103 protein-coding genes (2 of these 103 only partly in view) are annotated in these 115,343 nt (G+C 40.3%); 42 read left to right on the top strand and 61 right to left on the bottom strand.

Annotated features, from left to right (window positions below):
• Positions 1 to 339, top strand: partial view of a basic amino acid/polyamine antiporter gene (locus OCV39_RS19135; protein ID WP_029203438.1) — the 3' portion only. 1,059 nt of this gene lie to the left of the window's left edge; 339 of the gene's 1,398 nt are visible here — the last part of the coding sequence; its start codon lies beyond the left edge, outside the window; the stop codon is at positions 337 to 339.
• 126 nt (positions 340 to 465) lie between these two features.
• Positions 466 to 1,449: a Solitary outer membrane autotransporter beta-barrel domain gene (locus tag OCV39_RS19130; RefSeq protein WP_261889720.1), complete on the top strand. Its 984-nt coding sequence runs from the start codon at positions 466 to 468 to the stop codon at positions 1,447 to 1,449.
• An 11-nt stretch (positions 1,450 to 1,460) separates the two neighbouring features.
• Here OCV39_RS19130 and OCV39_RS19125 read toward each other — a convergent pair whose 3' ends face one another.
• Positions 1,461 to 2,633: a GGDEF domain-containing protein gene (locus OCV39_RS19125; protein ID WP_390903257.1), complete on the bottom strand. Its 1,173-nt coding sequence runs from the start codon at positions 2,631 to 2,633 to the stop codon at positions 1,461 to 1,463.
• Positions 2,634 to 2,909: 276 nt separating this feature from the next.
• Here OCV39_RS19125 and OCV39_RS19120 point away from each other — a divergent pair, with 276 nt between their 5' ends.
• The 11 genes from OCV39_RS19120 to OCV39_RS19070 all read left to right on the top strand — a co-directional run bounded on the left by OCV39_RS19120 (position 2,910) and on the right by OCV39_RS19070 (position 13,402).
• Positions 2,910 to 3,278, top strand: coding sequence for a late competence development ComFB family protein (locus tag OCV39_RS19120; RefSeq protein WP_017053235.1), 369 nt, complete (start codon positions 2,910 to 2,912; stop codon positions 3,276 to 3,278).
• Positions 3,279 to 3,292: 14 nt separating this feature from the next.
• Positions 3,293 to 3,571, top strand: a complete 279-nt coding sequence (locus tag OCV39_RS19115) for an HlyU family transcriptional regulator (RefSeq protein WP_017053234.1) — start codon at positions 3,293 to 3,295, stop codon at positions 3,569 to 3,571.
• Between the two features lie 302 nt (positions 3,572 to 3,873).
• Positions 3,874 to 5,424, top strand: a complete 1,551-nt coding sequence (gene pntA / locus OCV39_RS19110) for a Re/Si-specific NAD(P)(+) transhydrogenase subunit alpha (RefSeq protein ID WP_261889718.1) — start codon at positions 3,874 to 3,876, stop codon at positions 5,422 to 5,424.
• 10 nt (positions 5,425 to 5,434) lie between these two features.
• Positions 5,435 to 6,811: a Re/Si-specific NAD(P)(+) transhydrogenase subunit beta gene (gene pntB / locus OCV39_RS19105; protein WP_017053232.1), complete on the top strand. Its 1,377-nt coding sequence runs from the start codon at positions 5,435 to 5,437 to the stop codon at positions 6,809 to 6,811.
• 563 nt (positions 6,812 to 7,374) lie between these two features.
• A complete protein-coding gene (gene vxrA / locus OCV39_RS19100; RefSeq protein ID WP_261889717.1) occupies positions 7,375 to 8,826 on the top strand; it encodes a sensor histidine kinase VxrA in 1,452 nt (483 codons plus the stop codon).
• On the top strand, positions 8,801 to 9,460 hold the full coding sequence (gene vxrB, locus OCV39_RS19095) for a response regulator transcription factor VxrB (RefSeq protein WP_017053229.1): 660 nt from the start codon (positions 8,801 to 8,803) through the stop codon (positions 9,458 to 9,460). The genes vxrA and vxrB overlap by 26 nt, the downstream gene beginning before the upstream one ends.
• The gene (locus OCV39_RS19090) at positions 9,460 to 10,344 is read left to right on the top strand and encodes a DUF2861 family protein (protein ID WP_017053228.1); all 885 of its coding nucleotides are present in this window, start codon (positions 9,460 to 9,462) and stop codon (positions 10,342 to 10,344) included. Before vxrB ends, OCV39_RS19090 begins: the two co-directional genes overlap by 1 nt.
• A 59-nt stretch (positions 10,345 to 10,403) precedes the next feature.
• Positions 10,404 to 11,549, top strand: coding sequence for a conjugal transfer protein TraF (locus tag OCV39_RS19085; protein ID WP_261889715.1), 1,146 nt, complete (start codon positions 10,404 to 10,406; stop codon positions 11,547 to 11,549).
• Between the two features lie 41 nt (positions 11,550 to 11,590).
• The gene (locus tag OCV39_RS19080) at positions 11,591 to 11,734 is read left to right on the top strand and encodes a YoaH family protein (protein WP_017053226.1); all 144 of its coding nucleotides are present in this window, start codon (positions 11,591 to 11,593) and stop codon (positions 11,732 to 11,734) included.
• A 935-nt stretch (positions 11,735 to 12,669) separates the two neighbouring features.
• Complete coding sequence (locus tag OCV39_RS19075; RefSeq protein ID WP_261889714.1) at positions 12,670 to 12,810, top strand: hypothetical protein; 141 nt, start codon at positions 12,670 to 12,672, stop codon at positions 12,808 to 12,810.
• 223 nt (positions 12,811 to 13,033) lie between these two features.
• Entirely contained in the window at positions 13,034 to 13,402 is a 369-nt protein-coding gene (locus tag OCV39_RS19070; protein ID WP_261889713.1) for a regulator, read from the top strand.
• 56 nt (positions 13,403 to 13,458) lie between these two features.
• On the opposite strand, the gene OCV39_RS19065 is transcribed toward OCV39_RS19070, so the two are convergent.
• From OCV39_RS19065 to OCV39_RS18995, 15 genes are all read right to left on the bottom strand, one after another.
• Positions 13,459 to 13,833: a hypothetical protein gene (locus OCV39_RS19065; protein ID WP_261889712.1), complete on the bottom strand. Its 375-nt coding sequence runs from the start codon at positions 13,831 to 13,833 to the stop codon at positions 13,459 to 13,461.
• Between the two features lie 111 nt (positions 13,834 to 13,944).
• Positions 13,945 to 14,898: a caspase family protein gene (locus OCV39_RS19060; RefSeq protein ID WP_261889711.1), complete on the bottom strand. Its 954-nt coding sequence runs from the start codon at positions 14,896 to 14,898 to the stop codon at positions 13,945 to 13,947.
• Complete coding sequence (locus tag OCV39_RS19055; protein WP_261889710.1) at positions 14,898 to 15,299, bottom strand: TIR domain-containing protein; 402 nt, start codon at positions 15,297 to 15,299, stop codon at positions 14,898 to 14,900. The genes OCV39_RS19060 and OCV39_RS19055 overlap by 1 nt, the downstream gene beginning before the upstream one ends.
• A gap of 106 nt (positions 15,300 to 15,405) precedes the next feature.
• Positions 15,406 to 16,116, bottom strand: a complete 711-nt coding sequence (locus OCV39_RS19050) for a phospholipase D family protein (protein WP_261889709.1) — start codon at positions 16,114 to 16,116, stop codon at positions 15,406 to 15,408.
• Positions 16,117 to 16,596: 480 nt separating this feature from the next.
• Positions 16,597 to 16,836 carry a hypothetical protein gene (locus tag OCV39_RS19045; protein WP_261889708.1) on the bottom strand — a complete coding sequence of 80 codons (240 nt, stop codon included), beginning with the start codon at positions 16,834 to 16,836 and terminating at the stop codon, positions 16,597 to 16,599.
• Positions 16,837 to 16,966: 130 nt separating this feature from the next.
• Positions 16,967 to 18,340, bottom strand: a complete 1,374-nt coding sequence (locus OCV39_RS19040; protein ID WP_261889707.1) for a zonular occludens toxin domain-containing protein — start codon at positions 18,338 to 18,340, stop codon at positions 16,967 to 16,969.
• A complete protein-coding gene (locus OCV39_RS19035; protein ID WP_017051507.1) occupies positions 18,340 to 18,681 on the bottom strand; it encodes a DUF2523 family protein in 342 nt (113 codons plus the stop codon). The genes OCV39_RS19040 and OCV39_RS19035 overlap by 1 nt, the downstream gene beginning before the upstream one ends.
• Positions 18,681 to 19,877, bottom strand: a complete 1,197-nt coding sequence (locus OCV39_RS19030) for a hypothetical protein (protein WP_261889706.1) — start codon at positions 19,875 to 19,877, stop codon at positions 18,681 to 18,683. Before OCV39_RS19030 ends, OCV39_RS19035 begins: the two co-directional genes overlap by 1 nt.
• A gap of 128 nt (positions 19,878 to 20,005) precedes the next feature.
• Positions 20,006 to 20,500 (bottom strand): hypothetical protein, encoded by a 495-nt coding sequence (locus OCV39_RS19025; RefSeq protein ID WP_261889705.1) that lies wholly within the window; start codon positions 20,498 to 20,500, stop codon positions 20,006 to 20,008.
• Between the two features lie 124 nt (positions 20,501 to 20,624).
• On the bottom strand, positions 20,625 to 20,837 hold the full coding sequence (locus OCV39_RS19020; protein ID WP_017051509.1) for a hypothetical protein: 213 nt from the start codon (positions 20,835 to 20,837) through the stop codon (positions 20,625 to 20,627).
• A 38-nt stretch (positions 20,838 to 20,875) separates the two neighbouring features.
• The gene (locus tag OCV39_RS19015; protein WP_261889704.1) at positions 20,876 to 21,097 is read right to left on the bottom strand and encodes a hypothetical protein; all 222 of its coding nucleotides are present in this window, start codon (positions 21,095 to 21,097) and stop codon (positions 20,876 to 20,878) included.
• 5 nt (positions 21,098 to 21,102) lie between these two features.
• Positions 21,103 to 21,483: a DUF1293 family protein gene (locus OCV39_RS19010; protein ID WP_261889703.1), complete on the bottom strand. Its 381-nt coding sequence runs from the start codon at positions 21,481 to 21,483 to the stop codon at positions 21,103 to 21,105.
• Positions 21,484 to 21,498: 15 nt separating this feature from the next.
• Entirely contained in the window at positions 21,499 to 22,659 is a 1,161-nt protein-coding gene (locus OCV39_RS19005; protein WP_261889702.1) for a replication initiation factor domain-containing protein, read from the bottom strand.
• Positions 22,649 to 22,870 carry a hypothetical protein gene (locus OCV39_RS19000; protein WP_017051513.1) on the bottom strand — a complete coding sequence of 74 codons (222 nt, stop codon included), beginning with the start codon at positions 22,868 to 22,870 and terminating at the stop codon, positions 22,649 to 22,651. Before OCV39_RS19000 ends, OCV39_RS19005 begins: the two co-directional genes overlap by 11 nt.
• A 2-nt stretch (positions 22,871 to 22,872) precedes the next feature.
• Positions 22,873 to 23,130 carry a hypothetical protein gene (locus tag OCV39_RS18995; protein ID WP_261889701.1) on the bottom strand — a complete coding sequence of 86 codons (258 nt, stop codon included), beginning with the start codon at positions 23,128 to 23,130 and terminating at the stop codon, positions 22,873 to 22,875.
• 191 nt (positions 23,131 to 23,321) lie between these two features.
• On the opposite strand from OCV39_RS18995, the gene OCV39_RS18990 reads away from it, so the two are divergent.
• Complete coding sequence (locus tag OCV39_RS18990; protein WP_261889700.1) at positions 23,322 to 23,699, top strand: DUF3693 domain-containing protein; 378 nt, start codon at positions 23,322 to 23,324, stop codon at positions 23,697 to 23,699.
• A 180-nt stretch (positions 23,700 to 23,879) separates the two neighbouring features.
• Here the strand turns inward: OCV39_RS18990 and yciH are convergent, their stop codons facing one another.
• The 4 genes from yciH to OCV39_RS18970 all read right to left on the bottom strand — a co-directional run bounded on the left by yciH (position 23,880) and on the right by OCV39_RS18970 (position 26,605).
• On the bottom strand, positions 23,880 to 24,191 hold the full coding sequence (yciH, locus tag OCV39_RS18985) for a stress response translation initiation inhibitor YciH (RefSeq protein ID WP_171756318.1): 312 nt from the start codon (positions 24,189 to 24,191) through the stop codon (positions 23,880 to 23,882).
• 9 nt (positions 24,192 to 24,200) lie between these two features.
• Positions 24,201 to 24,593, bottom strand: coding sequence for a DUF3319 domain-containing protein (locus tag OCV39_RS18980; protein WP_017053224.1), 393 nt, complete (start codon positions 24,591 to 24,593; stop codon positions 24,201 to 24,203).
• A gap of 246 nt (positions 24,594 to 24,839) precedes the next feature.
• On the bottom strand, positions 24,840 to 25,838 hold the full coding sequence (locus OCV39_RS18975; protein ID WP_171756319.1) for a D-alanine--D-alanine ligase: 999 nt from the start codon (positions 25,836 to 25,838) through the stop codon (positions 24,840 to 24,842).
• 182 nt (positions 25,839 to 26,020) lie between these two features.
• Positions 26,021 to 26,605: an SPOR domain-containing protein gene (locus OCV39_RS18970; RefSeq protein WP_017053222.1), complete on the bottom strand. Its 585-nt coding sequence runs from the start codon at positions 26,603 to 26,605 to the stop codon at positions 26,021 to 26,023.
• A 215-nt stretch (positions 26,606 to 26,820) separates the two neighbouring features.
• On the opposite strand from OCV39_RS18970, the gene OCV39_RS18965 reads away from it, so the two are divergent.
• Positions 26,821 to 29,502, top strand: a complete 2,682-nt coding sequence (locus OCV39_RS18965; RefSeq protein WP_261889699.1) for a bifunctional acetate--CoA ligase family protein/GNAT family N-acetyltransferase — start codon at positions 26,821 to 26,823, stop codon at positions 29,500 to 29,502.
• Here OCV39_RS18965 and OCV39_RS18960 read toward each other — a convergent pair.
• The gene (locus OCV39_RS18960; RefSeq protein WP_261889698.1) at positions 29,491 to 30,378 is read right to left on the bottom strand and encodes a LysR family transcriptional regulator; all 888 of its coding nucleotides are present in this window, start codon (positions 30,376 to 30,378) and stop codon (positions 29,491 to 29,493) included. The two genes, OCV39_RS18965 and OCV39_RS18960, sit on opposite strands and share 12 nt — an antisense overlap.
• Before the next feature lie 361 nt (positions 30,379 to 30,739).
• Positions 30,740 to 31,753, bottom strand: coding sequence for a UDP-glucose 4-epimerase GalE (gene galE, locus OCV39_RS18955; protein ID WP_136995373.1), 1,014 nt, complete (start codon positions 31,751 to 31,753; stop codon positions 30,740 to 30,742).
• 197 nt (positions 31,754 to 31,950) lie between these two features.
• On the opposite strand from galE, the gene OCV39_RS18950 reads away from it, so the two are divergent.
• From OCV39_RS18950 to OCV39_RS18940, 3 genes are read left to right on the top strand one after another with little or no spacing between them, the layout of a single operon-like run.
• Positions 31,951 to 32,712, top strand: coding sequence for a 5-oxoprolinase subunit PxpA (locus tag OCV39_RS18950; RefSeq protein ID WP_261890142.1), 762 nt, complete (start codon positions 31,951 to 31,953; stop codon positions 32,710 to 32,712).
• A gap of 11 nt (positions 32,713 to 32,723) precedes the next feature.
• Positions 32,724 to 33,437 carry a 5-oxoprolinase subunit B family protein gene (locus OCV39_RS18945; RefSeq protein ID WP_261889697.1) on the top strand — a complete coding sequence of 238 codons (714 nt, stop codon included), beginning with the start codon at positions 32,724 to 32,726 and terminating at the stop codon, positions 33,435 to 33,437.
• Complete coding sequence (locus OCV39_RS18940; RefSeq protein ID WP_261889696.1) at positions 33,434 to 34,363, top strand: 5-oxoprolinase subunit C family protein; 930 nt, start codon at positions 33,434 to 33,436, stop codon at positions 34,361 to 34,363. The genes OCV39_RS18945 and OCV39_RS18940 overlap by 4 nt, the downstream gene beginning before the upstream one ends.
• Before the next feature lie 104 nt (positions 34,364 to 34,467).
• Here OCV39_RS18940 and OCV39_RS18935 read toward each other — a convergent pair whose 3' ends face one another.
• From OCV39_RS18935 to OCV39_RS18925, 3 genes are all read right to left on the bottom strand, one after another.
• Positions 34,468 to 35,928: an FAD-dependent oxidoreductase gene (locus tag OCV39_RS18935; RefSeq protein ID WP_261889695.1), complete on the bottom strand. Its 1,461-nt coding sequence runs from the start codon at positions 35,926 to 35,928 to the stop codon at positions 34,468 to 34,470.
• A 326-nt stretch (positions 35,929 to 36,254) separates the two neighbouring features.
• On the bottom strand, positions 36,255 to 38,696 hold the full coding sequence (locus OCV39_RS18930) for an ABC transporter permease (protein WP_261889694.1): 2,442 nt from the start codon (positions 38,694 to 38,696) through the stop codon (positions 36,255 to 36,257).
• Positions 38,683 to 39,372, bottom strand: coding sequence for an ABC transporter ATP-binding protein (locus OCV39_RS18925; RefSeq protein WP_261889693.1), 690 nt, complete (start codon positions 39,370 to 39,372; stop codon positions 38,683 to 38,685). The genes OCV39_RS18930 and OCV39_RS18925 overlap by 14 nt, the downstream gene beginning before the upstream one ends.
• Here OCV39_RS18925 and OCV39_RS18920 point away from each other — a divergent pair.
• The 4 genes from OCV39_RS18920 (at position 39,371) to OCV39_RS18905 (ending at position 45,180) form a co-directional block, all read left to right on the top strand.
• Positions 39,371 to 40,021, top strand: coding sequence for an arylesterase (locus OCV39_RS18920; protein WP_261889692.1), 651 nt, complete (start codon positions 39,371 to 39,373; stop codon positions 40,019 to 40,021). The two genes, OCV39_RS18925 and OCV39_RS18920, sit on opposite strands and share 2 nt — an antisense overlap.
• A gap of 91 nt (positions 40,022 to 40,112) precedes the next feature.
• The gene (gene fabV, locus OCV39_RS18915) at positions 40,113 to 41,309 is read left to right on the top strand and encodes an enoyl-ACP reductase FabV (protein ID WP_017051248.1); all 1,197 of its coding nucleotides are present in this window, start codon (positions 40,113 to 40,115) and stop codon (positions 41,307 to 41,309) included.
• A gap of 213 nt (positions 41,310 to 41,522) precedes the next feature.
• Positions 41,523 to 43,433 carry a bifunctional diguanylate cyclase/phosphodiesterase gene (locus tag OCV39_RS18910; protein WP_017051247.1) on the top strand — a complete coding sequence of 637 codons (1,911 nt, stop codon included), beginning with the start codon at positions 41,523 to 41,525 and terminating at the stop codon, positions 43,431 to 43,433.
• An 85-nt stretch (positions 43,434 to 43,518) separates the two neighbouring features.
• Positions 43,519 to 45,180, top strand: coding sequence for an ABC-ATPase domain-containing protein (locus OCV39_RS18905; RefSeq protein WP_261889691.1), 1,662 nt, complete (start codon positions 43,519 to 43,521; stop codon positions 45,178 to 45,180).
• 224 nt (positions 45,181 to 45,404) lie between these two features.
• On the opposite strand, the gene OCV39_RS18900 is transcribed toward OCV39_RS18905, so the two are convergent.
• Together OCV39_RS18900 and OCV39_RS18895 are read right to left on the bottom strand one after the other, a co-directional pair.
• Positions 45,405 to 46,022, bottom strand: a complete 618-nt coding sequence (locus OCV39_RS18900; RefSeq protein ID WP_261889690.1) for a DNA-J related domain-containing protein — start codon at positions 46,020 to 46,022, stop codon at positions 45,405 to 45,407.
• Between the two features lie 185 nt (positions 46,023 to 46,207).
• Positions 46,208 to 47,047, bottom strand: a complete 840-nt coding sequence (locus tag OCV39_RS18895; protein ID WP_017051244.1) for an isopenicillin N synthase family dioxygenase — start codon at positions 47,045 to 47,047, stop codon at positions 46,208 to 46,210.
• A gap of 260 nt (positions 47,048 to 47,307) precedes the next feature.
• Between OCV39_RS18895 and OCV39_RS18890 the strand changes: the two genes are divergently transcribed.
• On the top strand, positions 47,308 to 47,928 hold the full coding sequence (locus tag OCV39_RS18890) for a DUF2238 domain-containing protein (protein WP_017051243.1): 621 nt from the start codon (positions 47,308 to 47,310) through the stop codon (positions 47,926 to 47,928).
• Positions 47,929 to 47,976: 48 nt separating this feature from the next.
• On the opposite strand, the gene cutA is transcribed toward OCV39_RS18890, so the two are convergent.
• Positions 47,977 to 48,297, bottom strand: coding sequence for a divalent-cation tolerance protein CutA (gene cutA / locus OCV39_RS18885; protein ID WP_113798046.1), 321 nt, complete (start codon positions 48,295 to 48,297; stop codon positions 47,977 to 47,979).
• A complete protein-coding gene (locus OCV39_RS18880) occupies positions 48,294 to 49,220 on the bottom strand; it encodes a LysR family transcriptional regulator (protein WP_171756331.1) in 927 nt (308 codons plus the stop codon). The genes cutA and OCV39_RS18880 overlap by 4 nt, the downstream gene beginning before the upstream one ends.
• A 219-nt stretch (positions 49,221 to 49,439) precedes the next feature.
• Between OCV39_RS18880 and OCV39_RS18875 the strand changes: the two genes are divergently transcribed.
• Complete coding sequence (locus tag OCV39_RS18875) at positions 49,440 to 51,074, top strand: glycoside hydrolase family 13 protein (protein ID WP_261889689.1); 1,635 nt, start codon at positions 49,440 to 49,442, stop codon at positions 51,072 to 51,074.
• Positions 51,075 to 51,230: 156 nt separating this feature from the next.
• Positions 51,231 to 52,499, top strand: coding sequence for an O-acetylhomoserine aminocarboxypropyltransferase/cysteine synthase family protein (locus OCV39_RS18870; protein ID WP_113798040.1), 1,269 nt, complete (start codon positions 51,231 to 51,233; stop codon positions 52,497 to 52,499).
• A gap of 106 nt (positions 52,500 to 52,605) precedes the next feature.
• On the opposite strand, the gene OCV39_RS18865 is transcribed toward OCV39_RS18870, so the two are convergent.
• From OCV39_RS18865 to OCV39_RS18850, 4 genes are all read right to left on the bottom strand, one after another.
• Positions 52,606 to 52,857, bottom strand: a complete 252-nt coding sequence (locus OCV39_RS18865; protein ID WP_113798038.1) for a hypothetical protein — start codon at positions 52,855 to 52,857, stop codon at positions 52,606 to 52,608.
• An 18-nt stretch (positions 52,858 to 52,875) separates the two neighbouring features.
• Positions 52,876 to 54,579, bottom strand: coding sequence for an SgrR family transcriptional regulator (locus tag OCV39_RS18860; RefSeq protein WP_261889688.1), 1,704 nt, complete (start codon positions 54,577 to 54,579; stop codon positions 52,876 to 52,878).
• A gap of 115 nt (positions 54,580 to 54,694) precedes the next feature.
• Positions 54,695 to 54,928, bottom strand: a complete 234-nt coding sequence (locus OCV39_RS18855; RefSeq protein ID WP_017051236.1) for a DUF3389 domain-containing protein — start codon at positions 54,926 to 54,928, stop codon at positions 54,695 to 54,697.
• Between the two features lie 55 nt (positions 54,929 to 54,983).
• Positions 54,984 to 55,430, bottom strand: coding sequence for a hotdog fold thioesterase (locus OCV39_RS18850; protein WP_017051235.1), 447 nt, complete (start codon positions 55,428 to 55,430; stop codon positions 54,984 to 54,986).
• A gap of 104 nt (positions 55,431 to 55,534) precedes the next feature.
• On the opposite strand from OCV39_RS18850, the gene OCV39_RS18845 reads away from it, so the two are divergent.
• Positions 55,535 to 56,323, top strand: coding sequence for a M48 family metallopeptidase (locus OCV39_RS18845; RefSeq protein ID WP_261889687.1), 789 nt, complete (start codon positions 55,535 to 55,537; stop codon positions 56,321 to 56,323).
• Positions 56,324 to 56,694: 371 nt separating this feature from the next.
• Complete coding sequence (locus tag OCV39_RS18840; protein ID WP_261889686.1) at positions 56,695 to 63,861, top strand: Ig-like domain-containing protein; 7,167 nt, start codon at positions 56,695 to 56,697, stop codon at positions 63,859 to 63,861.
• 163 nt (positions 63,862 to 64,024) lie between these two features.
• Here the strand turns inward: OCV39_RS18840 and OCV39_RS18835 are convergent, their stop codons facing one another.
• The 3 genes from OCV39_RS18835 to narQ form a co-directional block, all read right to left on the bottom strand.
• A complete protein-coding gene (locus OCV39_RS18835; protein ID WP_261889685.1) occupies positions 64,025 to 64,732 on the bottom strand; it encodes a substrate-binding periplasmic protein in 708 nt (235 codons plus the stop codon).
• Positions 64,733 to 64,941: 209 nt separating this feature from the next.
• On the bottom strand, positions 64,942 to 65,574 hold the full coding sequence (locus OCV39_RS18830; RefSeq protein WP_029203222.1) for a response regulator: 633 nt from the start codon (positions 65,572 to 65,574) through the stop codon (positions 64,942 to 64,944).
• A 1-nt stretch (position 65,575) separates the two neighbouring features.
• Positions 65,576 to 67,285, bottom strand: coding sequence for a nitrate/nitrite two-component system sensor histidine kinase NarQ (narQ, locus tag OCV39_RS18825; protein ID WP_017051230.1), 1,710 nt, complete (start codon positions 67,283 to 67,285; stop codon positions 65,576 to 65,578).
• 242 nt (positions 67,286 to 67,527) lie between these two features.
• On the opposite strand from narQ, the gene napF reads away from it, so the two are divergent.
• From napF to OCV39_RS18795, 6 genes are all read left to right on the top strand, one after another.
• Positions 67,528 to 68,025 (top strand): ferredoxin-type protein NapF, encoded by a 498-nt coding sequence (gene napF, locus OCV39_RS18820; protein WP_261889684.1) that lies wholly within the window; start codon positions 67,528 to 67,530, stop codon positions 68,023 to 68,025.
• 36 nt (positions 68,026 to 68,061) lie between these two features.
• Entirely contained in the window at positions 68,062 to 68,367 is a 306-nt protein-coding gene (locus OCV39_RS18815) for a chaperone NapD (RefSeq protein ID WP_017051228.1), read from the top strand.
• Positions 68,364 to 70,853, top strand: coding sequence for a periplasmic nitrate reductase subunit alpha (gene napA / locus OCV39_RS18810; protein WP_261889683.1), 2,490 nt, complete (start codon positions 68,364 to 68,366; stop codon positions 70,851 to 70,853). The genes OCV39_RS18815 and napA overlap by 4 nt, the downstream gene beginning before the upstream one ends.
• 84 nt (positions 70,854 to 70,937) lie before the next feature.
• Positions 70,938 to 71,396, top strand: coding sequence for a nitrate reductase cytochrome c-type subunit (locus tag OCV39_RS18805; protein WP_113798026.1), 459 nt, complete (start codon positions 70,938 to 70,940; stop codon positions 71,394 to 71,396).
• 30 nt (positions 71,397 to 71,426) lie between these two features.
• Positions 71,427 to 72,002 (top strand): NapC/NirT family cytochrome c, encoded by a 576-nt coding sequence (locus tag OCV39_RS18800; protein WP_017051225.1) that lies wholly within the window; start codon positions 71,427 to 71,429, stop codon positions 72,000 to 72,002.
• A 13-nt stretch (positions 72,003 to 72,015) separates the two neighbouring features.
• Positions 72,016 to 72,150 carry a TIGR02808 family protein gene (locus OCV39_RS18795; RefSeq protein ID WP_017051224.1) on the top strand — a complete coding sequence of 45 codons (135 nt, stop codon included), beginning with the start codon at positions 72,016 to 72,018 and terminating at the stop codon, positions 72,148 to 72,150.
• 117 nt (positions 72,151 to 72,267) lie between these two features.
• Here OCV39_RS18795 and secF read toward each other — a convergent pair whose 3' ends face one another.
• The 4 genes from secF to OCV39_RS18775 all read right to left on the bottom strand — a co-directional run bounded on the left by secF (position 72,268) and on the right by OCV39_RS18775 (position 76,394).
• Positions 72,268 to 73,170, bottom strand: coding sequence for a protein translocase subunit SecF (gene secF, locus OCV39_RS18790; protein ID WP_017051223.1), 903 nt, complete (start codon positions 73,168 to 73,170; stop codon positions 72,268 to 72,270).
• On the bottom strand, positions 73,170 to 75,005 hold the full coding sequence (gene secD / locus OCV39_RS18785) for a protein translocase subunit SecD (RefSeq protein ID WP_261889682.1): 1,836 nt from the start codon (positions 75,003 to 75,005) through the stop codon (positions 73,170 to 73,172). The genes secF and secD overlap by 1 nt, the downstream gene beginning before the upstream one ends.
• An 81-nt stretch (positions 75,006 to 75,086) precedes the next feature.
• The gene (locus OCV39_RS18780) at positions 75,087 to 75,566 is read right to left on the bottom strand and encodes a hypothetical protein (RefSeq protein ID WP_147239175.1); all 480 of its coding nucleotides are present in this window, start codon (positions 75,564 to 75,566) and stop codon (positions 75,087 to 75,089) included.
• Between the two features lie 162 nt (positions 75,567 to 75,728).
• Positions 75,729 to 76,394 carry a hypothetical protein gene (locus tag OCV39_RS18775; protein ID WP_261889681.1) on the bottom strand — a complete coding sequence of 222 codons (666 nt, stop codon included), beginning with the start codon at positions 76,392 to 76,394 and terminating at the stop codon, positions 75,729 to 75,731.
• A gap of 173 nt (positions 76,395 to 76,567) precedes the next feature.
• Here OCV39_RS18775 and OCV39_RS18770 point away from each other — a divergent pair, with 173 nt between their 5' ends.
• From OCV39_RS18770 to OCV39_RS18750, 5 genes are all read left to right on the top strand, one after another.
• Entirely contained in the window at positions 76,568 to 77,146 is a 579-nt protein-coding gene (locus OCV39_RS18770; protein WP_261889680.1) for a hypothetical protein, read from the top strand.
• A gap of 838 nt (positions 77,147 to 77,984) precedes the next feature.
• A complete protein-coding gene (locus OCV39_RS18765; protein ID WP_017051218.1) occupies positions 77,985 to 78,653 on the top strand; it encodes an OmpA family protein in 669 nt (222 codons plus the stop codon).
• Between the two features lie 574 nt (positions 78,654 to 79,227).
• On the top strand, positions 79,228 to 80,751 hold the full coding sequence (locus OCV39_RS18760) for a peptide MFS transporter (protein WP_261889679.1): 1,524 nt from the start codon (positions 79,228 to 79,230) through the stop codon (positions 80,749 to 80,751).
• A gap of 195 nt (positions 80,752 to 80,946) precedes the next feature.
• A complete protein-coding gene (locus tag OCV39_RS18755) occupies positions 80,947 to 81,693 on the top strand; it encodes a helix-turn-helix domain-containing protein (RefSeq protein WP_261889678.1) in 747 nt (248 codons plus the stop codon).
• 149 nt (positions 81,694 to 81,842) lie between these two features.
• Positions 81,843 to 82,070, top strand: a complete 228-nt coding sequence (locus tag OCV39_RS18750) for a hypothetical protein (protein ID WP_261889677.1) — start codon at positions 81,843 to 81,845, stop codon at positions 82,068 to 82,070.
• A gap of 92 nt (positions 82,071 to 82,162) precedes the next feature.
• Here OCV39_RS18750 and OCV39_RS18745 read toward each other — a convergent pair whose 3' ends face one another.
• The 3 genes from OCV39_RS18745 to OCV39_RS18735 form a co-directional block, all read right to left on the bottom strand.
• Positions 82,163 to 85,207 (bottom strand): efflux RND transporter permease subunit, encoded by a 3,045-nt coding sequence (locus OCV39_RS18745; protein WP_261889676.1) that lies wholly within the window; start codon positions 85,205 to 85,207, stop codon positions 82,163 to 82,165.
• The gene (locus OCV39_RS18740) at positions 85,204 to 86,274 is read right to left on the bottom strand and encodes an efflux RND transporter periplasmic adaptor subunit (protein ID WP_261889675.1); all 1,071 of its coding nucleotides are present in this window, start codon (positions 86,272 to 86,274) and stop codon (positions 85,204 to 85,206) included. Before OCV39_RS18740 ends, OCV39_RS18745 begins: the two co-directional genes overlap by 4 nt.
• Positions 86,275 to 86,438: 164 nt before the next feature.
• The gene (locus tag OCV39_RS18735) at positions 86,439 to 86,744 is read right to left on the bottom strand and encodes a hypothetical protein (protein ID WP_261889674.1); all 306 of its coding nucleotides are present in this window, start codon (positions 86,742 to 86,744) and stop codon (positions 86,439 to 86,441) included.
• A 452-nt stretch (positions 86,745 to 87,196) separates the two neighbouring features.
• On the opposite strand from OCV39_RS18735, the gene OCV39_RS18730 reads away from it, so the two are divergent.
• A complete protein-coding gene (locus tag OCV39_RS18730) occupies positions 87,197 to 87,967 on the top strand; it encodes a siderophore-interacting protein (RefSeq protein ID WP_261889673.1) in 771 nt (256 codons plus the stop codon).
• A gap of 161 nt (positions 87,968 to 88,128) precedes the next feature.
• On the opposite strand, the gene OCV39_RS18725 is transcribed toward OCV39_RS18730, so the two are convergent.
• From OCV39_RS18725 to OCV39_RS18670, 12 genes are all read right to left on the bottom strand, one after another.
• Positions 88,129 to 89,559: a hypothetical protein gene (locus OCV39_RS18725; RefSeq protein ID WP_261889672.1), complete on the bottom strand. Its 1,431-nt coding sequence runs from the start codon at positions 89,557 to 89,559 to the stop codon at positions 88,129 to 88,131.
• A gap of 19 nt (positions 89,560 to 89,578) precedes the next feature.
• Entirely contained in the window at positions 89,579 to 90,691 is a 1,113-nt protein-coding gene (locus tag OCV39_RS18720) for an ankyrin repeat domain-containing protein (RefSeq protein ID WP_261889671.1), read from the bottom strand.
• Complete coding sequence (locus OCV39_RS18715; protein ID WP_136995344.1) at positions 90,692 to 91,510, bottom strand: C40 family peptidase; 819 nt, start codon at positions 91,508 to 91,510, stop codon at positions 90,692 to 90,694.
• Between the two features lie 120 nt (positions 91,511 to 91,630).
• Positions 91,631 to 92,587, bottom strand: coding sequence for a coiled-coil domain-containing protein (locus tag OCV39_RS18710; protein ID WP_261889670.1), 957 nt, complete (start codon positions 92,585 to 92,587; stop codon positions 91,631 to 91,633).
• Positions 92,580 to 93,068, bottom strand: coding sequence for a hypothetical protein (locus OCV39_RS18705; protein WP_261889669.1), 489 nt, complete (start codon positions 93,066 to 93,068; stop codon positions 92,580 to 92,582). The genes OCV39_RS18710 and OCV39_RS18705 overlap by 8 nt, the downstream gene beginning before the upstream one ends.
• Positions 93,068 to 93,718, bottom strand: a complete 651-nt coding sequence (locus OCV39_RS18700; RefSeq protein WP_136995341.1) for a hypothetical protein — start codon at positions 93,716 to 93,718, stop codon at positions 93,068 to 93,070. The genes OCV39_RS18705 and OCV39_RS18700 overlap by 1 nt, the downstream gene beginning before the upstream one ends.
• Positions 93,719 to 93,720: 2 nt before the next feature.
• On the bottom strand, positions 93,721 to 96,615 hold the full coding sequence (locus tag OCV39_RS18695) for a helicase HerA domain-containing protein (protein WP_261889668.1): 2,895 nt from the start codon (positions 96,613 to 96,615) through the stop codon (positions 93,721 to 93,723).
• Positions 96,616 to 96,748: 133 nt separating this feature from the next.
• Entirely contained in the window at positions 96,749 to 97,387 is a 639-nt protein-coding gene (locus tag OCV39_RS18690) for a hypothetical protein (RefSeq protein ID WP_261889667.1), read from the bottom strand.
• Between the two features lie 17 nt (positions 97,388 to 97,404).
• The gene (locus OCV39_RS18685; RefSeq protein WP_261889666.1) at positions 97,405 to 100,197 is read right to left on the bottom strand and encodes an acetate and sugar kinases/Hsc70/actin family protein; all 2,793 of its coding nucleotides are present in this window, start codon (positions 100,195 to 100,197) and stop codon (positions 97,405 to 97,407) included.
• A 41-nt stretch (positions 100,198 to 100,238) separates the two neighbouring features.
• Positions 100,239 to 101,201: a helix-turn-helix transcriptional regulator gene (locus tag OCV39_RS18680; protein WP_261889665.1), complete on the bottom strand. Its 963-nt coding sequence runs from the start codon at positions 101,199 to 101,201 to the stop codon at positions 100,239 to 100,241.
• 476 nt (positions 101,202 to 101,677) lie between these two features.
• The gene (locus tag OCV39_RS18675) at positions 101,678 to 103,984 is read right to left on the bottom strand and encodes a putative bifunctional diguanylate cyclase/phosphodiesterase (protein ID WP_261889664.1); all 2,307 of its coding nucleotides are present in this window, start codon (positions 103,982 to 103,984) and stop codon (positions 101,678 to 101,680) included.
• A gap of 766 nt (positions 103,985 to 104,750) precedes the next feature.
• Positions 104,751 to 106,478 carry a bifunctional metallophosphatase/5'-nucleotidase gene (locus tag OCV39_RS18670; RefSeq protein ID WP_261890141.1) on the bottom strand — a complete coding sequence of 576 codons (1,728 nt, stop codon included), beginning with the start codon at positions 106,476 to 106,478 and terminating at the stop codon, positions 104,751 to 104,753.
• A 372-nt stretch (positions 106,479 to 106,850) separates the two neighbouring features.
• Here OCV39_RS18670 and OCV39_RS18665 point away from each other — a divergent pair, with 372 nt between their 5' ends.
• On the top strand, positions 106,851 to 108,482 hold the full coding sequence (locus tag OCV39_RS18665; RefSeq protein WP_171756348.1) for an ATP-dependent endonuclease: 1,632 nt from the start codon (positions 106,851 to 106,853) through the stop codon (positions 108,480 to 108,482).
• Between the two features lie 184 nt (positions 108,483 to 108,666).
• On the opposite strand, the gene OCV39_RS18660 is transcribed toward OCV39_RS18665, so the two are convergent.
• Both OCV39_RS18660 and OCV39_RS18655 read right to left on the bottom strand, forming a co-directional pair.
• The gene (locus OCV39_RS18660) at positions 108,667 to 109,158 is read right to left on the bottom strand and encodes a DUF1097 domain-containing protein (RefSeq protein WP_136995335.1); all 492 of its coding nucleotides are present in this window, start codon (positions 109,156 to 109,158) and stop codon (positions 108,667 to 108,669) included.
• A 206-nt stretch (positions 109,159 to 109,364) separates the two neighbouring features.
• On the bottom strand, positions 109,365 to 110,270 hold the full coding sequence (locus OCV39_RS18655) for a LysR substrate-binding domain-containing protein (protein ID WP_136995334.1): 906 nt from the start codon (positions 110,268 to 110,270) through the stop codon (positions 109,365 to 109,367).
• Positions 110,271 to 110,559: 289 nt separating this feature from the next.
• On the opposite strand from OCV39_RS18655, the gene focA reads away from it, so the two are divergent.
• Positions 110,560 to 112,008, top strand: a complete 1,449-nt coding sequence (focA, locus tag OCV39_RS18650; RefSeq protein WP_017051206.1) for a formate transporter FocA — start codon at positions 110,560 to 110,562, stop codon at positions 112,006 to 112,008.
• A 261-nt stretch (positions 112,009 to 112,269) separates the two neighbouring features.
• Here focA and OCV39_RS18645 read toward each other — a convergent pair whose 3' ends face one another.
• The 3 genes from OCV39_RS18645 to OCV39_RS18635 form a co-directional block, all read right to left on the bottom strand.
• Complete coding sequence (locus OCV39_RS18645) at positions 112,270 to 112,839, bottom strand: YceI family protein (protein ID WP_261889663.1); 570 nt, start codon at positions 112,837 to 112,839, stop codon at positions 112,270 to 112,272.
• Positions 112,836 to 113,375, bottom strand: a complete 540-nt coding sequence (locus OCV39_RS18640) for a cytochrome b (protein ID WP_017051204.1) — start codon at positions 113,373 to 113,375, stop codon at positions 112,836 to 112,838. Before OCV39_RS18640 ends, OCV39_RS18645 begins: the two co-directional genes overlap by 4 nt.
• Before the next feature lie 188 nt (positions 113,376 to 113,563).
• Positions 113,564 to 113,812 (bottom strand): DUF2164 domain-containing protein, encoded by a 249-nt coding sequence (locus OCV39_RS18635; protein ID WP_017051203.1) that lies wholly within the window; start codon positions 113,810 to 113,812, stop codon positions 113,564 to 113,566.
• A gap of 169 nt (positions 113,813 to 113,981) precedes the next feature.
• On the opposite strand from OCV39_RS18635, the gene OCV39_RS18630 reads away from it, so the two are divergent.
• Positions 113,982 to 114,614: a hypothetical protein gene (locus tag OCV39_RS18630; protein ID WP_113797996.1), complete on the top strand. Its 633-nt coding sequence runs from the start codon at positions 113,982 to 113,984 to the stop codon at positions 114,612 to 114,614.
• A gap of 125 nt (positions 114,615 to 114,739) precedes the next feature.
• Here OCV39_RS18630 and OCV39_RS18625 read toward each other — a convergent pair whose 3' ends face one another.
• Positions 114,740 to 115,343 carry the 3' portion of a GGDEF domain-containing response regulator gene (locus OCV39_RS18625; protein WP_171756350.1) on the bottom strand. It continues 359 nt past the right edge of the window, so the window shows 604 of its 963 coding nt (coding positions 360-963); its start codon lies off the right edge, out of view; the stop codon is at positions 114,740 to 114,742.

The following is a 115,343-nucleotide window of genomic DNA, read 5'->3' as shown; positions in this document are numbered from 1 at the left end:
GGTAGTACTTACGACACTCTACTTATCATTGCTTCTGAGATGATTCTTGTCCCATATTTTCTTGTGGGCGCCTATACATTGAAGCTGGCCATAGATACTGGGAATAGAGGTTCATTACTCTATGTTGGTATCTTTGCAAGTGCGTATGGTGTCTGGCTGCTTTATGCATCGGGTTTAAACTATTTACTTCTCTCTGCACTCCTTTATGTTCCTGGATTATTGTTTTTCATAAAAGCAAAAAAAGAGCAGCAGCAACAAGCATTTAATTTTAAAGAAAAGTTAGGGGCTAGTGTTCTTGCTATTGCTGCCACTTCCGCGTTGATAAACCTACTGTCATAACGGTATCATTTCATAGAATAACCCCGCAAAAATCAATTTGTGGGGTTTTATCTTTTAGATTCAGACCTATACTTGAAAATAACACTAAGCAACTGCTTTCGATTATTTCATTTAATAGGAATCTTAATGGGCCGAATCATTTCCCGTAGTTTTGCCTTCTCTTTGCTATTTTTTCCACTTGCATCTATCGCTTCAAATATTCAAAGCCAATTTCAGAAAGATCTTGAGCGCAATTTTGCCGCAGCGATTATTCTCACCGATAGTGATGTTCTAACGTTTGGCTTTCATGACTTTGATCCAAATGATTGGTTTGATTTGAAAAATGAAAATATTGGTACGGAAGATTCGATCAACTTACGAAAAAAAATCGCCGTGACGATATTGCCATATACTTTTGATCTCAGTGATGATGACGCCGTTAATAAGCACCAAATATCGGTTCGGTTATCATCTCTTGTCGTCGATCAGAATGTCGAAATAGATTCAAATTATAGCGATGATCGACATAGAGAGCTTGTGGCCGGTCTTGGCGTTGAATACGAATACATACAAGCTCTAAATGAAGATTGGAGCATGAACTGGGGAATCGGCACACATATTCAGTACTATAGAAGTCGGTATGAATATGGAAGTGAGGTGTTAGATCCGATCAAAGACATTGTTGATGGTGTCATTGTTAATACCAGTGCCTGGGCTACGGTGATAGAGCCCAATATTGAATTTAAGTATGAGCAGCCTAAAGATTGGGGAAAGTGGACGTTTAAATCTCGGTTAAACTATTTTTATGGTTTCGGCTGGGGGGATGCGAATAACGGTCATATTGGCAATCCTGAAGGCTGGTTTGTAAGTAACGGCCTAGCGGCTTTTTACGATTTTGATCAATGGGGAAGAGCCGTACAATCGGTTTACAGCAGTATTCGTAGAGTTGATATTGGTGGAGATACTTCAACTCCATTTGGCACAAGTCACTATTATGAAGGCAGTATCGGGTGGTTAATGACTCCCCCTTTTGAAACAGACTTAATTGATAATGTCGGAATAGGGCTCAATATTAATTATGGTAGTAATTTGAAGGGCGGTAGTATCATTCTGTTTTTCAACCAAGATTGAAAGTTCTGCCATTAAACACAAACTCGATTGCGGCCCTTTTTCTTTGCTTTGTATAACGCTTGATCCGCAAACTTTAGCACTTCTTCGTGTTTACGTGTAACTGAACTATCAGACACACCAATACTAACAGTCACGGTAACGGTTTTAGTTTTATTGCTCCCCCTGCCACGCTTTTGTACGCCGAGATCATCACTTGTAGGTCTTCCGTCGTTGTTTCGAATGACCATTTCATATTCTTCGATATCTGCACGTAACTCTTCGAGATAGGGCAAGGCTTGCTTCTTGGTTTTGCCTTTAAAAACGAGAGTGAACTCTTCTCCACCATATCGATACACTTTTGCATTTCCGCCTGTGAGTGCTAACCGGCTTGCTACAAGCTTTAACACGTCATCACCAGTATCATGCCCATAGGTGTCGTTGAATTTTTTGAAATGGTCAATATCTAGCATCGCCATAGTGAATTTGCGCCCGAGCAGTCGAGTATCAAGGTCAAAAGCTTGTCTGCCAGGAATGTTGGTCAGTCGATCATTAAATGCCATCTCATGGCTGGCAGAGATAACGTAAACAATAACCAAAATGCCTGAAAGCGAAAACATGGTGCTGGAAATGTACTGAACATCAAAGAAAATAAAGGTGGTGGATGAAAGTAAAATTGCAGAGTAAACCACAACGTCTATTGAGCGATTATTCATTAGAACCATGATGCTGGTGGCTCCAGATATCGCAATACAATATAGAATAAGAATAACAGGCAGTTTCGAATACTCTGGCAGTGAAAATAGAAGGCTCTCACTGAGATTATCGAACCCTCCATCATTGAAATGATTAAGAGTCAGCTGTGCCCAGACAATAAATAGAAAAAGAGTCGATGTGAAAATCGCAACGCCTTTAGAGTTCACACCAGAATCTTGAAAAGCGTGAACAAACAGACAAGCAACGGGAAGAAGAACCGTCAGTAGAGAAAGCTCTATTAATGTGGTACCAGTGGATAACGAACTTTGAAGGCGGAGTTGAATGACGCTATAAGCGATCAGCATAGCAATGGAAACCATCGCCATCCTACCTTGTTTAAAGGTGTGGCAAAGAACAATTGCGATGGCAAATAAGATATAAGGCAAGTTCCCAGCAAAGCCTTGATTGGCGCTGGTGACTAAAATTACATTGTTCATTCCAATTAGCAGCATAAATAAAAGAAGCCACGGGAAAAGGAATCTAAAGATACTAGTAGACACGAAAGATGTCATTGGTGATTAAAACCTAGCCTAAACTATAATTCTTATGAACGAGAATTGCTTAGGATACTTTTATTTAATGATTTTCCAAGCTTTTTGCTAAACTAATAGAAGAAAATAGACATGATGAACAAAAAGAGACCAATATTAACTTTTTATGATTAACAGGTTGATATTCTCTTTAACAAGCGCTACAAAATGTAATCGACACAACAAGGAGATTAAACAATGCAAATTAGCGTTGATGTGCACAACTACATGGAAACTCTTGTTGGCCACGTTTTGGCTGAAGATTCATACATTGAAAAATATGATAATGAACAGTTGGCTGATCTTGCCTGTTTAGCTCTTAGTCAATTGAGACCTGTTTATATCCGCTTCGACATCGATTTTTTATCCGCTTTACCAGAGAAAGATCTAGTAAAATTAAAAGAGAGTGCATTAACGGCTGTCATAGCTGCTGAAAGTATGGTTGTAAACGACCGTCGTAAAAACAGAGACGTTGATGTTCCCGTAATCTTCACTCATTCAAATCCAGATGATGATGTGGAATTGGAATGGTTTGAAAAGCCATTGCTTAACTATAAAACAGAATAATAAAGGAGAGGGTTGTGGGACTTTTTTCGCGGCTTTTTGGCGGTAGTAAGAAACCTGAAGCTATAGAGCAGGTTGAAGCAGTAGAGTACAAAGGATTTTTGATTTACCAGGAGTCTTTAGCCGAGTCGGGCCAATATAGAATCGCAGGACGAATTACAAAAGAAATCAGTGGTGAACTTAAGTCTCACCGTTTTATCCGTTCAGATGTGATAGCAAACAAAAATGATGCGAATGAGTTGATGCTTAAGAAAGCTCAAATGTTCATCGATCAAATGGGTGAGAACATCTTTTAACGGCGACTTACCGTTAGATTGATGATAATCACCTTATTTTAAGCCGTAAGCGTTTATGCTATGGCTTTTTTTATGTACAAAGTTCGACTTTATCCAGTTGTTTTTAAAGTGATATTTTCTGGAGTGGTTTGACCTCTGTGTAGTGTTTAAAATGTTGTTTTTTTCCTTAACAACAGAGACAATCACCGATTACTTAAGGTTATATGTAATGAAATTTTGTATTTTTATTACAAAACACTTGAAGTTAACGCTGTCGTTAGATAAAAACAGAATATTCATTGTGCCAATAGTAGGGAATAACTATGCAAATTGGTGTGCCAAGAGAGAGACTTGCGGGTGAAACGCGAGTAGCTGCAACACCGAAAACGGTTGAGCAGCTTTTAAAACTGGGATTTGAAGTCACAGTTGAAACAAAGGCTGGTTTATTAGCTAGCTTTGACGATGCTGCTTTTGAAGCTGCTGGGGCGACAATTGCTTCAGTTGAAGAAGTTTGGAAATCTGAACTTATTCTTAAAGTAAATGCACCGCAACTTAATGAATCAACTGGTGTTGATGAAATTGAATTAATGCAGGATGGTGCGAGTTTAGTCAGCTTCGTGTGGCCAGCTCAAAATCCGGAATTGATGGAAAAGCTATCAAGCAAAAACATCAACGTAATGGCGATGGATGCAGTTCCTCGTATCTCAAGGGCTCAGGCTTTAGATGCGCTGAGTTCTATGGCAAACATTGCGGGTTATCGTGCTGTTGTGGAAGCTGCGCATGAATTTGGTCGTTTCTTCACAGGTCAAATCACAGCTGCAGGTAAAGTTCCGCCAGCTAAAGTCTTAGTTGCTGGTGCTGGTGTTGCGGGTTTAGCAGCCATCGGTGCCGCAGGTAGTCTTGGCGCCATTGTTCGTGCATTTGATGTTCGTCCAGAAGTAAAAGAGCAAGTTCAATCAATGGGTGCTGAATTCTTGGAAGTTGATTTCCAAGAAGATACAGGTGCTGGCGATGGTTATGCAAAAGAGATGTCTGAAGCTTTTAATAAGAAAGCAGAAGAACTCTATGCAGACCAAGCTAAAGACGTTGATATCATTATTACAACCGCACTTATCCCGGGACGCCCAGCGCCAAAACTGATTACCAAAGAGATGGTAGACAGTATGAAAGCGGGTAGTGTCATCGTCGATTTGGCGGCTGCAAATGGTGGTAACTGTGAATATACGGTAGCAGACCAAGTCATCACAACGGAAAACGGTGTGAAGATTGTTGGTTATACCGATATGGTTGGTCGCCTACCGACTCAATCTTCTCAGCTATACGGCACTAACTTAGTTAACCTTCTTAAACTTCTATGCAAAGAAAAAGACGGCACAGTTAACATCGATTTTGATGATGTGGTACTACGTGGTGTTACTGTTGTTAAAGAAGGTGAAGTTACTTGGCCTGCGCCACCTATCCAGGTTTCTGCTCAGCCTCAAGCTAAGCAAAAAGAACCAGTAGTAGAAGCAAAAGTTGAAGAACCAACATCTCCTGTGAAGAAAATCGCAGCACTTGCCATCGGTATTGGCGCGTTCGGTTGGATTGCATCTGTCGCTCCTGCTGCATTCCTTGCTCACTTCACTGTATTCGTTTTGGCTTGTGTTGTCGGTTATTACGTGGTTTGGAATGTTTCTCATTCATTACATACACCGCTAATGTCTGTAACCAATGCTATTTCTGGCATTATCGTTGTTGGTGCATTGCTACAAATAGGTCAAGGAAGTGGCGTTGTAACTTTCCTTTCGTTCATTGCAGTGTTGATTGCAAGCATCAATATTTTCGGTGGCTTTACTGTCACGAAACGTATGCTTGAAATGTTCCGTAAAAAATAAGGAGTAACAGATGTCTGCAGGATTAGTACAAGCAGCTTACATTGTTGCTGCAGTTCTTTTTATCATGAGTCTTGCTGGTCTATCAAAGCAGGAATCAGCTCGCGCGGGTAACTACTACGGTATTACCGGTATGGCTATTGCCTTAATAGCAACGATCTTTAGCCCTGATTCATCAGGTATTGCTTGGATCCTTGTTGCTATGGTTATCGGTGGTGGTATTGGTATCCACTATGCTAAGAAAGTAGAAATGACAGAAATGCCAGAGTTAGTGGCAATTCTTCATAGCTTTGTTGGTATGGCGGCGGTACTGGTTGCTTATAACAGCTATATCGATCATGGCGAACTAACTGGTGCGATGTTAAACATTCACTTAGTTGAAGTCTTCCTTGGTGTATTTATTGGTGCCGTTACATTTACAGGTTCGATTGTCGCTTTCTGTAAATTACGCGGATTAATTTCATCATCTGCGCTAAACCTTCCACACAAACACAAGATGAATCTAGCCGCTGTCGTTGTTTCAACGCTGCTGATGATCCATTTTGTTAATGTTGAAGGCAGTATGTTTGCTCTTATTGTGATGACATTAATTGCATTCGTATTCGGTTACCACCTTGTTGCTTCAATCGGTGGTGCAGATATGCCAGTGGTTGTATCAATGCTTAACTCATACTCTGGTTGGGCAGCAGCAGCGGCAGGTTTCATGCTAGCAAATGACTTGTTGATCGTAACAGGTGCACTCGTTGGTTCTTCAGGTGCGATTCTTTCTTACATTATGTGTAAAGCAATGAACCGCTCATTCATCAGTGTTATTGCAGGTGGCTTTGGTCAAGAAGTGACGGTGAGCTCTGGTGATGAAGAACAAGGTGAGCATAGAGAAACATCGGCTGAAGATGTCGCGGATATGCTGAAAAACTCTAAGTCTGTCATTATCACTCCAGGGTATGGCATGGCTGTTGCTCAAGCGCAATATCCAGTTCATGAAATTACAGAGAAGTTACGTGCACAAGGTGTTAACGTTCGCTTTGGTATCCACCCTGTTGCTGGACGTTTACCAGGACATATGAACGTACTACTTGCTGAAGCAAAAGTGCCTTACGATATCGTATTGGAAATGGACGAGCTTAATGATGATTTCGGTGAAACAGATACCGTTCTTGTCATCGGTGCTAACGATACGGTTAACCCTGCGGCTATTGATGATCCAAACAGCCCAATCGCTGGTATGCCAGTGTTGGAAGTATGGAATGCAAAAGACGTTATCGTATTTAAACGTTCAATGAATACCGGTTATGCGGGCGTACAAAACCCATTGTTCTTCAAAGATAATACTCAAATGTTGTTTGGTGATGCGAAAGCTTCATGCCTGAGTATCTTAGAACACTTGTAATCTAAGTTTTTTAAGCATCAGTTTAAGAAATAGCAAAAGGCAGCCCATATTGAGGCTGCCTTTTTTTCTTCTGAGACTAATGAAACAATGTTAGTCAGAATTTAAAGTATATTCTGATAGTTAAGAATCAAGCCAGAGACTGAATTCATCTAAGGTTAAGCATAAGTCCAAATTCTTAAATGTTATACATGAGTCGGTTAGATAACATATATGATCTTGATGCTCATCGTGAAAGATTATTTTTCCAACCGTGTCATTGAACTCTTCTTCGTTTTCAATGTTATGCTTGTACCCTCGATTCTCTAGAACTAATTTAATGAAGCGTAATTGCTCTACATGACGTTCATTCCATATTTTTGCAGCTTCTTGTTTTCTGTTCATTTTATCCTCAAAAACATATGTGGTTCTCTGACTGATAAGACGACAATTTAATTATTGATACTGCATTCAGAGATTGGAGAGTATTGTATATCGATAAGAGAGAAAAATGAATTTGGACTCATAACAAGATTTATAAGATAATGACTTAAAATCATGACACTTAGAAGTTTAAAGCAACTAAATTGATAAAAAAAATCAGCTATTCATTACTACTATTATTAACGCTATTTTCTGCAAATGCGTTAGCAGATTCCCTGCCTGAAAGAATAGAAAACTTTGCTGATCAATTTGATTATGAGTCTGCTACTCAATTTTACGATATACGTGTATTACAGTCTGATTATCCGACAAAACTTCTAGCTCCTGAGTCAATGCTACCGCAAACCGCAAAGTACCCACTTAAAGATATCCAACAACTTTACCGGCTTGCCGAAACATGTAATGGAAAGCTGCCACTAAGTCCTTTAATTACTGAACCTTTAGTTTTTACTCGCTCTATGTGTAAAGGTACTCCTCTTTCTTCTCGTTGGTTTTCACGAAGCAATCTAATTCACCCTGGTGGCGGCACATACGCTGCCCGATATGTGCAAAATCATCCTGAGCAATTTGAGCCGTTACAGCAATACATGCATATTCAGGAGCGACCACAATCTATAGACAATGAACTGCTTACCCGTCTACAAGAAATGGATAGTGACGCAATCACATCGCTCATCTCTGGGGCCAGTATGTTTGTCGAAAATGATGAATTATGGCTAAGGAAAGGGGAGCTGTATTATTTGTTTAATAGCTCGATATGGAAAGAAAATGCTGAACTCTCAGGTCTGAATTACAAATTATCTTCTGAATCAACAACGTGTTTAGTTCAAAGGGGTAATTTGTGTTGGGATGTTAAAGATCATTCTGAAGTACTCCGTATCAGCATGATCGTATTGATCGTTGCCAATATATTTCTAGTGGTTGGATGGTCAATCTATCGTTGGAATGTCAAAAAAAATGAACTTAAAAGTCGGATGCTTGTTCTACAAATTCTGACACATGAATTGAGAACACCGATTGCTAGCTTATCGATGACAGTGGAAGGCTTTAGACGTGAGTTCGAAAAGCTACCGGAATCTGTTTACGGCGAATTTAGAAAATTATGTGAAGACACGCGAAGATTAAGGCAATTAGCTGAAGCAAGTAAGGATTATTTACAGTCCGATAACCAAACTCTTGCAAGTGAATGGATTCCCTCAGTTCAAGAGTGGCTAGAATATAAAGTAGAGGGGTTGCAAGCGCCTGTCACTCTCAGCTTTAATCAGGATATTGCAGCAAAAGTGAATATCTACTGGCTTGGTACATGCATTGATAATTTAATTCGCAATGCGGTGAAATATGGCGTAGCACCCATCACTCTCGAAGTGACAACAGATAACAGTCGCTTGGTTATTCGAGTTATTGACCAAGGGACATTAACGAATAAAGACTGGCGAAGGTTAAGAAAACCGTTCGAAAGTAAAAGTGGCCTAGGGTTAGGCCTAACAATTGTTGAATCTATGGTTGGACGAATGGGAGGGAAAATGACTCTCATTGGCCCGCCAACTACATTTATTTTGGAGATACCCTGTGAAACAGACATTGCTACTCGTTGAAGATGACAAAAATCTAGCGGATGGACTATTAGTAAGTTTAGAGCAAGCTGGGTATGAGTGTTTACATGCTGAATTAATTTCAGAAGTCGAACAGTACTGGGAAAAAGCGGATTTAGTTATCTTAGACAGACAACTTCCCGATGGCGATTCTGTTCAACACTTAGCGAATTGGAAAAAAACGAAAGATGTTCCCGTCATACTGTTAACGGCTTTAGTTACGGTTAAAGACAAAGTGTCAGGACTTGATGCAGGGGCTAACGACTATCTCACTAAACCATTCGCCGAGGCGGAGTTATTTGCACGTATCAGAGCACAACTTAGATTACCAGAATCTGAAGCGGTTGATGAAATGAAAGTCACCACTGAAAACTTGGTAATAGATAAAGCGACCAGAGAAGTTTTTTTCAATGATATCTCCGTTACATTAACTCGCACAGAGTTTGATCTTTTACTTTTCCTCGCTAGTAACCTTGGCAGAGTGTTTACTCGAGATGAGTTGCTTGATCATGTTTGGGGTTATAACCATTTCCCAACCACTAGAACCGTTGATACACATGTACTACAACTACGCCAAAAGTTACCAGGCTTAGAGATAGAAACATTGCGTGGTGTAGGATATAAAATGAAAGCATGATGATGTCGAAACTTGGATTGTCTCTTATTCTGATTTTTTCGCTAGCACCTAAAGTGGTGTTGGCGGAATACTGGTTTGATGAAAACACGCCATTGACTCATGCCCATCAGAATTTGTTGAATGACGACTTGAAATCGATGTTTACTTCATTGGTAGAGGTTTGGCAACAAAACAAATCATCGACCCTGAGTTCCCATTTAAATGGTCTACTTAACCAATCGCTTGAACGAGATTGTGGTAAATCATTAGCACAAAGTAATTTTCCAGACTGGATTACCTCTGTCATTATTCGCAATCAAACCATACAAAGCCCGGGTAGAGATTCATATCGAGCGGTGGTAGAAGTAATCTCACCGAATATCATCAAAACGATTAATTTAGAGCGCTGGGTTGACAAAAAAATATCAAAAGACAGTGATTTTTACAGTCAGTCGCGTGACAATGTCACATCCAAGCAGCACGCTTATATACAAAGGTACAATTTAGCTAACAGACTACCAGCAGGGCTATATCGCCTGAACATAGAAAATTCAGATGGCCAAGAGTGGAGTTCATGGGTGATTTTTACCAACTCGAAGCTAAAACAGCGAGTTCGATGGGCATCAAAAGACAAGTGGTCAGTTTCAAAAGACGCTCTACTTAACCCTTACTGTCCCTTACCAACACTTGAAACTGCGCTCTATGATGACGTCGATGGAAAATATGTTCAAATATGGGGCCAAAGCTACGAGACTGACTATCCTGACTCACTAGACACTGAAAGTTTCCCCCCAAATCGATATGTTCTTGCCGTCTCAATGAGACATCAGCGGTGGCAAGGTAATATTGTGATAGAGCAATCTCAGACTATCAGCAAAACTTATGATATATCTAGGAGCGAATAACTAAAGTTTTAAGCAGAAGTGCCGCTAATCCTAATAGGGAAATAACAAAAAATACTAATATGAAAAATTCGACTAAAATACTTATCAGTTCTATTACCCTTGCATCCGTCCCCGCTGTTGCAGCAAACTATTCAGTTGAGGCTCGTGGTGACGCAATGGGGGGAGTTGGTACCGTTTCAGCATCCTACTTGACCGCTCCATTCTACAACCCAGCATTAACAGCAATTTATAGACGTAATGATGATGCTGGTATGATACTTCCGAGTATCGGCATTTCCTATAATGATGAAAACAATCTAGTGGATCAGATAGATGGAATAGCTGACGGACTGGCTGCCATTCCACCTGATGCTGCCGCATTAGACGCGGCTCTAACTGCGATGGATGGGGATAGCGCTAAATTAGAACTTGGTGGTGTAGTTGCTTTTGGTATACCCAATAAATTTATAGCCGCTAATATTTTTGGTAAAGCGTATACTGAAACCTTTGTCACTCCAAGAATTGATACAGCAGCAGGTGACGGCGTCACTAAAGCAAATAATAGTATCGTTGAAGCAGTGAGCATTGGTGTGACGGAAGTGGGGATATCGCTTGCTAAGTACCAAACATTTTTAAATCAGCACCTTGCTTTTGGGATCTCCCCTAAATTACAACGTATTTATACATATTCATACGCGACCTCTTTTTCTGCTTATGATATTGGTGATGTTAGAGAAAATGAAACGGCTGAGACAGTATTTAATCTCGATGCCGGTGCACTATGGTTCTACGGACCTGTACGTATTGGCTTTGCAGCAAAAAATTTGATGGGTCGTGATATAGAGACCAAGAAATACCAACATACAGCAGGTTCCAAAACTTGGGACATCGGCTATGAGTACAGTATGCGACCTTTGTATACTATTGGGGCTGGGATTGTATCTGATTATTTCACAGTAAGTGTGGATTATGATCTCAATGAAGAGAAACGATTCAGTCAATTTGATGATAACACTCAAATGTTAAGGGCTGGTTTTGAAATTGACTTGATCCGCCAAGTACAAATTCGTGGTGGTTACATGACGAACTTAGCGAGAGATACTGAAGATACCATTACTGCTGGTTTAGGGATCTCTCCTCTAAATATATTTGAAATTGATGTTGCCGCCAGCTACACGAATGAAGATGCGATGGGTGCTTCAATAAATTTCCTTGCTACTTATTAATTGACCTTATATAGTCGGCTCCTGAATTTTAGGAGCCGATTATGTTTGACGACTTAACACTATCCCACCAAGAGCAGCAAGCCGCTGTAGAAGAAATCCAAAAGTTAATGCAACAAGGCGTGAGCACAGCAGAAGCAATTAAAATTATTGCTGAACAAATCCGTGCTGAAAAAGCCAACCAATAAAAGAGTAGGGTAGCATTACCCTCTTTTTCTCTCCCCCCTGATAGACCCACACTTACACTCATTTTCTATTCGTAGTTTCACTCAATTCCAGCAACAAAACCTCAAACACTCACTTTAGTGTTGATTTATGAGCTTATTTACCTAAAACAGCATAATCATCTGCATTGTTTAATCGTAACGCTAACCATCTTAAAGCTTGGCGTTATATCGTCGATCTCAGCAAAAACCATTTAAAACCAGCAGGTTGCAACGGAATTTTATTCCGAACAGTAATTAATGGCACCTTGGTGTGTAATTAAATTACGAAAACCAATGTAAGTAAAACAATTGAGATGTCTAACTAGTGATTTGTGCTGTTAGCCTTTTGTGGGAAAGGATTATCATAGGTAGTAGGGATTTATGCTTAAAAGGAATTACAGCGTCACTTCTTGGTGTGGGAGTATTACTCATATTTCAGACTGCGAGACACTGTAACTAAAGTGACACTGTCTCGTCTTGGTGGGCTATTTTGAATAACTGAGTGGGTGTTTCTGCTAGGATGATTTTTCAAAACCATTAGCAGCGTCTTCGATGAACATCAATAGCCATCATTCGTAGCTAAGTCATTCAAACGAGCAGCCGATTTAGATCGCCTCTCTAAAGAAGTCGAAGTGGTAACGGGGTTAATAGGTAAGAAAGCTTGGGTTCGAATTAATGAACACCCAAATCCTCAGACTTAAATCTTTCTCACATGGCCAGTGAAGACGTTCAAGAATTTGTTCGCTTAACTTTATAAGGCACTTATCTGAACCATCTACTAGAAAGCTGAATTGATTTTATCTTTTCAGCGTCAATTAAGCTTAGCTGCCATGAGCTGAGGGATATTTGATGTGGTTGCCAGCCATCAGTACAAAAAAGTCTTCGCCAGCTTAAAGCTATTAAAAGAAATGCTGCTCATGAGTGAGTCCAACAATAACTGTGTACAGATGCTCGGTTATCGAGATGATACAGACCAAGTTCAATGTATGGTGTTGAATGTTGTTGGCTTCCAAGAAGTAAATGAACTTGCTGATGAGAGATTCTTGGTTGGTGACTAATTTATGTCAGTTACAGACGTTGACCATAACGTAAAAATCCATAGACATATGAGACACACCAGCAAGCGATGGAGCATGCACGTAAGACCTTGTTCAGAATCTCGGTATGTGCCCAGAAAGCCCCTTAAAATCGATTAGCCTTAGTGCGTATTATGCGCCCTTATGGTAAATCAAGTTGCATACGCACTTTTTATAATATCTTTCTCATTTGAGAGAGTTATCAATGAAGTACCACGAAATGACTAAAAATTATATTTTTCGTGAATTGGTTTGTGGAATGAGTGTAGAAAAGACCGCTGAACTATGTTTTAAAAGTGTGAGGACGGTCAAGTTATGGGATGCAGGAAAACCGATACCGCCAGAGTGTAAACGTTTAATGAGGTTTTATTGCAATAGAGAACTAGGAATTGAACACGGGTGGGAAGGCTTTTTAATGGTTGGTGACAAGTTAGCGTTACCAACGGGTAGACCAGTTAGCCCTCAAGAGATATTGACAGGAATTGCTCTTATTGAGATAGGGTGCGTTACAGATTTGAATATGACATCAAAGCTGTTGAAGTACGCAAGGGTACTAAAAAAAATAATGGATTAACGGTGAATTATAATTCTACTCGTCAATAATATAGCCTCAAAAGAGGCTATATATAATTAATAAAGCACTAGTAATAGTTTTATATATCCGAAACAAACCACAATGCACTTAGACCAAAAAAATAAATTTGTGGGCCAATTAATAAAAGGTGAAACTGTAAAGTCATCATTTTCACTAACTGACAGTTCTTTATAACGATTAAAGACACCCCATGCAGCACTTGAATAAATATATTGAAGTAAATCAGTTCCTAAGCCCGTAACAAACAGGGAAAGAGGCAACATTAACTCTGATGGTATGGTTAGTGATCCTTGAGATTTTTGTACAAATATCCAAACAACAGCAATTCCAGCCATAGCTAACTGGCGTGTAACAGTGGAAAGTGAAGCAGTTGATATATAGTAATTATCTCTAGTATCTTCTAGCTTCATTGAGGTCTCCTTGGCCCACCGCTATTTGTACCTGTGCCTCGTCTTTCTTTTTGATTAGGGGTTGGTGGTATATCTTTCTTTTTGTTTGAGCTCATTATTTAACCTTTATAATTAAATTCGTTCTTTACTAATCAAGTTCCAGTAGTGAGCACCGAGAACTGTCAATCTGCAACCTTTAGAGTTTAAGGCTGCATAATACATATGCTCTTCACCATCGGGTATTACCAAGTTGACTTTGGCCAGTTTTTGCAACACAGCAAAAGTTTTTACGTTTTCCTCAATAGGATCAGGACTGGTCGGCTCGTAACTTGGATCTAAATTACGAATACTTCCAGCACTCTCAAATATCTCAGTAAGTTGTTTTAAATTATCTAATGAGATAGGTGGTTGAGCTTGTCGTAAAGAAGTAAAACGTTTTACATTCGTTTTAAAAATTGGCCGTTGATCCCACGGGCCAAGAGATTGATCAATGTGAGCATAAATACTGCCTGGAGTAATATCCCCCACTAAGTTAGCTGCACTGCCACTTAAAGCGTCGACAAACAACGCTGTAAAAACACCTTGGCCATTTTCTTCATCAGCGTACTGCGTTGAACTTGATGCTGTCAATATTGTTATACCTTCAACTAATGAAGACATATCTGATGACGCATCTACTGCACCTGCGACGCCAGAAAAGCAACTATCTAAAACTATAATTTTATTCTTAGCAGGTGATTTATTAGCAATTGTCAGTAGTTCAGATAGAGGGAATCCATCATCAAACTCAGAGCATTCGGAGGTGACTAAATATCCACCAGTACTTTCTATATGTCCATGACCTGCAAAGTAAAATAGTGCAATATCACTATCATTCTCAAATAATTCTATCACATTACTTTTCAAATCTTTGCGAAGTAGTTTAGATGTATCACCCGTAGAAGTGAGTAGTTTTGCTGAAAAGTTAATTGAGCCATTACCATGTCGTTCAAGTATTGTTTTTACAGCATAAGCATCATTTACACAGCCATGTAAATTAGTGCAATTCTCATAAAAATCAATACCAACAACAAGAGCCTTTTTCATTAACTGAGTTCCTTAATAGCAGAGACTATAGATGAACCTTGCCATTTTACGACTTTGTTGGCTGCATTTTTGACAATTGTTGATGTTTTTTCAGCGGCCCAAGGTTCAATTGCGATTATGGGCTTACCATATTTTTTAGCGATTTCAATTTCTATTTTAATCCACTTACTATAAGTAGAATAAACACCAGCTAATATTAGTACACAGCTTGTACCTTTAATTTTTGCATCAATAGCAGCTCTAAGTTTGCTATCAGTCCCACAAGAATGAATTGGATCATCCATAGGCACTGAATGATTATAATATGATAGCCCTTGGCCATCGATTAGTGATGTTACTTTCTTGTACGAATCTGAATAGGCCCATGAGTGGCTAATAAATAGACGATATGTGTTGCTCATTGAATTTCTCCTTGAATTAAAGGTATTCCATGTATATTTACACGGTAGAATTTTTACGAATGACATTATAAATTACCATTAACTAACTTTGATTTAATAAAATTAACTAATTAGAAAAGCATAGTGATTCAGGCCAAATGAAATAAGAACCAAAACGTTTACTATATTTTTGCTCACCACCTATAGACTTTCCTTGTTCCGTTAAACTGTACTTTCCATCTTTACTGCACGTAAGATACCCAATCGATGTACATCTATCTAAGAACTCGTTTGTTTTAAGTTTGAGTTTAATAGCTAGCTTTGAAGAGGTGAGTTTAGCTACTTGGTCTTGTTGGTTTTCATTATCATTGTCTTCAAAACGGTTTGACTCAACTTTTTCTAATGAAATACGGACTTCATCACTTATGCGAATAATTCTTTGAGCTTCATCATAAGTATCTCTGTAGATTTCAGAATCTTCATTGCGATCAACAAATATTCCCATTTCGTTATTGTTTACTTGACTGAACTCATAAAGATTCAAACTGGTAATGATGCAAGATTCTTCATTGATATAACATTTTGCGTGTAAATTTTTACAGAAACTTGTGCGAACGAAAGATAACTCCTTTAGCCAGTTTATCTCTTCAGGTTGAAGCTCACTTTTGCCATAAACAATCCTGATATCTATCTTCATACGATCTTTATCTTCAAGTAATTCTTTGATTCGATCGTTTAGCTTTAGAAAGGGACTTATCAAAATAAGCCTTTCTGAAGCATTTTTTATAAGCTCTTCGAGATAGTAGTTTGTTGCACTGGTATTTAAAAACTTAGCCATTAAACATCCCTTGAAAATGTTAATTCGTATATTTTTCGTCAACTTACTAGTTAACCATGTATCAGTACAGGTTATTGCATATCTAGATCAAATAGAATGGCTTATGAATCACGATTATTTAAAAAATCGGTGAAAACTGAAATTTCGGTGGATAGTACCCCCGTAATACATGACGGGGGTTGAAGAGCCGCACACATCGTCGTCGTTCGGCTCAGTCTTCGCTCCCTCCTTCTCTTTTGTGCGCTATACATCAATCTGCAAGGCGATAAGCTTCATTTGATCTTGTTTGATCGTCTTATTAAAAGCTGGTCTGGCAGGAAGGAGGCAGTTTATCGAGCGCGGTATGTCATTTTAAATGACATACCGCAGTGGACGCGATGAGGGGAGCTAGGCCAATCACACTATGACAGTGTATTTGGTGTGCAGTAGCTTTTGCTGCTTGTCGGTGCTGGGCGAGTGGCGAGTCTAGTCCCTGCGGGGCTAAGAGCGTAAACCATCTAAAGCATTTAAGTAAGTTGAAACCTTCCGTTCCAACTTAGCTAAATCACTTCTAAGCTTAATTGCCTGTTCGCGTTCTGCTTGGTACAAGGCGTGATACTTCAATGCAGTATAGCCACCCTCGATAAGACAGCCAGACATAGTGTTCTTTTGAGTGAGTTGTTTTAGTTCTTCAAACATTTCAGCGTGAGCGTCAGAATCTCGAATGGTAATTGCCATCATTACACCTTTTAGCCTGGGAGAAATTAGACCTTAATGATAGCATTCGTTCTAGCCTGGATAAACCTCGATGCTTTGAATTGATTGCAAAGCAGAGTGAGTACCGGCGCACTTTTCCTTTTAAATGCCATCATTACAATAATTTTATGTTTGCCTTTTTGGGCTTCTCTTTCTTAGCAATGGATTCTCTAGGGCTGCATGAAATGATCCTTTGTTTGCCTTTCCTCGTAAGCTGAATTAAACAATCATCAATCATTCTTGTCTGCACGTTATTGAACGCGAGAAACCTATCATTGACTGAATAAATCCCATCATCGGTTATGACATCGAACGTGAGAAATACATCCATTTTATTTCCACGTCTCCGAGTCGTGAACGACGTAAAATACGCTTTTTTTATGCCCTCGAAAGGAAGCACATCATAGTAAGTTACAACATCATGGATAGGCCGCCCATCGTTATCAGCCTGACCGCTAGACCTACCATGAGGTAGAACAGAAGAAACTTGATCACCTTTTTGACTAGTTTCATTAGGTTCAGTTTGAACGGGAGTCGTATATTGTGGCGAGTTCTGTTCCTGAACCGATTCAGAAGAACCAAAAGCCATACTGGATAATTCATAAGTTAAGTACCCCAAACACAGTATTAAAACAATAAAAATGGCGATCACTTTAGGAGAACGGAAAAGGGTATTCATTGCCCCCGCAGCTTTAGCAACGCCCGTTCCCGTTGATTTGTAGAGTAAGAACGAATCGAGCGGTATTTTTTGAGTCGTCGTATTTACATCTTTTGACTTTGGTATGACGGGCGTAGATACGGACTTGTCATGTTTCCAAATCAAAGGTTTTCTTTTTGTCCAAAAAAATTGGTCACGGCCTTTGTGAAAAAAGTTTTGTTCGCCACAGGCTTTTATTGCCGTATCAATTTGCTTCCAGTCTGGAGAGAGCAGTTCAATATCCCAGTTGTATTTCCGGTGACGCTGAAAGCCTTCGTTAAACGTATGAGGATAAATGATGCGCCCTTGTTCATCGTACTCAGCAATCCCTCTATCATCGGTTTCATTCTCTTGGAGTTGTTCCATATCCGCAGGAACGTAGCGAGAGTAAAAGAACGAAAGGTAAGATTCTGGAAGTAGGCCATCTTCACCTTTGTTTTTAGTAATGAAATCCTCGACGGGTTTATAAGTGACTTTCTTCATGTCAAAGCCGATATTCTTAGAGTAAATATCCTGACACTCATCGATGACTATCTGTGCTCCAATCGGACACCAACAGAAAAAGTGAGTCCACAAGTGAACGCCAGCTGCATCACGAGAGAAGACTCGGATCAGTTTTGAGGTAGTAGGGAAGGTAATGTTTAAGCGTTTTTCAATCACGCTCATCGGCTCCATACCCTCGATATTTGTCACGACAACCTTGCCCGCTTTCAAAGCAGAAAGAATAACGAAGTAGGCCGAGTAAGCGGATTTATAAGAGCCGTTTGCCCCCGTTCTAATTGTGATAGCCATTAACGGGTCATCCTCATCACAAAAGCCGTGGTGAAAAAGTTAGTGAAGATGGTTATCGCTTGAGGAATACCAAACAGATAAGCGTAGTAACGAATTTCAGGAGAAAGGCCATTAAAGACCGTTACGAGTAATTCATTAAAGCCAATCTCTTCTAACAGTATTTGTGCTGACCTGTAACTGATTTCAAGCCACCATATATACCCCGTGATTTTTGCTTTTAACATATAGAGCTGAATGTAAGATAGTAAGTTCTCGAACATGTAAGGAATTGCCGCAATGAAATCAATAACGGTTTGAAAACCATTACTTAAATAATTTAACGCTGTGTTTAACCATTCCATTAGTTTTTCCCCAACATACGAATACCACCAAGAACGGCAATAAGCATAATCACCGAATAGATTAATGATGCGTTATCAACAAGTGCAGGCAATACACCACTTTTCAGACTGGTTTCTTTGCCATTAAGCCAGAGATTTAAGGTGTGCTCTTTGTAAGTGCCATCATTGAGCATTGAAGTATCAAAGTTCATCAGCCTTTTAAATTCAGATATTTGAACATCAGCTTTAATATTTAACGCATCGATATCATCTTGAACATTTTGAAAGTCCTCAGAATTAACCAGATACTCAGCCGAAAAATCCAATAAGGGAGCAGGGTGAGCGCCAACAGAATCTAAACCAGTCCCTGCTAGAAGACTTTTGACCCCATCCATACCATCACTCAAATCACCAATTGACCCATTTAAACCTTCCAAACCAGAACCGATACCTTTACCAATCGCATCCCCTAATGAATCCCCAATACCATCATTGATTGCTTTACCAATAGACTGACCAAGAGCATCAGTATCGATAGTGGAAGAGCCTCCAGAAATGGTGGATAACCCTTCCTTAATATCAGTAAGTAAAGAGGTTTGAAGTTCAGACTCACCCAATGCCTTTTTACTCTCAGCACTCATAGCTTGAGATAAGGCTTCAATGGAATTGGTGATGGCCTGAGAGCCAGACTGGAATGCGTCTTCCAACCCCTCCAATAAACCAGTATTGTGAGCAGCGGAATTTTTAGCATCAATGGCCGCAAGGCGAGTTTCATTAAGTGGGGCAACCAATTTATCAACAGAAGTTTTAACAGCTTTAGCCGCGTTCTTAGCTCCATTGGCCGCTTTTTTAGCGTCATTGGCTTTTTTAGAAATAGATGAAAGATTATTATTAATGATATTGGATAATTTAAAATTTTCCTCACCATAAGACCGTGCTAATGCCACATCATTTTTCATCTTCCAAACGGAATTATCAATTTGCTGAACAGTACCTAAAGTCTGACCCGCCATAGATTCAGTATGAGAAGTATAATTACCAATGGCTTTCAATCTATCTAATACCTCAGCGTCAGGAGTACCAGTACCACCATTTAACATTTCATCTATTTTCTGTATTTGTTCTTTTAAAGCCTCATCACGCTCAAAAGAGTCAATCCCACGCTGATTACCATCCGTTCTTAACTTTTCAGTACGAGCAGCCACATTGCGCATCATGTTGCTATTACTTGCTTGTATAAGTGCAGGTAATTTTTTAACTAAACTTCGAATTTCATTTTTAAAATCAAAAACAGCTCGCTGAATTTTAGCGACATTCTCGTAATGTAATTCTGTCGTAGCATCAATTAATAATTTTTGGTGTACTCCATCTTATTCAAAGCTTTGTTTAAATTATCAACCGTCCTAAAAACATGTTCACAACTTTCAGCAGAGCATAAAACCTTAGCCTCTAACTCAACCTTATTTAACTCTAAAAGATACTCATATTTATCGGGGACACCATCACCATCAGTATCAAGAAACTCATCTTCCTCTTCGTCAGGAAAATTACCGCCAGCATAAACACCATCTTCTTTAGGGCAGGTTTGACCAACACTCACAAAAGAGCCTGAACACTTAGAATCACTAACGAAACACAAAGTAAGCAAATCAACATTGTAACGACAGCCAGAGTTACAGATATAAGGCGAATCCCCATACTCCTTAACCGACCATGATGTATTAGCCGTGGTTAAACCAGCCTCACAAATCAGAGATTCCTCAGCGAACGACGGCATAGAGATGAGAAAAGCCATCATTAAAAAGAGTGTGCATAAAAGATGATTAATCATAACTTTCATAAATACCGCCATAAAAAAAGCCCCCGTTAGGAGGCATTGATTCCCGTATATACGCCATATATAAAGGACATAGACATAACCACACCAAAAAGCATGGTTATGACTTGTGATACTAGGGCGACCATTAAGTACGCATCGCGCCCAAGATAGATTTAAGACCAAAGCCAATTGCACCCATAGCAATCAGACCCACAACAACTAAGCCGTAGTTAGTCTGTCCCGTAGACACAGCGCTATTAAGAGCCGTTGTTACAGCAGAAGGATCAGCAGCCGAAGCAGAAGCTGAAGCGATAGCACCAGAGACAACAGTACCTAAACCAATTAAACGTTTTTTCATAAGGATATTTCCTATTAAGTGTGTAGATAAAATGAGTTTTAGCCTTTGCCAAAACCTTTGAGTATTCGCCCTAGAACGTGTCCAGAAACGAATGAAAACAAAATCCACCCTGAGACAGTGGTATAAAGCTCAGAGTCGATAGTTAAAGCACTACCATCAACAAATGATTGATAGTTAGCTTGTTCGAGCAACACATAGGCACAACTTTCACCATCCACTGCATAGAGTGTGTTATCCGATGAGATACCAATGCATTGCATAATATTTACGCCTTGTTTGGAGCTTGTTTCATGGATTCCATGAAGTGTTTTTTAACTTCTGCATCAATCGGAATGATCTCAACAACGTGCGATTGCATTGGGTTATCAGGCATAGGCGCAGTGCGTAATTCATATTGCTGATAAGGAACGAAAGCGCGGTTGTTAATCACTTTCTCAGCGTAAACTTCTTCAATAGCCAAATGTTTAAAGCGGTTCTTTTCAAACTCTTCAATACTGTCAAAGTAACCCGCCGCTTTGATTTCCATGTTGTCGTTCGAAAAGTCTTTCAATGCGCGGCCAACGTAGATGGAAGCCGATGCATTGCCCGAGTTCTTGAAGATAGTGTGTTTAATGCCATGTACGAAAAAGGCAGTTGCTGTACTCATAGTGTGTTTCTCCGATTAAAAAGGGGCGTCGATTATGCCTAGATGCGCTTGAACCAATGATTTATGAACGTCTGGCATATCAATCGTTCTTGTCTTGTATTTGTCAGGCACTAAGTGACCAAACGCTTTTTCTAAGTCACCGTTATAAAAGTCGATAACTTCTGAAAGGGTTTTTCCGCATTGCTTTCTTGCCCACGCCACTTTCCCCATAATGTCCAAAATCGCTTTTTTCTTTATGGTGTCGTGACGTTTGGGTGGTGTCGGTTCGATAGAGGCCGCGAAGTCACAAAGACCCGCGAACGACGCTGATATGTCCGATAGAAAATCGACAGAGATTTTTTTAAGCTCCACTTCATTTCGATACCAAACCACATCAGGGTCAGTGATTTTTCTCTCAAACTTTTTGTTATAGATACGCCAGTAACGAGTGGAAGAACGGCTACCAATTAAAGTGGCTTCCTCATCCAGTGAACCACCATCGTTATATTTAACGTGAGGTGTCATTGAACCTTGGCGACGAGCGTCAGGCGAAGACTTAAAAGCTTTTTCATACCAACAGCGTTCAGCGTATTTAGCGTCGAAATTTCCTGTGAAATCATCCACAGCCAAATCGAGGCGGGATAGGGAAGGCACTACAAAAATCTCAGTCAGCAACCAATGAACACGAGCTGGCGTAGTCTTATTAAAAAGGTATTGGCAACCAGTACCATTAATTTGAATGTATATTGTGTCGTTGTTACCACCGATACCGACGAACCCGAGTTCATGCGTTCTAGTGATGTCAAAGATAGTCATTGAATCCTCGTAACCATGAAGACCACGACCACGCATAGGAGAAAGGAACATTCCAAACTCTTTTTGCATGAAGAGTTCAAAGCACACATTCATTCGAAAATAGAATTCTTGCTGATAGCGTTTTACGTATTCGTTTTGTTGGTCAGCCGTTAAACCTTTCGGTTGATGGAAGACAGGCATCATGTAAGGGACATAATCTTTATCTAGAGCACCATCCAAATAAGAAAGTGAACGTATCGGCATCGACCATGCTAAGTGGTCAATAAAAACAGGTGTCACAGTGTCACTTAATGCTTTGTGATCAACTTTGAATTGATGCTTATCGCGTGGCTTGTAAGGCTTAACCGCTCGAATGGATTTATCGAATTTATCAGCAGACATGAGCAAACACTCCAATTCGACAAAGTGAACGATAGTTATCGTCGGTGATTTCAATCAGTTCATAGCTGTTTGGAGCTTGAGACAGTTCAACGTGAGCGCGGAAGTCAGACATACACGCAAAGAAATGATGCCCCCATGAGAAATAGGCATTCACACCAACGTTAGGTTCGTTGTCGTAGTAAATTTCACCGTTCGCATAAGGGCTAGTCATGGTTATTGCTCCACAGCTTCAAGGAGAAAACGCTTATCAAACTCTTCGAGAAAAGTTTCAATATCTTCCTTTTCAGAAAATGTAACTTCACCATCAATGAGAGCTTCATCAATCAACGGACGAGCAGAAGGACTTTCAAGGTAAATGATTTTTAATTCTGAATATTCAGAAGCGGAGATTTCCGCATTAGGTAAAACGAAAGCAATAAAAACAAAGAGTACAACAGCACCAAAAATACCTAAAAAACCCATTTCATCCATAACAACCACCTTGAACAGTTGAGTGAATGACTATCTAAGCCAAGCTGAAAGCTTCAAGGGCGAAAAGCCCAGACCTAGATAATCAAATAGCAAATACCGATTGATGGGGATTCTAGTTGCCATTGATGGGGATTGTAAATAGCGAAAAATGGGGATTAAACAGCTACAATTAAGAAAAAAGAGGATTTGAAATGTATGCCAATCAGCTAATAGATGCCTATAAAAAGGCGCAAAACTACGTACAAGACAAACAAATTGCCCACGACTTGCACTTGTCACCGCAGAAGATGAGTAAAATTAGAAAAGGCGTTCGTCAACTTACTGATGAAGAAGCAATTTTTCTGGCAGAGAATTCAGGAATAGATCCAGAATTGGCATTGTTAGGATGTCACGCAGACCGCAATGAAAACCCAGCGATTAAGGGTATGTGGGAAAGCATAGCAAAAAAGTATAACGGTCTTGGATTGTCTGGAATTTCAATGGCTTGTGGGACATTGGTACTAAGTTTAGCAGCGTTTGAGGCCGAATCTTCTCCGCTATCTCGGTGCGTATTATATTTGTTATGTTAAATAGAATATTTAGCTAGCTAAACTAACTTCCTTCTACACCTATTTGAGTTATCACAACTCACCTTTCCATCTGGTGTTATGAACGGTTTCTTATTTAACAATAATGCTATTTACCATAAAATACCTAATAACTATATATCTTAATCTTCGATTTTGAATATAGCTATTAGGTTTCAACCATTAGCCACCGGCCAATTTGACTGTATGGCCTTTTTTCTCAAGGTGCGCTTTGATTTTGTCACGTGCGTCGCCTTGAATCTCAATCGTACCGTCTTTCACAGAACCGCCACAGCCACATACTTTCTTTAATTCTGCAGCTAAAATCTTTAACGGCGCATCGTCCAGATCCAAGCCTGAAATAATACAAACACCTTTGCCTTTACGACCTTTGGTTTGACGTTGTATACGTACAATGCCATCACCTTTAGGGCGCTCAGCTTTTGTTTCTTCCTGTTTGATACGACCAATATCAGTTGAATATACTAAACTCATGATTTTCTTTTATTTCCGTTGACCTGTTGTTTGTTGCTGTTGAGCTTTCTGCTTTGCAATCAGATAAGCTTCAATATGTTTTTGAATTGCGATTTTCGAGCCTTTGATTAGACGGTTATTGAACATACAGTACCAAGCATTCGCCTCGCCTGAATCGTTCTTCAGCAGATAACCATTGAAGTTTTCACTTTGACCTGGAGCAACAGCCTCTGAATGATTTTGCCCTATTGAAGCAAATTCCTTTGGGTCAATAATTGAAGCGGTGTCACACCACCAATCAACACTCTTTTTAACCGCCACTAAGCTGCCCGTTAGAACGTGGTTTTTAATCTTAACTTGCCACACGTTACTAGAGTTATTTGCAGACTGTATGTTGAAGCCTTTGTAATTTGTAATAGCCATTAAATTCAATCTTTTATAGTCATTATTAAAATAATAATAATTGCTAATTATGAGTTATCAAGTAATTAGTATAATTATATTCAATATTTGTCATGACGATCGATTTTATGTTACAGGGTAACTGGTAGTGGCAATTTGATGATAACACACTGTGCTTTGCACTTATTAGAGCGATTTCAAACAATGCATTTTACTTAAGCTATTCATGCTCGCCTCTTCTTGAAGCGAACATATTCTACGGCAGATTTAGTTGGCTAAACTGTTTCTAACGCATGATTCTAGGAAACTTTTAAATGTGTGCCCATTATGTTCAACCATCTTTGGGAACATTGATATCGGCGTCATTCCAGGAAATGTATTGACTTCATTTAGATAGATTTCATTATCTGAGGTTAAGAAAAAATCAATCCGTGACAAATGGCGCAATTTCATCTGTGTAAATACGCGTAGAGCACTTTGTTGAATCTCAGCTATTTGAGACTCTGATAAATTCGATGCTTCGATTTCAGTAACGGAGTGGCTATCTGAACTGTATTTTTCTTCGTAGGTATAGAACTCGCCATTTGGAGCGATAACTTCACCGGGCTTAGAAATATAAATTTTTCCATCCATCTCATAGGCGGCAACTTCAAGTTCACGTGGTGTGACAGACATTTCAATCAACACCTGCTCTGAATAATTAAATGCATTGCTGATTGCAGGAAGCAATTCGTCAATTTTAGTCACACTGTAACAACCAACAGATGATCCCTGTCTTGCTGCTTTTACAAAAACTTTGCCCCACTTTTCGAAAGCTAAAGTGGCTTTACGAAGGCTCTCATCATTATTTGCTGATAAGAAAAGATATGGCGTGTTTTTGATGCCTAATGCATCATACCAAAGCTTTGAGGTGATTTTATTAAAGCTATTGCTGCTTGCTTCAGGTCCGCAACCTAAGTATGGGATCCCAGACAATTCAAACATCGACTGGATGTCACCCGTTTCACCAGGGAAACCGTGGATACAAGGTACAATGAAATCTATTTTAGTCTTTGTACTTTCTGAGCATAATTCGCCAGTATGTAAATCTAAATGAACTCTGTCGCCACTCTTCTCTATCCAGCCGTCATCTGTTATTTCAACATGGGTAACATTGAAATCAGAAACGCTTTCTAACTCTTGTTGTAGATAGTTAGCTGAAACGAGTGAGACTTCATGCTCAGAAGAGCCTCCGCCACACAATAAAAGGATGTTTGTACTAGTCATGTAAATCTGTCCGAGATGTCACGTTATTCTATTGAGTCCATAATAATACTTAGCTCTTAAATTTACAGTGTTTTGTCCACAAATCACTGCAAGAGAAATCGTTTGGTTAACGACTAAGCATATTAGTTCTATTTGCATGGGATATTAAAAAAGGACCTGCCGGCCCTTTTTATGTGTCTCTGTTAATTCAACTTGTTTAGAGTTGGGAACTCAGAGTTTTTGATTGCGTCGATACTCTTAACGAAAGGCTTAAGCTGTTTGAATTCAGTTGGCAGCGACTGGATTGCTGTTTTAGCATCAAGTTTTGTCGCGTAGTCACCGTATAGTACGGTGTACCATTTTGTTCCATTAACAACTTTATAGTTTTCCCAAATTGGCTGATTACTTCTAGGCAACTTACTTGAAAACTGGTCCACTTTTGACTGACTTCCAACTGCAACCACTTGAATGGTATAACCAAACCTTGGATTCATCATTGCCTGCTTTTTCGTCGGAGGTGTGATGATCACAGACGCTTGCTGCTTAACTGGAGTTTGCTGAACAACGTTCATCTCGGCATTAGATGCTGGAGACATTTTGACCACGTTTTTATCCACATTTTCTTCAGTAACACTCATCGCAGGAACACCTTGAGATACCACAGGAGGCATCACTTCAGCAGTTTTATACTCTTCGCGGTAACTGTCTGAAGTTACGTCTGTTACATAGTTTTCAGAAACACATGCAGCTAAGAGCATTGATAAGCTAACAATCGCAATTTTTTTCATGGAATAATCTAAGCCTTAATGAGAAATTACTATAAATCATGCCGATAGCGGCCCATAGAATCAAGTTCACAGTGACATTATATACCATTACTGTGTGACGTATTACACAAACTCAGCGGATGATGTGCTGTTATTGATCACAGCCCTGCCAACTGCTGTCTTTTTGCTCTCTTGCATAGGCTAAGATTAGAACATTTCATCACATGGAGTTTGATATGAACAATCTCAATCAAATGCTAAAGCCAAAATCGGTTGCGGTCATCGGCGCTTCGCAAAAACCATTTAGAGCGGGCTCTATTGTGATGAAAAATCTACTGCAAGGTGGGTTTGAAGGCGCCATCATGCCCGTCTCTCCGAAATTTAAGTCGGTTTGTGGGGTTCTTGCTTATAAAGATATTCCATCCCTTCCTATCGTGCCTGATATTGCCATTTTGTGTACTCATGCCACACGTAACACTCAGTTATTCACCGAATTAGCGAATAAAAAAATTCCTGTTGTGATAGTACTTTCTTCGGATATGCACCTCATTGGCAGTAGTGGCCAAACAATAAGTGATGAGTGTTCAACTATTGCGAAGGAAAATAATATTCGACTGCTTGGTCCTAACAGTTTAGGGTTGATTCTTCCTTGGATAAATTTCAATTGTTCCTTTTCCCCTGTCACCGCTCTTAGAGGCAAAATCGCTTTTGTTTCCCAATCTGCGGCGGTATGCACAACCATTCTTGATTGGGCAAATGATAAGCAGATTGGTTTTTCTGCCTTTATCTCTATTGGTAATGGCGTTGATATCGATTTCGCCGAGCTTCTCGATAACTTAAGTGTTGATAGCCATACCGAGGCTATTTTGCTCTATGTCGATACAATTAAAGATGCACGAAGATTTATGTCAGCAGCTCGTGCTGCATCAAGGAATAAACGAATTCTAGTTCTCAAAGCGGGTACCACGAGTGCCGGTAAAATTGCAGCAAAAGCTCATACTGGTGGGGATGATACGTTAGACATCATTTATGACTCAGCGATTAGAAGAACAGGCATGCTACGAGTAAAGAATACTCATGAATTGTTTGCTGCAGTTGAAACCTTAACTCATGCCGTACCTTTACGTGGCGAACGTTTGGCGGTAATGACCAATGGTGGTGGCCCTGCCATTATGGCTGTTGATACCTTATTCAACCGAGGCGGAAAGTTAGCGACTTTAAATGAGCAAACAATATCAACGCTTGATGGTCTATTGCCATATAGCTGGTCCAAAAACAATCCAATAGACATGATGGGGGATGCGGATAAAACTCGCTATGTTAATACGTTAAATACTCTGCTCGATAGCGATGATATTGACGCGATTCTTATCATGCATAGCCCCTCTGCGGTTGCTCATTCAATGGAGACAGCGCAAGCCGTCATTGACGCAATTAAAGCTCATCCACGTCATAAACGATTCAATATATTGACTAATTGGACTGGCGAACAAACCGCTAAACCCGCAAGGCAGTTGTTCACTCAGGCCGGAATACCAACCTATAGAACCCCTGAAAGTTCCGTCGTGGCATTTATGCATTTAGTCGAATACCGACGAAACCAAAAGCAATTAATGGAAACCCCAACCACAGCGGAACATGTTGATTTGAGTAAAGTTGAACTAGCTCGTCGTTGGATCGGTGATCAATTGCTGCAGAGTAACGATTCTTTGGATACTCATCAGATCAGCCCCTTACTCAACCATTATGGCTTATCCACCCTGCCAACTTGGATTGCTTCAGATCCGATTGAATCTGTCCATATCGCAGAGAAAATCGGTTACCCTGTAGCGGTCAAACTGCGCTCTCCTGATATTGCACATAAATCAGATGTTCAAGGCGTGGTACTGAGTTTAAGAAACAGCACAGAAGTAGCAAATGCTGCACAAGCTATATTGGATCGTACTCAACTCTCCTATCCTACAGCCAATATACACGGCCTTCTTATCCAAGGGATGGCAAAATTAGCCGGCGGGCAAGAACTGAGGATTAAGGTTAAAACTGACCCCATTTTTGGCCCTGTCATCTTACTTGGACAAGGGGGATCAGAGTGGGACGAATCAATTGATGCTGCGGCTGCGCTTCCTCCTTTGAACATGACCCTGGCGCGTTATCTCATCGTCCGAGCGATCAAAGAAGGCAATATTCGTCTACAAAAATTACCTGAACCAATTAACATCGATGGGCTCTCAGAGTTCCTCGTTAGGATTTCTCAAATGATTGTGGATTGCCCTGAGATCCATCAACTGGACATACATCCACTATTAGCTAATGGGGATGAGTTTGTGATCCTGGATGCTGACTTGTCGTTGAAACCATATGTTGGTGATGCACAGCAACGTTTAGCCATTCGACCTTACCCTATTGAATCTGAAGAAATCATTTTAACTAAAGACGATCGACGTATTTTATTAAGGCCAATTCTGCCTGAAGACGAGCCCCTTCATGCCGATTTTATTAAAAATGTATCGAAAGAAGATCTGTATAAGCGATTTTTTAGTGATGTTGGCGAGTTCAACCACGAAGCTTTAGCAAACTTTACACAGATAGATTATGACCGTGAGATGGCATTTGTCGCTGTAGAAAACTTTTCAAGTGATCCAAAGATCATCGGCGTCTCTAGAGCCTTAATTAATCCAGATAATACTGATGCTGAATTTGCTATTTTGATCCGTTCAGATCTTAAAGGGATCGGTCTAGGTAAGTTATTAATGACAAAGATCATTACCTACTGTGAATCTAAAGGGACTGGCCAAATATCAGGAATGACGATGCCTACAAATAGAGGCATGTTGATGCTAGCTCAAAAACTAGGATTTGAGCTAGATGTACATTTTGAAGATGGGACGGCTGATATGGTTTTGGTGCTAAACAAGTGACCAATTTCTTTTAAGATATTGAATGCACCACGATTTAGCTTCACCAATATTACTGCGTTTCCATGCCAGAACTAGGTCGATCTTGCGAGTTTCACTACCCTCGATTTGTTTTAATTGACCATTTTCAATCAGTGGTTGTGCAACTTGAACCGGAAGAGTTCCGATGCCTAATCCTGTAATTAAAGCATCAAGTTTTGCTTGGAAATTGGTAACAGTCAACCGAGGTTGCTTCTCTAAAATATTCACACTGATTGCAGGTTGATCTCTTGCTGTATCGGCAATGGCGATCACTCGATATTTTTCTCGCGCAGCCTGATCAAACTCACCTTTGCGTTTGTGAATATAGTGATCAGTAGCTGCAACCCACATCATTTCCATTTTACCAATGTCTTCCGTTTTCATCTCTTGTGGGATAGTTGCAAGCCTAGGACAAATTAACAAGTCTGCACGATCAGTGACTAAAGACTCCCAGCATCCCGCTAAGATCTCTTCTTGTAAGCGAATGCGGGTCTTGCTGATTTTCCCTAGCTCATCAACCAATTTAAAGAAATTTGAAACAGGGATGATGCCGTCAAACGCAATAGTGATATCGAGCTCCCATCCGTTGGCCAAGATAGTCGCATCACTCACTAGCTTCTCAGTAGCCGATAAAATCTGACGACCTCTCTCTAAGATCAGGTTACCAGCATCGGTGAACGCCGCTTTATGACCAGAGCGATCGAAAATCATGATGTCTAAATCTTGTTCTAATTTCTGTATCTGGTAACTCAATGAGGATGGTGCTCTATCAAGCTCATTCGCTGCAGCCGCAAAACTGCCTCTGCGTTCAATCGCATCAAGTATGTGTAATGCTTCTAGTGTAATTGGACTTTGCATTGAGGCTCCCAGATAAATTAGAGATATGTAAGACAAAAATAAAAAAGCCAGCATAAGCTGACTTTTTTATTATTTCATTCTAAAAATGTAAATAAAAGAATAAGTTGAATGAAATTGTATTATTTATTCGCCATCTCTTTTTTTACCATTACAGCAGCTGCAATAATAAAAACGACGATTAAACCAAGTTCCATGACGATTCCCCAATCAAAAACAAAATTCATGATAAAAAATAAGATACTTAACAATTGTAACATTAATTGTGAAATATGATAGTTTTTAACCACCTTCTTCTCTATTTAGACGATTTGGATCAATAAAGGCACAATCATGTGCCTTTAGTTGTCTAGAAAAAATGAAATTAATCAGGGAAACCATCAGGGTTCTTAGACTGCCAATTCCAAGTATCTGCGGTCATTTGATCTAAAGTACGACTAGCATTCCAGTCTAACTCGGTTATCGCTTTGCTTGGATCTGCCCAACATTCTGCAATATCCCCAGCTCGCCTTTCGACAAGTTTATAAGGAACCTTCTTGCCTGACGCCTTTTCAAAAGCAGAGACCATATCCAATACACTAGAACCATTGCCAGTTCCAAGATTATAGATATGCAAATCAGGCTGATTTGCCTTTTTCTGCAGTGCCGCAATATGCCCGTCAGCAAGATCCATGACATGAATGTAATCACGAACCCCTGTGCCATCTTTCGTTGGGTAGTCTCCTCCGAAAATAGAGAGGAATTCACGACGGCCGACAGCAACTTGAGAAACAAATGGCATTAGGTTATTTGGAATGCCTTGCGGATCTTCGCCTAACTCACCTGATGGGTGCGAACCAACAGGATTAAAATAACGTAATAGCGTGATGCTCCAATCTGGGTTTACTTTCTGGAAGTCAGCCAAACACTCTTCAACCATCAGTTTGCTTCGACCGTATGGGTTAGTTGCACTGGTCGGGAAATCTTCGGTAATCGGCACTGATGCAGGATCACCATAAACGGTAGCCGATGAGCTGAAGATTATAGTCTTAACATCGGCTTCACGCATCGCGTCAACAAGGACTAGAGTTCCATTTACATTGTTGTCGTAGTATTCCAGTGGTTTTTGCACTGATTCGCCAACAGCCTTAAGGCCTGCAAAGTGGATTACGCCTTGTATCTCATTCTCTTTCAACACATCAATAAGCAGTGCTTTATCTCGAATATCGCCTTGAATAAATTTAGGACGAACGCCCGATACTTTCTCGATACGCTCTAGAACGCTCTGTTTGCTATTATAAAGGTTATCAAATATGACGGGGGTCATCCCAGCTTCTAGCATTTGGATACAGGTATGACTACCGATGTAACCCATTCCGCCTGTTACTAATATTTTCATTATTAAATACCAACTGTCTATTTGCGATTAGTGTACCTAACTCTCTCAGATATTTACACTATCTCAGCTTTACAGTTTTTAAATGTGGCATTTTTCTTAAATATGAGCGATCACTTTAATTGGTTGTTTTGTTAATAAAAATGAAGGGGATCACAGACAACAAAATCCAAATAGAGCAACGTGAATCAACTGTAAAAATGCGAGTGTTAATCTCCTTGAATAGACCAAAGATAACGTTAAATTGTGACATGGGTGAAAGCTTCGGACATTGGACAATGGGGGCTGATGAACAAATCATGCCTTGGGTTGATATGGCCAATATTGCTTGTGGATTTCATGCTTCAGATCCCCAAGTAATGGCAAAAACCATAGCATTAGCAAAACACTACCACGTTGATGTTGGTGCTCATCCCGCTTACTACGATTTGCAAGGGTTTGGCCGACGTTCCATCCCCCACACGTGCGCGCAAATTACCGAATTGGTGGCTTATCAAGTGGGCGCGTTACTCGGTATCGCAAAGCTTAAAAGTGCGAAGATAAAATACGTAAAACCCCATGGCGCTCTTTATAACGATATGATCGCAGACAAGGCGATATTTGAAGCGATTGTAGAAGCCGTTTCTCTTTTTGGTTTACCCCTTATGACGCTTGCGACACCAAACAATCAAATTTATCTCGATATTGCAGATAAATACGATGTTCCACTGCTTTTCGAAGCTTTCGCGGATCGCGCATATCAAACGAACGGCTCACTTGTACCAAGAAATCAAACAGGTGCGGTTTATCATAATGCGGATGATATTTTTAACCAAGCGATGCAGTTATCCAATTACGGTAGCGTAACCACATTGAGTGGCGAAACATTACAATTAGAAGTAGATACGCTCTGTGTGCATGGAGATAATCCCACGTCCATTGCACTGATTCAAAGATTAAGCCAAGCACTCACACAAACGTAAGGAGGAGTGATTTGCGACCTGATTCCTATACCATCAACCCCGTTGCTGAATGCAGTGTTATGCTGCGATTTGAATTACCCATAACGGCCCAATCACTCGCGCTGGTTGGTTACACCGCGAATTTAATTCGTTATCAGTTTCAAACGTCGATAATGAACGTTACCCCATCGTACTGTTCCATTTTAGTTGATTATCTACCTTACCGAATTTCAGAATCTCAAATCATCGCTCAGTTACACGAGTTGATGTTAAACACAGATGAACATCAACCCTCAAAACTTAGCCCCAAAACCATCACCCTTCCGACCTACTATTCGCATAGAGTTGGCCCTGACATCAGCCGATACGAAAGTATTGGAATCACTCTTGAAACTCTGATTGACCTACATACCTCTGATGTATATTCGGTTAGCGCCATAGGCTTCGCTCCTAGCTTTGCTTTTTTGTCTGGGTTAAATGAGAAATTAAAGCTACCAAGGTTAGAAACGCCACGCGTGTATGTTCAAAAAGGCAGTGTTGGTATTGCTGATAGGCAGACCGCGGTGTATCCAAATCATTCTCCTGGTGGATGGAATATCATTGGCAATTGCCCACTTGAATTATACCGCCCAGACTCAGCTGAAATTTGCCCATTTAATATCGGTGATAGCGTTAAATTTGAATCCATTGATGAATCGACATTCTTATCATTAGGCGGTGTGATTAAAGAGGCTGACAAACAATGAACACGATAAAAATCAATAAACCAGGCCAGCTTAGCTTAATTCAAGACTTCGGGCGCTTTGGCCTATCACAACACGGCATCACACAAGGTGGCCCTGTTGATGACTATGCGTATAGCTGGGCAAATTATTTATTGGGAAATACTGTCAATTTAGCCACCCTAGAAATTACTCTCGGTCAGGCTGAATTTCAAGTTCAAAATGACTGCCTTCTTGCTATTTGTGGTGGTGATCTCCAAGCAAAGCTTGATGGAGTGGCGATTGATAATTGGAGTAGTTTTGCGGCTTACAAAGGACAAATGCTCACTTTTGGGCTTCCATTCAATGGACTGAGAAGTTATCTGGCCATCAAAGGAGGATTCATTACCCCAGCTCAATTAGGCAGTTGCTCTACCGTTGTGAGAGATAAACTCGGAGGTGTCCATTCTGATGGTTTGCCCCTTAGCTCTGACGATGAATTGCATTTTCATCTTCATGAAGTCAAAAATTTTAAGCCCGTTAGCCTCACATTTCGATTCAAACCAGACTACAACTTACCCTTAAATTTACGAGTCATTGAAGGTTACCAATGTGATGACTTTTCGGCTGAAGCGAAGCATAGTTTTTATTCGAATAAGTTTACGGTGGATCAAAACTCAGATCGCATGGGTTATCGATTATCTGGAACGATGATATCTACACCTTACAATGGAATACTATCAGAAGGGATCGCTCTCGGGGCGGTTCAAGTTCCAAGCGATGGACAGCCAATAATCTTACTTAATGATAGACAAACGATTGGTGGCTACCCGAAACTAGGCTGTGTCGCAAGAATTGACTTACCCCGACTGGCACAAGCGAAACCGGGACAACAAGTTCAATTTACTCGTGGTGATCGGCTTGGATTACAGGATGTATGGTGTCAGTGGGCAAATTTCTTTGGATACTAAGAAACAATGAAACGAATGGGTCACTACCATTAGCACTCTTGAAAGAGTTTCAAGTTAAGATAATGGATAGAAAGGCAAATGGCTTACTATCCATTTGATTATATTTAACTATTTTGGGATTGAACCCCTGATATTTTCGCTAAAGATTGTGGGTAATGACGTTCCTTTGCAAGTTGCAGAGCCCTCTCTTCAACCTCATGGCGAGATAAATCACAAGTGACAGGGTAACTGGATAATGAAGTTTCATCGCCTTCAAATCCTAATGAATCAAACCAGAATGTCGAAATTTTACGTGCTGCTTCAAGTGCTGAAGACGCTTTTACGACCTCGATTCTGGCATACCTTTCACCTTCAAACGAAACGTCCGCCGCACGTAAACTCGGATCACTTCCTGGAATTTGTTGAGCTCCGAATAACGGTTTGCCAGCTACCGTTGAGCTCATATATGAAGGTATAAACTGACTCATATGCTCTATCGCACTTGTAGAGCGCTGATGAATAACCTCGTTAGACCAACCGGAATTGATCTTTTTAAGTAAACGCTTTGGTAGTTGAGGTTGAGATGATGATGAGTCGGAGGTCACAAGCCCATCCTCAAACAGAGTGATCCCTTCTGTCATACCATGCAATTGGAAATACCCATCAGCATAAGGTGTTAATTGGGCCATGCCCTGTGGTGTACCTCTTGGCCCGTGGAATATAACCTCTGGCCATTCATCACTGCAATCTGGCCAATGAGTTACGTAGGCTGCTTTGAATTCAACTAACCGATCTCTTTGCTTTCCTAAATAGTCGTCAATTTTTCCAGTTTCAAAACCGCTCGCATTGATCAGAAAATCCGCTTCAAAAGTAGAAGTGTGACCAGATACTTGCTCATAAGAGAGCGTCCAATGGTCTTGGTTCCATTGAGCGTTAGTCAGCGACGTTCCTGTCATCACAGTGCAATTAGGGTTTCTTTCTAGTGCAATGTTTGCTGTTGCTGATAGACGAAATACACTCATTCCAAACTCTTGAACCGCGACAACTGGATACTTTAGAGCGCTTAAATCTGTATATTGAGCGAAAGGAATGACCCAGTCATCGATCGATCGGGGCTGTTTAGGTTGGGTTTTTAGGGCTAATTCCTGCAAATCCGACAATGAGTAAAGCTTATAATAATCTTTCGGATCACCAAGTACCTGATTATCAATACTCTCCTCGACGAGTGATTGGTACGCATTTGCAACACTTTTCAAACGTGGCAGGAGTTCATTAGGGTCGCCACCGTCAGAATGAGGAACTGCAATGACGGTTGGTCGAATATTCAGCGAATGTGGGTAAAGACGAACCGTTTCAATTGATTGACGAAGTAACTCAAGACACTGCTGTTCAGATATCTCACGATACAAATTACCACCCGCATGTAAGTGACATATTGGTGGGCCATTCACTAAGCTTGGGCCTTTCTCTAGTAAAGTGACATCTAATCCCATCTCAGACAAATGGATTGCTGCTGTAGAGCCGGCAATTCCACCGCCAATGATTGCAATTTTACGCTTAGGGTGAATCTTAGTATTCAATATCATGAGCTTAACTATATGATTTATAGGCTGTGGTCAGTAAAAATCAACCAGATTATGAGCAGTGCGTATTCTACTGAGTAAACGAGAAGAATAAAAACACATTTTGATTAAGGGATTAGTTTCTCATTATTATTTACTAGAACAAAAATACTAAAATTTCTTCTTGACTCATTTATCCAGCCTAATTAATTCAGTCCATAAATGAAAGCAAATTGAGTGTAACTCTTGTAGATTGAGGCTTAGCGAGGATTGATAGATTTACAAATTCAAGTTATCCCAAATGTTATCCACCGTTTTTGTGGATAACTGGGATAACTTATTCATTAATGTTAGCTGATCCCTTTATTTACGGGGGTTAACAAGCGCTTAATAAGAGAATTAACCACCACAGCAAGGGTAATAAAAGTGATAACTGGTAAAACTATCCACAATAATGGATGAAATTTAGGTGTCAGCTCAAATCCATAATTCATTAAACTAGCCACACTCAACTCAGCCCCCAAACTGGCAACGAGACCTGCAACGAGCGCCATCAAACCATATTCACTCCAAATAGTTTGAGTGATACGTTTCTTACTCGCTCCTAAGGTTCTATACAAGCGGATTTCCTGCTGTCTTTGAGACAAGCTCAGCCTTAATAAAGTAAATATTAACAATAGGCCTGCAATCACCCCTAAACCAGCAAGCACGGTAATGGACCAGATGATTTGAGTAAGAAGCGACTGTATCTTTTCTCCCATCATTCTTATATCCATAAGGCTCACGGTTGGATGCTCTCTAGATAGTTGCTGTAACAGAGCCTGATCACTCTCTTCTGCTTGAAAACTGACTAACCAAGTTGATGGAATAGATTGCAGAAGATCTGGAGTGAAAATGAAATAGAAATTCGGCTTCATCACTCGCCACTCAACCGCACGAATAGAGTTAACTGTCGCGATAACCGTCTGACTATTTATGACGAAAGTAAGCTCGTCACCGAGCTGTATGCCTAAATCTTCAGCCACTTCAGACTCGACAGAAACACCTTTAGTTGACGTCCACTCTCCTGCAATCACGTCGTTATAAACAGGTAATTGATCTCCCCAAGTAAAGTTCAATTCTCGGCTGAGAACATCCGTCTCTTCTTCGTTTTCATTTTGGCTTTTCGCTGGTTTTGCATTAACTTCTGAAAGTCTGCCCCGAATGATGGGAAAGGCTTGAGAGCGATCAATATGTTGCTCATCAAGTGCCGCAAGATAAGCCTCTTTCTCATATGGCGCAATGTTTAGGGCGAAGACATTCGGCGCATCTGCAGGTAATGTCTGTTGCCAATCGGCAAGTAGATCCGTTCGAACCAACCAAATTACTGACAAAAGCATAAGTGACAGCGCAAGTGCTCCAAACTGAAGTCCACTGGCGGTTGAAGAGCGGTTGATGCGGCTTAACGCTAACTTCATTGATGTCGATAACGGTAATTTCACCATCGTCTTTGTTATTCCGATGCTAAGCAGCGCAAGGACGATAAACAATACAAAGATGCCACCAATAACAATCCAAACCAGAGAATTGGAGCCATAAGCAAAGATCATAGGGACAACCGGAACCAGTAACAACAACCAGTGCTTATAATCTGTTGTGGCTTGATTATCAGGTTGCATAACATTCATTGCGGAAGTATTAAGCAAGCCGAGAAGCGGAATACCAAGAGCAGGCACGCCAATCGCAACACTTGCTAACACTGAGATCAATCCTGGTTGGTAGCCATACTCTGGAAGTGGTGTCGGCAGTAGATCAGAGAGTGGGATCCTAAGAAGCATTTCAAGGCCAACACCAATCGCTAATCCTAAAACAACGCCAATCACTAATAACAGAATAACTTGGATAATGAGCCAACGAGCGATCCACCCTTGACTTGCCCCAATGCTTTTTAACATCGCAATTGTTTGTCTACGACTGGCAACGTAATGCTGACAAGTTAGTACCAGCGTTGTCGCGGCCATGATAATCACAATCGCAACCGTTAATGATAAATACTGCTTTGTTCTATTAAATACTTCGTTAGTTCGGCTTGTTGTATTTTGGTCACGCCATCGATCACTGGGCGTCAATTCAATACTCTCTTGAATTCGCAAAATAGCATCACTGTCACCCGCTAGAAATAGTCGGTGTTGAACCCGGCTTCCGAGTTGAATTGCCCCTGTCTTTTCGATGTCGTCCATATTGATTAGTGCCGTAGGCATCTGTTGGAACGGGTTAAAACTGAGCCCAGGTTCTTGTACGATTCGACCACTGACTAAAAAATCCGCGTCACCAACCGTGACATTGTCACCGATTGATACGTTTAACTGTGCAAAAATTCTTTCATCTAACCAAAGTTCTCCTTGCTTCACCATATTTTGTTGATCCGCTTGGCTTCCCAAAATCAGCTCACCAAGCAATGGATAATTACTTTCCACGGCTTTGACGGTGATCAGTTGCATCCCATTATCACTGAATGCCATGGTGGCAAATCGAGTAAGCTCGGAAGTTTCAAGACCTTCAACTAGACTCTGTGCAATCAGGACGTCTGGAATTGGATTCGCAGAAACAAAGACGCTATCAGCGGTCAACGCATCTTTGCCCTGCTTCACGATTACCTGTTCCATTCTTTCTGCTAGAGCTGATAATGCAAAAATACACGCAATGATTAGTGTTAGTGCAATAGAGATCGGCCACAACTGACCATGACGGATTTCCTCAGTACTCCAAGAGAATAGTCGACGATTCAACTTCGCTCCCTTAGCTTTGATCATGATTGAACTCCTCAATGACACCATTTTTCATATGAAGTGTTCTATCACATCGTTTTGATAATTCTAGATCGTGAGTCACTAGAACTAGCGTCGTCCCGTGCTGCTGATTCAACTCAAACAGTAACTCAATCACTTTCGCTGCGGTTTGCTGGTCCAAATTACCTGTAGGTTCATCGGCAAACAGAATCTTAGGTTTAATCATAAAGGCGCGAGCTAAAGCGACACGTTGCTGCTCTCCTCCCGATAATTGAGAGGGCAAGTGGTCGACACGCTCAGACAGGCCAACAGATGCTAATAGCGCCAATGCTCGCTCAGTATCTTCCTCTTCTCCTTTTAGCAGACAAGGTAGAGTGACATTGCCTAATGCAGTTAGACTAGGGATCAACAAAAAGCTCTGAAACACAAACCCAATCGATTCGCTTCTGATTGCGGCTCTCGCTTCATCGGTTAACGTGGATAAAGGTTTACCGAGTAAATGGATTTCACCAGCTGTGGGCGTGTCTAGCCCCGCAAGCAGGGTCATAAGAGTGGACTTACCGGCCCCTGAGGTACCAACAATCGCAACAGACTCGCCACTTAAGATTTCAAGGTTAACGTCATCTAATATTGTTAAATGCTCTTGATTAGTAGAGACTAGTTTTGACACAGACTCGGCTTTAATAATGGATGTATGCATGACTCGACTATTTTCCTTTTTTTTAATTGTTCTACTTTCTAGTAATGCTGTTGCTTCTAATTCACAAAGTAACACTCTTCTTGTACTTGGGGATAGCTTAAGTGCGGGCTATCAAATGGCGATTGAAGATAGTTGGCCTAGCCTTCTGCCGGTTGAGTTGCAGAAACACGCTTCGCTGACCAACAACCAACCCGTCACCGTGGTTAACGGCAGTATCTCTGGTGATACGACAGGTAATGGATTAGCTCGCTTACCTGAATTGCTCAACCAGCATAAACCTAACTGGGTCATTATTGAGCTAGGCGCTAATGACGGCTTACGCGGATTTCCTCCTCAGTTAATTAAAAAGAACCTCACATCATTGATTCAAATGAGTAAAGATGCAGGTGCTCATATTGCATTAATGCAGATTCAAGTGCCACCTAACTATGGCAAGCGATATAGCAAAGCGTTTTACGAAATCTACCCTGCAATAGCAGAAGAGCAATCCGTCCCTCTACTCCCATTTTTTCTTGAGTATGTGATTCAACAACCCTCTTGGATGATGAATGACGGACTTCACCCGAAACCGATCGCACAGCCGTGGATAGCTCGATTTGTTGCGCAAGAATTAGTTAACATTCCAGATTTTACTGGTTTAGCTCAATAAAGTTTACAAAGCTTTACGATATTCTGAATTCATAACGCGGCTTAAAGTCTACAAATAGAGTCGGAAACGCTAGCGAATTTAGGATAAAAATATGCTCATCAAACCAGTAATTAAAGGGGTTGTTGCACGGTCAGCCCATCCGTATGGCTGTGAAGAATCCATCAAGCAGCAGATCCAATATGTTAAAAATGCAGAACAGATTGTTGATGGCCCTAAACGTGTTCTAATTATTGGCGCATCATCCGGTTTTGGCTTAGCTTCTCGTATTGCCGCAACCTTTGGCGGAAGCAAAGCAGATACAATTGGAGTCTCATTTGAAAGAGGACCATCGGAGAAAGGCGTTGGTACTGCTGGTTGGTACAACAATATATTCTTCAAGCAGCAAGCAGAACATGAAGGCCGCGTTGCCGTTAATATTGTCGGTGATGCATTTTCAAATACCGTTCAAGAGCAAGTGATCGAGGCGATAGAGACATATTTTGAAGGTGAAGTAGATTTAGTCATTTACAGCTTAGCCGCTGGCGTTAGACCAAAAGATAATGGTGAGTTTTGGCGCTCTGCAATAAAACCTATTGGTGACAATGTCACGGGGTCATCGATTAATTTAGAAACAGACCAATGGATAGAAGCTGAAATTGAAGCGGCATCGGAAGAAGAAGCGGATGCCACCGTTAAAGTCATGGGGGGTGAGGATTGGGAGCGTTGGATTGACACCTTGATCAACACCGAGTCTATTGCTCAAGGTTGCCAAACTATCGCATTTTCTTACATCGGCCCTGAAGTCACCCACCCTATTTATCTCGACGGAACATTGGGCCGGGCCAAAATCGATTTACACCAAACTAGCCATTCGCTGAACTTAAAACTCGCTAACTTTGATGGTGGTGCTTACGCAACGGTTTGTAAGGCTCTAGTGACAAAGGCGAGCGTTTTCATTCCAGGGTTAAGCCCATACATTTTGGCTCTATACCAAGTAATGAAAGAAAAAGGGACACACGAAGGTTGTATCGAACAGATGCAACGCCTTTTCTCAAGTAAGTTATTCGGTCAAGATAAAGTCCCTGTAGATGGTGAGCGTCTGTTAAGAATGGATGACAAAGAGCTTGATCCTGAAACACAGCATGAAGTTTCACAATTATTGTCAAAAATGAATGAGACTAACTTTGCCGAGATTGGGGATTATCGTGGATTTAAACATGAATTCATGCAACTTAACGGCTTTTCCTTTGCCAATATAGATTATTCCAAACCGATTTCGATGGGAGATCTTGAACTGCTTGAGCCTTAACAGATATCTTAAGGTGTTAATTTATAATGTCTTCTTATTTTTAAGACAATATCAAATGGTTAAGGTCCCAATATTTATTTGGGACTTTTTTTTGTTACATTGAATAACCCTTCGTATACTTAGGGTATATTGTTCAGATTATCAATATATGATGAATATCATCAAGCCTAGGAAGGGTTTGCAATACATAACAATAAGGATATCCATAACGATATGACAAGAATCAATACGCAAGAGTTGTCAATTCCTGAGAACATGCAGCTTGGCTGGCAGAATATTGTGGATTTATTAGCCGAAATCATCTCTGTACCTTCGGCGCTGATCATGCGAGTTCATCCTAAGCACATTGAAGTGTTCTGTCGAAGCAACTCTCCCGAAAACCCTTACTTAACTGGTGATAGCGAGTCACTGGGCAAGGGGCTCTATTGTGAAACCGTCATTAATTCAAATTCAGAACTGCTTGTGCCCAACGCCCTTAAAGATGATAAATGGAAATCAAACCCTGATATTGCCCTCGGTATGATTTCGTATTGCGGGATCCCATTGAACTGGCCAAATGGCGATGCTTTCGGCACCATCTGTGTTTTAGACAGCAAAGAAAATCATTACTCTCCTATGTATCGTGAATTGTTAGAAAGCTTTCGAATTTCTATCGAATCGCAACTCACAACACTCTATCAACATGCGAAACTACTTTGTCTCAATGATGAACTCAAATACCGAGTAAAAACCAGAACAAAGGACTTAGCCAGTCTAAACTACTCACTTAATCAAGAAATCGATAAGCGTAAAGCCGCTGAACAACAGATCTCATACCAAAAAAGCCATGACTCTGGCACCGGATTCTTAAACAGAAACGCTTTTGAAACTGAACTTGATAAGTTGATGAAAAATCGAGTTGGGAACACCTCTGAGATTGCAGTGATACATATTGGTTTTACTAATGGGCGGCGTATTCAAGCCAAGTATGGCTACCATGCCTTCGACGAGGTATTAAAACGCTATCGTGATCGTATTGGTGGAATCGACCTTATAGAAACAATCACCGCGAGACCAACATCAATTGACCTTGCTATCGCAATAAGAGCCAACGATATCTCCACACATTTGGAGCTTTTGTGCCATAAGCTAATTGAGGTTGGGCATTCCGAGTTCTTTATTGAAAACGATAAAATCCACTTACATGCTTTTATTGGTATTGCCACTGGCAAAGATGGACAAATCGCAAGTGATGTTTTGAAACACGCCAACGAAGCGATGATCGCATGTAAAGATTCAGGCAACAAATACCGATTTTTCTCTCAATCACTGTCCGATAGTCAATCTCATATTAATCAACTTGAAAGCTACCTGTTACAAGCAGTCAGAAATGATGACCTGATGTTGTACTTCCAACCTAAGGTATGCCCTACTTCTCATAAATGGACAGGAGCAGAAGCACTTTTACGCTGGCGTCATCCGGTTCTTGGGGATATTTCTAATGAAACTCTTATTCACATGGCAGAGCAAAATGGCTTAATCTTCGAGGTCGGCAATTTTGTTTTACGAGCGGCGATTGAAAAAGCGCGGGAGTGGTCAGATTATGTTGATCACTTTAAGATGGCGGTTAATGTATCTGCTATTCAGCTAAAAAATGTGCACTTTGCCGATCAGGTACAACACTTACTGGAAACTTATCACCTTCCCCCTAGTTACTTAGAACTAGAAGTGACAGAAAGCGGTTTGATTGCCGATGAAGCCGTCGCACGAAATACACTTCAAAATTTACACGATCTGGGTATTACCCTCTCTTTAGATGATTTCGGTACTGGGTATGCTTCTTTTGCGTACCTTAAAAAATTCCCGTTCGACTGCATAAAAATAGACAAGAGTTTTGTTCAGCAAATCGATAAAAGTGTTGATGATGAAGAGATTGTTCGTTCAATTGTTCAAATCGCTAAGAAATTGGATTTAAAAGTGATTATTGAAGGGGTTGAAACGCAAGAACATGAGAATTTCATTATTGATGAAGGCTGTGATATTGGTCAGGGGTATTTCTATGGAAAACCAATGACTTGCCAAGATTTCGAGCAAGGATTGATTAATCAAAACTATATCGGCTCTACTCAATTTACGTATCAATAACTAATTTGATGCAGTTTCCCTTTACTCCTAAGGTGGCGGTTTCTATAATCGCCGCCTTTATCTTTTTTAATAGGCAAATTTCGTTATGGATCAGTTGACTGCTAAGCTGAAAAAGCTTGAAAAACAGAACTATCGTGCATATCAACAGATCAAAGGTCAGTATGACTTTGGTGATTTCCAGCTTCATATCGACCATATCCAAGGCGACCCGTTTGCTTCGGCTTCTCGCTTTCGAGCGACAAGAGCATGGTCTTTAACCGGTTTAGGTTGGTTAACGGAAAAATCAGCGGCTTATCAAATCGCAGCTCGTGATTTTATTGCTCGTAGCTTTGCGGAATTTGCCAAGCAAGAAACCAGCATCTCTATTGCCTTAACGGGACAAACGATTCTTGATAGTACTTCTGTTGTGTTTACAGAAGAAGGAATTGATATTCGATTCCGCATCAACTTACCCGCTGATGGTCGAAGCATTCTGGCTAAGAAAGCGAGCAACATTATTACGTTCTACTTGCCAAAATTTATTCGTCGTTCAACGATCGAAAGAGAGCTTAATCTTGAGGCTATGATCAAGCACTGTGAATGTGCTGAGGATCAAGAGTCAATGCGTAGCCAGTTAGCAGGCAAGCAACTGGCAGCCTTCGTTGCAAACGGTAGCGTTCTGCCACGTACTGCAGGTAATTGTGATTTTCCAATGAAAGATGCGGTTGCTTTTGTTGCCCCTTCTTCTCTTGAAGTTACATTAAACACACCTAATAAAGGTGACATTAAAGGCCTTGGTGTTCCTACAGGTATCACGCTTATTGTTGGTGGTGGCTTTCATGGTAAATCAACACTATTGAATGCGATTGAGCGTTCAATCTACAACCATATTCCTGGTGACGGTCGTGAAGGTATCGTTACAGATCGTAATGCAATGAAGATTCGTGCTGAAGACGGTCGCTGTGTCCACCACCTTAATTTATCTAATTACATTAACCACTTACCTATGGGTAAAGACACTGCTGATTTCACGACTCAAGATGCTTCAGGGTCAACCTCTCAAGCCGCTTGGTTACAAGAGTCTATCGAAGCAGGTGCAACTTCTTTACTGATTGATGAAGATACGTCTGCAACGAACTTTATGATCCGTGATGAACGTATGCAAGCATTGGTCAGTAAAGGAGATGAGCCAATCACTCCGTTAGTGGATCGAATTGGTCAATTACGAGATGAGCTGAATATTTCAACCATGGTGGTTATGGGCGGTTCAGGTGATTATCTCGATGTGGCTGATACTGTGATTCAAATGCATGATTACCAAGCGGTAGATGTCACTGAAAAAGCGAAAAAAGTCATCGAGCAGCACCCATCTCAAAGAAACAATGAGTGTGAAACTTCACTAGAAGCGTTCCAACCTCGTAGCTTGTTTTGTAATGCTCTGATGAACATCCTTGTTGATGGTAAGTTCCGCGTAACCGCAAAAGGAAAAGACTCTTTACGTTTTGGTAAAGAGTTTACTGATTTGAGTGCGTTGGAGCAGTTAGAGTCAAGCTCTGAAGTCAATGCTATCGGTTGGACTTGGTTCCAAATGGCTCAACATGCTGGTTGGCAAGAGAACCCATCTCAAGAGATCAATCGACTTCTCTCTGATGATTGGCACCAAACTATGCCTAATGTTGGTGATTTAGCAAAGCCACGCACACTAGATGTAATGGCCGCTCTAAACCGTATGCGCAAATCTCAATTTAAATCGAGTGATAACCAGTAAACAAATATCGAACGGCTTAGACAAAACTTAAGCAAACCTGTTGTTAAAGCTCTTGGTTCTTAGCTCTTAGCTCTTAGCTCTTAGCAAAATAGCAATAAGCTAAACGCCAGTTTTACTGTCAATTATCTTCTGTAAGATATAAAAAAGAGTGATATGTCGGTTGATTGAAACCACATATCACTCTTTTTTTATCTTTTACACCGCCAAAGTGACAGGGTCGCGTTCTAGTGACGTAATATATTCCATGCCTCACACAATACCCTGAACCTTTCAGCATTGCCGTGTTCTCTATCGGGATGCCACTTCAACGCAAGACGACGCCATTTTTTACGAATTTGAATTTGAGTAGAGTCATGTGAAAGTTCAAACAGGCGCAGCGCTTTTTCTCTGTCCATATCTGAGCCGTTAGTACTCCCGACAGATTGGCGGTAACGAGTCCAAAACTCATTCAGTAACCGCTTCACTTCTCCCTCGTTAGCCTCATAGTTTATCCAATGCGTATAGTAATCTCGTAGAGGATCATTAAGATCAATCTCATGTAAATGTGACTGCGTACCGGACATCAACTCAATACTCATCGCTTCAACTTGCAACCAGTTGTCTGGGTAGAGCGTCTCCTGAAGTTGATATAGTGCATTCATGATTAAAAAGTTTTTTTTAAACAAATCCTTCTCAGGACTGTCATCGAGAATGGGAATGTAACCAAGTTCACTCAGGTGAGATGCTAACGTATGTACTTTCCATCCCGAAGGCTGTTTTTTTAGCTCTTCAAGCATGGGCCATAACAGAGGGTTTTCCATATAGGTTTGAAACGTGGCTTTGATCTCTTGGTTTTCTTGCATGAGGCTCTTAAAGAATGACGATACACAGCTTAATTCAAATCCAATTGAGCCGATTTGTCGAGTAACTATTACATTGTTACTCGACTTCTTGAACTGTACGACAAAAAAATCGCCCATTAACTGAGCGATTGAAATTAACTTGATTGTCGCACACCACTAAAATGTGAATACGACTTATATTTTGATTAAATCACGCCTAATTCACGTAAGCGTTCCATTAAATAACTGTCTGCCGTGTAACGCTCAGACAAAACCACTTCAGGTTTAGGATGCAAGAAAAGTGGTAATGAAATACGAGAATGCTCTTGGCGTTCACCTGATGGGTTAATCACACGGTGAGTGGTGGATGGGAAGTAACCACCCGATGCTTCTTGCAGCATATCACCAATGTTAATGATCAAATTACCGAAATCACACGGCACATCAAGCCATTCATTCTCTTGGGTTTTTACTTGCAGGCCAGGTTCATTTGACGCAGGAAGTACCGTTAATAAATTGATGTCTTCATGAGCGGCAGCGCGAATTGCACCAGGTTCTTCATCACCTGTCATTGGTGGGTAGTGAAGAATACGCAGCAACGTTTTATCACTGCCATTGATCATTTCAGAAAGCGCAATGGAAAACTTCTCTTGTACTTCTTTGGGTGCATGAGCTTCTACCCAGCCAAGTAACTCTTCCGCAAACGCGTTAGCACGAGCGTAGTAATCTAAAATTTGCTCTTTTAGCTGTTCCGGTATTTGTCCCCACGGATAAACATGGAAATACTCTTTGATATCTTTAACGGTATGGCCCTTTGCCACTTCAGATACTGACGGTGGAAAGTAGCCGTCTTGTGTTGCAGGGTTAAAGGTAAAGTTATTTTTTTCTTCTGAATTAAAGAACGTTTGCCAATTCTCATAAATTGACTCAACAAGTTCTTTCGGGATCGGGTGATTTTTCAGTACACCAAATCCAGTTTCACGTAGTGATTTGACAAATTGCTCTGCTGCATCATCAGCAAGGTAATCAACGGTTTCCAATTTCATGACTTTATACTTTCTTGTTATATGGTTGAGCCGTCGATTTTATGAGTGACAACAATGTAAATCAAACTTTAATGAAATGATGTGAGTTGTTGGATTAAATAGTGTGCGAAAAGGAACAATTTAAACATAATTCGTACATACTGATTGAATGAAATATTAAATACAATTGAACAGCGTTTTAAATTATGTCACGATACATGAAAGCACGCTTTATATGTGCATAAGATCATAAATCCAGCTTCAGTAATTCAGGATAAACAATGCCCACACAATCCATTCTAAAAAATAAAGCACTTTACTATCTAACGGTTATCTATTCGGTAATATTTATTTTTTCGGCCTATTCACCCCATTCACGAGCGGTTTGGTTCGCTGAAATCATCCCGGCTTTGGGTATTCTCGGGGTAATTTTCTGGGCATCTACTAAGCTTACTTTTAGCCGAACCGCTTATTTTTTGATGTTTATTTGGCTTGGACTGCATACAATCGGGGCAAAATATACCTTTTCCGAAGTGCCATTCGATTGGTTTAACCAACTTATCGGCTCCGAAAGAAACAACTTCGATCGTATCGCTCACTTCTCAATTGGTTTTTATGCCTACCCAATTGCTGAATATTTGATTAGAAAAAAACTATGCCAACCTATATTAGCGGGGTTATTTGGTCTGTTTGCCATGATGGCAGTGGCAGCTGGATATGAAATTATTGAATGGTGGTATGCGGCACTTGCTGGTGGAGAAGAAGGTATTGCATTTTTGGGTTCTCAAGGCGATATCTGGGACGCACAAAAGGATATGTTGTGTGATACATCCGGCGCTCTATTATCACTAATATTAATGGTGATACAACGCCGAATGGCAACCAAACCGCTATCATCGTAATAATGAACGATGAATCGTAAGCAATAAGCAATAAAGAGCAAACAATCGCTATTTTGTCGTTTCATCCAACCAAGCGAGATATGGATTCGAGCCATTTTCAATTGAGACTTGCACAACCTGAGGAACATCATAATTGTGTAAGTCATTGATCATGGACTCAACTTGTTTATAAAGAGACGCTTTAGTTTTAATGATAAGAAGCGTCTCATTATCGGAACATACCTCCCCTTGCCATACGTAATGGCTTTGAATTGGCATGGTCTGGATACAAGCGGCAAGTTGATGGCTGAGCAATGATTCAATTATTTGATTCGTTTCCGCCTCTTGATTAGTTGTTGTTAGCACGATACAAAATTCCTGTGCGTTCATCCTTCACCTCTCTCCAAGCTATCTTGCTTTATTAAGTCAATAAGAAGGCTAATTTTCTCATCATCATGCCCCTGTTTCGTATAAATTCCGACATTGCCGATTTGATCTTCATTGACCAGTAACGTTTCGATCCCTTTACTCTCCATCCAACGTTGCATTTCACTGCTGTAAGGCATCACAGCGTCCGTCATGTTAAGCATATCAATGCTGGCAGGAACTGCATCCACATCGTAAATTAATCGGTTATCTTGACCATCTTTACGAATCATTTGGTGCTGAGCTAAATGGTCCGCCAGTACTGAATGGTGTCTCGCATGATCTGGAGTAACCCGTAAAAGCGGAAAATCTTTCTGGCGTTCAATAAGTTCTGTAACACTCAAATTACAGCTGAGGAGTGGATGCCCTTTGCGCACATATAACGCCTCTTTTTCCTGAAATAAAGGTTGGAAATTAACCCGGCAACGTTCATGCAACCCATTCACTTCATGACCAACAAAAAGATCAATATCACCTTGAACAAGATGATGAATCAGCGAAAGGTTATTACCAAATTCAAGATGAAAAGCACATCCCGGAGATTGATCTTGATACGTTTTAACTGAAGATCGAACAAAGCGCTCCCACCAAGCTTCACCTGTACCTAATTTGATTTTACCAAAATGGCGCTGCTGCATATCGGTGAACTTATGCATCAAGTGAGCGTGCTTCTCTTGCTGCTCTTGCACATGCTCCTGAAATAAACGGCCATAATTAGTTAACTCCACCCCTTTTGAGCGTCGAATGAACAAATCAACGCCGATATCTAATTCTAGCTTTTTAATTGCAGCAGTAAGTGAAGGTTGGCTTATATGCAATTTTTCCGATGCCGCTTTAATGTTTCCTTCACGTGCCACCATCAAAAAATAGCGGTAGGGCTTGTTCATTTTCACCTCTCTATACCATTAAGCCGTTGGTCGATTTGCTCAACATCACATTTCTTGTTGAACGTAATTTCGCCACTATTCGTGTTTGACACAAGTAATGTCTATAATTTCTCATGATATAGCTTATTTCTATAACAAGGCAATAATTTCCTATTTTTAATTTGCCTGATTGTTTTCTATAGTAGCCTCATCAAAATGCACATAATTAAGGTATTTCCCATGGACAAAAGATGGTGGCATGACGCCGTTGTTTATCAAATTTATCCACGCAGCTTTTGCGATTCTAACAACGATGGAATTGGTGATTTACCAGGCATCATCAGTAAACTCGATTATCTACAAAACCTTGGTATCAATGTTCTGTGGTTATCTCCTGTCTACCGTTCACCGATGGACGACAATGGTTATGATATTTCTGATTATCAAGCCATCGCCGAAGAATTCGGTACTATGGATGACATGAAAAAATTACTTGATGAAGCGAAAAATCGTGATATCAAAGTCGTTATGGATCTCGTGGTTAATCATACTTCAGATGAACATCCTTGGTTCACTGAAGCGAAGAAGTCAAAAGACAACCCATACCGTGATTACTATATCTGGCGAGATGCAAAAGCAGATGGAAGCACACCAGATGACCAAGGTTCTATTTTCGGCGGAAGTGCATGGGAATGGGACGAAGCAACACAGCAATATTACTTCCATCTATTCTCTAAACGTCAGCCTGATCTCAATTGGGAGAACCCAAAAGTTCAGCAAGAAGTTCATAACATGATGAATTGGTGGATAGACCAAGGTATCGGCGGTTTCCGCCTAGATGTTATCGACTTAATTGGCAAAGAGATCGATAAAGGCATCACTGGCAATGGCCCACGTTTGCACCCACTGCTTCAAGAAATGAATCAACAGACTTTTGGTGATAAAGACCTGCTCACGGTCGGTGAAACTTGGGGAGCAACTCCCGAAATTGCCAAAATGTACAGTGCGCCAGAGCGAGAAGAACTCTCTATGGTGTTCCAATTTGAACATATTACCCTGACTTGGAAAGATGGCGAAAAATGGTCTCCAATTGATTTGGACTTGAAAGAGTTCAAGCAAGTATTAACCAAATGGCAAGTAGAGTTATCCGATCAAGGTTGGAACTCTCTATTTTGGAACAACCATGATCTGCCTCGGGTGGTCTCTAAATACGGGAACGACAAAGAGTTCCGAGTGGAGTCAGCAAAAATGCTCGCAACCACTCTGCACTTTTTAAAAGGCACACCTTACATTTATCAAGGTGAAGAGATCGGCATGACCAACGTAGCGTTTGAGACTCTTGAGCAATATAAAGACATCGAAACGCTTAATTTCTATAAAGTGAAAACTGAATCCGGCGTGTCGCATGAAGCGATGATGGACGCAATTCATGAAAACAGTCGTGACAACGCACGAACGCCAATGCATTGGTCTAATGCGGATAACGCCGGCTTTACTCAAGGAACGCCTTGGATCGAGCTGAACCCGAATTACCCTGAGATTAATGTCGAGAATGCACTGAATGATAGCGACTCAATTTTCTATCACTACCAAAAATTGATTCAAATTCGTAAAGCGCATCCTGTAATTGTCTATGGCGAGTTTACGCCAATATATGAAGATCATGACAAAGTGTTCGCTTATCTTCGTAAAGATGAAAACGAGACTCTGTTTGTCATCAGCAACTTTAGTGATCAGCAAATTAATCTCGACCTGCCAGCAGAACTGAGTAATCGAGACGTTAGCTGTCTGATTTATAATTATGAAGAGACAAGCCGACTAAACGATACAGTGTCACTTCAACCATATGAGTCTCTGGCATTTAAAATGCTATAAATTTCATAACCCCCTATCCTTTTTGTAGTTGTCCATTTGGCGTACATTTCTGTGCGCCTTTTTTCGTCTTATAAAAAAGTTTAAATCTCTGCGTGACTCTTGTTTCAATATTGTTCTATTCTGGTGGGCAACCATTTCTCAATTCAAGGATGAACAATGAAAGACGAAACACTCTCGATCCACCATGGTTATGAAAGCGATCCAACCACCAAATCTGTAGCTGTTCCTGTTTATCAAACCGTCGCTTATGAATTTGATAGTGCACAACATGGTGCTGATCTGTTTAATTTGGAAGTTCCAGGGAATATTTATACTCGCATCATGAACCCGACTAATGACGTGCTTGAAAAGCGTATGGCAGCATTAGAAGGCGGCATCGCAGGTTTGGCGGTGAGTGCGGGAAGTGCCGCAATTAACTACGCTATTCAAACGTTAACGAGAGCTGGGGATAACATTGTTTCTACACCGCAACTTTACGGTGGTACTTACACGTTGTTCGCGCACATGCTACCAAGCCAAGGTGTAGAAGTTCGCTTTGCAAAAGATGACCAAGCGGAAAGCATCGCAGAACTAATAGATGAGAATACTAAAGCCGTATATTGCGAATCAATTGGTAACCCTGCTGGTAATATTATTGATCTACAAGCTATTGCTGATGTTGCCCACGCTCAAGGAGTACCCGTTGTCGTTGATAATACGGTCGCAACTCCTGTGCTTTGTAAACCAATAGAATTCGGTGCTGATATTGTCGTTCACTCCCTGACCAAATACGTTGGTGGCCACGGTACAACGCTTGGCGGCATGATTGTCGATTCCGGTAAATTCCCTTGGGCGGAACACAAAGAACGCTTCCCCGTCTTTAACCAACCAGAGCCGTCTTATCACGGTGTAGTTTATGCCGAAGCATTTGGCGAAGCTGCATTTATCGGGCGAGCTCGTACCGTGCCTTTGAGAAATACAGGTGCCGCACTCTCTCCAATGAATGCGTTCATGTTACTTCAAGGGCTTGAAACGCTCTCTTTGAGAATGGAACGCCACACAGAGAACGCATTGAAGGTTGCGAATTACTTACAACAGCATGAGAAAGTGAGTTGGGTAAGTTATGCAGGTTTAGAAGACTCAGACCATCATCATCTTGCTCAAAAATACATGAAGGGCAAACCTTCTGCCATTCTATCCTTCGGGCTGAAAGATGGTTATGAAGCAGGGGTTCGTTTCTATGATGCACTACAAATATTCAAACGCTTGGTGAATATCGGGGATGCAAAATCGTTAGCGTGCCACCCAGCCTCAACCACCCACAGACAAATGAGTGAACAAGAGCAAAAAGAGGCGGGCGTGAAACCTGAAATGATTCGTTTATCTGTCGGTATCGAGCACATCGACGATATTATTGCAGACTTAGAACAAGCGTTAAGTGCTTAATAAACGTACTTAAAGTTAAGATCTGTGCCTTTTTTACGCACCACTGTTTAAATAAACAGTGGTGCGTAATTTTAAGAATTGATTAAACGTTTGGAATTAGTTCAGTTTACTTCATGGTCACTTTCCCACCGATCATTTTAAAAGCAGGCGTTCCTCGAACTAACGTATCTCGCGCAAACTCCATTTCACATTCAGGGCAATGACATGATGATGTTGTAAAGTCTTCTACAATTCGTTCTTTGAAACATTTAACTAATGCGCCCTTTCCACCTTTTCGGTATTTGAATAGCTTTGCGCGACATTTGGCACAGAAAATATCGACGGTTTTAGTCGGCTGCTTTTTATTCGGTTTTGCCATTTTTCATCACTTTCGCTATCAAACAGTTGAGTTGTCTATCTCTGGTTTAACCCAAACCTGGCTAAAGTCAAACCAACCTAACGCATTACATTTAGCATTCTGTAGAGATCCACAATGATCTTGGCTTACACCCAACCAACAATGGAACATTGGGATTATCTGTCTACTTTCAATCAGTTGCTTTCCGAGTTCTTTTGCAGGGAAAAGCGTTGTCTTATCCGCGCGCCAAGTATCAATCAGTGAACTCCAACGATTGAAGTCATCCGCTTTACTTAAAAATTCAATATCACTGTAATTGAGCAACCATCCGGCTAATGCATCATCACGACTGGTGCCAATTCCCATTGGTTTGATCCATATATCAACCAACTTTGTATCTGGAACGGTTAGGTCATAAGTAATAAATTCTATTGAAATCCCATCTTCTTTAAGGATTTTTTCGATTGCCTTTGCCATGCTAGGGAAAACTGGATGCTGAGCATGGTAAGCAATAGTAAGGTTTCTTGGCTCTGGTGGTGTCACTTGTCGCTGATCTAATCCATGATGGTACCAACCCGGTTTTAATCCATGTGCGGGTAAAATGCCAAGTTCTGTTATTTTGTCTTCTGGTAATTGTTTAAAGACTTGCAACGTATTTAATTTGCAACTTAGGTAATCAGCCCATTCAGGCGAACGAGCAGCCCCATCCTTACGATTTAATAGAAGATAAGTACACCCTGGGTCTAACTCAACATCTCCTGAAAAATCACCACGTTGTGACTTGATCGGGTGTGCTAAACTCGGAAATACCATAGATGAATAGGCCTCTTCAATTACCCATACCTCAACTTGGTCCACCAGCGGTCTAAATCCAAAATAGCCATCAAAAGCACTTAAGATCAAACGCTTTTCCGTGTTTTTTTCCACTTTGTAAGGTCCTGTCCCAATAGGTAAGAGATCGAAGTCATCATCTCTAATCGATTCAGGAAGCAGTATTTTCGCTTCGGATTCACTTAACAGCAGAGGCAGGTGATGATCGGGTTTTTGTAGGTGAATATCCACCACCCAATTTGATGGCGATGACACGGTATCGATATGAGAAAAGAGATTGATAAACCGTAGTGCCCAAATGCTTTCTACGACATGCTCCACCAGCAGTGGATCACCATTATGAAAACGGACACCAGGGCGAATATAAAAACGCCAATGCGTCGGAGAGAGTGATTGCCAAGTGTGGGAAAGATCAGCTTGAACATTTTCAAACTCATCTAAACGAGTCAAGCCACTGAAAACCTGACGTGAAATGTGTTGCTCTGAGCGACGCATTGATTTTAGAGGGTTCAACATAGAAAGAGAGCGATAATACGGAAGTCGTATAACTTGCTGCCCTTCTTGATGCTGCACACCAAGATAGCTCTGTATGACTTGAGTCAGCTTACCAGCATCACTATCTAGGACGTTTAATGCTTGGCCTATTTTTCCATCTTCTAAATAGCGCCGAGCTAAATTTAAACTGACATCATTTCGGTTACGCTTAAATAGCAGCTGAGAAAGTTTTCCTCGCCCTGCTGCCGGGTGCCATTCGATCCAGCCCTCTTCGGCTAGTTTATTGAGTACGATACGGGCGTTACGCCGAGTACAGCATAGAACGTCGGTCACATCCTCTAGCTGGATGCCAACATCTTGACCATTGTAGTGTTCAAATAACGTTTCAAATTGGACACGGAGTCTTGGGCTGCTCATAAAGAGGAAATCTCATATAAAAATAACAATAAGCGTTTCCTTATTTTATACAAAAATAGCCAAGCTACAATATATCTGCGTGACTATTCTGTGATGAGATCTTCCATTAAGCAAATTATTGTATTGCTACCCCCATTTCTGCCGAGAGTTGCTCCAGTTGCTCTACATTATCGAGTTTAATTGACCATTTACACTCAGCCCCGTTAACTGAAATAACATTTGCACCTCGGCCAATGAGCTGAACAGCATCTGTTTGAGCTTGCATCGTCAGCATATGCTCACCAATAACACGCACAACCAACTCATGCGCGGTCACAATAATTTTTCCGCTTTTAAATTCTATAACCATTTAATGATTCACTACACTCGTTGCTATTGGGCATCCGTCACCGAAGCCCCAATATTTAATTTCTTAATTTCTTAGCTTCGTTTCGAATTTTCTTTACTGCAATGGTTAAGCGACTCGTACAAACTAATCGTTCACGCTCATCAGTAATATTGATTTGCCATACCTGCGTTGAAACTCCGAGGTGAATCGGGGTAGCAGTACCAATCACATGACCTTCTCTCATAGAACGAACATGATTAGCATTGATATCAAGCCCCACGCAATAAGCATCATCACCCACGCAGAAGTTCGCGGCGAGAGAACCCAATGTCTCAGCAAGCACCACCGATGCACCACCATGTAACATCCCTAATGGCTGGTGTGTAAAAGAACAAACTGGCATCGAGGCACTTAGGCTGTTATCCGTATAATCGGTATAAATAATATTGAGATGCTCTATCAAGGTATTTTTTGACGTTGCATTTAACCGTTCTAGATCGATGGGTTTCTTCCAAATGCTCATGGATAATCCTAAATTTGGTGATGTAACTTGTGGGTTCTGTTCTGTAGATAGTTATAAATGGTATCATTATCAGATGATAACGCCACGCGATATAGGGATTATAAATGGCAACATTGTTTAAAGCTTCTGTTTTAGTCGCTCTTATGGGGCTTACAGCTTGTAGCGCCTCTCCTACGGGACGAAATCAACTTCTACTTTTTTCTGATCAAGATATGTCGAAACTCGGAGCAAATTCTTTCGAGCAGATGAAAAAAGAACAGCCGATCAGTGCAGACAAAAAGGTAAATGCTTACGTACAGTGTGTAGCGAATAGTATCACTCAATATGTCCCTAAACAGCCAGGGGTCACTGAATGGGAAGTGGTGGTGTTTGATAGCGATCAAGTCAATGCTTTTGCTCTCCCCGGTGGAAAGATAGGTGTATACACTGGGCTATTGAACGTCGCTAAGAATCAAGATCAGCTTGCGACCGTTATTGGACATGAAGTTGCGCATGTATTGGCAGACCACAGTAACGAGCGTTTATCCCAATCTCAGTTGGCGAATGCGGGGTTGCAACTCACGAGTGCCGCGCTCGGTGCGTCTGAGTATAAACAGTACCAAAAAATCACCATGTCAGCGCTCGGCTTAGGTGTTCAATATGGTGTTGTTTTACCTTATGGCAGAACACAAGAATCTGAAGCCGACATTGTAGGGTTAGAGTTCATGGCGAAAGCTGGTTTTGATCCAATACAGAGCATAGATTTGTGGAAAAACATGGCGAAAGCATCGGGAGGGAGTCAACCACCTGAATTGCTATCTACCCACCCTTCTCACAGTACAAGAATAAAAGATTTGCAGGTGAAAATCTCTCAACTGCCAAATTATGGTACACCGCACCCCAACTGCTCATAAATTTCATCCGAATCAACAGCTCAAGAGCCAGACTAATTTCAGCTTATCAAACTCTGTCACCGCCTAAGTGATGGAGTTTTTTATTCATCATATATAACTCATCCTTATGCTAGCTACCTCATATATCTCATTGATTTTACTGGTAAGACCTCGTACTGCCTCCATGAAATAAAAATCACCTTGTTTGTAATGAAGATCAATATTTGTTCTAAATGAAATCCATAACTGGGGTGAATATCAAAAATTACGCATCCCGTACTCTATAGCTCAAACAACCTGTGCAATCCTACATAGAGTACAAGATTCCATTAAGTTTGGAACGTGCGCATTCTATAAAACATCTCGCAATTTACATTCAAGTTGAGGACTATATGAAGAGTTCAACCTTCTTTAAGCCGTCAGTCTTAACTCTGGCACTCATGTTAGCATGGGGACAAACTAGCGCCCACGCTGGATCCGCCCCTCCCAATCTAGATAGTGACAGTGATGGCATCACAGATTCCGAAGAAAAACGGCTAGGTAGTAATCCAACCATTTCAAATCTTTTAAACTACCAAGTTGCCATTGAAGAAGATTTCAGTGAAATTGATATCCCCGATAGCAATCGCGTCAAAGCTCATCACATCAGCAAGTTATCAACAAAAAAAAACCAATTCACCTCATTACACTTCACAAACCCTGTTGGTCCCATTCGTTATGACCGCCACGAGGGTTTTGCAATTTTCCATGACTTCTCTATCAACATCAAACTGGATAATATCCTGTGTGACAAGTATGACCTAACGACTCAATATTTCCGTTCGAGCAGAAATAAAGAGCGTACCATCACGATTAACCGCCTAAACGATGGTCATGAAATTAAGCCATTAACCGATATTTCAGGCATAAAACAACCATTAGATGAAACCTTTACCCTCACAGGCTCTGATACAATAGAAAATATAAAAGTTGATGGTAAACGTTTGTGGCTTGGGCGAGTCAATGTAGATGCGCAATGCGATTTACTCGATTCCGACCTCGATACTTTGCCAGATCAACTGGAAAAACAAATTGGAACCGATCCTCTAAGAGTCGACTCTGACGGTGATGGTATTAATGATAATCTAGAATACCAAAGTGGCACTGATCCTAATTTCATCATTGATAGTGATGGCGATGAGATTCCTGATGGTTTTGAAATCGCTGTTGGTCTGAATCCTAACAATAGTGACGATGCGAATTTAGATATTGATCAAGATGGTATGAGCAACCTTGCTGAATACCAACATCGCTTTGATTTAACAAATGCGCAAGATGCTAATGAAGATGCTGACAGCGATGGTTTAACAAACTTAATTGAAGTAACTAACGGTCTAAATCCTCGTGATAGTAGCGATGGCGCAGATGTGGATAGCGACGGTGATGGTGTCAATAACGGTAGAGATGCCTTTATCAATGACCCTTCTGAGTCAATTGATACAGATAATGACGGCATTGGCAACAACGCTGATTTAGACGATGACAACGATGGATTGCCTGATGTAGACGATACGCTTCCTACTAACCCTGATAATGGTATTGATTCTGACGGTGATGGTTGGAGTGATGAAAAAGAACGTCTTCAAGGGACCGACCCTACTCGATCGAACCTAATAGATTACTCGATTGACCTCAATGAAAACTTTTCTGAAATCGGTCTAAATGATAGTGATTTCATTACTGATGAAGGTTTTGCCCGAGTCACACCAAAAGAACAAAACCAAACAAGCCTTGCTTGGTCAAGCTACGTAGGTGGTCGATACGATCGTGATAGTGGTTTCGCTATATTTGATGATCTAAACGCTAACTTCGATATTAAAAATGTACTTTGTGAAAGTTACACACTCAAAACTCGTTTTAATACTTCGAGCGGTAGAGGTGGCTCTATCACCATTTCACGCTTTGAAGATGGCCAGGTCATACAACCAACTAAAGTTCTCTCAGGTTTACCTACCCAATGGTACGAATACCCAATTAATGCCACTGATCATCTCGACACAATTTCGGTAAGCGGCGTTCGAATGTGGTTGAGTGACATCGGTATCTCCGCACAGTGTAATCTAACAGACTGGGACTTAGACACTCTACCCGATACTCTTGAAGCCTCACTTGGTACCGACCCTAAAAAAACAGATACCGATGATGATGGTCTTGCAGATAATGTTGAGTATCAGTTAGGGTTGAATCCAACAGACAATACCGATGGTGCTCAAGCCGATACCGATGGTGACGGCATCAACAACCAAGATGAGTTTAGCCACAATTTTAACCCTTTAGATCCTAACGATGGTGTTACAGATGCTGATGGAGACGGCATCCCAAATAATATAGAAATCAACGCAGGTTTAAACCCCCACTACTTTGAAGATGGGCGACTTGACCTAGATAACGATGGCATCAGCAATTATGATGAATATCGGTATGGTCTCGATATGAGTGATGCCACTGATGCCGAACTTGATATGGATAGTGACGGTATTAGTAACCGTAAAGAGATTAACAATGGTTTAAACCCGAATGACATTACCGATGGTGTTGAAGATGCTGATGGTGATGGTGTTCCAAACCGTTTTGATGCATTCATTCGCGATCCATCTGAAGCTCTAGATAGCGATAATGACGGTATTGGTGATAACCAAGATCTAGATGATGATAACGATGGTATTAAGGACCAGTTCGATGATCTACCATTTGACCCTAATGAAAGTCTAGATACTGATAAAGATGGTCTCGGTAACAATGAAGACTCTGATGACGACAATGATGGCGTTGATGACAGTAATGATCGATTCCCATTGGACGGTAACGAGTCGACCGATACTGATAATGACGGAATTGGTGACAATGCCGACTTAGACAGTGACAATGATGGGATCAACGATGCAAATGATGCCTTCCCTACCGATCCAACTGAATGGTTAGATACTGATGGCGATGGCATCGGTAATAATAAAGACTTGGATGACGACAATGATGGTGCAGCCGATGTAGATGACGCATTCCCGCTGGATAGCTCTGAATCACTCGATAGCGATAATGATGGTATTGGTGATAATTCCGATGAAAGCAATACTCCAGTCGTTGACTATTCCGTAAGTCTTTACGAGGACTTCTCTGAACTAGCGGGTGTGCCTGACAATAGCTACTTCACCGAAGAAGTGCTTCGGAAGCTCTCCATCAAAACCGATGACACGGCAAGCTTACAGTTAATTGCACAAGCGGGAGAAAATAAAGTAGATATCCATAATAGTGTCGGTATTTACGGTCGAACCCAATCGCTTGATTTCCAAATAGCTGGTATTCAATGCTCTAGTTATCAAGTAACTTTCAATGCGCTACGAATGACCAGTTCCAATGTGACTCGCACTGTCTCTCTTGTTCGTCAAAATGACCTTCAAGAATTAGTACCAACTACGAGCATAGCCGAAGGCATCCGTCATACCTTAACCGCTGACGTTGACGCGCTTACGAATGGTGGGATTGAAACGCTAAGATTTACTGGATCCAATAGCCAAATCAAAGATATTCAAGTCTCCGCTGATTGTGCAGTCAGTGACAGTGATAGTGATGGATTAGCGGATCATAATGAGATCGTTCTAGGACTCGACCCAAACAATTCCGATACCGACAATGATGGGATCCGTGATGGAGACGAAGTTCGCTATGGCTTAGACCCTCTTGACCCATCTGACGGAGCAACGATAGACACAGACAATGACGGTATCAGCAACCGTGATGAATTACACTTCGGTCTTAACCCTAACGATAGTTCCGATGCCATCGAAGATTATGATGGTGATGGTGTAAACAACCGTAACGAAATTCGTTTCAATTACTCCCCAATCGACCCTAACGAACGACCTGCTGACAGTGATAGTGACGGTGTTATTGATCAGCTAGAACGCCTACAAGGAACCGACCCATATAAGAGCAATTTAAGCCCTTACCAATCCTCTACTACAGAAGATTTCCATGAACTCAGTAACGAAATAGATTACTCTCATTTTAACGATGATATGTTGTCCAAATTATCGACAAAACGTCACATGAGTACGAGTTTATTAATGACAGGCTACGGTGGAGGGGAGCAAATTACACTTTCCAACGGAGGCTCTGTTTGGAACAATCTTAACCTAGAATATCAAATTGAAACCTTATGCCCTACCTATACGCTTACGGCCAATTTAAGCCGTTCAAGCAGTAGTGGTAATCGTTACGCTCAAATATTAAAACGCAGTGATGATAGTGAACTATCTCCAGTCTGGGATTTAAGTCAACCTGGAATAGCGCCTTTCTCTGTCGAGCTGGAGTCAGAAATTGGCAATGTTTCACAGATTAAGATTCACGGTGATCGAGCTATGCTGTTTGGCTTGAATATTGAAGAATCTTGCATGGCATTTGATACTGATTTGGATGGCCTTCCTGACTCAGTGGAGAAACATTTCAATACGAGTATCACAGATACCGATACTGACAAAGATGGTATTAATGACAGTGATGAAGTGAATCATGGCCTAAACCCTCTTGATCCTAGCGACGGAAGTTTAGTCGACAGTGACGGTGATGGTGTCAACAACATGCTCGAAATCGAATATGGTTTTGATCCTTTAATGCCAAACGATTTAGACCTTCATGATAGCGATAACGATGGTATTAATAACAGAGATGAACTCAATTACGGAATGAACCCATTTGACGGCTCAGACCTACATGACGATCTCGATAATGATGGCATCAGCAACAGCGATGAACTTGCGAACAACCTCAATCCAAACGATCCAAGTGACGGTGCTGATTCAGATACCGATGGCGACGGTATCAATAATGGCGATGAGATAAATGCAGGTTTAAACCCTAACGATCATATGCTTCAACTTCCTGATACCTTGGTTGTTAAGTTGATCGCACTAGACACCAATGGTGACCAAGTCATCAATGATGCCGATGAACCTGTTGATGTTCTTCTACAGCGTTACTCACTACGCTCCAATACCTTCCAACTGGGCAATATTAACCCGGAGATTGAAGCTAATGGAGGGGTAAGCCGATTAGCGAGCATTCCTGAAGTTAGAACATACCGCGGGCAAATTATTGGCGAACCTGATAGTAATATCAACGCTGCCATTTTACCTGAATGTAGTATTAGTTACTCTGTTTTCCTAGGGTATAACGCCGCGCCATTCTTTGAACTTAGTGCGGATGGAAGCATTCTTAATCGTTACCAACAACCTCTAGAAGATAAGTCTGTTTGTCGTCCAAACAACCCAAGTCTTGCACAATATCAGCAAGCCCTCACACCTCCAACAACAAACTGGAATGACGTGGGTGGTCAACCGACAGAAAAAGAGTGGTATATCCCTAAAAATGGCGATGATTACCATATGTTCCGCCGTGATGAGGGTATGCAAATCTCTTATCAAGTATTCAGTCATCCTGAGTTCGGTAAAAATGATATGGGTCGAGCAATGGCGTTTGCCGAGTTCCATAACTTGAATGGTGATTATGCCGCTATGCGTCAATATCATCACCGAATCATTTTTTCTGACATGATGGTTGAAGTGGGCGGTAATAATACTGACCGCGCAAGGTTCCGTGACAACTGGGGCAACAGTAATACTTACTTCTGGGATAAACGCGAAGAAGAAGGGAGTAATTGGTATGAAATGGGTTGGTGGGTATCGCCTTCTAGCTCACACGGTGTAACGAATGGTTGGTTCTGGCAAGCAACGCCAGGCTGGGCAAACCAAAATACTATGCAACATGAAATGGGACACATTCAGGGCTGTAAGCATGAATGTTATCCAGAACGTATTTTTGGTAACAACCCAATGCGTGGTGTCGCCGTTCCGACTAGTGCTCCAATTACCGTTCAACGTAGTTCCGCTGCTAAAAATGAGCATCGTTGGGTAAACGGCTTCCGCCTGCTTGATCACAAACGCATCCCTTACCCAACATGGCCAGTTCACCCTGTAGCTCAACCAGATCACTATACAACATTACGTGATGAGAGCAGAACAATAAATGTATTAAATAATGACTGGGACCCAAATAACACACCACTACGTGTAACCAAAGTAGAAGTAATGGAGTCATCAACAAAAGGGGCAAATGCTTCTGAGTTTATGATAAACAGCGACAATACGATAACGTTTACACCGCCAAAAGGCTGGATTGGCTTAATCGATGGGTATTACGTCTTAGAAGATGAAAGTGGGCAAAGTACTCGAGGTATTTTACACCTTAATGTCGAAGCGCCTGGCATTAGCGATTACTACAGTCTAAACGCTGAAACGTGTCAAAATGCCTACGCTGGTGCATTCGCAAATAGTATGTCTGACAGCCTTCAACCGGGTGAGACTGACTACTCAAACGTAATTACACCGTTATTGGAGGTGCGAAACTGGGGCTACAAAGGTGGCGATTCTGAAATCAACGCTGAAAATCCTCTCGATTGTAATAGTCACAAAGTAGAAGATGGCGCATCTGGAGAAGCTTTCCGCTATCAACTTAGCCAAGCCCCTTTTTACCAGAAGGACTTCATCAATCAGACAAGCTCTCACCAGCATCACCCACATGTATGGGAGATAAATGACAAGAACTTTACTTACTCGATTTGGTTCCGTAATGACGACACGATGACAGGCTTAAAAGAGCTGGCAAGTCGTGGACGCCGTTCCTCTGGTGGTTGGATGGGCGATGGTTGGGTTATCTCAACGAACGTAGTTCCAGAAGAGGGCGTTTACGAAGTGCGCTTTGCTATACACGATAAAAACGCTGAAACTCGCTCACCTTTCATTGAAGTCAGTACTGATGTGCCATCAATGGCCAACAGCGATGAGTGGCATCATGTCGCGATGACAGTGGATTGGGACGCTCGAACTCTGAATGGATTTATTAATGGTGAACCAGCAGGTTCAATCGCTATTCCTGATGAGTTTAGCTACGTCAGTACCTCTGGTACCGGTCAAACATATGGTCGTGGAGCTTATGCTAAAGCGGGTCAAACGGATTCAATTTATACCACAACCAGTAATAATGGGATTGATGAAATTGTTGTCGCTCATGAAGCATTTAGCGCAGAGCAAATTGCTCAAATTTATCAAAATAGATTACCTGCGGTATCCCCTAGCCCTTCAAATGGCTTACCTACGGATATCAACAATCTAACTACTTTGCGTTGGGCGACACACTCTTCACTGCAAAGCCAAACTGTCGGATACCGAGTATATCTAAGTGATGACAGCCAGTTAGTTGAAAATGGGGATCATTCGACACTGATTGCGGAATCACACAACGAAACCAGTTTAGCAATCACGCCATTAACGTACAGCGACAGTTACTACTGGAGAGTCGATACATTACTTAATGACGGTAGCGAAATACAAGGCAATGTATGGAGCTTCCAACCGGAAACGCTGAGCATAATGCGTATGATGGAAAGACGTATAACGCCAAGTAGTAGGACTCTGGCTGAGTTAGAAAATAACGTGGACTATGGACACGATGACCACTCTAACTAACCAACAGTTTAATGCTGAGTTTTAACAAGTCGTTATCGATCTAAAAAGTATTAAGCCTAATAAATACCGCTCATTTCAGAATGAGCGGTATTTTTAGCATACAGTAAAAATATTAAGATATAGCAGTGACATACCGACCACACTAGCCCTCAACATTCAGGCTCTACACACAATCTTCACCGGCTAAAATCTTTGAATAGCAACCACTGCTTTTCAATTCACCAAGCGCACTATCAAATACTTTACGAAGCGACTCTCCTTTCTCCGTTTTAGGAAAAAGCACGTACATTGGCTCATTCATTAATGGCTTATCGTGTATTTTGATCGTATTTGAAGCATCATCTGAGATTTGATGAATCAAGCGCATTCCAACTCTTTTTTCTACTGCGAAAGCGTCAATACGGTGTCGATAGAGTTTGTAGGCATTTTCTTCCAATGACGCAGCATCTATGGTTTCAACTCCGCCTTTCTGAATAAATTTAGTCGATGAATACCCTTCAACCGCTCCGATATTATATTGTTTTAAATCTTGCAAAGACTGCCAATCAAACTTGGCATCTATGTGATAAAAAAGAAGTGTTTTTACATCAAGAATGGATTGCTGTGAAAATAGATAGTTTTCACGACGATCGTCAGTTGAGTACCAAGGGAAAGTGGCATCATATTTAGAATGCTGAACTAATTTTGCACTTCGTAACCAAGGAAGGTAATCGAAAGTGACATCATAACCACGCAATTTAAAGGCGCTCGATACCACTTTTTCAAGTAGCCCTGATTGGGGAGTATTATGTGTATAAGGAACCCACTCTCCGATGGCAAACCGGACAGTGTTATGATTTGATGTTTTAGACGTTACTGCAATTGAGCTCATTGGAACCAGCGCAATCAAGAATATGCAGTAATGAAAACGGTTCAACCTCATTGAAACAAAAACCCATAATAGAGCATTGACTCGAACTGAGTCATGCAAAAGAGACTAAGCATGGCACACATTTATAAATAACACTAATTGTATCCATAAAATCAAAATACAACCGAGTGTGCCTTTAGCCTATCGCACCTTATGAGTGGTTATTTCAATTACTTCATCTCACCGAAACGCTCAAGGTAGAGAACTGTTGCCGCTGTACGTGAGGGAACTTGAAGCTTTTTAAGTAAGCTCTTCATGTGTACTTTTACCGTTGACTCTGAGATAAATAAGCGCTCTGCAATCTGCTTATTTCGAAAGCCTTTTGCAACTTCTTGCAATATTTGAGTTTCACGCTCTGTGAGTTGAGTAAATACATCATCTCTTGACTCACTGTCTGCCAAGTAACGCGCAACGACATCACTGTAAGCTTTACTGCCATCATGCGCTTTTTTAAGTAATTCTATTAATTCGTCCGGTTCTGTATCTTTCAATAAATAGCCATCAGCACCGGCCTTAACAATCGCTTCGATATCGGCAGGGCTATCAGATACAGTCAAGATAACAATTTGAGCCTCTGAACCGTCGGTTCTCAGCGCTTTTAATGTATCTAAACCCGACATCCCTTTCATATTGAGATCCAGCAGGATTAAATCGAGGTCCATCTCATGAGCTTTTGCCACAGCATCTGCACCGTTGCTAACTTCTGCAACGACTTCAAATTCATCTTCAAAACCAAGTAGTTGGCTTATCCCTCTTCTCATCAGAGGATGATCGTCCACTAGCATCACTTTACACGTGGTCAAATTATAATTCCTTAGTACTTCTGTATTTTAAAATGATTTCACACCCGTTGCCTTTAGAGCTGTTAACTTCTAATTTACCATTCAAACGAGAGGAGCGTTCCTGCATGATACTCATGCCATAGTGATTTAATTGCGGATCTTGGAGATCAAAACCGACACCATCATCACTTATTTTAATCATGACCTCATCACTTGAAAGTTCGCACAAAATCTCTATGTTTTGGGCTTTGGCGTGTTTTATCCCGTTAATTGTCGCTTCGCGGATCAACTGGAGTAGGTGAACTTGTTCATGAGCATCAAGTTCTACTGATGACAAATGGTTCGCCAATGTAATTTTTGCATCCGTTTGTTCCGCTAACTGTCGCGTCATCTCAACTAATGCTTCACCAAAACTGCCCTCTTTTATTGTTAATCTAAAGGTCGTTAACAACTCCCTTAATTGGGTATATGCCCCTGAAAGGCCCTCTCCAAGATCTTCTAGTATAAGAGCGGTTCGCTCACTATTTGAGTGCACAGGGCATTTACCAATAACTCTTTTGAGTAATGTAACTTGGATCTTTAAATAAGACAGTGACTGAGCCAAGGAATCATGAAGCTCTCGAGCGATAGTTGCCCTTTCTTCCATCAAAATGAGTTGCTCTGCCTGTTTCTGTGCTTGGTTGTAATAAACTGCACGCGACAAGATCTGGACAAAATTGTCTATCAAAGTTTGATCCGGGCAAGGCAGGCCATACTCGCAGTATAAGAACCCGAGATGATTACCATCCACTTGCAACTCAGATTTATGACCCGTACTTGAACTCACGACACCCTCTTCGATAAAAAGAGCTCTGCCACCGACATCCGTGATCTCTAATTTAGCCGCCCGAATACCTTCTAAACTCACAATATGCTGCAGTATAGCGTGAAAATTATCTTGGCTGATCCGGGCACCTGTTAGCTCTTGTGAAGAGTTATATAAAACTTCTAATGATTGATTTGCGTGCTGCAATTTATGGGTTTTTTCATTTACCGCAAGTTCTAAACCTAGGTACATTTTCCCCAAATCATCAGCCATTGTATTGAACGTTCGAGTCAAAATCCCTAACTCATTATTACTGGTCACATTCAATTTGACATCAAAGCTGCGATTTTTAATTTGTTCACTCGCTATAACTAATGCATTCAGTGGTTTGACGACTTCTTTACGAACAAAATGAACAACGAAAAATGAAACAATCAGAATGCCACCTAACCCGAACCCTCCAGCCCAAGCGAGTTTGATTAATTTCAGTTCAGAAAACTGTTGTAATTTGAATACGAAGCCATCAATTTCAGTCACAAAATTGGCGACTAATACTAAATACTGACTCTTATCTTTGCTGCGTAACACGTCTTTCAATTCATGCCAACGAACTATCACTCGGTAGTAGTCCATGGTGATATCTTTTGGAACGGTCCAACCCTGTAATGCTTTCATTGATGGTGAATATAGTGAGTTTTCAAACTCGGCAATATGGGCACCGTAATCGACCGATTTAGTTTGAATATCATGGGACAAACGATAACTTTGCATCCTCATGGAACCAGCTACATTCACGGCTTCTGCATCATTCAGACTAGATGCCAAAGTGATGATTGCAAACCCTGTAGTTGCGACAGAAAGTAGCAAAATTAGTACTAAAGCTTTAGCTATCGTATTGGTTACAGATTGAACTGGTTTGTTCAGCAAAATGAAGCTCCAAAAATTTCAATTACATTCATTTTGCCACGCCTCTGATATTAACCCTATCAATATGTGATCAACAGCCACGGAATTTATTGATCTAAAACAACATCCAACATTAATTAGCCCTTAAGGGGTATTTATACAAATATTTCTAAAACTACAATTTGTATTAGTAAAAATGAAAGTATGTTAATGGAAAAATAACCTACACTTTTAGCACTATTACTATACTTAGGATGTACTAAGTGGTTGACCTATCTAGAAGACGCTTATTTTCAAGAAAAAACGTTGATAGTAGTTTGGTTCGCTTACCGTGGATTCAAAAACAAGAAAACTTCATCGAAGATTGCACTCGATGTGGCAAATGTTTGAATGTATGTGAGACCAAAATAATTGTTAGTGGTGATGGAGGGTTCCCTACCGTTGACTTTTCTATCGATGAATGCACATTTTGCTATCAATGCGCAGAAGTGTGTCCAGAACCGATTTTTAAAACACAAGATGAACCAGCTTGGGATGCAAAAGCAAGTATCAGCGAAAAGTGCTTAGCGAACCAAAATGTGGAATGTCGAAGCTGTGGGGATATGTGTGAGCCCATGGCAATTCAATTTGATCTACAAGTAGGTCGAGTTGCGAACCCAAAAATTAACGTTGATGAATGCAGTGGCTGTGGTGCTTGTGTTGCCGTTTGCCCTACTTCAGCCATCAATGTGAGCAATGTTCGCCAAGGCGAAAAACTATAATAACATTCGCTTCGGCGATAATAACGAGAGTAATTTATGGCACTAAATGAAGTGCATATTTCAAGTTTGGTTGTGCATGTTGCTCCTGAACACTTAGCTGAGATCAAAGCGCAAATCGAACAATTCGAAAATGCAGAAATCTATGGCGATAGTCCTAAAGGAAAAATAGTTGTGGTGTTGGAAACCGAAAACCAAGGTTATGTAACCGACACTATAGAAGCGATCAACGATTTACCAAATGTTTTAGGCACTGCTTTGGTTTACCACCAAATCGAAACCGACCTAGACGATATGGATACAGACACTGGAACTAACCATTCCCAAATTGAGGGTGAAGTATGAAAATGACAAGACGTGCATTTGTGAAAGCAAATGCAGCTGCATCAGCGGCAGCGGTTGCGGGCGTAACATTGCCAGCTACTGCTACGAATCTGATCGCTAGTTCAGACCAAACAAAAATAACATGGGATAAAGCGGCTTGTCGTTTTTGTGGTACAGGCTGTTCTGTTCTGATTGGTACTCAAAACGGTAAGGTTGTTGCGACACAGGGTGACCCAGAAGCACCTGTAAACAAAGGCCTCAACTGTATTAAAGGTTACTTCCTGTCAAAAATCATGTATGGCAAAGACCGTCTTGAAACTCCTCTTCTTCGTATGAAAGATGGCAAATATGACAAAGACGGTGATTTCGCACCTGTTTCTTGGGATGTTGCTTTCGATACAATGGCTGAAAAATGGAAAGCGGCACTGAAAAAACATGGCCCAACGGGTATTGGCATGTTCGGTTCAGGTCAGTGGACAGTAATGGAAGGTTACGCCGCCGCTAAAATGATGAAAGCGGGTTTCCGTTCAAACAACATCGATCCAAACGCTCGTCACTGTATGGCTTCTGCTGTAGGTGGCTTCATGCGTACTTTCGGTATCGATGAGCCAATGGGCTGTTATGACGATTTCGAACACGCAGATGCATTCGTTCTGTGGGGTTCTAACATGGCAGAAATGCACCCTGTATTATGGACTCGTATCACTGACCGTCGTTTAAGCCATCCACACGTAAAAGTGAATGTACTCTCTACTTATTACCACCGTTCATTTGAACTAGCAGATACTGGTTACATTTTTGAACCACAGTCTGACCTTGCTATCGCTAACTTCATTGCTAACTACATCATCCAAAACGATGCTGTAAATTGGGACTTCGTAAACAAGCACACGAACTTCAAGCAAGCAACGACTGATATCGGTTACGGCCTACGTGATGACGATCCACTTCAAGTGAAAGCAGCAAACCCGAACGTTGGTAAACTGCACCCACTTGATTTTGAAGGTTACAAAGCTTCTGTTGCTTCTTATACAGCAGAGAAAGCTTCTGAAATGTCAGGCGTTTCTGTTGAGAAACTGATTGAGCTTGCTAAACAATATGCTGATCCAAACATCAAAGTCATGTCACTTTGGACAATGGGTATGAACCAACATACTCGTGGCGTTTGGATGAACAGCTTGGTGTACAATATCCACCTTCTTACAGGTAAAATTGCGACTCCAGGTAACAGCCCGTTCTCACTTACAGGTCAGCCATCAGCGTGTGGTACAGCTCGTGAAGTTGGTACATTCTCACATCGTCTTCCTGCGGATATGGTGGTTAAAAACCCTAAACACCGTGCTATTGCTGAAAAAATCTGGAAACTTCCTGAAGGAACGATTCCTGCGAAGCCTGGTGCTCACGCGGTTAAACAAGACCGTATGTTGAATGACGGTAAGATCAACGCTTACTGGGTTCAATGTAATAACAATATGCAAGCGGGTCCAAATATTAATGCTGAACGTTTGCCTGGTTACCGTAACCCTGAAAACTTCATCGTTGTTTCTGACCCTTACCCAACAGCAACCGCTCAAGCGGCTGACTTGATTCTTCCAACCGCAATGTGGGTAGAAAAAGAAGGTGCTTACGGTAACGCTGAACGTCGTACACAAGCTTGGTATCAACAAGTGGGTACAGTTGGTGAAGCGAAGTCAGATTCATGGCAAGTAATGGAGTTCTCTAAGCGCTTCAAAATGGAAGACGTTTGGCCTGAAGAGTTGCTTGCAAAAGCACCTGAGTACCGTGGCAAAACTATGTACGATATGCTGTACAAAAACGGTCAAGTAGATAAATTCCCTATCGAAGAAGCTCGTGAATTGAACGACGATGCACACCACTTCGGTTACTACGTACAAAAAGGCCTATTCGAAGAGTACGCAGAATTTGGTCGCGGTCACGGTCACGATTTAGCACCATACGACGTTTACCACAACGTACGTGGTTTACGCTGGCCTGTTGTTGATGGCAAAGAAACTAAATGGCGTTTCAAAGAAGGCTCTGACCCGTATGTTAAGAAAGGTGCTGGATGGGAATTCTATGGTAAACCAGATGGCAAGGCTCTGATCATTTCAGCACCATACGAAGCGCCACCGGAAGTACCAAATAAAGAATATGACTTGTGGCTATGTACTGGACGTGTACTTGAACACTGGCATACAGGCACAATGACTCGTCGTGTTCCTGAGCTTTACAAAGCCGTTCCTGATGCACTTTGTTACATCCACCCTGCTGATGCAAAAGCACGTGGTTTACGCAGAGGTGATGAAGTTCTAATGGAGAACGCTCGTGGTGAAGTTCGAGTTCGAGTGGAAACTCGCGGTCGTAACCGTCCACCGCAAGGATTGGTATTTGTACCGTTCTTTGATGCTCGCATTCTGATCAACAAACTGATCCTTGATGCTACGGACCCACTGTCTAAACAGACAGACTTTAAGAAGTGTCCGGTTAAGATCACGAAAGTATCTTAAGCACCAGAACAGAAATGATTGCACTGGCAACCTAGAGTCTTAGGTTGCCAATCAAAGAATTAGCCATAAGGCGGAGAAATAAACATGAAAAAACTGATTATTGCCCTTTTATCAATCGGTGCTTTGATGACTGGTGTTGCTCAAGCTGAGCTTGATAACCCAGGCGGTATTGGTGGCGTAGAATCCCTACGTGGAGCTTCTGAACTTGAAGTAACACGTGCGGCAGACGATTTTAAACGTTTCCCAAGAGATCACGTAACATTAGACAGTGACTACGTATATCAGCCACCTCTTGTTCCACACACAATTCGTAACTACGAAGTGTCTCTTAATGCGAACAAATGTCTTTCTTGTCACAGCTGGAAAAACGCTAAAGAGATGGGTGCAACTAAAATTAGTGTCACTCACTACATGAACCGCGAAGACCAAGTGCTTTCAGATGTATCACCTCGTCGTTACTTCTGTCTGCAATGTCACGTTCCTCAAGCTGATGCTAAACCATTAGTTGAGAATGAATTCCAACGCGTTGATTCATTAAAATAATCATAGCCAAAGGCATAAGAGAGGCTATATATGAAATTATTAAAAGCGTTTTGGACCAGATTAAGAAGCCCAAGTAAAGCAGCTGTAGGTGTTGTTCTATTTATGGGATTTGCTGGTGGTCTTCTTTTCTGGGGTGCATTCAACACGGGTATGGAAGCAACTAATACGGAAGAATTCTGTTCTGGTTGTCATGCCCCTATCGTTGCTGAAATCCAAGAAACGGTTCACTACTCGAACCGTTCAGGTGTACGAGCTATCTGTTCTGACTGTCACGTTCCACACAACTGGACAGACAAAATAGTACGTAAAGTTCAAGCGTCTAAAGAGCTTTTTGCTTACTTTGTTACTGATACCATCGGTACTGACGAGAAGTTCAAAGCAAGACGTTCACACCTAGCAGAACGAGAATGGCATCGAATGAAGAGTAACAATTCTCAAGAGTGTCGTAACTGTCATGAATTTGAATTTATGGACTTTTCTGAGCAAGGCCCACGTAGTGTTAAACAACACTCTACCGCACTCGCTTCAGGTGAAAAAACGTGTGTAGATTGCCACAAAGGTATTGCACATAAACTTCCAGACATGAGCGGCGTTGAAGGCTGGTAATAGGAGTTACAGAATGAGTACTTTAGAATCAGTTATTTGGCATATTCTTGGCTACAGTGCAATGCCCGTGATTATTTTAAGCGGATTCGCTGTTGTTGCTGCCATCTCTGTTGGATTCCTTTCTCTAGGAAAAGACAAAGAAGTCTAAGTAAAAAAGCAATGGTTGAGGAGATATGATTTTGCCTATTTTGTAGCTCCTCTTTCATTTTAAGAAAACCCCGTTAATTCGGGGTTTTCTTTTATCTAGGGTAAACCATCGATTTGCCTAAGGTGCAGAATCGACTTCCACGGGCAAATAATGTTTAGGCTCCAACTTTAACCACTCAGGCAGCACTGTCCCTATCGAGATTGAAGACCATGTTCCGGTCAGAATACCGATAAACATTGCGGTAGAAAAACCTTCTAACGCACTCCCCCCCATAAGCCATAATGCGCCAACGGTAATTAACGTTGTTCCTGATGTCACCATAGTGCGAGAAAACGTTGCAACAACAGCTTGATCGTTAATCTCTTTTGTTGATAACGACTGTTTTGCAACAAGAAGCTCTCGCACCCTATCGGCTATGATAATTGAATCATTTAAGGAGTAACCGAGTATGGCGAGTATGGCTGCAAATACGGTTAAGTTAAATTCCATTTGAGTCAGTGCAAAGAAGCCTAAAACCAGTACCACATCATGCAATAGTGCCAATAATGAACCGCTTGCGAGTCTCCATTCAAAACGGAAACATAAATAACCCAAAATGCATAAAAGGGAGATCAACAATGCGAGCCCGCCTTGATCAACTAAATCTTGGCCCACTTGAGAGCCAACCATGCTATTGCTAACCACTTCAACATGGTTAGATATTGGAGCCAATAGAGGTTCAATATTTGGAACATCAGCGCCTAGTTCAGGTATAGCGTAACGAATTACCCAGCGCCCCACTTCTCCAGATGGTGTTACTCTTGTCTCTTCACCCAATTCAGGAGTCAATGAGGAGAGCAGTTGGTGGCTATCGACACTGGCATCTACTTGAATCTCAGTCACCATTCCACCCGTAAAATCGAGTCCCATATTCAGCCCTCTAGCCCCTAGAGCGAGTAATGAAACCGCCATTAACGCAATCGATACATAGCTAGTGAAATAGCGAATTTTGCGAATATTACTTTTTATCTGATTCATCATTACACCCTTACATCGCGGCGGCTATCACGGCCCCAAATTAGATTGATCATTGCTCGTGAAGCGAACACGCCTGTAAACATACTCGTAATAAGCCCCAACCCAAGCGTTAAAGCAAAGCCTTGAATTGGCCCATTTCCCATTGAGTACAGAATGACAGCCGTGATCATTGTGGTAATGTTTGCATCCAAAATAGTGCTTATCGCAGAACTAAATCCTTGATCGATGGCTTGTGCAAAATTCCGTCCTTCTGCTAGTTTGTCTCTTATCCTTTCAAAAATGAGAACGTTGGTATCAACAGCCATACCGACAGTTAAAACCAATCCAGCAATACCAGGTAATGTTAAAACTGCACCAGGTAACAAAGCGACCATGCCGAGTAAACAGACCATATTCGCCACTAAAGCGACATTCGCAATCCATCCTAACCTGCGGTACCAAAGCGCCATGAACGCAAGGGTCAAACCCATCCCTAGAGCTAGCGCTGCAAAACCATTGTGAATATTTTCAGCGCCAAGTGATGCGCCGATCGTTCTCTCTTCCACAATGGTTACTGGAGCAGTCAACGAACCCGCACGAAGTAAAAGCGCAAGTTGTTGAGCTTCGTCAATGGTTCCTGCCCCTGTGATTCTGAATTGACTACCAAGCTGTGATTGAATAGTCGCAACGCTAATCACTTTCTCACTTCGTTGTGAGTTACCTTGCGCATCTAGAGTGTACTCCCGATAGACCGTAGCCATTGGTTTTCCAATGTGCTTTCCAGAGAAGTCACTCATGATTTTGCCACCGGCGTGATCCAGTGAAATATCCACCTCTGCCCGACCCATCTTGTCAAAACTCGCTCTTGCATTGACGATATGTTCACCGGTCAAAATCGCTTTCTTTACCAAGGTTACCGACGCGCCATCGTTGTCAGCCAAAGTGATGTCACGGCTTGTTTTTGCTTCTGAAGGGGATTTAGCTTGATGAAATGCAAGACTGGCAGTCGCACCTATCACATTTTTTGCTTGTGATGGATCTTGTACGCCAGGTAATTCAATCCGAATCGAGTGCTCACCTTGTCGCTGGACTAAAGCTTCAGTAATACCTAACTCTTCAATCCTTCCACGCATAATTTTTAAGTTCTGTTGCAGCGTGATGGTTTGAAACTCAGTCTTATTTTGTTGTGATGGTTGAATTAACAATTGACCAGATGAACGCTTAACAACCCAATTTGGATAGCTTTTATTTAAGTATTCACGAATACGATTAAGATGATCAGCTGACTTCGCACTTACGAGAAATCCATCAACACCTCGGCTTACCACTTTTACTCCGCGTAAATGTTCAGCACGCAGCATCTCTCTCACTTCATCTTGAATGGCATCTCGTTGTTCTGAAAAAGCTTGGTCTACATCTACGTTAAGTAAAAACTGCACTCCTCCTCTAAGATCAAGCCCAAGTTTTATCGGATTGAAGCCTAACTCCCCAAGCCACTTAGGGGCAACAGAGACATACGAATAGGTAATACCATCCGCTTGTGTAATGGCTGAATCTAATATTTTACGTGCTCGACTCTGGGTATCTTCGTCTCGAAAAACCAAAGTCATTTGCTCTTTATTTTGTGTAATTTCCTGCGCTGATACCCCTGCATCTTTTAAGAATCGATCCAGTTTTGTGATTGAGGATAATGAAGACTGTAGAGCCTCGCTTTGAATCTGTATCGATGGTTGCTCACCGTACCAAGTTGGGATGGCGCTGAGAGCCAATAGAACCACTGCAACAATAAGAACCAGATATTTCCACATAGAATAGTGGTTCATGCGTTTTTGATTTTTTATATTTTTCATTTCTTTCATCTATAAGAATGCCCTTGGAATGAACCAAGTCAAAAAACAATAGAGACTACCTATCGAATAGGTATGGAGTTAAGTGAATCGTTAAATAGATGAAGAGGAATATTGGCTATTCAGGGCAACATAAAATGCGTTGCTCTCTTTCCAGCCAGAAATACGATAATTTGAAAGGATAATTTTCGAATACCAAGCGAAAGCTGGCATAGATTTTAGGGACGATAAGGTAAATTGGTATTGTGGCAGATCATCGCGGTTATGCGAGTCAAAACCTAGGTCATCAATGGTCTCTTGATCTCTAGGTGTATATGTCCAACGAATCTGATTAACGTTCGCATGGATGGGACGACGATGAAGATCGATTGAAATTGGTGGAGTGTCACCAATATGTAAGGAGTTCGGTGAACTCAACACTCGATTTAACTCAGCCTGAAACTCGCTCTCGAATGCCGCGTGATTGGTTTGAGGTTGGGTATACTCATTATTAGGGCTGATTTCTACTTGTACAAACGCCTGCGAGGGGAAAACCACCGCACACATAAATACAAGAATAGATCTTACCAGCACTCGAAACATAGCCAACATATATAGTAGTAAAGTGACAGTAAGTGGTGAAACGAACCCACTGCGAAAGTCTGAATAATAGGCCCAGTTATAGGAATGAACAACTAAAAAGATCTAAAAGCCACCAGAGCCAATAGACATCTGACAAATATCATTATATTACAATTACTTATAAAACAATTTTGTCGTTGATACATCTAAATAAATTTTGTTCTCTAGCTCCAGACCATCACAATAGACGAAATACACAGGTTCATCTTTATAATTGATGGAGCGGATCCAACCCTTAAGCTGTTCAAAGTCTTTCGGTTCACATTGGCCTTCGTTCAGAAGCTTCTCTGTCGCAGCTCGAAATTCAGCTCGGTAGTCCATTAAGTCATCTGACTCAGCAATATACGCATCTATAGTTTCAATACGTTCTTTTTTAGAAATAGTTGGTTTTTCAATGGCTAAAAATGACATATCGATCCAGTCAGCTTGCTCCAACTCTCCATCCCCATAAACGAAGTTTTCTGAGATTCGCGCCCAGCCGTCCTTTTTCTCAAGCACCTCAACGAAATCCGTTTTGTACAAGGCTCCAATAATAATACCGTCATTAGATGGACGATCCATAATATTGAGTTTGGCCGATGCCACATAAAATTCAGTATTTTCAGGTTTGGGGGTTAAATCAATGACCAAGCCTTCTGAGGGTGTCTGCTGTATTGGTGCGGTTTCTTGAGATTGATTTGCGGCATCAGAGTCGTCCTCTTGCATGAAAAAGAAATAATACCCAGCACCGGCCCCGCCGAGGATGGCTAAAATGACGATCATAATTATTACTTTTTTCATATGGATATATCTCTAAAGCAGTTGCCCAATATATATAGTTTTGAGTGTACAACAAGTTGACATAACCTGTGAGAGCTTTTAAAGGCAGCTGATATATAGATCTAATTTATCTCTTAGGCACTCCATCATTTATAAACCTATACTATATATAACTTCTCAGCACATTGGTTTTTATGAAGAAATGCATCAGATTTAGCCTGTATCTTGCGCTATTTTCGTTCAGTTTTTACTCAAATGCACAACACTGCACCGTTGTGACTTGGGATAAAGCTCAAAAGCAACATGAAGCGCTGGAAGAGTGGTATAACTTAAGTGCAGTCCAATTCAATGAACTTCTCTTTAGACACAAATCCCAAATCTTCATGTCCAAAGAGTTTACCCTTCAAGAGCTCACGACATTTTGGCACCCAGCAAAAGTTCATCTTCACGAAATACTGGAAGATCAAATTCAAAGCGCACTTAACTTAGCGACTCAACTGTCTCAAGCTTCAACACTTTTAAGCGAGAAGATTGATTCAATTAACGGCATGACTTTAACATGGCAACGTTTGAGTTCTCATTGCATAGAAAATAATTTAATCGCAAATCACACTGCTAGCCTTAAGTACGTTAAGTCAGCACAGGAGTTAAAATCTGACATTATCGCTTTAATGCTAAAAATTGAAACTCTTGAGCAACGTTACATCTATGAGGCTAAGGTGTTACAAGATGCGCACTTTATGTCAGATCTTGAATTTAATTCCAAAAAATAATGTTCATCCAATACCTCTACATTCTGGACACCTCAACATACCGGATTAACACAATTTATGAGTTTTAATTTACCTACCTAGCTGAGAGCCCCGTCCTGTAAGGCATACAAGAAGCGTCTTAATATGTATTGAATATAAATTCATCACACTTGATGGTTTTATCAACATAAACTCAGACGAAAACGAGAGCCATCTCACAAAAACATTTACAATCGCCCATTTTTTGTTTAATATAACTGTTCATATTGCTTCATAAAAAAACATAAAGTGGCTAGTAAATATGCATAAAATTATGGCTTTGAATCACCGAATGGACAACGATTGTCCAGTTGAAATAAGAACTAAATTAATTTCAGTTATAGAGCATATAGAGAAACATGGATTTGTCAGTGATTTAACGTTATGTAAAATTTTTGGTGAAATGATCTGGAACGATGGCATTGACTATCACTCCCATGCCCTTTCATTTAGAATTGATTCAACAACAGGTAATTGTCAGATATCTCAGTTGAAGTGCCATTAAAGCTCGAATAAATAGAAAGAGAATGTAGCAATACATTCTCTTTTTGCGTTAATCAGCTACTTTCTTTCCAACACGACCTTCTACCACAACCAAACTCTCCAAGTATGGCACTAGACAATTCACCTAATACCTGTTTCTTCATCAGTAAGTAGCCCATTGAGTTTTGATTTAGATGTTTATTGTTAGCACTTAACCCTTGCGCCACAACACTTCGTCAATTTACGGTTAATTTCGGCCTTATCGCTACTGAATAATTCATATATCTGCCTTAATCGCTTATATTTATACTATCTCTCAATCAAAGAAATAAATCCCATGAAAAAAATCATCTCTATTATCACTCTGGCAGCGTTAATGACAGGTTGCCAAGCAACTCAAAGGCAAAATGCCACTACAGGCGAAATGGAAACAAACTCTGCGACCAAAGGTGCGATTGCAGGTGTTCTAGCTGGCGTTGCGGTTGGTTTAGCGACAGGAGACGATGCAAAGGAACGTAAAAAATACGCATTACGTGGTGCTGCGGCTGGTGGACTAATCGGGGCTGGTACTGGCTACTATATGGATCAACAAGAGGAAGCTTTACGTCTTAAATTAGCGAATTCTGGTGTGCAAGTGAGACGTATTGGTGAAAACGAGCTTCAACTTGTAATGGAAAATGGTATTGGCTTTAGTTCGGGATCTTACTCTTTATCTTCAAGCATTTACTCGACACTCAATGGCATTGCTCTAATCTTAGTGGAATACCCTGATACACGCCTAGACATTATTGGCCATACTGATAGCTCCGGCAGCGATGCTACTAACCAAAAACTTTCTGAGCAACGTGCTCAATCTGTTGCGAACTACCTAGTCCGTCAAAATGTTGCGTCAGGTCGAGTTGCTAGTAAAGGTCTTGGTGAGCGCTTCCCTATTTGTACAAACTCAACATCACAGGGTAAAGCTTGCAACCGCCGCGTTGAAATCAATATCTTATCCCTCAAGTAATTCAAATTTAGGCTGTCTATCTTAGGCGGCCTACCAACATCTCTTTTATACCCAAAAATTCCTTTCTAATTGAGAATGATCAACAATATTTATTGCTTACTACACTCTTTAAATCGCCCCCTGTCTATCTTCAATTTTGATACTCTCTACATTCAACTACAAACTTCAGATTTTTTAATTCGCTTTTATGCGCTATCCACTATTAAGCCTCGCGATTATTCTTAACGCCATATCTAGATAACATATTTCAACTAAACCCTACCTTAAATTTTACTAATCAAGCATCAATTTTAAACTTGATAACCTCCTAAAATGCATGCTTCACCTCACAAAAGCAAATGCGCAACTAAACACATTAAAATTTGATGCACTCGTACCATTTTCATATATTCATGCGTGCTATAAACACTATGAAATTCATACTTAATAGCTAGTTAAACTGCAATCGTGATATTTTTGTTAAAGAAGAATCTAAATTTATTTACAAATTTAGCATAAAGCACTATTAAAAATGAAGGCGAACAGTGCCAATTGATAGGCACAAATAATTATATCCAAATGTCTGGAGCAAAACATGCAAGACCATAATTCTAGGTTTCCTACCATATCCAAAATTCTAATTCTGCGGCAGTTCTTATGGGGAGCCGCTTTCTATGGAACATTTGTTCTCTTAACTAAGTTTTTCCTAAATGACTTAAACTACAGTGAAGCTGATACCATAATGATGATGGGAGCGTTTGGCGCGGTAGGGCCTGTCTTTTCAGCCGTCGGTGGGTTTGTCGCTGACAAATTTATAGGGGCATTCCGCGCAGTCTATATTGGATATACGGCTTATTTAGCAGGGTTTATATTACTAGGCATTGGCGCAAGCAGCCTTAATATTCCTCTAAGCATCCTAGCTATTGCTCTCATTGGCTATGCTCGTGGCCTATCTGCTACCTGTCCTACAGTATTGTTTGGCAACTCATATTCAGAAACCAATCGCGATGCATTCCAGCAGGGTCTTACGGTAAACTATTCAATCAACAATCTCGGTTCTTTCTCTGCAAAATACCTCTTTCCTTTCTTAATAGCTTACCTCGCCTACCAAGGTGTTTTCTTTATTTCAGCTCTGTTGATGATGGGCAACTTATTGATGTTCTTTAAGTTCCGTAAGGAGCTCAGCAACGTCGGTAACCCAATAGATACAACACCTCTTCCGTTTATGACTTGGGCGATGTTCGTCGGTGGTTCGATTGCGGTGCTGGGCTTAGTTTTCTGGATATTCTCCAATCTAGATACTGGCAAATATATCTTGTATACGCTTGGTTTCGGTGCCATTGGTTACTTTATCTATGAGATAACACGGGCGACAAAAGCGTACCAATACAAAATGGTTGCGGTACTAATTACCGTTTGTATCTTGATCGTGTTCTACTTCTTCTATGGTCAAATGTTTACTTCAATGAATATGTACGCAATCAACTTAATGGGGGATACGTTACTCGGCTTTATTCCAATTCACCCTGAATCCAACATGGCATTCAACCCTTTATGGTGCTTTGTTCTTGGTGGTCCAATGATTCAACTTTATGCATGGTTAGATCGTAAAGGCTATTCTCCAACAATCCCAACTAAAATCGCTGGTGCATTCGTGCTAAGTGCGATCGCATTTTCATTGTTAGGACTATCAGCAGATTCAATGGGGCCCGACGGGAAAATATCCGCAAACTGGATCCTCTCTGTGCACTTCTTTCAATCTGCTGCAGAGCTAATTGTTGGTGCCCTTGGTGCTGGCTTCATCTTTGAGATGGTTCCTCGATATTTAGCAGCCTTCTCAATTGGATTACGCGCTGTCGCTATCTCACTAAGTGGTATTTTAGCGGCGGTTATTGCAACTAAGATAGCACTTCCTAAAGATATTGTTTTCACACACGAAGTGGTTGAATCTGTTTACACAGGATACTTCTACATGCTAGCGCAAATTGCAGCGTTCATGGCAGTGCTGACTTTCGGTCTATCGCGTGTCATTCAGAATCTAATTGAACGTGGTGAAGCTCTTGAAAAAGAAGAGCAAGAACAGAAACAAACGCTAGAACCTCAATTAGACAATAGCTAACATCTCAACTGGCCAATTTTAGTTAATAACTGAATATTGGCATGACGAAGGATGATAAACAAAGCGCTAAATGCATTCCATTTGGCGCTTTTGGTATTTTCAATGAAAATAACTGCTTTAAGATCTATTACTTAGGATGAGTAAACTGTTAGATTATTTGGTAGATCCCTTAGACAAGAAACACTGAGAACTTGTATGTCAGGAACAAAAATTGTCATCAAAGAATTAAAGAAGCAACTAAAACTGCACGAAATTCAATATCGAGATATCGCAACCCAACTTGAATTGAGTGAAGGCTCAGTCAAACGTCTACTCGCTGATGGAAGCAATATAAGTTTGACTCGACTGGAAAAAATCTGCCAACTCATCCGAATTGATCTAACGGAGCTTTTCCGTTTAGCCTCCCGAACCGACCAAGGTCTTCAAACATTATCATTTGAGCAAGAGCAGATGATCGTGTCGGATAAAGTTTTACTCTTAGTGTCAGTTAGCGTGCTAAACGGATTTAAATATGAGGAAATCATTAATCGCTATAACATCAATAAAAATGTACTGATTCAAAAACTCGCCGAATTAGATCGAATGCGTATCATTGAGTTGATGCCCGACAACCGTATACGCCTATTGCTTTCTCCTAAGTTTGACTGGATTGGTGGAGGGCCCATTCAGTCCTTCTTTCTGAAGGAAGTCTTACCTGAATTTTTTAATAGCTACTTTAGTCGCCAGGATGAAAAACTAGTAATGGCGACAGGACTAATGTCTCCACATACTAACCAAAAATTTCAGGGACAGGTTCAAAAACTCGTCGATGACTTTCACGAAGCGTGTGATGAAGACTCGAATCTAGATATCAATGATCGAAACGGTACCTCTATCGTCATAGCATTAAGACGTTGGCATTTCGATATGTTTGATACTGTCAGTTCTAACATCAACAAGTAACGTCATATGTTACTTCAAGTGGATGCATTATAAACTTCAATTGTTAAGCTTTATCTATCATCGTAATAAATGCCAAAATATTAACAAGCAAGATGAGCATTGAAGAATCAAGCCTCATATAAGTAATTGCATGTTAAAAGGGACAAACAATGAAATTACCCATATATCTATCTCTAACACTTATTATGATTACGTCAACTATGGGCTGTACAAGTACCCGTTACAGTTCAAGGTTATTAGTTGCACCACCGACGAAACATATCAATGTTGCACCTACACTGTACAACGTTGCGAAAGTAACAAAGGCATTGACTCCGATTGCTTTACGCTTAATGCAACCCATTGTCGTTGCACCCAAGATTATCATTACAAAATAATGCTACCGCACCCACCATACAAAATAAGCCTTCTGAAAACAGAAGGCTTATAGCGTCAGAGTTTTAATAAACATTAATATGCTAGCTTTTGATTACACTTCTGTTGCTTTGACTCTAAACATAATGGCATAAAGTACAGGAACAATAATGAGAGTCAGGATCGTGGCAAAGGTCAAACCAAAACCTAAGACAACAGACATCGACTTAAAGAATGCATCAAAATAAAGTGGAACAAGACCAAGCACGGTTGTTAGTGCCCCCATCGTTACAGGTCGTACACGACTTGTTGCCGCGTCTACAATCGCGGTGAATCGAGGTTTTCCATCATTGATTTCAAGATCTATTTGATCAACCAGTACAATAGCATTCTTAATCAACAAACCTGAAAGTGAAAGCAACCCAAGAATACCCATAAATTCGAGAGGCATCCCTGCAGAAAGTAAACCAATAACGACTCCAATGATAGCAAGTGGAACCACCATCCATATCACAAGTGGTTGACGAACTGTGCCAAATAGCACGAAGACAATGATTACCATCGTTGTTAAACCATGTGGCAGTGATTTTGCGAGCGCCTCATTTGATTCATTAGAATCACGGAACTCCCCTCCCCACTCCAATGAATAACCAGTAGGTAACTCAATTGCTTCTATTTTTTCCGCAAGTCGGCTACGTAACACGGAAGTAAGGATTCCGGGCTTTGGATCGGCTTCAGCTTTAATGCGCCAAATTCGATTTTCTCGCTTCATACGGCCATCGCGCCAAACTGTTTTAAAGCCATCAACAACTTGAGTTAGTGGGACGATATTACCCGTTTTCGAGCTGATCACCTGAATATTATAGATATCTTCTGTACTAACAACTTCGGAGTCCGGGGAGGTCGAAATGATTGGTATAATATCTTCGCCATCACGATATGATCCGATCTGCTGACCTGAATACGCGGTTTTTATAGCAAGCGCTACATCTTGAATTGTCACACCTGCCCTATTAGCTTTTACCTTAGAAAAAATCGGCTCGAGTACACTCACTTGATCACGCCAATCATCTTTTATCGAAATCGCATCACTATCACTGTGCATAATAGCCTTTGCTTCATTTGCAAGATGACGAAGAACTCTAGGATCAGGGCCAAAGAACTCAGCTTGAATTTTTGAGCCACCACCAGGACCTAACTGAAACCTCCAAACCTTAGCTTGCGCGTCAGGGAATTCAGAATTGATGTGATTTTGAACTTTTACAATATTTCCATCGATGCTTTGATAGTCGTCAACTTTTACTAATAATTGAGCATAAGACGAATTTGGCGACTGAGGAGCATAAATTAGCATATAACGCATGCCTCCGGCCCCAACAGAAGTTTGAATGGTATTGACACCGGGTAAAGACTCTACGAACTTTGCAATTTCCTTAATTTCTTCATCTGTTTTTTCGATAGATGTACTTTCAGGTAGCCATAAATCAACGACAAATTGAGGAGTTGTTGATGCTGGAAAGAACCCATTTTTAACAAAACCAAAACCATAAATTGATGTCGAAAATAATATGATTGTAATTAACGTTACTTTCCATCTATGATTAAGCATCATACGTATTAGCTTTTTATAACGAACTGTAAATTGGTTTTCTTTATCAATAACCGCTTTTTTTTCAGCTTGAAACATCGAATGACAAAATAGTGGTGTTAGACTAATAGCGAACAGCCAACTAAATAGTAACGAAATTAAAATAACCCAGAACAAGTGCCCTGTATATTCAGCAGTATTGCCTGGAGCGAAGCCAATAGGAGCAAAAGCAACACAGCCGACTAGTGTTCCTGCCAATAGTGGCCATTGAGTTTGCGATACAATTGACTTAGCGACATCTAAACGGTTGAGTCCTTTTTTAACTCCAATCAATATTCCTTCTGTTACAACAATCGCATTATCAACCATCATTCCCAAAGCGATAATCAAAGCACCCAATGAAATACGATGCATCGGAATTCCAGAAATATCCATTACAGCTAATGTTGCGGATACCGTTAGTATTAGAATTGACCCTATTATAAGTGAAGATTGAATTCCCATGAATATACAAAGTGTTATAATTACAATCACCAGAGCTGAGACGACATTGAGAGCAAAATTATCAATTGATGCCTCAACAGCCTCACCTTGATGGTAATAATTACTTACTTCAACACCAAGTGGTCTAACATTGAGAGAATCAACAAGTTTTTGATTAACAGCTTTACCAATCTCAACAATATTTCCACCACTTGTTGCCGACAAGCCAATAGCCAGTGCACGATGACCGTTATAGTAGTAAATCTTATCTTCGGGCTTAACCAGGGCTCGAGATACTTCAGCAATATCTCCTAGATAAACTAAGTTATCTGAGTCTGACGTCTGAACTAGTATATTCGAAATGGCATCAACTGAATTGATAGAGCCAGATGGTGAAATAGCAATTCGTCTTGTGCCAACGTTAACTTCTCCAGCATCTACAACTAAATTTTGTGTATCAAGGCTCTGGTAGATCGCATTGATAGATACCCCCAGATGCTGCATTCTCTCTCTAGAGAATTTGACGTAAATAGCCTCTTTTACTTCCCCACTTACATCAACTCTAGCTAGGCCATCAATCGACATTAAATCATTACGCAGTGTCTTAGCATATACCTGCAACTCAGGCATGGAGTAATCGTCGCCATATATAAAGAAATACATCCCGAATAGATCACCAAAATCATCAGCCACAATTGGGGTTGATGACCCAACAGGTAAAGAACTCGTAACATCTGAGATTTTATTTCTAAGCTTCCCCCATATTGCTTGTAACTCAGCTTTATTCTTAGAATATTCATATTTTATTTCAACAGATATTTCTGACTTTCCTGAAGATGAAATCGATGTCACAGACTTAACTTCTGTCATCTGTTGTATGGCACTTTCAATAGGTTCACTTAACTCTTGAGCAACTTCTAATGGTGTTGCTCCGGGGTAATACGAAATGACCTGCGCTTGTCTAATAGTAAACTCTGGGTCTTCAAGGCGAGGCATATTTATATATGAATTATAGCCAGAAACTAAAGTTAGAATAATGACAATAGTACAAAGCACTTTATTACGGATAGAGAACTCAGCTATATTCATTTAGCCTCCCATTCCGATACTTGCATGCCTTCAGATACATAAGACGCGCCACTAGTGATTACTTTATCATCAACATCCAAGCCGCTTGAAATTGAAATAAACTCACCAATTCCATCTTTGATTGTTATATTTTTTTTATTTGCTTTATTTGTCTCCGGATTTACGACCCAAACGTATTTTTCATCTCCAGATGATATAACCGCTTTCATTGGAATTCTTAAGATCGTATTTCTTATTTTGTTTGTAGCTTCAATTTCTACGGTTGCAGGCATTCCTGGCAAAATAACTGTTTTTTCAGGCGCAACAAAAGACATCGTTATCTCATAGGCTTGAGAGTTTGGATTAGGTTCAAGAGAAATCTCTTCATAACTGGCACTGAGTTTGTCGTCTCTTATTCCCTGAAGAATAACATACGATTTCGCGTTCGTTCTTTTATCAAGATCTCGAAGCGTATCGGCAGGAACATCAAATTTCACCTTAAATCGACTTGTATCAATAAAAGTTAAAACCTTTGACGCCCCACTAACATTGTCATATTGATCATAGAAAACGTCTGATACAACTCCATTAAACGGAGCGTATATATTTGTGTCTTCTAATGATTTTTGATCACTATTCAACGTGGCTTTTGCCGAAATCATTGTCGATTGAATTTCATCAAATTGACTTTTGGAAATCACTTTTTTATTAGCTAGAGTTTTCGCTCTTTCGTATGCCTTTAGAGCTTGATTATAAGACGCTTTAGATGATGCTAATTGTATTCTGAAGTCACGATCGTCAATTTGCGCAATCAAGCTGCCCTTTTTGACTTCTTGTCCTTTAGTTACGTTTAGTAAAACCAAAGTGCCACTTCTTTCAAATGAAAGATTGGCTGATTTGTATGCTTTGATTGTGGATGGAAACACCCATGTTTTAGATTCTGAAACCCGTGTAACAGTGAACGTTTTAACAGGTCGCACAACCGACTCTTCAACCTTCACCTCTTCTTGTACATCACCACAACCACCTAAGGTTACAACCATCATTAGTAATGATGTACTAAAAATCAGTCCGTTATTCTTTTTCATATAAGCCTCAAATCAGTATTGATGTCTATGCAGTTTACATTTACACAAGTCTATAAAAGGTGAAATTAGCAATGGTTATGGCCTTGAATTAATAAAAGCCAAAAACTGACATACATGTATCAAAAAGGGAGATATAAGATCTCCCTTCAATAAAACGTTAAATATTAAAGATACTTATCTTCAATGATGCCGCACATAATGCCTAGCTCTAGTTTGTTGGTGTTATCGAGACGCTTAAACTCCTTCATCTGAGCTTTCTTCATCTGTTTTTTCCACCACTCACCGCGAGTCGCTACTTTATATTTACCAATAACCGCGAAGTCAGCTTCCGCTTTCTCTGATTTGTTAATCTTACCCGCCAAGTGACATGCCGTGATTTGCGCAAACGTTTTACCCGCTTTCTCAGGCTTGCCTGCATTGGCATTCATCGACACAGCAAAAAGCGCAAGTGCTACAACTATTTTCTTCATTTAATACTCATCATTTGTCTGGATTAGATAACCAAAACCCATTTAAAAGGCAGTGCCCCTTATTTAGGGTAAATAATAAACACCTACCTACTTCATAGTCAATTATAATTGCAACTTTTAACCAACAATATGAACTCAACTGCATTAAACATACTTAACTTAAAGTAACGAATAAGGAAGGTTAAAATTTTGCAACAACTTCAAGCACAATGACTACAAAAAAAGGCAAGCATTGGAGTTAGCGACTAGGATTTACCTTAAATAACAAAATTAAACCTTTAACGAAAAATTGCACACCTTTATGACTTTGTTTTTTTGACCTTTAGATATAAAGGACTGAACCTCTGAGTACTACGACGTTTCCGTATGTAAATTAATATAAAGACGATATTAATTAGCAAGCTGTAGTGATAACCTAAATCGAAATGATAACTAATATCCAAAAGGTAACTATGAAAAAACCGACACCAAGTTTACTCACTGTGCTTAAATCAGTACAAATATCACCGAATATGCAAAGAATTACGCTACAAGGTGAATCACTTGCACATTTTCCAGATAACTGTGAAGGAAGTTATATCAAACTTATTTTTACTCAAACTGGAGACACAGATTTATCACGAATTAAAGAAAATGAACGGCCTGTGATGCGTACTTACACCATTAAGCACTTTTCTCTGCTTCAACGTACTATTGATGTCGATTTTGTACGCCATACCACTGATGATTGTCGCTGTGGTTTCGCTGCTCGATGGGCAATGCATGCAAAAACTGGCGATATCATCAATATTGCAGGACCGGGAAGTATTAGCAGTTTAAACGTAAATGCAGACTGGTTCTTCACGGTTGCCGACATGACAGCATTGCCTGCTTTATCAACGAAACTTCGTACTCTTCCTGATGACGCTAAAGGATATGCCGTCATAAAAGTCATTGAACACGCAGATATACAAACACTTGATACGCCAAAAGGCATAGAGGTTATCTGGCTAGTTAATAATGACACTCTCACGCCCAAGATCAAATCACTGCCATGGTTAACTGGAACAGCCTCTGTTTGGGTTGCTTGTGAGTTTGATACTATGCGAGAGCTACGTGATTACTTCCGCAATGAAAAGAAAGTGGCAAAAGAGAACATTTACATCAGTAGTTATTGGAAGAAAGGTGTCACCGAAGATGGACACAAAGTAATTAAACAGCAAGATTCGAATGAAGCGGGCTAATTACTTTTAATTTAGCTATAAATTAAAACTGAAAGAGAACGCATCTCTAATGCTACTCAGAAAAAGTAACACTTAGCACTAGAAAGCGTTCTTGGTTGCGTAATTCGTAGAGTCTGATTAAAATTACCACAAATTTCATTTATTTAAAGCGTTATAGAATGCTACTTATCGCATAATACCTCAGACAATTCAGCTTCTGAAAGTCCACACTCTTTTTTATGGGTCCCATTATGATAGGTCGTTAAACGCTCCCATTTCCCATTATTTTCGTGCGATGTCATAACTTGTGCAGGAAGGAGTTCATCATCATTGAATTCATTTTTAGTCCTCGACCAGTGATCCGCCCCGTGCCCTTCTTCACTGTAGAAGTCTGTATTAATAGTATTTCGAACAGGAACCAAGTCATCTTGAGTGATACTGTCTGTCACTCCAATTAAGTGCTCAAATCCACTTCTATTACCTTCATTGAAAGTATGCTCTGTATAGCTAATTAACTCAGCCCCCAAATAATCTTTAGTAACTAAAGCTTGAACCAAATGCCCATTCGTTAAGTTTTCGCATTCAGCCCAGTCAAGAACATTCTTGTACGATGTATTGCGAACCCCAGATGACTGCTCAAGAATAGTTTCTAGCCACTCACTTACGGAACAGTTATAACCATTGGTCGCCAATTCCAAACCAATCGTTTTTTCAATATTCACCCCATCCCGCTGCTCTGTTGACATGCTATGCTTAGCAAATAAGTTTAGCTTAGTGCCTAAGTCTGCAGACATCACATACGTCTCAGAATTAAAGTTCCCATTTGAAATTTGAACAAATTCATAACGATACCAGTTGTCATCATAAGCACTACCAGAGCTATCCCATTTACCTAAAAAGTACTCTACCCATGCAAGGCTTGCATTAGGCTTAGTAGTTAATAATTCTTTCGTCTCTTCATACGATTTTTGCAAGCCTGGTACTATGTCTTGTGCGATTTGATGAAGAGAAACATTCTCTGATTCAACATAGTCCCCGTACAACTCGTCAACCGTTATATTATATCGGCTTGCCACTCGTCTTTCCTGTTCAACCAAACGCTGCGCGATGTCTTCTCTTAACTCTTGCTCATTAAGAATAGATTTACAACTCAGCTCATCGGAACCTTTGGTACGGAGCTCTTGTTCAACTTGTTGCCAAACAACTGAAGTCAAGGGTGTAAGATTGAGAAGGTCTCGATCTGAACTCAATGCAAACTGGGGTGGAAATACCATCGAGTAAGCATCTTCGATTGGTGTATTTGGGAAGTCCATATCAATGGCACCCTCAGGCACTTCCACTACTACGGGAACATATTGTGCACACTCGGCAAAACTTGCTGGAATGTTTAAATCAAAGTCACCTTGATCTTGAGTAACCGTATAAGGTTCATTTAAATCCATTACATTATTAAAATTAAGATCAAGATATACTGTTGCACCACTAATATATCCATCAATAGCTTTACCTTTTAAAGTAGCTGAACTCCCTCCAGCGGAGCTCCCACCACCGCCTCCACATGCAGATAAAGCTAGAGCCAAAACAACGACAAGCACTTGTTTATTTTTATTCATTTTAATTCCCTTATAGATATTATTTAGATAATTCATGTATGGTTTTTGTTAATTCTAAATTTTGATAACCACAGAACTGAATCGTCGGACGATAAGCCGGGTATTCTTGTGCTCCTGCTTTTTCTAGCCTTTGACGGATATGAATGGGTAAGTTTTTTTTCAATGACCATAAAAGTGTTGAATGAGAAAAATCCCTATAACTTGGATCAGCACCATATTCTAAAAGCAATGAAATAATCGACTCACTACAATCCTCTCTTGCTAGAGCTGCGAAAAGAGCAGAAAAGCCATTCCCATCTCTTTGATTTGGGTCTGCTCCATGCTCCAACAATTCTTTCACTGCCCAATAATGGTTATGCCTACCAGCAGCTTCAACCAGTGGTAACATGCCGTTTGAAGCCTTTTGTGTAAAAGTATCACACCCCATGCAGTAGCCCTTAAACAGGAGGTAATCTTCGGTTAGGACAGCCAAAAGTAGCCAGTCTGCGGTATGTAATGGCACCTTGGCTCCATACAGTAGATAGAGTACTCGAAACTCACTTAACACCATCTTGGGATCATCTGACCACCAACCATAACCTTTGTTCAAATTCACCTTGGCGCGAGCACTATAGTTTGCAGGATGCTTCAGTTTATTTAAGGCCTTTCTTAGCTGTTCATTTAACCAGCTTGATACGAGGTTAAGATCTGCATAAGCCAGTACAAGATCAAAGTTGGGATGACTAGGTTTAATCGTATTAAGCATAGCGTCATCAACTGAAGCACCAAGTCTAAACATAGTCTGAAGCTGCTCCCTAGCAAAACCAAAACGTAAGCAACACAACCTAGCCAACTTAGTTTGCGTCTGTTTGTTTAATATAAAAAATCTCTTAGATACAAACTGCCTATCAAATCGACACAGATCTTTATGATAAATAGATTGCAGCAATAATGCCGCCCAGTGAGTGTTATCTAATTTCGCTACAAACTCATCACTAAACACTTGTTCATATAGAACTCGATACCTTTTATTTTTCAGTACTTGAAGGACGATATTAAATTCAATTTCGCAATTTATTGCCATAAGTTGAAGTTCGGCTATAGCGCCACAGCAAATGTGTTGATTTACTTGCTGTTCAATATTCTTAGTCATTTAGTTAACTCCCAAGAACGCTTTAATTTCATGTACTTTTTGTTCAGCTTTTATCTCGTCACCCACCAAATCTTTATGCTTCTGCATGTGTACATAACTTATCTCTTCAAGTTCTCGCGCTCGACGCTGATAGCAATCTAAACGATTATCTGTCGTATAAAACCAAGTCGTTGGGCCATTCTCTGCGTGCTCCCTCATCAACTTGTTGAAGTTTTTGATTTCGTGCCACAAATGATCCGATTGTTCTCGAAGTGTCTTATATTTAGCCTGAGCATCTTGCAGGTCATTCTGAGTATAATGTGGGGACGGGGGGATTTCAGCCTGCGTCTTGGCCGGTTTCTGCCAAACTAACCAGTTATTCGCACCTAATGATTGGCCAGCAAGATTTTTTATCATCCATAAAAAAGAGTACGCATTATCTAACTCTGATGTCATACATGCCGCAGTAAACATATGGCAATTATCAAACAGTAAGTTATAGTCTTTTTGGCCAACGTCATTTTTATATTGAATAGCTCGATCTGAAATTAAAGTTGAACCGACAGGGTGTATACCTTGAGAGCTAACATAAATATTGATGCCTGTACCACCATTAGTAAACTCCTCGGGTGAAACCTCTGCAATACACCCTTGGCTATTAAGTTCAACAATTCTTCCATTACCAATGTATATACCTGAATGCTCCATAGCATCGCCCAATAACCCAGTGTATAGAATGCTACCGATCTTAGGTTCATCAACAGTTTGTTTGAATTCTTTATCAACAAAGTGCGTAACAATACTATTGATACCTAAAACGCTGACTATTTTGCTTAACATTGAATATTTCCCTCCTGTAAGCTATTAAGCTCACTATAAACAGGGATATGACGTAATGTGCCGCAAGAAGAAAAAAGTAGCGTATAATTAACGCCACTTTTTTTAAGGAAGATATACTATTTAAATGATCACAACGGATGGTTTGATAACTTTTCCTGATTTGATATTGATATAACCAAAAAATAAAATATTTCTTATGTTCCCACTCATATTTACACTGCTATTGTGTTTTATATGGCTCTGTGTATCGAATTTATCTGCTACTTTAACAGCTTGACGCTCAAACATTGGATACGCAAGTTGAAAGCGTTTGAAAAGAAGCTCAAATAAGATAATGATACGTTCTTGATCTGGATTGTGACCATTAACCACTTCACTTTTAACATAATCCCAAAAATTTGAAATGTTCTTTTCTTGAATACCACAAGCAATTAACCCTTGAATGCTTGTATCCTTAAATATGCCTTCGGTGGATTTTTTAGTTTGAAAAGAGAGATCTTCATAAAGCTCTTTTATACGTAGATCTTCTTCAAACGAATCTCGATAGAAGGCAATTTTTTGCTCTTGATATTCATGCGTATTTGTCAAGGATCGTAATTTAACTTGTACGGTTCGATGTTGCTCATTAATGTCAGATAAAGTCTGATTTTTTTTATGTAGCTCAGATTTCAAATTCGAGAGATCGGACTCTAACGCATTCTTACCATGATTCAATTTGGTAATAGTAAGGTTATTTTCATTTAAGGCAGCTTCTTTTAAGCCTAACAACGACTTCAGCTTCTCAATCACTGCTTTCATTTCCTGATTCTCACCTTTAATTTGTTCAATTAATTGGCTATCTTGACTATTAGCAATTTGGATCGAGTTTTCTTCATACATATCAGAATTATCTTGGCCAAAACATGTTGAAGGCGATTCGACAACACTATCAAAAGCGTCACGTTGAAGATTTTCGGTAGAGATCGTATCAAGTGACTCAGTGAAAATTTGATCCAACTTTCTGCGAATATCAATATCATCTAGTAAAATCATTAAACCCTGCTTTAAGGTTTGGTTATCATGCGGTGCTTCATTCACTGTGAGTACCTCGTGAAAAACCTCTGGTCACTTTACGGTAATGATTTTGTAAACTGTTGTTATCCGGGTTTGCTCGTTGCTCTACTTGCGTTGCATGAAATTCCTTTTCCGTGCTAATAGCATCCTCTTTACTGCCCTTGCCTGAACCTATGTTGATAGCATCAAAAACATCTGGATATAGCGTAATGTGTAAATGAGCGAAATTATAACTGTCAATTATCCATTTAATTGACCTTTCACTATTAGTGAATACATCCGATATGGAAATACTTGAGTCAATTTCAAACGAATCGATATCTGACATAAGTACGAATGCTAATTTCTCATTCTCACAATATTCAACTTTCGTTTTAAATTTGTCCCAATAATCATTATCTGATATCCATACTTCTCCAGAAAAACGAATAACTTCTAAATTACCATCAACAATACGGTCTGTTTTCACTTTGTTATTTTTTACTTGAATGCAAAAATCAGCCATTACTTACTCAGCCCCATTACTTTATCTTCAATTTGCTCAAATGATAACTCAGGCTCTAGCTTTTGATAGGCTTCAACTAAAGCGTCGCTATGCTTGTCCGTCTCATCAAGTGTTAGTTCGTTGTTCAGGTACAATTCATAGTCTTCAAGTTGTAATTCTTTCTCTTTATAAATCTTTATTGTTTCAACGATTTCGTTCGCTTCAAGATCTTGAGACGCCACCGTTGCCATAAAAGCAGGTGTTACCGTTGCATCTAATTTCTCATTAATCCCTTTCAAGGTAATAGATGCACCAATTGAAGAGCGAGCTAATAGTTCTTTCTCGTCAAGACTATCAAATGTCTCTTGATCAAAAGTTACATTGTTTTTTAGATGGTCAATATATTCATTGATAGAGTCGAAATCTTCTGGCTTTTTATCACTCAGCATCGCCCGTTCACCTAATTCTTCCATTGTATCTTCTGGACGAATAATACCTAACGAGATACCCACAGCTTTAATCGCATCGGCAACTTTTTCAGCAATACTGACTCCTAAGCTCGCAATACTGGTTGCTGCACTTACAATACCCCGCCCAATATTAGATACAGCACTGCTAACCAAGCTACATGCACCACTTACACAACTACAAATACTACTTAACAAGCCCATCTTTATATCCTTTTATTTCCGATTATATTGGTTGCTAATGCACTTTTTTGTTTCAGAGTCATTGTTGATTCTGGGTTATCCAACACAGACAAGAGAAACAGGCTTAATCGTTCGTTTCTTGTCTGATATTGCTTATCGTCCTCTTTGGTTTCTCCAATCGGTTTATAGCAAGTTGTCAAAATATATTGGTGTATGTATTCAAGCCCAAAATTCTTGATATAATTCTGCAACTTAAACGTTGATTTTCTATTCTTGACTGTATCAAGCCAAACTGTTGTTGGTGATCCTTCCAAAATCTCCTCAACGACTTCTGCAGATGGCTTGTTTTCTAACAACTCCAGACCTTGAATTATCCCTGTCTGATAATTGTCAGCATAATATTGCAATGCCGCTGTTCTAATTTCTTCAGGAGCAACATCCGACTCTTCCGTTGTGCTAACAAACTCTTTGATTTGAACTTGCAGTGGCTTCGTCATACCAGTGCTAGATAAAATCACACGTCCTGGCTCAAGGTTGGATAAGAAGTCTTTCTGCTCATCCGAAAGTGCCATCGTATTTCCAACTGCCTCTTTATCATCTTGTGCAAACAGTTTATGAATGATTTTAGTATTGGTATTTTTTAATACTTCTGGTGTGAGTTTATTAGGTATTTGATCAACGATGATCAGTGATTCACCATATTTACGCACTTCCGCTAACATATCAGAGAAAGTTTCAACCCCTTGTTTCTTATTCGAACTGTCTCCAACTTCAAACTTAGATAGCAAGCGGTGAGCTTCTTCGATTAAAGTAATGTGCCTAAATTTATCACCACGCTTTCTATACTCTTCATGATTAGCTCGTACTGCCTCATTTAAGTTTGCTAATACAAAACCCATAATCAGTGACTTTTCACTTGGGTTACGTATCTCTTCGAGCTCTAGTATGACATTACGTTGTGCCAACTCTTTAAAGTTGATAGAACGTGGCGTATTTAACATTTGTCCTTTTGAGCCAATTAACAAGCCCTGTAAACGCGCTTTAATTGAGCCGATATAATCTTGCTTCAACCTATCATCAAACCCTTGCTCTTTAACGATCTCTTCAGTCATTGTGATCAGTTCTGCTAAAGTTGGGAACGCGTATACACCTGGAGCAAATGGATCTTCATAGTGGCTGTTTTTTGAGTTTGCTATATTCCAGCCTTTAACCTCATAACAGCGATAAATTGCTGCCTCAATCAGTTGTGGGATAGCAGCTTCCATATCAAAGGCCGATTCAATACTCGCCTTAATCATATCCACTCTTGAGGTAATATTTTCATGAGGGAAAAACTCAAATGGATTCAATCTAAATGGAGCAACATTGTCATTACCTAAGGTAAAAATAAGAATGTCTTTGTGTTTCTTAGTTAATACTCGATATTCGGTTTTCGCGGGCTCAATGACTAAAAATGGCATTTGAGCTGAGTTTAACAACCGGTGACAAGTGGTTGTTTTACCGCTACCTGTGACTCCTGCAATAAAAGTATGCTTATCCAGATCCCGTTTATCAATGCACACTTTTGTTTTTTGAAGCAAGCCACTTTTTATTAAATTACCTAAGAATAACCTATTATCATCCGCGACTTTTCTTGCCAGATTTAACCCAAATTCTACTTCTTCCTTCAGCGTTAAACCAACCACCTCTTTTTGTGGCAAGCCAGCAACAACACTTAATTCATTAGTTGATAACCAATTGCATGAATACTGGCTAAACGGGCTTTTAGACAACAAAATATTGAATTGATGAGTATTTTTATCTTGGGTAACTGCTCCATCTTTTCCTTTTTTAAAAGCCGGAAACTGAAAATTTTTCAGCGTTGTGATCTCATGATTCACTGTTACTTTTTTAAGTGTCAATGGCGATTTATTCGCCTCTTCACCAGAGAAAATGGATTTAGCCGTATTCCCTAATTTTAAAACGCTAGCTTCAGAGTTTGATAACAAATAGATATTTGAAAGATATAAACCTTTATTTTTACCAATTTGAACTCGTTTAAGTAATACATCGTCAATATAATCGACCCACTCTTGTACTGCCTTATCGGAAAATTCACGAGATTCACTTGACGATTTCCCCGTTTGATCCGTTGTACTTGAGCCTATATTTTTTGCAGTCGCTTTTGAATCAGAGGTTCCTTTTGTTTTTGTCTCATTACCACTAGTGTGCTTGTTATGATCGGTCTCAGATGCGCTGCTTGTCGTCCCGCTGTTACTCCCTGAGCTTGAGCTCTCTCCCTTACTCGTTCCTGTCGTTATATTTACAGACTTGCCAGTATTGGTACTAATGCTAGTACCATCAGTTTCACCAGTTGTTCGCGTTGTACTGGATCCTTCGCTTTTTCCTATCGTGTTCGCACTGTTTTCACCACTTTGGATGCTTTTTTTAGCCAAAGGCAATAATTTGTCATAAATTTCATGCAATTGACTTTCTATTTCATTCACATCAGACAATGACAGCGGATCGGCTAGAACAGCAAGACAAAACTGATCACCACTCATAATGTCTACTAAGCGATCTACCCCTTGAAATTGCTCGTTATCTTCATGAACACTAGGTACCCCTTCAAGTTTGGATACCTTAGTGAATCCGGCAACTTCCTCTTTAACTTGTTGCCGTTCCGCTTTGGTTAGTTTCTCAACGACACTGCCTCTAAAGTTACCTTCCAAAGACGGTTTTAAAATGCTTTCACCGATGTCGTCCACATCCAGTGATAACTCACCTTTAAAGCGTTTATCTTTTGCAACACCAAATAAAAACTTAACGCTCTCTCCGTCGCCAATAAGCAGATAAAGAAAAAGAATCCCATCAATATTCAATGAATTTATTACATTTTCAAACGCTTCTTTTCTTGGTAACTCTTCATCAAATGTCACTTCTTTAATGTGGTAAAGAGAAAATTCATGCTCTGCGAGTAAAAACGGTTTTTCTATTACTGAAGATTGACCAGCAACATCAGTACAACCGCCCTTTAATAATTCAATTAACGATTTTTGCGATTCTGACATGTTAAAAATCCTTCATAACGGCTTGGTCAATTTCTTCCGCAGTCATTGATGGATAGGCTTTCTGATAAGCTTTCGCTAAAACATCACCATGCTGGTCTGATTCGTTAAGAGTTAATTCCCCATCGATATAAGCTTCAACATCATCTGGATTTAATCCGCTTTCTGAATAAGACTTAATAATCTCAAGTAGCACTTTAGATTCAACACCTAGCTCGCTTACTTTATTTAAAAATGGCAAAGATATATCTGTGTTTAATTCACTACCAAGAGCTTTGAGAGCAATAGAAGTACCAATAGCTCGACGAACAGTCACATCAATTGAATCACTGCTTAATGTTGACTCATCAACTTTCACATCACTTCTTAAGTAATTGATATAATCATTTATCTGGTCAAAGTCTTCAGGCTTTTTATCTGCGGCCATCGCTTTCGCCCCGAGTTCATCGACTTTCTCACTCGGTTTGAGTACATCAGCAGCTAGGCTTATTCCTTCAATTGTTTTTATGAAATCGGGCAAATTTTGTCCTATCGTCTTTATAATAATTGGCGCATATTTAGCAATCGTAGGACCGATACTTGTCGCTAATTTTGTTATAATAGATACAACTGTTGGAATTGTGGTTGGTGGTATCATTAACATAACTTTTCCTTAAATAATTAAAGTTCTAGATATTGAATATCATTTAGATAAATGTTGTTACCGATATCACCTTCATTAGCGACAACGTATTCGATTCTAGTTGGAGAGACAATTCGGATATACACCAATGCATCATCATCTGTCATATCAAGTTTGATCACTTTTTTCTTAATACTGCTGTCTGATATCGCCACATTACCAGTGCTCGAGGTTGGTTGATCGGTATAAAACAGCTCAAATTTTTGATAACCAGCATCGATAAATTCAATCCACTGATTAAACGTCACTTCTCGATCAACGACTGGTTTAAATTTCAACTTACGTTGCTCACCTAAGTAAAATTTAAAATGAATATCATCACCACCTACGTTGCGGTCGATAACCATTATCTTGCCACCTTCTCGTGATTCAATAAGACCAAAAGCGACACCTGTTTTACCATTTGGTTTTTCTACATCATCTCTATCAGCGCCAAGTGGTGCATATAACTTAAAATGGTTTTTACCGTCGATGTTCCCAATAGCTTCGTTTTGCAATGCTATGTGTTTTTCAAACAGTTCGTTTACAAGGCTCGACTGACTTGAATTTCCTGCTAAGAAAATTTTTACGTCATCAATATCATTTAATGATTCTTGGCTGTTACTAAACGCTAAACGGAGGGCATTGAAAAAATTCTCGACCCCTCTCTCGATTCGGTCAGAAAGCAGAATTTTCAGTTCTTCTTCATCAACATCGAGGGAAAAACCTGTATGCTGAACTCCATCAATATCTGTTAGTGTAATACTTAACTCTCCGGAGGCATCAATGGAGAAGTCATCATGCTCTTCCCAAAATGGACGTAAGGCAATACACAATTTTTTTGTATTATTTCTAGCTTCTTGAGAGTTGCTCAGCAAATGTTCACTGCCTGCAAATGCATCTTTTTCTGGATTTTTTTCAAATTGAATTCGTTGCTGAAGTAATTTGCTTTTGTTGCTTTTAAAGACTTCAAATGCCAATAACTCTAGTAGGTTTTCCCCCCCAAGGAATTGGTCACCGCCCGCGCCAAAATGCTCTATTACATAATCAAAGCGGCGCTCTTTTCCACTCTTTGCTTCTCTAAAAATACCAAAATCAAAATCAGTGGTACCACCACCGAAATCAAATACGCTATAAAAAATACGTTCGTCATCTTCAGGATCAAAATCATAGGCTTTAAATGCCGTTAGCGCGTAGGCTGCTGGTTCACTCGCCCCTTTTGTAACCGTTAATTGAGCAATCGCATCAGCACCCAATTCGGCTGGAAGGGATTTCTTTAAGCCTTTTTCAAAGCTCTCAATAATCTTATCTCGAATAGGCATCTCATAGGTCACTGGGAACGACAGTATGTAGTCCATATAAATGCCATTATTTAAGTTATTGATGTATAAACCCAAATAGTACGCATAAACTTCAATAGGGTTAAAGTCATCATCGCTTAACTCAAGGAAAGGAGGTAAATCGATAATTTTTCCTTGTTGGCCAACAATCTTTAGCTTTCTGTTTTTGTCTCCGGCCCACTGTTTTATCTCATCAAGAAAGGTATTGAATTGGTTTGACTCCGTTCCTTCCATTGCGTTTTTTGCGGTGTGAGAAATAGTGAGATCTTGCCAACGCGTGTACGGTTTGTTGTCTTTAGAATTATAAGCACTAATAAAGGCTTCTAGATCACGAAACTCCATGATGGTCGGGTTTTCATAATGATACGCTTGAATATCAGAACTCAGATCCCCCGTCCCCACACGCATCGGATGAATATTAATATTATCTTTTTGATAGACGACTACGGTACTTTTGGTGCCAAAATCTATCCCAACAACACCATCATTGATGCTTGATTTTGGATCACGAGCCACCATTGGGGTTGGCAATTGAATAACTTGCTCGTTTATCCCTTCTAGTTCATCAGTCCATAAAGACCAATGCCCTAACGCTGTGTCTTCTACCATCTTTGAATGATAAGGCGCAATGTCTGCGCGAATACTATCTTCAAGCAGCAACGTGTCGGTTAATTTCTGTGAAACCATCTTATTTAAAAGTTTCGTGTTGTCACCTAACTCTTGAATTACTGATTTGTTTTTGTAATTTAGTGCAACAATTAATGAGTTGTATAGCTCATTATCTTTAAGTTTGGTTGGGATAAAACCATTAAAAATAACGTTAACGAATAGGCCTTTCAATCCTAGCGATGCAATATTTGATTGAGGTAAATAAGGTACAGAAAAGCCTTGTTCACAATCATTATGACAGCCATTGTCACAGTCCAGACCTTGAACGTTTATATCTTTTTTATATAAACAACCGTAATCAAGAGATAAACGCCCATTGCGAGTATTGAATGGGGTTTTTGTTAGATTCGTCAGTTTTTTAATAATTTCAATACTTGGAATATCCCATTCATTAAAACCATCCTGTATAACAGAATTGATAACTTCTATTACCTCATGATAAGGCTGGCCAGATGAAAACTTGCGACCTTTATTAAAAGATTTAATTTTACTCTCTGAAAGCAACCAAAAGCCTCTAGCTTGCTTATCAAAAAAGATATCACCTTCAAAACCCAACCAACGTTTAGCATTAAAGTCATTTTCTATTTCTGTAAAGCAGGTATTTAGTGCTTTAACTAATGGTGCTGTTTCATCAATTGATACTGAACCATTAACAAAAGCAACAATTTCTTTTTGAACTGTTTCTTCTAAAATTTTCACCATCTTCTCAAATGAAGAATCGACATCCATTTGCTGTGCTGCCTTATTGGACAGCTTCCACTCTGTAATTCGTTTTGTTTTCATTTTATTCTCGACGTGTAAGCCACTGATTAATACGTTGCTATTTATTTCTTAATTTTTATTACATTCCATATATCATCACCAAAGCCTCTTAACCAATGTTCGAGTTGCATTGAGTCAATGACAGTTGCGGTGATGAGATAATGAGAATCCAACTCTTCGACGGTCTGATCTTCTGATAGCGGTGTTTCTAGCAAATGAAACCCCACTTTTTTAGTAATACAAAATTCAACACGACATTGATTTCCTTCACCAAATCCAAATCGGCCATCGTTATCATATTTTGATAAGTTAAAATCAACAGGCCGATCAAAATTAAACGTAGAGCAGACGGCTTTATTAATGCGATGAACTGCTAATGAACGTTCATTATTGTATCCTTTAAATCGACATACCAAATACAAACGGCTTCCTTGCTGCGCAAGTCCTAGAGGCATCACTTCAGATTTTTTATCTTCTTGTTTACCATTCGTATATTCAATATCTAGCCAGCGGTTATGATAAAGAGCTTTGCTAATTTCACTAAATACTTGGTCTTCAACTTTAGGTGGTAAGAGCGGTTGAGTTTCACTGACGAAGCGAACTTTTTTTAACCATTCCCGCTCCTTTGTATTCCCTTCGGATGGTGAAAGATTATTACGCGCGGCTTTAAAGAAGCCATATAGTGATGCCATAACATTCTTTGGCAATAAATTTTGCAAGTAGTCTTCAGCCAAACTTAACAGTAGTGATTCCTGTGGTGACATTAAAGGCAACGCCAACCCCTCACTTTCTGTTTTTAGTGAATACCCATAAGGTTTAGCTCTGTCATCTTTTACAATATCAAAATGCTCACACAACATCTCAAGGTTGCGTTGAACAGTACGAATATCGCGCTGAATACCTATACACTCAAGCTGTTGTTGTAGCTCTAAAGCCGTTACTTTACCTTTACCAGAGCGAGGAATACGTTTTAATAATTCAAATGCAAAAGCGAGCGATTCTTGTGTACTGGAACGTTTTGCCATCAATCAACCTAGTTTTATTTTTTAAATTTGTAACATGCCAGAACAACTTCTCTTAAGTTACACAGCATCATTAATGTAAACCCAATATCTCAAACGCAGTTAAAATTGAACATTAATTAAGCCTACAAGAAATGAAAACTATATATTAATTAAATCTACGACATATCGTGCCGGGTAAGTATAACTATCTGACTTTACACGAAATGTGACTTCCATCCATTTATGAATCGAGAATGTATTTATAGGATTGATTTTTTATCATTTAATTCTGTGATTGTATAATACTTACGCACAATTGAAACTTGAGGGGGGGGGGAACTTAATAGTTGAAGTTAACTTGCTAAAAATTTTATTTTAGACCCTGAATACCCATAGTCTAATTCATCATATGGATTAAATAACGATCATCAATAGTTCGTCATTTGTTGGCGATAAATAGTAATGAAAAATTCAATTTGTATGCCCTTATTTAATGGCTACTTTCCAATATCCAGCACAGCTTCAGGCTGCCTAAAATACACATTAAACTGTGATTTTGGCAGCGGTTTACTGAACAGATATCCTTGGTAAAAAGCACAACCCGCTTGCTCTAAGTATCGCTTCTGTTCTGATGTCTCTACACCTTCAGCTATAATATTAAACCCAAGTTCTTTGGACATCGAAATGATTGTCTTTACAATGCACTGATCATTAGCATCTGACACTAGCTCATTGATAAATGATTTATCGATTTTTAGCTGACTGAGTGGCAATTTTTTAAGGTATTTAAGCGATGAATACCCCGTCCCGAAATCATCCAAAGAGAACTTCACACCACTCTCTCGTAACTCATTCATATGCACAATGGTACTTTCAATATCATCCGCCAGCATGCTTTCCGTTAATTCAAGTTTTAAGCGCCCACTTTGAATATGGTAATCGCTGATTAATTGTTGAATGTGAGCAACAAAATCAAGCTCTTTGAACTGTTTGTAACTCACATTAACAGACAGAGTTAAATGATCTTTTGAGGCATCTTGTTGCCAACGACTTAACTCTTCACAGGCCATTTCTAAAACCATTTTCCCAATAGGAATAATAAGCCCGGTCTTTTCAGCAAGCGGGATAAATTCATTTGGCCCTACCATTCCATTTTCTGGATGAATCCAACGTAACAACCCTTCTGCTCCGATGATGTTGTTATCGTGGTCAACTTGGGGCTGGTAGAATAATTCAAGCTGGTTGTCGCGTACCGCCTTTCTTAATTGAGCTTCCAGCAAAAATTCAGACGCCACATCAATTTGCATTTGAGGATCGAAAACAGAGTAAGTATTTTTTCCTGAGTTTTTAGCCCTATACATCGCAATATCAGCATGTTTGATGAGTTCAGACTCTGAACTCGAGTCATCATCAAATAGGACAATGCCAACACTGACACTACTGTTGTAGATGTACTCTTTAAGCGCATATGGTTTCGACAATATTTCAAGCAGATGATCAACGGTATTTTCAACCGTAAGATTAGATTTCTCTGTATCAACCCCTAATCCAGACAGTAAAATGACAAATTCATCTCCACCAAAACGAGTCAGCACATCACACAGCCTAATACTCTGATTAATTCTAGATGCCGTTTCAATGAGCAGGAGATCACCATATTCATGCCCATGAGCATCGTTAATGCTCTTGAAATCATCAATATCCAAAAACAGCAGTGCATGATGGTTATATTCGTATTCTAGGCTATTTAAAGTTTGACGAATTTGACCAAACAACTCCATTCGATTTGGCAACCCCGTCAAGGCATCATGATTAGCCAGACGCAGCAGCTCTTTCTCTTTTCGCTTTTCGGAACTGGCGATAGTACGAATAAGAAAAAAGATAAAGAAATTATAAAGGAGGAAAACACCTGCATTGAGCGCTAAGTGGTCAAAGTAGCTTTGCAACAAATATTTTTTATCGACTTTAGATACAAACCATACTTCAAGAAAAGGATCATAGTGAGCAACGATTTGTAACTTACTACCAGTCCCCTCAGCCTCGTATTCAAAAACGGAAAAGTAGTCATCACTGTTAACATTCTCGTTCAGACTTCGGAAATAAGAGTCACTTACAGGCTTACTATAATCGACAACTTCACTTTGGGAACTAAATTGTAGAAATCGATCACTTCGAACAATTTCAATCTTATGATAGGGCGCTAAATCATCATGACCATTAAATATTGGTGTATTATCGAGTCGAATACCCGCAGTCATCACAGCAATGGCTTGGGATGCATCTTTCGGGATATAAATCGCTTTACGAATCGGCATCGCTAACGTTATTGAGTCCAGACCATTTATCTCATAATTTTGCCCCGTCGTTATTTTTTTACTATCACGGGCTTGAACGAATGTTTTTCGACTCCCTTCATTGAGCATTAGGTTTGGGACTTTATCAAGATCAAAATTTGAGCTTGCGACAAGTGGTGTCCCATCATAGGCAATAAGCCCTAACCCAATAAAAGCTGGGTTGGTATTCATCGTATGATCAAGTGCAGCATCATGTAATGGCTGTTCTGGAATTTTATGTCGTGCAATAAGCTGAACACCTAAGACATCGAGCAACGACTCTTGGGATTCAAGAAACGCTCGAACAGAGTTGCCGAACAAATCAACATGATTCTTTTGTTTATTAAGTACTGTCTGCTGACTGGATTCCCAACTAGTGTATGACGTATAAAAAAGCAGCATTAAGGATGATATAAAGATGATTGAAAAAATCATCCAGATATTTTTTCTAAGCTGCGCAAATTTTCCCATACCAATACACCAAAGACCTTCAGATTAGCACCTAACATTTTGCTTATCGTACCAGTCGTGAGTACAAAACAAACACACCTTGACACATAACGTGCGGTAACTCACTTTATTATTTCAATGCTTATTATTAAGCTAACTTATGAGTCGATAATCACCCTGCAATATAAAATCCAGAAACATAAAACCAAGCCAATATTCTCAATAGTTTTATCATTGTAGAGAGCTATTCTTACTTGTAACCATACACAAGGTTTCGAGGTTAGCTTTCACTTTCTTGGGGCGGCAATATTTGTGAGTTGGTAAGCGCTTCAATCCATTTATTTACGACAAGTCATTCAGAGTCACTACTTGATTGAGTTTATATTGGGTAAATGTTGAGAACTTGGGAAATGGGCATAAAAAATCCGATAAACAGAGTCTATCGGATTTTTACACATTGATGGGAGCGTTCAATTTCTCTACCGATTAATATCTAAACTGCTCGGCATTAGAGCTCAATGCTCCTTTATTATGCGATTAATCTAGCTCAGACTCCGGCTAACGGAATGAAGTAAACTAATGCTGACCAAATCGATACCCATCCAATAATGACGGCAGTATCTAACCAATCTTTATACCACATATTGTCCCCTTGCCTCTCCGCGATCTACACATACAAAACGCAAATAAAACTGATATAGATAAAGCAAGGTTTGTGCCATAAGAGATATTGTGAATATCGCCTATTGAGGAGATCCACCCCAGCCGATTGCAATTAATTTGAACATTACTTCTGGCAAGAGATCCCTTTTTCATTCAGCTTTTCTGGGCAATCCGTCAGCATTTGTTGAAAACAGTCCGCCATTGATAGGTTGGTGATAATACCTTCTTCTTTCATGTCCAGAACCGCCTCATAACCTTCTTTCCCTTTCATGGTATAAGCGGAAGACGTTCCTCGATATAACTTCTTGGAATCAACGGGTTGCCAGCCATATTTAGCGCTGTATATTTTCAGGCTTTCAATACGCTGACCTACCCTCTTATCCGCACAGTAATTAAATGCAAGGTTGTGAGTATAAGGGTAACTGCCTGACCCGGTTCCTTCTACTCCGTTGTTCGTGGCATTATTAATCGCCCCTTCTAACATCAGTTCAATGGTCTTCCCGGATACATCATAAACACCAATTGGTACGGCAAAAGGCAGCAATTTTCCGGCAATGTCGGCAATCGATACATCGCCTGCATTAAGAGAGTTTCTGACCCCCCCTGCATTATGTATCGCAAATTCAGCATTCATTCCCCTCTTATTCATGGCATGAACAAAAGATTCAGCAACTAACGGGGCCAGCTCACTTGCCCCCTGCTCATCGGGAATTCGTACATGTCGCAATTTCCTTGGGGTGTAGCTGATGATCTGCTGCTGAAGTTGTCGTACTTTTGGGATGTACTTATCACGCAGAATACTCTGTAACTGCTCGTCTTTTTTACATACCACAACATTAGGGTGATTCCCTAAATAGTCACAAGCAGCAACATGAGCTTCATCAGTTCCCATTTCATTGAGACTTGGATCTAGAAATAGCCGCCTTCCTAATAAAATATCATTCTGGCCGACAAAACGAGTCACATGACCATTCGCATCAAAATCAATCTCACAATGCCCTAAACTTAGCGCATGAAAGCCTGCCTGAACGATGTAAGTATTATCAACTTTAACGCCATATTCATCATCTTTTGCGAGACCGATCCCAGAGAAGTCTCCTTGCAATCTATGGCTATGTCCACCAACAATAATGCTAATGCCTTGAACCTGAGAAGCAAGTTCAAGATCGGCCTCATAGCCTAAATGGCTCAGTAAAATAATTTTATTGATACCTTGAGAGTGGATCTGTTCTACGGTATTTCGCGCGGTTAGAATCGCATTAGCAAAGGGGGTATCAGAATCCGGATTCGCAATGTCGGCCATTTTATCTAAAGACAATCCAAAAATAGCGACGACTTCATCATCAAAGGTTTTAGTGATGTATTGGGCAGATTGCGTAGCAGGAATATACGAACAAACTCGTTGATTTTGGGCTAATGTAAAGGCTTTATCTTGGTTTTCATTGGATAGATCCCAGTTCCCTGCAAGCAAGGGAAAATCAATACGCTGGGCGAATTGAGCAACAGGTTCATTGCCCATATCCAATTCATGATTGCCTAACGTCATGGCATCGATCTGAAGCCCATTCAATAAATCAGCGTTTGCTTCCCCTTTAAATAGGGAGAAATACAACGTTCCTTGAAAACAGTCACCTGCATGCAAAAAGAGGAAACCTTTTTTCTGCCTATGAGCTTCACTTTTGAGTTGCTGAGCTCTTGTGGAGATTCGAGCAAAACCACCAGCACTCACATACGGCTCTAATACACTACCAGCAATAGGAAGGGTTAACTGTAATGACGTAGGTTCAAAATAAGAATGGGTGTCATTGATATGCGCCAGCGTTATTTTTACTGGTTTGTTCTCTTTTATCATCATCTGTTCTTTCTCAATTATTCCACCCAATACTAAGGGCTGAATCATGACAGAATCGTGAATTTTATGAAACTGGTATGCAAAGAAATTTATCTTCCATATTTGTGGTCTATTTAGAAAAGCGTTCTCATTCGGTTCAAAAGTAGAGAAGCAAAGGCTTAGTTTGATGTAATCAAATACGAAATGTGACACAAAAGCCTACATGCTCTGAATTTATCGATTATGCTAATCATGTGCGATTTATATTCTAAACCTGTTTACATTCATATAATTACCGGGAATAGATTATGGCTTTTCCCGGTATTGATTAGGTTTAATATCAATAAAGATTGAAACCGTCTGCAGGTTCTCGCGTTTTTAAGGAGTGATTCTATGCAATTAGACAGAATCGAAATTTCTGGATTCCGTGGTATTAAGCGCTTGTCGTTAAAATTCGATGAACTCACGACCCTCATTGGGGAAAATACGTGGGGTAAATCTTCTCTCCTCGATGCTCTTTCCGTTGCACTACCAGCAAATGGCGTACTTTATCAATTTGAAATGCAAGACTTTCATGTTGACTATTCGATCTCTCATCCACAAACCCAACATTTACAGATCGTGTTAAGTTTAAAGGCGAATGATAAAAGCGAACTTAAAGCAGGTCGCTATAGAAAACTAAAACCAATTTGGATTGAAGATGAAGATGGTGACTACCGCATCTTCTATCGTATTAGTGCGACTCTCGATCAATACGCCATTGAGACGCACTATATGTTTTTGGATATCGAAGGTAAGCCGCTTAAGCTTCATCACTCCGAGAAGTTAGCTCAAGAGTTAATGACTCTGCACCCTGTGATTCGCCTGCGTGATTCACGTCATTTTGAGCGTCCATTCAATCACACCAATGGCAAGAACGGACGCGTCGAAAAACGTATCGACAACACGTGTCGTCGTTTAATGGCGATCCCAGGGCATGTCAATAAAGGAGAAATGCGCAGCAGCTTAAACTCAATGGAAACCCTGGTTGATCACTACTTTTCTTTTAAAAATCAATCGCGGAAAAATCCAAGAAAACCTCGTGACGGCCTGTTTTTCACAAGCAATACCAATGAGCAGAATGTCACTCAATTCGTTGAAGAGACCAAAAACAAGCAGACTCGCTTGTTGTTTATGGGCTTACTAAATGCCTATTTACAAGCTAAAGGGCCTAACGAACTTCGCCGATGCGCCCGCCCGCTATTAATTATCGAAGATCCAGAAGGTCGATTGCACCCCACCCATCTCTCTAGAGCTTGGGGGTTATTGCAACTACTCCCAATGCAAAAAATTCTTACGACTAACAGTGGCGACTTGCTCGGTTCTGTCCCTCTGCAATCAATTCGCCGTTTAGTCCGGCAGTCCGATAAAACCATCGCGACCAGTTTAATGACCAATAAACTTAGCAAGGATGAGCTGCGTAGAATTGGCTTTCACATTCGCTTTCATCGTACTGGCGCTCTGTTTGCTCGTTGTTGGTTATTGGTTGAAGGTGAAACAGAAGTTTGGTTATTTAACGAACTGGCGAATCAATGTGGCTATAACCTTGCGGCTGAAGGGGTACAAATCATTGAGTTCGCACAGTCTGGTTTAAAATCGTTGATCAAAGTGGCAAAAGCGTTTGGTATCGATTGGCATGTGGTGACGGACGGTGATGCTGCAGGTAAAAAATATGCGGCAACGGTACATTCACAACTAGGGAACGATCAAGAGAGGCATAGGCTTACCGAATTGCCGGAAAAAGACATTGAACACTATCTTTACAATAATGGCTTCGAGTTGTTTTTCAAAGATATGATAAAAATCCCACACGATCACCCGATACCTGCCAAAAAGGTAGTGGCCCGAGTGCTTAAAAAACATGCCAAGCCGGATCTCGCTCTGGCAATCGTTTCTCATTGTGAAGACAAAGGAGTTGAATGTATCCCACTATTACTACGTTGGACACTTAAACGTGTTATCACCATGGCAAACGGTAATACGTAAACTGCTTTGCTATCTCTAATTAATATTGTGAAATCGAAAATAAAACCAGTATTAATTGCTGCTATCCAACTATAAAAAATGGCACACCACTACGGTGTGCCATGTATCAAATCATTTGATATACAGATACAAATTAATCGGGGGATTATCAAACTCTATCTACTTAGTTAACCACCCATTGAAATCATGACTGAGTTTCAACAGTTTGTTTGGTAAGAGAAGTCGATTGACTTGATTTTTGATGAAGCCAAAGGCCAGATGCTTTCATTAGGTAACCAAATACGCCACCTAAGATTAAAGATGGGATCACCAGTTGCCAATCTCCACCTGCTGCAAATGTTGCACATGAGCCAATGAATGTCCCTGGAATATATGCCAGCCAAGCTTGTTTCGCTTGAATGCACATAAAGAAAGCAACAATTGCTGTAACGACATAACCTAAGATTTCTAGACCAGCAAAGGTTGAACCATGGATAATCACCATCGCCCAAAACACACCACTCATATTCGTTAATAAGCTTTCTATTAAACCTTTTACACCACCCGTTGGGGAAGCGAAATAGCTCGTACAGCCAAGGAAACCCGCCCAAGATAGAAGCCCTAGTGAAATCGCAATCCAACCCCAAAGGCCAGATAGAATTCCGGTAGTTAACGATATAGCAAATAGTGTACTCATATAGCCCTCATTCAAATCATGCGTTACAAAGTATGTAACCGTCTGGATTTGGCATCAGTAAAATCAGAGTAAATAATATCTGATGCCAACCCCAAGACGAGTGATCAAAGTCACAAATGACATGTTGAGACATACATGTTTTTCATTAAAAGTTTGACGCAACCGATAAAACAACAGAATTACGACATAATAAAATCAAACCGTATTCATAGAATGTATGGTTTTCCTTTCATCATTCTCAATCCTTCACGTTTAATGCATTCCACTAATGGGTTCTCTGCCATGTCTACACGCCAAATAAATGAGAGTGTTCTGTCCATTTTCAATTCAGGTACATTTAGTGCGACAAGCTCACCATTATCAATGAAGCGTTCTACATCAAGATAAGGTAAACAAGTTAAGTATTGACCATTGGCAACTAAGCTACGCAGAACTGGCACATGCTCATACTCTCGCCATACATCAAGATCACCAATTAGATGATGAATAGAGCTATCAAAAATATTGCGAGTACCCGATCCATGTTCTCTTAATACCCATTTTGCTTGTTCTAACTGAGCTAAGCTTACTGTTTCACGTTTAGCAAATGGATGATGTGCCGCGGCGACTACGATTAAGTGATCTCGGCACCAGATCTCTTGATGGATTCGATTGTCATCACAACGCCCTTCGATGATTCCCAAGTCATATTTATAATCCAGAACATCTTCGATAACACCCTTGGTACTTTGGACCCCTAGCGTGATCCGCATCTCAGGAAAGTCGTTATCAATAATACTGATAAGGTCTGGCACCAAGTGCTCCGCTGGTGTTTGGCTTGCGCCTAGATTAATTTCGCCACTCAATAAGTGCTGCTCGAAAAAACCCATTTCGATTTGTTGTGCATCTTGAAGAAGACGCTTCGCTTTGGGCCTTAACCATATTCCCCAATGTGTAAGCGCCATTTGCTTCCCTTGCCTTTCAAACAAAGGTCTCCCAAGCATTTTCTCCAATTGAGCGAGTGACATACTGGTTGCAGACTGAGTTAATGCAAGCTTATCGGCGGCCTGGCTAACACTGCCAGAGTCAGATACTGCGTCAAATACCGCGAGTTGCTTTAATGAATAGCGCAAAGTTAGGTCCTTTTACATCTAAACGAGTGGAAATATGCGTTTTTATTACTTCAAACACCCTATCGATAAAACCGATGTCTGAGCAACTAATTGCATTTTACGCATACTTTTATCTATATCAATAAATTTGATACGAATTGTCAGAATTATCAATTTTACCTGTTGACCACTTCCTCATAATCTAAGTGGGAAGCGCAGCAATGGCTACGCTGATTTTAGATTCATCTCTTCAAATATGCAGAAACACTTATTAAGGAGCATTCAATGTTCAACTGTTCAAGGAGCCAATATGTCTACTGCTAGTTCTGAAAACCATCAGCTATTTTCGCCTTATGAAATGATGGCAGAAGCAGAAAAATTTGCGCTTAGTAAAGCCAAGAAAACCAGTGGTATGACTTTGAGCCTGGCTGTCATGGCAGGTGCATTTATCGGACTTGCTTTTCTTTTCTATATCACGGTTACAACGGGCAGTGCAGACGCAGGATGGGGCTTAAGCCGATTCGCTGGCGGGCTTGCTTTTAGTATGGGCTTAATTTTGATTGTTATCTGTGGTGGTGAGCTTTTTACCAGTTCAGTACTTTCCAGTATTTCTTGGGCAAATAAACAGATCAGTTTTGGCAAGATGCTATCGATATGGGGAAAGGTTTATGTCGGTAACTTCATCGGCGCAATGTTTCTTCTTTTATTAGTCACCGCCGCAGGTCTGTACCAAATGGATCATGGGCAATGGGGATTAAACGCTTTAAACATTGCACAACACAAACTTCACCATAGCGTAGTGCAAGCTTTTGCTCTGGGTATTTTATGTAACTTATTAGTTTGTTTAGCTATCTGGTTAACATTTAGCTCTGCAAACGCAATGACAAAAGCCGCCATGACGATTCTACCCGTTGCGATGTTTGTCAGCAGTGGCTTTGAGCACTGTGTCGCGAATATGTTCATGGTGCCGCTTGGTATTGTTATTCAAAACTTTGCTCCTGAATCATTTTGGTCACAAGTTGGTGTTAGTGCGAGTCAATATGCTGATTTAAACATTACTCAATTTGTCACTGCGAATCTTATTCCTGTAACCCTTGGCAATATTGTCGGTGGAGCCGTTCTTGTCGGCCTCGCAAACTGGAGTATCTACCGTCGCCCACAACTAAAAGCTGCAAACCTAGCAACAATAACTCAACCAACAACAATTACGTCAGTTAAGGATATTACTATGAACAACAACCTACTTGTAAAAGACATCATGGCAAGCAACTCAATTTCTCTAAGTGCTGAAATGCCAACATCTGTCGCAATTGATACTCTGCTTGATCACAACTTAAATGGCGCACCAGTTTGCGACGTTGAAGGTCGTCTAGTCGGATTCTTCTCTGTTCATGATGTAATGGTTGACCTTTGGTGCCAAGATTACATTCCAGCTAAAGATCAAAAAGTTGTCGATTTAATGAATCGTGATGTAGTGGCGATGGATTCATCTGATCGCTTGGTTGATGTTGCTGAATTCCTTTGCATTGATAAAGACCAGCTTTTCCCAACATCAGGCATGGGCATTGCGACTCAACTAACATCACTCTCTTTAGAAGAACGCGCAAAGAGCATGCAAGTTAGCAAACCTCATGCACTTCCTGTTCTAGAGAATGGTCAAATGGTTGGTGTGATTTCAAGAATGGATGTATTGAAAGCATTACGCCCAGTATACGGTGAAAGACTGAACATTGTTGAGCGTGAACTAGAAACCGCTTAATAGGTACAACTTCGTATCCATTAACAATAAACATGGTTTTTGAATCGCAGACATATTGAGTTCATAAGAACATACAAGGAAATAAGTCGCTTTGAGTTCATGTAATATTCACTATTAGCATTCCAAACCATCAAGCCCTCGGCAGTTCATCACTACCGAGGGCTTTTTCTATTTAGAGTGCATTTCTATTTAAAATGCTTTTTTTAGCGCACTTTAACGTTGAAAGGCATCACGTCTATCTATCACTCGAATGTGAAGACGCTATTTTTTAACACCTTCTACATGTAACTCCATATCAACGTAGCTTGAGCTTCCCATAACAGCAATGCCAAAATCAGCTAATTCAAGACGAGTGGTACCATTAAACCCAGCACGCTCTCCACCCCATGGGTCGCTGCCTGCACCAATAAATTCTGCATTAATCGTTATAGGCTGAGTTTTCCCGTGCAATGTAAGATTCCCCATAATATCAAGCTTACCATTACCTTTATCGACAACTTTTGAGCTACTAAAGGTCGCTTCACCAAATTTACTTGCATCAATAAAGTCAGCACTTCGGATATGCTTATCGCGCTCTGCATGGTTTGAGTCTAAACTTGCGGTGTTAACCGTCACGTTCACTTTCGATGCTTCGATGTTATTACCATCATAAGAAAACTCACCACCAAAATCATTAAAGCGACCTTTGATGAAGCTATATCCTAAATGACTAATTTTAAAATTGATCGATGCGTGTGCACCCTTAGTATCAATCATGTAATCGGCTGCGCTTGCACTAAAAGGTGCCGCCATAACAAGTGCTAATCCAGTAGCAAGTAGTGTTTTTTTCATTTTGAAGCTCCTATCATTTTGCGTAGCGTATTGTCTTTATCAATAATGTGATGTTTTAAAGCAGCAAGTGCATGAACAGATGCAAGTCCAACTAAAATACAAGCGGTGTAATAATGTATATTGCCAGCGATGTCTGATTGATTAGCAAAGAGTTCACCTAGGCTTGGTACGGTAAACCAAGTGAAAACATCAATACCTCTTCCGTCGGAAGTTGAAATCAGATAACCAGATACAAAAAGAACGAATAATAAAACGTACATAAGTAGATGCACTATTTTTGCAGTAATCACTTCGTATGCTTTACCTTCTACTTTTGGTGACGCCGTAACACGCTTCCAAAGCATCCTGCCTAACGTAACAATGGCAAGAATAATACCGACTGAACGGTGCCAGTCTGGAGCCGTTTTATACCACTCACTATAGTAAGTGAGATCAACCATCCACAGGCCTATTCCAAACATGCCAAAAATCGTAATCGCCGAAACCCAATGAAGGAGTCGAGATACCACATTGTAATTTTTCACTGTATTATTCATATTACTGCCCAAGAATTGTACTCACTGCATGTTGCTAAAATTCGATACCAAACCAAAAAGTAACATCAAGGTAACATTCCGCATTTGGATGACACACATTATTTACCAATCTTTACACAATCAAGAGAGCTTGAAATTAAACAACTTGTTCGAAAAATTCGAATGAACTTTTCTGATTTAAGTTCTCGCTAGACTTCTACTATTTTTTCGATTTCATATAGCTCATCACTAATGTCCATTATCTTTCTTTCCATCACCTTTTGAGCATCAGCGATACCTTGGTTATAATAAACGGGTCCTAATTTTTTGCTCAGAAAGTCTAATAGAAATTCTCCATCAAATTGCCCAAGCTCACTATCTAGCTCTTCTTCAAAGTAGCGTTGTAAGGCGGCTACCATGCTCTGTTTTGTTTTAGGTTCAAGTACAATTTCAGTCATTATTTCTCCTTAAAGTGATATTACTTATCTCTAAAATAGCTTATGCCATCAGGCTATTACTATTATTTATAGGATGGCTCACGAACTCAGAGCATAATTATAGTTCTCATAGAAAACAATGTGATAGTCTTTATCAGTTTCCAGATCTTGCCCCGCATAGGACTTCCATTTGTTATTAGACTTAGTAATACGAAGTATCAACGAATTTCAAGTTGACTGTTTAAAACTGTGCGAGCGACACTACCCTACGGTTCATAACCAAGGAATGAGTGAGCATCACTTAAGCCTTGCTTACACACGCAGAATGCAGAACACGTTGAATAATTTCGGGCATGAGTCTGTCGTACAAGCTTTAGAGACGATTGGAAGCCCAGATCCTGCCCACCACTACCGAATATCTTCACCTGAAGGAACGGTTTGGGTATTAACGCATCATATGATCAGTGCCGGAAAAACTTGCAGAGAAAATCTCCTAGCAGATATAACAGAGTGGCAAGCTGAATATGGTTACGCCATTCAACCTAATGATCTGCTGCTTCTGATTAGTGATCACTGGATAAGTCGAAGTAAAAAGAGTCGTGAATTGTTGCATTGGTGGATGGGAGAGCTGCCAGATCAAATAGATGAATACAGCGAGCAAGGGATAACGTTGTATGAAAGTGATTCACAGCTCACTCAATGCCTTGATCACCGCTTTAATATAAGCCCGTGTTATATTAAGTTTGGTCACCCACTGCAAAGAAGCCAGAATAAACAATTAGTTCGAAAGTACATTCAACTATACGCCGTATTACAGTGGTAATAACTGCACTTAAAGCTATATCAATGCTATTTGCCACATAATTTTGATGATTTCGATTCATCTCGATTACATGGCTTTTATATCAAAAGCCGATAAATTCAATAGCCGATAAAACATCCTAAGTGCTAAGTCGTTTCAATCCACATTTTAAAACTATTTCTACCATTCTGCTTTGCTTCATAAAGCGCTTGATCCGCTTTCTGATAAATGTCACTCGGCTTTTCTTTTCCTGTTGGAATTAGCGTAACTATCCCTTGCGAGACCGTCACATAATCAGCAGTTGGTGAATAAGCATGTGGATAGGCAAGCTCAACAATTTTCGACTTGATTCGAAGCGCTTCTTTTTCTGCTTTCTTATCACCGACACCACTTAATAATACCGCAAATTCTTCTCCACCATAACGGCCAACAAATTCACCTGAGCGTGTAAAGAGTTCATTAAGTGTGTTAGATATAGACTGAAGGCATTTGTCACCTTCTATATGACCGTAGTTATCATTGAATGGTTTAAAATGGTCAACATCAAGCAGAATCAAACAAAATGGGATTTTATGGCGACCATGCCAACCAATAGCATCTTCTAGTTGCGTATCCATATATCGGCGGTTATATAACTTAGTGAGCCCATCTTCATTCGCTTGTTGTTGCAACATAGCATTGAGCTCTTCAAGTTTTGCAGACGCCGTTTTAAGCTCTCGTCGCATCATAGCTATCCGCTGCATCGCGATT

Origin of the sequence: Vibrio cortegadensis, from assembly GCF_024347395.1 — a bacterium.
Classification (GTDB): Bacteria; Pseudomonadota; Gammaproteobacteria; order Enterobacterales; family Vibrionaceae; genus Vibrio; species Vibrio cortegadensis.
The sequence above is the reverse complement of the archived record's forward strand: the minus strand, read 5'-3'. Positions and strand labels throughout refer to the sequence as shown.

What these genes read in the sequence shown, in the direction of transcription:
- OCV39_RS19025 (WP_261889705.1), bottom strand. Translation starts at nt 20,500, where the DNA reads ATGAAAGTTATGATTAATCATCTTTTATGCACACTCTTTTTAATGATG.
- OCV39_RS18645 (WP_261889663.1), bottom strand. Translation starts at nt 112,839, where the DNA reads ATGAAAAAAACACTACTTGCTACTGGATTAGCACTTGTTATGGCGGCA.
- OCV39_RS18745 (WP_261889676.1), bottom strand. Translation starts at nt 85,207, where the DNA reads ATGAATATAGCTGAGTTCTCTATCCGTAATAAAGTGCTTTGTACTATT.
- OCV39_RS19085 (WP_261889715.1), top strand. Translation starts at nt 10,404, where the DNA reads ATGAAAAATTCGACTAAAATACTTATCAGTTCTATTACCCTTGCATCC.
- OCV39_RS18640 (WP_017051204.1), bottom strand. Translation starts at nt 113,375, where the DNA reads ATGAATAATACAGTGAAAAATTACAATGTGGTATCTCGACTCCTTCAT.
- OCV39_RS18730 (WP_261889673.1), top strand. Translation starts at nt 87,197, where the DNA reads ATGAAAAAACCGACACCAAGTTTACTCACTGTGCTTAAATCAGTACAA.
- secD (WP_261889682.1), bottom strand. Translation starts at nt 75,005, where the DNA reads ATGAAAGAAATGAAAAATATAAAAAATCAAAAACGCATGAACCACTAT.
- yciH (WP_171756318.1), bottom strand. Translation starts at nt 24,191, where the DNA reads ATGAGTTTAGTATATTCAACTGATATTGGTCGTATCAAACAGGAAGAA.
- OCV39_RS18775 (WP_261889681.1), bottom strand. Translation starts at nt 76,394, where the DNA reads ATGAAAAAAGTAATAATTATGATCGTCATTTTAGCCATCCTCGGCGGG.
- OCV39_RS18870 (WP_113798040.1), top strand. Translation starts at nt 51,231, where the DNA reads ATGAAAGACGAAACACTCTCGATCCACCATGGTTATGAAAGCGATCCA.
- OCV39_RS19005 (WP_261889702.1), bottom strand. Translation starts at nt 22,659, where the DNA reads ATGTCTGCTGATAAATTCGATAAATCCATTCGAGCGGTTAAGCCTTAC.
- OCV39_RS19050 (WP_261889709.1), bottom strand. Translation starts at nt 16,116, where the DNA reads ATGGCTAAGTTTTTAAATACCAGTGCAACAAACTACTATCTCGAAGAG.
- OCV39_RS18685 (WP_261889666.1), bottom strand. Translation starts at nt 100,197, where the DNA reads ATGAAAACAAAACGAATTACAGAGTGGAAGCTGTCCAATAAGGCAGCA.
- cutA (WP_113798046.1), bottom strand. Translation starts at nt 48,297, where the DNA reads ATGAACGCACAGGAATTTTGTATCGTGCTAACAACAACTAATCAAGAG.
- OCV39_RS19120 (WP_017053235.1), top strand. Translation starts at nt 2,910, where the DNA reads ATGCAAATTAGCGTTGATGTGCACAACTACATGGAAACTCTTGTTGGC.
- OCV39_RS19035 (WP_017051507.1), bottom strand. Translation starts at nt 18,681, where the DNA reads ATGGAATGGTTAAACACAGCGTTAAATTATTTAAGTAATGGTTTTCAA.
- OCV39_RS18675 (WP_261889664.1), bottom strand. Translation starts at nt 103,984, where the DNA reads ATGGGAAAATTTGCGCAGCTTAGAAAAAATATCTGGATGATTTTTTCA.
- OCV39_RS18765 (WP_017051218.1), top strand. Translation starts at nt 77,985, where the DNA reads ATGAAAAAAATCATCTCTATTATCACTCTGGCAGCGTTAATGACAGGT.
- OCV39_RS18925 (WP_261889693.1), bottom strand. Translation starts at nt 39,372, where the DNA reads ATGCATACATCCATTATTAAAGCCGAGTCTGTGTCAAAACTAGTCTCT.
- OCV39_RS18900 (WP_261889690.1), bottom strand. Translation starts at nt 46,022, where the DNA reads ATGCAAGAAAACCAAGAGATCAAAGCCACGTTTCAAACCTATATGGAA.
- OCV39_RS18975 (WP_171756319.1), bottom strand. Translation starts at nt 25,838, where the DNA reads ATGACTAGTACAAACATCCTTTTATTGTGTGGCGGAGGCTCTTCTGAG.
- OCV39_RS18815 (WP_017051228.1), top strand. Translation starts at nt 68,062, where the DNA reads ATGGCACTAAATGAAGTGCATATTTCAAGTTTGGTTGTGCATGTTGCT.
- OCV39_RS18920 (WP_261889692.1), top strand. Translation starts at nt 39,371, where the DNA reads ATGACTCGACTATTTTCCTTTTTTTTAATTGTTCTACTTTCTAGTAAT.
- OCV39_RS18795 (WP_017051224.1), top strand. Translation starts at nt 72,016, where the DNA reads ATGAGTACTTTAGAATCAGTTATTTGGCATATTCTTGGCTACAGTGCA.
- OCV39_RS18755 (WP_261889678.1), top strand. Translation starts at nt 80,947, where the DNA reads ATGTCAGGAACAAAAATTGTCATCAAAGAATTAAAGAAGCAACTAAAA.
- secF (WP_017051223.1), bottom strand. Translation starts at nt 73,170, where the DNA reads ATGATGAATCAGATAAAAAGTAATATTCGCAAAATTCGCTATTTCACT.
- OCV39_RS19020 (WP_017051509.1), bottom strand. Translation starts at nt 20,837, where the DNA reads ATGAAAAAACGTTTAATTGGTTTAGGTACTGTTGTCTCTGGTGCTATC.
- OCV39_RS19080 (WP_017053226.1), top strand. Translation starts at nt 11,591, where the DNA reads ATGTTTGACGACTTAACACTATCCCACCAAGAGCAGCAAGCCGCTGTA.
- OCV39_RS18910 (WP_017051247.1), top strand. Translation starts at nt 41,523, where the DNA reads ATGACAAGAATCAATACGCAAGAGTTGTCAATTCCTGAGAACATGCAG.
- pntA (WP_261889718.1), top strand. Translation starts at nt 3,874, where the DNA reads ATGCAAATTGGTGTGCCAAGAGAGAGACTTGCGGGTGAAACGCGAGTA.
- OCV39_RS18980 (WP_017053224.1), bottom strand. Translation starts at nt 24,593, where the DNA reads ATGGCTATTACAAATTACAAAGGCTTCAACATACAGTCTGCAAATAAC.
- OCV39_RS19010 (WP_261889703.1), bottom strand. Translation starts at nt 21,483, where the DNA reads ATGAGTACAGCAACTGCCTTTTTCGTACATGGCATTAAACACACTATC.
- OCV39_RS18680 (WP_261889665.1), bottom strand. Translation starts at nt 101,201, where the DNA reads ATGGCAAAACGTTCCAGTACACAAGAATCGCTCGCTTTTGCATTTGAA.
- OCV39_RS18840 (WP_261889686.1), top strand. Translation starts at nt 56,695, where the DNA reads ATGAAGAGTTCAACCTTCTTTAAGCCGTCAGTCTTAACTCTGGCACTC.
- OCV39_RS18905 (WP_261889691.1), top strand. Translation starts at nt 43,519, where the DNA reads ATGGATCAGTTGACTGCTAAGCTGAAAAAGCTTGAAAAACAGAACTAT.
- OCV39_RS19125 (WP_390903257.1), bottom strand. Translation starts at nt 2,633, where the DNA reads ATGCTGCTAATTGGAATGAACAATGTAATTTTAGTCACCAGCGCCAAT.
- OCV39_RS18860 (WP_261889688.1), bottom strand. Translation starts at nt 54,579, where the DNA reads ATGAGCAGCCCAAGACTCCGTGTCCAATTTGAAACGTTATTTGAACAC.
- OCV39_RS19045 (WP_261889708.1), bottom strand. Translation starts at nt 16,836, where the DNA reads ATGATGGCAATTACCATTCGAGATTCTGACGCTCACGCTGAAATGTTT.
- OCV39_RS18935 (WP_261889695.1), bottom strand. Translation starts at nt 35,928, where the DNA reads ATGATATTGAATACTAAGATTCACCCTAAGCGTAAAATTGCAATCATT.
- OCV39_RS18740 (WP_261889675.1), bottom strand. Translation starts at nt 86,274, where the DNA reads ATGAAAAAGAATAACGGACTGATTTTTAGTACATCATTACTAATGATG.
- pntB (WP_017053232.1), top strand. Translation starts at nt 5,435, where the DNA reads ATGTCTGCAGGATTAGTACAAGCAGCTTACATTGTTGCTGCAGTTCTT.
- OCV39_RS18960 (WP_261889698.1), bottom strand. Translation starts at nt 30,378, where the DNA reads ATGCAAAGTCCAATTACACTAGAAGCATTACACATACTTGATGCGATT.
- OCV39_RS18720 (WP_261889671.1), bottom strand. Translation starts at nt 90,691, where the DNA reads ATGACTAAGAATATTGAACAGCAAGTAAATCAACACATTTGCTGTGGC.
- OCV39_RS18880 (WP_171756331.1), bottom strand. Translation starts at nt 49,220, where the DNA reads ATGAACAAGCCCTACCGCTATTTTTTGATGGTGGCACGTGAAGGAAAC.
- OCV39_RS19130 (WP_261889720.1), top strand. Translation starts at nt 466, where the DNA reads ATGGGCCGAATCATTTCCCGTAGTTTTGCCTTCTCTTTGCTATTTTTT.
- OCV39_RS18735 (WP_261889674.1), bottom strand. Translation starts at nt 86,744, where the DNA reads ATGAAGAAAATAGTTGTAGCACTTGCGCTTTTTGCTGTGTCGATGAAT.
- OCV39_RS18665 (WP_171756348.1), top strand. Translation starts at nt 106,851, where the DNA reads ATGCAATTAGACAGAATCGAAATTTCTGGATTCCGTGGTATTAAGCGC.
- OCV39_RS18660 (WP_136995335.1), bottom strand. Translation starts at nt 109,158, where the DNA reads ATGAGTACACTATTTGCTATATCGTTAACTACCGGAATTCTATCTGGC.
- OCV39_RS18970 (WP_017053222.1), bottom strand. Translation starts at nt 26,605, where the DNA reads ATGAAAAAAATTGCGATTGTTAGCTTATCAATGCTCTTAGCTGCATGT.
- OCV39_RS18875 (WP_261889689.1), top strand. Translation starts at nt 49,440, where the DNA reads ATGGACAAAAGATGGTGGCATGACGCCGTTGTTTATCAAATTTATCCA.
- OCV39_RS18995 (WP_261889701.1), bottom strand. Translation starts at nt 23,130, where the DNA reads ATGGATGAAATGGGTTTTTTAGGTATTTTTGGTGCTGTTGTACTCTTT.
- OCV39_RS18865 (WP_113798038.1), bottom strand. Translation starts at nt 52,857, where the DNA reads ATGGCAAAACCGAATAAAAAGCAGCCGACTAAAACCGTCGATATTTTC.
- OCV39_RS19030 (WP_261889706.1), bottom strand. Translation starts at nt 19,877, where the DNA reads ATGATGCGCAATGTGGCTGCTCGTACTGAAAAGTTAAGAACGGATGGT.
- OCV39_RS18940 (WP_261889696.1), top strand. Translation starts at nt 33,434, where the DNA reads ATGAACACGATAAAAATCAATAAACCAGGCCAGCTTAGCTTAATTCAA.
- OCV39_RS18805 (WP_113798026.1), top strand. Translation starts at nt 70,938, where the DNA reads ATGAAAAAACTGATTATTGCCCTTTTATCAATCGGTGCTTTGATGACT.
- OCV39_RS18670 (WP_261890141.1), bottom strand. Translation starts at nt 106,478, where the DNA reads ATGATAAAAGAGAACAAACCAGTAAAAATAACGCTGGCGCATATCAAT.
- OCV39_RS18690 (WP_261889667.1), bottom strand. Translation starts at nt 97,387, where the DNA reads ATGTTAATGATACCACCAACCACAATTCCAACAGTTGTATCTATTATA.
- OCV39_RS18950 (WP_261890142.1), top strand. Translation starts at nt 31,951, where the DNA reads ATGCGAGTGTTAATCTCCTTGAATAGACCAAAGATAACGTTAAATTGT.
- OCV39_RS18725 (WP_261889672.1), bottom strand. Translation starts at nt 89,559, where the DNA reads ATGAATAAAAATAAACAAGTGCTTGTCGTTGTTTTGGCTCTAGCTTTA.
- OCV39_RS19000 (WP_017051513.1), bottom strand. Translation starts at nt 22,870, where the DNA reads ATGACTAGCCCTTATGCGAACGGTGAAATTTACTACGACAACGAACCT.
- OCV39_RS18890 (WP_017051243.1), top strand. Translation starts at nt 47,308, where the DNA reads ATGCCCACACAATCCATTCTAAAAAATAAAGCACTTTACTATCTAACG.
- OCV39_RS18845 (WP_261889687.1), top strand. Translation starts at nt 55,535, where the DNA reads ATGGCAACATTGTTTAAAGCTTCTGTTTTAGTCGCTCTTATGGGGCTT.
- OCV39_RS18850 (WP_017051235.1), bottom strand. Translation starts at nt 55,430, where the DNA reads ATGAGCATTTGGAAGAAACCCATCGATCTAGAACGGTTAAATGCAACG.
- OCV39_RS19060 (WP_261889711.1), bottom strand. Translation starts at nt 14,898, where the DNA reads ATGAAAAAGGCTCTTGTTGTTGGTATTGATTTTTATGAGAATTGCACT.
- OCV39_RS18800 (WP_017051225.1), top strand. Translation starts at nt 71,427, where the DNA reads ATGAAATTATTAAAAGCGTTTTGGACCAGATTAAGAAGCCCAAGTAAA.
- OCV39_RS19040 (WP_261889707.1), bottom strand. Translation starts at nt 18,340, where the DNA reads ATGGCTATCACAATTAGAACGGGGGCAAACGGCTCTTATAAATCCGCT.
- OCV39_RS18635 (WP_017051203.1), bottom strand. Translation starts at nt 113,812, where the DNA reads ATGACTGAAATTGTACTTGAACCTAAAACAAAACAGAGCATGGTAGCC.
- OCV39_RS18895 (WP_017051244.1), bottom strand. Translation starts at nt 47,047, where the DNA reads ATGAAATTGGAAACCGTTGATTACCTTGCTGATGATGCAGCAGAGCAA.
- OCV39_RS18770 (WP_261889680.1), top strand. Translation starts at nt 76,568, where the DNA reads ATGAAGAAATGCATCAGATTTAGCCTGTATCTTGCGCTATTTTCGTTC.
- fabV (WP_017051248.1), top strand. Translation starts at nt 40,113, where the DNA reads ATGCTCATCAAACCAGTAATTAAAGGGGTTGTTGCACGGTCAGCCCAT.
- focA (WP_017051206.1), top strand. Translation starts at nt 110,560, where the DNA reads ATGTCTACTGCTAGTTCTGAAAACCATCAGCTATTTTCGCCTTATGAA.
- OCV39_RS18965 (WP_261889699.1), top strand. Translation starts at nt 26,821, where the DNA reads ATGAACAATCTCAATCAAATGCTAAAGCCAAAATCGGTTGCGGTCATC.
- OCV39_RS19090 (WP_017053228.1), top strand. Translation starts at nt 9,460, where the DNA reads ATGATGTCGAAACTTGGATTGTCTCTTATTCTGATTTTTTCGCTAGCA.
- OCV39_RS18705 (WP_261889669.1), bottom strand. Translation starts at nt 93,068, where the DNA reads ATGGCTGATTTTTGCATTCAAGTAAAAAATAACAAAGTGAAAACAGAC.
- OCV39_RS18715 (WP_136995344.1), bottom strand. Translation starts at nt 91,510, where the DNA reads ATGTTAAGCAAAATAGTCAGCGTTTTAGGTATCAATAGTATTGTTACG.
- napA (WP_261889683.1), top strand. Translation starts at nt 68,364, where the DNA reads ATGAAAATGACAAGACGTGCATTTGTGAAAGCAAATGCAGCTGCATCA.
- OCV39_RS18750 (WP_261889677.1), top strand. Translation starts at nt 81,843, where the DNA reads ATGAAATTACCCATATATCTATCTCTAACACTTATTATGATTACGTCA.
- OCV39_RS19055 (WP_261889710.1), bottom strand. Translation starts at nt 15,299, where the DNA reads ATGAGCAACACATATCGTCTATTTATTAGCCACTCATGGGCCTATTCA.
- OCV39_RS18835 (WP_261889685.1), bottom strand. Translation starts at nt 64,732, where the DNA reads ATGAGCTCAATTGCAGTAACGTCTAAAACATCAAATCATAACACTGTC.
- OCV39_RS18930 (WP_261889694.1), bottom strand. Translation starts at nt 38,696, where the DNA reads ATGATCAAAGCTAAGGGAGCGAAGTTGAATCGTCGACTATTCTCTTGG.
- OCV39_RS19075 (WP_261889714.1), top strand. Translation starts at nt 12,670, where the DNA reads ATGAGTGAGTCCAACAATAACTGTGTACAGATGCTCGGTTATCGAGAT.
- OCV39_RS18990 (WP_261889700.1), top strand. Translation starts at nt 23,322, where the DNA reads ATGTATGCCAATCAGCTAATAGATGCCTATAAAAAGGCGCAAAACTAC.
- OCV39_RS19015 (WP_261889704.1), bottom strand. Translation starts at nt 21,097, where the DNA reads ATGCAATGCATTGGTATCTCATCGGATAACACACTCTATGCAGTGGAT.
- OCV39_RS19070 (WP_261889713.1), top strand. Translation starts at nt 13,034, where the DNA reads ATGAAGTACCACGAAATGACTAAAAATTATATTTTTCGTGAATTGGTT.
- OCV39_RS18855 (WP_017051236.1), bottom strand. Translation starts at nt 54,928, where the DNA reads ATGGTTATAGAATTTAAAAGCGGAAAAATTATTGTGACCGCGCATGAG.
- OCV39_RS19065 (WP_261889712.1), bottom strand. Translation starts at nt 13,833, where the DNA reads ATGAAGCTAGAAGATACTAGAGATAATTACTATATATCAACTGCTTCA.
- galE (WP_136995373.1), bottom strand. Translation starts at nt 31,753, where the DNA reads ATGAAAATATTAGTAACAGGCGGAATGGGTTACATCGGTAGTCATACC.
- OCV39_RS18760 (WP_261889679.1), top strand. Translation starts at nt 79,228, where the DNA reads ATGCAAGACCATAATTCTAGGTTTCCTACCATATCCAAAATTCTAATT.
- OCV39_RS18700 (WP_136995341.1), bottom strand. Translation starts at nt 93,718, where the DNA reads ATGGGCTTGTTAAGTAGTATTTGTAGTTGTGTAAGTGGTGCATGTAGC.